Genomic DNA, 92,259 nt, shown 5'->3' with positions numbered 1-92,259 from the left:
TGAAGATTCATTCGGGCTATTGCTGAAACGAAGCCGCCGGGCAGGGGAGTACCATAAGCGTAACATTGATGGTTTGCGTGAAGAAAATATTTTTTGCCTACACATTCCGTTGAAAAATTCACACCGTTCAAGCGTAGCGCGTTTGGGAACTTTTTCAATGCTTAGTTAAAGGCAAAAAATATTTTTAGCAAAGCATCTAAGTGAAGCGTTGGTACTCCCCTGCCCGGCGGCGCGGCTTTCCTCGAATAAAAACACGGTAATTTACAAACTGCAATTTATAATACAAAGATCCGCCGACACATCTCTGCATCGGCGGACCAACAATCATATTCTCTTAGAGCAGATGGGCGCGCAGTTCCTCGCCGCTCTGTGCGCAAAGGTAAGCTGGTGCGATATCGAGTACCGTGCGGCAGCCAGTCTGCCCCTCTTTTGCGAGGCGATAGGCGGCACGCGCATAGGCGATCAGCACACTCGTGGTGAACTCCGGATTGGAATCAAGGTCGAGCTTGAATTCAATGACATGCTTGTTCTCCTGCGCATGCCCCGTCGTGCCCGTGCGGATGACCGAACCGCCATGCGGCAGGCCGCGATGGTTTGCCTGCAGCTCCTCCTCGCTGATGAACGTCACCGTCGTATCATAATCGGCAAAGTAGTTCGGCATCGTCTTGATCTCGTTCTCAACGTAGGCTGCATCAGCGCCTTCCTCCAATACGACGAAGCACTCGCGCGTATGCTTCTGGCGCGTCGTAAGTTCAGGATTCTTGCCAGCACGGACAGCCTCCAAGGCTGCCGGAACCGGCACCGTATACTGGCGGGCATCTTTCACGCCCTTGATGCGGCGGATGGCATCGGAATGCCCCTGCGACACACCACGCCCCCAGAACGTATAGTCCTTGCCCTGCGGCAGGATAGCATTGCTGTAAACACGTGCCAGCGAGAACAGGCCCGGATCCCAGCCGACGGAGATGATGCCGATATGCCCCGACTCCTTGGCTGCCTTATCAACAGCAGCATAATGCTCAGGAATGCGCGCATGGGTATCAAAGCTGTCGATGATGTTGAACAGCTTTACATACTGCGGCCCCTGCACCGGCAGATCCGTTGCACTGCCGCCGCAGAGGATCATGACATCGATCTTGTCTTTCCATGCCTCTGCCTCATTGACGCTCACAACCGGCACACCAGCCGTCGCGATCTTGAGCGCCGACGGATCGCGGCGTGTGAATACTGCCGCCAGCTCCATATCCTCATTAGCGGCCACGGCGCATTCAACACCCCGTCCTAAATTGCCATAACCCAGAATACCAATACGAATGCTCATCAGGAACTACCCCTCTCTGTCAAAATACCAACCATTCATGAAGCATCAAAAATACGCTATTAATATACCATACCTGCCCTGTCTTGCAAATGATTTTTCGCAGATTCCACACCGCAGATTTCCCTATACAATTGCGCAACAACCCGCTATAATAGAAACATTACCGTCAAAATCTCAAGACAGGAATCAGGAGGTCTTTTGCATGATTACACCGGAACTCATCGCCCGCATCAACGAGCTTTCCCGCAAGAAGCGCTCCGTTGGCCTTACGGAGGAAGAACTGGCTGAGCAGCAGGCTCTGCGCCGCGAATATCTCGATGGCATCCGCGACCAGGTGAAGGGCATGCTCGACAACATCGAAGTCGTCGACGCCCCGCTGCAGCCGCAAGCCCAGCCAAAGGTCACGCGCATCAACGAGGTTTCGTTCTCCCTGCGCCGCCAGCTGCACTGATGCGGATATCCAGGCACACAAAAAGGGACTGCCAGCTATCATGCAGCAATCCCTTTTCAAAGCAGGGGTCCAAAATGCCGTTCGCTTTTCATGCCTAAAACCTGCTGCTCGCAGGTGGGTGCCCTAAGTCTGACTTCTGGCATTCGCCGAGGCGGACCTCCATCAGAATCAAATCAAGCTCCCTATAAAAAACGTAGGTTAGACATAACAAAGCCCGCGCACATTCCAGGCTTATCCTTCTTTGTCTGTATAATAGCATAAAAAAATTATGCTTGCAAGACTTGACAAATCAGGCATTGATGGTAGTTGACAAAAAAATCAGTATGTTTTAACTTTTGCCGCATTATTTATTTCTGCCAACACATTTTGGACTTTCCCCGCAAAATAGACTATAATGAATAAATAAGTTTTACGATAGCAAACACGAAACCATTTACGGATAAAGGAGTTTTACTTATGGCTACTACTTTCAGCGTAGCAATCAGCTACAACAACGCACTCGGCTGGATTGACTACGATGCCGATGCCCGCAAAGCCGAGGTCCATCTCGCTGATGCCGAGGGCAAAGAGCTTACCGAGGCTTATCTGGGCAAGACACATGAGATCAACATCCCGCACGCAACGCTCATGGACTTCACCCATGAGACCATCGATCCGTTGGCCGATGAGGAAAGCTTCAAGCTCGCCCTCACGCGCCTTTGGAACGAGACGAAGGTTCATGTGGATTGGAGCCGTCCGGTCGACTACGTAAAACAGCATCCGCATTATTGATACGAAAAAGGCAGCCGCAATGGCTGCCTTTTTCGTATCTGTTGCCAACCGCATGGCCTCACCTGGTTCAGCGCTGCTCGAACAGTTCGCGTATCTCTTCTTCGCTGAGCTTGGACAGGAAGTTGTCGCCCGGCTGGATCATCTGGTCGATCAGTGACTTCTTTTTCTCCTGCAGCTCGTAGATCTTCTCCTCCACCGTTCCCTTCGTGATGAACTTCAGCACCTGCACGTTGTTCTTCTGTCCCAAACGATAGGCACGGTCGGTTGCCTGATCCTCCACGGCCGGATTCCACCAGGGATCGAAATGGATGACCATATCCGCCCCCGTGAGATTGAGCCCCGTGCCACCAGCCTTGAGCGAAATCAGGAACACAGGGATATTGCCAGCATTGAACATCTTCACGAGCCGTATGCGCTCCAGCGCCGGCGTTGCACCATCGAGATAGTAATACGTAATACCGATCTGCTTGAGCCGTTCACCGATGTGCTCCAGCATCGTCGTGAACTGCGAGAATACCAGGATGCGATGGCCGCCCGCCACAGCCTCCCCGACAACTTCCTCAAGCATATCGAGCTTGCCCGATCCGCCTTCATAGCCTTCCAGGAACATCGCCGGGTCACAGGCGATCTGCCGCAGGCGCGTGAGGATAGCCAGTATCTTGATGCGGCTTTCCCCAAAGCCATTTGCCCGCAGCTCGGCCGCGAATTCCCGCTGGCTGCGGACGAACCACGCCTGATAGATCTTCTCCTGCTTGGGCGTCATGTCGCTGACCATCTTGCGCTCGACCTTATCCGGCAATTCCTTCAGGACATCTTTCTTCATGCGCCGCAGGATAAACGGCATCACATGACGCCGCAGGTTGGTCAGCATCCGCTCGTCCTGTTCGCGGACAATCTGCGTCTCATAGCGCTCCTTGAACTTCTTATGGGTCAGCAGATAGCCCGGCATCAGGAAATCAAAGATCGACCACAACTCGGTCAGCGTATTCTCGATAGGGGTACCGGTCAGCGCAAAGTACCCGCCAGTCTTTATCTTCTTGACTGCACGCGCATTCTGCGTCGTCGGATTCTTGATATGCTGCGCCTCGTCGAGAAACGCATAGCGGAACTTGCGCTTTTCGTAGAGCGCAATGTCGCGTTTGAGCATGTTGTAGGTCGTGACCAGCACGTCATAGCTCTTGTCGGCCTCCGCCAGCACAGCCTCGCGCTGCGCCTTCGTCCCTGCCACAGCTGCGGCCTTGAGAGACGGCGCGAAGCGCGCGATCTCATCGAGCCAGTTGTACATCAGCGAAGTCGGCGCCACGACCAGGGAAGGCGGCTGCGATGCATCCTGCCGTGCCAGCAGGAAAGCGATCACCTGCAGCGTCTTGCCCAAGCCCATATCGTCAGCCAATATGCCCCCCAGATGATAGTCCGCCAGTGTCGACAGCCAGTTGAACCCCGTGACCTGATAGTCGCGCAGCACCTCCTTGAGCTCTGCTGGCACCTCATAATCTGCTTCCTCGGGACGGCGGATGTTCCGCACGATGGAACGGAAGGTACGGCTGCGCTCAAGGTGCAGCGTCTCATCGGCCCGCGCCAGCTCATCGAGATACATCGCCTGCGAGAGCGGTAACTCGACAGTCGCGCCATCAGCCGCATTCTTGCGCGTGATGCCCGCATTCTCCACGAAATCCGCCAGTGCCTGCATCTGCTGCTCCTCCAGCGTCACAAAAGTCCTGTCCTTCAAGCGATGGTAGCGCCGTTTTTGCTTGTATGAATCGAGGATATCCATAAGCTCATGGACATCGAGATCCTTCATATTGAAAGTAACCTCCAGCAGGTCCATGTCATTGACGCTGACCCCTGCCGCTACCTTCGGCATGGGCCGCACGGGCCGCTTCACAAAACTATCCTCGTAGAAAACATCTACCCAGGCCGGCAGGTTGGGCAGCTCCTCGGTCAGGAAATCATAGCTTCTTTCCTCATCCTTCTGCACCAGCTGATCCCTTTCAGGCCGGAAGCCATAGACAGATAGCCGTGTCATGATTTCCTGCTCGCCGCGCGCATCACGCACCAGATGGCGGCCATCGCGCAGCGGCGGCGCAGCGGCCACCAGCGGATTGAACTTGGCATCGCCATAGCAGAGCAGCGGCCGCACTGCGATGCCATCCCCGGCATAGTCGATATAGAGCTCTGCCGTCAGGGGCTGCAGCATATACTGCTCAAGGAAGGCAGGATCGACTTCCACCGCCGCCGCTTTTTCGAGCCGCGGCAGCACCTCGCCGAAAAAGCGGCCCATCTCCGACCGCGGCACTTCAATGCGTGTCGTCGTGCGGAATGACTGCCACAGCGGTTTGACTGCCCGCGCAAATTTCGCTGTGACCGCATAGATATGCTGATCCTGATAGAGATAGCGGCACGCATCATCGAGCGGCAGGATTTCTTCCGTCGTCAGGCTGACCTGGCCGCGGCCCTCCTTCTCACGGATGCTCACACCAATCTGCGGCTGCCCCTGGCTACCACGCACATCGCCGATGTCAGCACCATTGATGCGCATCTCAAACGGCGTATCCCCCATGACCGCCAGGAAGCGCCCCAGATTATCCGGCGCCAGCTTGAACTGCTTCTGCTCAAAGATATAGCTATGGAAGCCCGAGTAATACACGCCGTTATTCGGCCCGTAGAGCAGAACTTCCTTCTCGGCCCGATGCGCGTCCTTGAGCATGGCATAGAGCTTGGCCGACACGGGATCTGCCCAGCGGATATCCGCCAGATCCAGCGCAGAATTCCGGCCCAGCTGCCAAGTCTCTCCCTTTTCCTTGCTGCGCAAGAACTCCAGCACATTACGCACCACATACAGCCTGTCCGTACCGAAGCGGAATTCCAGCCAGCACTCGATGCGGCCATAAAGATCCTCGACAAACAGGCGCGGCACAAGGTATGCTGCCTGGCTGGCCACCCGGTACTGCGTGCTGTCCTCACGATCAGCATCCGCAAAAAAGCGGAACATCCGCCGGCTGCTCGTCGACTCAGCCGGTTCCCCCTGCTGGCGCACATCAAACGTCCGCTTGAGCTGGCTGAAGATCTCGCTTTTCGAAAGGTTCGCCTCCTGTTCCTGCTCCTCCCCGGCCTGCTCATCCTGGATGGCTTTGAGTACCGCCACCACATGCTTGCAGGCTCCTAAATACTGGCTGGCCGCCGGACAGTCACAGGTATACTGCTCGATGCCGCTGCCATCCTTTGACAGGCGCACTTCGACTTCATATTTTATCGAGCCATCAACCTCGGCCCGGTACCGGCTGTCCCGGACGCGCTCAAGATGGGTAACCCGGCCCTGATTATAGTAGCGCACCCCGCGGCTGTAGGCCATATCGCTCGCTACGGTGCGGATCATCATATCTTTCAGCAAGTATTCCCGCTCCTTTTCCTGCGCAGATTCGCCCGGCATCCCGTCAGCGCTTGAATCCACTGCTTTTCCTATGCTAAGATAATATTATCGCTTTTTAAGCATCCACGTATCCTTTTATTTTACTATGGACCGGTGGAAAAACCAACCGGCACGAAGGAAAATCATGAAGAAAAAACACCCGGTACTGGCTGCCGGTACACGTATCCTCATCGTGCGTCTCAGCGCTATCGGGGATGTCATGCACGCGACCGCCGTCGTCCACAACCTCAAGCGTCTCCAGCCCGGCTGCCATATCACTTGGCTCGTCAGCCCGCCAGCCGCCAGCCTGCTGGCAGGCAATCCTGATATCGATGCCCTGCTTGTCTGGGATCGCCGCGCTCTGGACCGCGCCTTTGCCGCCAAAGATCTGCGCGGCATCGTGCGCAGTCTTGCCGCAGCCTGGAAACTCCTGCGCCCGCATGCGTTCGATATCGCCCTTGACATCCAAGGGCTGTTCCTCAGCGGCCTGCTGACGCGCATGAGCGGCGCACCACGCCGCATCGGCATCCACGAACGTCACGAAGGCAACTTCCTGTTCATGACCGAGCTTGCGCCCGACCTGAAGGCCAAGCACAAAATCCATCGCTATCTGTCCGCCCTCCAGCCACTCGGCTTCGATTTTTCTGCCTTCCAGCCAGGCCTTGTACTGCCGCTTGCCGCTGCGCAGCGCACTTGGACCAAGGATTTCTGGCAGGCCCAGGGCGTCGAGACCGGCAATCCCCGTCGCCCGCTGCTGCTCGTCAACACGCGCACGACCTGGCCGGACAAGAACTGGCCTGCGGAAAACTTTGGCCATTGCCTGCGTGCCCTTGGCCCGCACATCCAGATCGTCTTCACGGGCGCAGCTGCCGACGCCCCTTGCATTGCCAAAGCCCAGCAGATGCTTGGCCGTCCCAGCCTCTCTATTGCCGGAAAGACAACACTTTCCGAGCTTGCCGCCTTGTTTGCCGAAGCGGACCTGTTGCTGACCGGCGATACGGGACCGCTCTATATCGCGGAAGCCGTCGGGCTGCCCACACTTTCCCTTTGGGGGCCGACGCATCCGGACATCTACGGCCCGCTGACCTCTGGCCACCACTTTGTGCTGAGCCCGCATAGTTGCACAGCTTGCTGCAAAACAAAATGCAGGCACCACACCAATGCCTGCATGAACGCCATCACACCAGAAAGCGTCACCGAAAAAATAAAACGCCTGCTGCAATGACAGGCGTTTTATTGTCTCACTTATTCTCACCGACAACCCGCATCATAGCGCGGACGTTGTCTGCCACCGGCTTCTGCGGATCGAACAGCCGGACTGCATCAGCCTGCTGCTGCTTATCCGTGCAGAGCACCAGCTCTACCCGGCCCCCCAACAGGCGCTTCGCCTGGCGGAAAGCCAGCCAGAAGTCACGGCTCCAGGCGACCATGATATACGTATCGGCCAGATCGCTGTGCGCAGCGCTGACAAGCTCAGCCACCGACGGGCCGGCATCCTTGCTGCCACTCACGAGCACATGGATGCCCATATCCTGCAGCTCCCGCGCCTGCACCTTGTTTTCCGCTACCGCCATCAAGGCTACCGGCATCAAGGCCTCATGCGCGTCCAGCACATGGCTTTCACTCATATTCGTGACGTGGATCCCCTTGAGCGGCCCCCAGCCGATCGCCTGATCGATCACCTTGCCCGGATGGTCGGTATGCAGATGGACGGTAACGCCGCGCTCCTGGGGCTGGACCAGTACGAAGTTCGAGTATTCCTTGAACTGCTGCTCGATTGCCGCGATGTCTGCCTTGGCATTGACGATCGTAAAGCGCACACAATACGGCCGCACGACATCATTACGCGGGTCCGGCATCCCAAACTGCTGCGCCTCCAGCCCCAGCGACAAGCTGACAGCCGGCGAGACAAAATTGCCATCGAGCCCCTTGAGACACCCCTTGAGGAAAGAAAACATGATGCAGGCCCCTGCGTCCTCACTGCCCACCTCGACCAGGGCCTTTTCGCCGGCGGCAATTGCCGCCTCGAGGATCTCCGATATCGGCTTGTTCGCACGCACCGCATGGTAAGCTCCCTTGGCCACTGCCTTGGCCAGCGCAATGATAGGCTGCTCAGACTGCTCCGGAATCACCCGCTGGGCGTAGAGGATGCCATACTGGAACGCCTTGCCAAACTCCGATGACGTCGCGTGATACTTGCCCGACAGCCCCTTGCCGATGCCGCGGAACATCTGCGCCAGCACGACACCAGCACTGCCACGCGCCCCAAACAGCGCGCCTGCGGCCACACGGCGGGACAGCCCGCCGATGCCGTCATCCTTCACATCGCGCAGTGTCATCACCGCCGCGCCCATCGTGCGCAGCACATGCGTCCCCGGCAGCCGGCCCGCGCCCTCCATCTGATTGATATTCTCATACTCGAGCAGGAACTCGCTATACGCGCCACTGACCATGCGCTTGAAATCGCCAGCAGTTATAACCTCTTTATTTCCTGTCATAACAATCACACTCGCTTCTTTGTAATGTAGTATCTGCCCTGAAAATTTCTGCTAAAAACAGGATTCTATTATATACTTCGCGAAATAATAAAAATAACCTTTAAAATTCTAAAAATACAAGGAGTTTTTTTATGCCCACCATAGATAAATCCACCGCTGCTGCCACCAAGAAAACCAGCGCAGCAGCAGCAAAAACAACCAAGACTACCAAACAAGCTGCCAGCAAGAGCAAGACCAGCAAGACCGCCAAAGCAGCCGGGAAAGAACCAGCCGCCGCCAAGGGCACCGGCGACCGCATCTTCTCGCTCGATATCGGCACGCGCAGTGTCATCGGCATCGTCGCCGAATACCACGAAGACGATGAGCAGCTCCATGTAGTCGCCACCGACCGTCTCGAACACACGACGCGGGCGATGCTCGACGGCCAGATCCATGACGTCCCGCAGGTCGCGGCCGTCATCGAAAAGGTCAAGAAATCCCTGGAAGCCAAGACCGGCCCGCTCAAGAATGCCGCCGTCGCTGCCGCTGGCCGTGCGCTCTACACAATGACCGCCGAAGCTGAAATGGACGTCAACGGCCTCATCACAGCCGAACAACAGCGCAATCTCGACTTTGCTGGCGTACAGGCGGCACAGGCCGCATTGGCAGAGTCCCACACCGTCGACGATCCGACACGCTATTACTGTGTCGGCTACAGCACCATCCGCTATGTTCTCGACGACATCCAGCTCAAGATGCTTATTGGCCAGCGCGGCAAAAAAGCCAAAGCCGTCGTCATCGCGACCTTCCTGCCGCGGCAGGTCATCGACTCGATGCAAAGCGCCCTGCATGCCACCAACCTGGAAATGCGCGCCCTGACCCTCGAGCCGATAGCGGCTATCAATGTACTGATCCCACCGACCATGCGCCATCTGAACCTTGTACTCGTCGATATCGGCGCCGGCACCTCCGACGTGGCCATCACCAAGAACGGCTCCGTCATCGCTTACGGCATGGTGCCGCTGGCCGGCGACGAGATCACCGAGGCCATCAGCCAGCGCTTCCTGCTGGACTTCAACATCGCCGAAGACATCAAGCGCCGCGCCGCCAACGGCGAGGACGTGACCTTCACGGACATCCTCGGCATGGACTACGCACTCAAGGCAAGCGAGATCATCGATCCGGTCCTGCCGAATATCGAAAACCTCGCCGGTGCCATCGCCAAACAGATCATCGAGCTCAACGGCGATGCGCCGCAGGCCGTCATGCTCGTCGGCGGCGGCTCGCTAACCCCGCATCTGGCCGAATTCGTAGCCGAAGCCCTCGGTATGCCTGCCAACCGCGTCGCCGTGCGCAAGCCCGACCGCGTCGACGGCATTACCGACCTACCTGAGGAGCTCCACTCGCCAGACGCCGTCACTCCGCTCGGTATCCTGAAGATTGCCTCCCTCAACACACTGCACTTCCTCTCGGTCTATGTCAACGACGAGGAATACAGCCTGTTCAACTTCCGCGAGCTCACAATCTCCGACGCCCTGCTGAATGCTGGCATCAACATGCGCAAATACAATGGCCATCCAGGCCTTGGCCTTATGGTCAACATCGGCACGGAAAAGAAATTCTTCCCGGGCACCCTTGGCACCTTTGCCAAGATCCTGCTCGGCGATGAAGAAGCCGACCTCGACACCGTCATCCACGACGGCGCCCGCATCACAATCATCCCCGGCGAGAACGGCACGACGCCAAGCGTCCGCCTCGGCGACCTCGTGACAGCCGGCCAGGAATATACCATCTACATCAACGGCCGCGAAAAACACATCCGCCAGCGCGTCACCATCAATGGCAAAGAAGCTGACGCTGACCAGCTGCTCGCCGATGGCGATACCATTGAGAGCCGCGAGTTCAAGAGCCTCGGCGAAGCCCTGCTGGCTGCCGGCTATCCGCCGACAGGCCGCAAGATTCACTATAAGCTCAATGGCAGCGATACGACCTATAGCTGCACGCCGGAAATCCTGCTGAACGACAATCCGGCCAGCATCTCGATGCCGATCCACGAAGGCGACCATGTCGAATACATCGCCGATGAGGAACCAAAGCTCGGCGATATCCTGAACCTCAGCAATTCGGATACCTCCATTGTCATCTATTACGAAAATGCCGAGTATCAGATCCCATCGGCCGGTGTCGAGCTCACGGTCAACGGCCGCAAGGCCAGCCCTGGTACCTTGATTGACGATGGCTGCGAAATCACCTACGTCAAATCCGAGCGCACGGCAACCACCGTCAGCGACGCCTTGCTGGCTGTCAACTTCCAGCCGCCTGCTGCCACGAGCCGCGTGACCTTCACGATCCTCGTCAACGGCCAGCCCGTCGACTTCACCGACCCGGTCAAGAACGGCGATAGCCTCGAAGTACGGCTGACCTCACTGGAAGCCCCCGCAACGGCAGCAGCACCTGCCATGAACGCTGCTATGCAGCCAGCCGAGCCTGCGCCTGCACCGAGCATCAGCAGCTTCATCCACACACCGCAGCCTGCCGCCCAGCCAATCACGCCACCAGCAACACCTGCGGCACCTGCGGCACCTGCGGCACCTGCGGACACGCAGCCACGCCGCCGTACCATCGCGGATTTCATCCGCACGGATTGATTGCTGCTGCCCGCCACAAAAATTTTTCTTGCATAAATAACAAAAAGAAGGTATCATAGTAACATGTGTCAACGCACATGAACTATGTGAAATGAATCCATTCAGCATCAACCCATTGCATGGATTTCACTAACAAGGAATAAGATTGACTCCGGAGGTGAAAATCAACATGGCAGTACCAAAGCGTAAAACTTCCAAAGCACGCCGCGATCAGCGCCGCGCTAACTGGAAACTCGAGGCGCCGGGCTTCATTGCCTGCCCGCAGTGCCACGAGCCGAAAATGCCTCATCATGTATGCCCGGAATGCGGCTACTATGACGGCAAAGAGGTCGTAAAAGCAGCAGAATAATGCATAAATAACAGGGCAGCCAGCGGCTGTCCTGTTGTTTTATACCCTCATCCTGTTACAGAAAGGAGCGCATCCTTGAACATCAAATCCTTCCGCGCCATCGAACAGATTCGCGCAGCACGTATCGACCAGGGCCTGAGCTGCAGCCAGCTGGCACTCAAATGCGGCGTCCGTCCCTCGCTGATCCTCAACTTCGAATGCGGCACGCGCCCCATCTGCGAAGACACTTACAGGAAAATCTGCAAGATACTGGGAATCTGATGCTCTCAGCAGACAAGTCCCATAAATTCGTAAAGGCTACAGGACCAATACACACAAAGTCCTGTAGCCTTTTTCCGTTTATTCGTCAATAAACTCTCCTGATTCATATTATACCACAAACCCCAGCGCACAAGAAAGACAATTCGCATGAGCAGTACGAATTGTCTTTCTTGCTGTGTATTATATTTTAGGAGAGCTTTGACATCCGTTCTGCGCCTCCACGCTTGAAACAAATGCCGTAACGAAAGCCTGAATATAATATACCTTAACTGAGAATCATTGTCAATAGCTTAGTAAAATTTTTTTGCATAAAGAAAAGGCTGCCATCCGGCCAGCCTTTTCTCAATCATATAGGCAAACATTCATTGCCAACAGTCCATGTGCCTCCCAGCAATGCTCTACGGAGTACTCCAGGCATTCATCCAAATGCTCCAGAGATGCCTCCATCATATCAATCTCCCGCTGCAATCCGTTCATGCTGTTGCAGAGGTTGCAAAGCTCCTTGAGCGTCTCTTCCATCTGACAGATTTCCCTTCATACAGTACCTATGTTACCCGATACCTGAATATTGTATACACACATTATAACATAATAAGAACATAAAGGCAGTGTGAAAAAATACAAAGATTCTCTACTCTACAGGAATTTTATAAAAACAAAAAGGCCCCGTGAAAACTCACGAGACCAATGATTTCAATGGCAGAGAGGGTGGGATTCGAACCCACGGTGGCTATTAACCACACTTGATTTCGAGTCTTCCCCTGAAGGGGCAGAAACAAATTTCTGTCAATGTCCACAAGGCGTGTACTGTCGCGGATTCTCGGAACCGTTGATAGGACTGGGCTCACGGGACTTTTCGTTTTCAAGATGGCCGTTTGGCGGTATTCCGTTTCTTTCCGTGGCTGATAAATTACTCCACGGAAACCCGAATGTTACCCGACGATCCCCCCTCCAACAAGGTCTACGATTTTGACGTATGGCCATCTAAAATATATGTTTCTATTTAATAAGGAAAGATGTGGATTTTCCCTTTTTGGGTCTTCGGACTCAATCATATAAAAATCATGACCAGCTCTGTGCCAACGGCATGGAGCTGATTTTTTAAGATTACTGAATGTGTATCTATTTAGAATGATGGAACTTTATGCATACCTAAGCCTTTTTTGTCTAGTGCACGCAATCACTCTCGTTGTTCTTGCCTGCCAATTTGTGCTATACTGTTATCTGCCGCGAACCTCTAACCACGGTTTATTCCTGGCGGGGAGGGAGGGATTCACATGTACGATGATTACATCATTTCATTCGTGATCGGCGTCGCCAGCAGCCTTACAGCTACCTGGCTCTATGACGCTATAACGTCATGGAAGCGGCACTAAATGCCCGGATTCCGTTTGTCTCACCAGCAAGCGGAACCAAGAGCCTCGGCAATCGCCGGGGCTTTTTTGCATAGTAAAAGAGCCCTCACAGGTTACCGTCCTATAAGGGCTCTCTTTACCGGAATCAGCATGCACTGATTACATCATTTCATCTGCTTTGATTATACCACGCCCCTCCCCTCACGACAAGAGTGAAAAGAACCTTTTAGTTGCAGGAAAATCCTGGCGAGCCGGATGCGAGCCTCTCCGGCGCATGGAGGCGCGGTGTCGATGGACGACGTGGACAGCGTAGCTGTCCACCAAAGGACACGGACACCCATGGCCTGTGGGAGGCTTACGCAGGGGCGGTCTGGCGAGGGACTGGAGCGCGGTCGAGTGGGCGTAATGCGCCTACCTGTGCGGAAGTAGCGCGAAGACCTGAGCGCCCGCATAGGCAGGCGACTGGAGCCCCGAGCGCCGTGCGTAAGGCCATCGTCAGTCCGCCCCTGCCCTGCAATCGTGGCACGCATGGCGAGCCGCACTTACGGCGTCTTGGGCATCTCGGGATGCCGGTGGCATTCCGAGAGGACAGCCTGTCCACCCGAGCACTATGACGCTTTTGACTGTTCAGCGTTGATTGGTCAACCTTCGGGCAGGAGCCGGCATCAGCCGACCGCAGCGGAACGGAGCCTGGGCGCAGTGCAGCGGAGGGCGGTTCATGCCGTGTCCTGCCCGCGGCAGTCGTGGCGAGTCTGCCGCATGATGATCCGTCGCAGTCTATGGCCATGCGCCGCCAGATGGGGCGGGCTCACGGACGAGCCCGCTGACGGGAGCTGGACGCGGCCACCTGTGGGAGGTTCTCGAAAGCGGATTCTTTTCGATAACCGTGTCTATCGGAAGTGTGAGGGGCAGCCCGTAGGGTGCTCACTTCCGATAGACGTAAGGCGGTTATCGGAAGGAATCCAAGACGGGATGCCGTGCGTGAGCCGCGACAGAATCCGCAGGGGAGCTGGAGCCGTCCGACTGCACGCACTCCCATTCGTGCCACGATGATGACGCGTCAAGTTGACCGGTCAAAATCCTGCCGACGGACGGCGGCTGACCGAGGACTGAGGCGCGGCGGCCGCACTTTCTGCACGCCGTAACGAGCAGCACCGCACGACGGGAGCGCAGCGGACGTGGTGCGCCAGCGCAGTATGAGGGCCACGAAAGAATATACTGGGCGCGAGGTTGCTGTGACGCTGCCGCTAAAAGTAGGAGCACGCAGGTACTTCCGGCGGCACATGGCAACGTCGCGGCCAGCCTCTCATGGGGAGTTTGCAGGGCTGGGCGGGTGGGCACCACGTAGTAAGGGATGCCCCGATGTAGACTGCCGTAAGGAGACGCCCGCCCGGCGGTGTTCCTGCCTTGGTGGATGCTGACGCTTTTGGCGAGATTCGACCGCCGTCAACTGCCAGCGTCCACGTCGCAGAGGAACACCGCTCCCCGCCCTTTTGCACTCCCCACAAGTACCGCCGACCTTTCTCCGTGCCAACTCCTCATGGTTCGGGTGTCCTCTCTTTGGTGGACGGCTTAGCTGCCGTCCACTTCGCAGAGGACGCATTCCGTTTCTCCCGATGGGGCATAATCCCGCCCATACCACGGGTGTATGCTTTGCCTCTTACTTTTTTAGCAGGAACTTTTAGTGCTAGCTAGAATCTATATATCAGAATCACACAATATCAATTATATGGAGGATATATATTATGTTTTGTCGAAAATGTGGCGCAAAACTGTTGCCTGATGATGTTTTTTGCAGTAATTGTGGTACCAAAGTTATAAACGAAACCTCAACCGATGAACCTACGCATATGAACAACTCGCAGCATCCTACACAAACTACCATTAAGAATAAATTCTTAAATAACTCTTTCTTTAAATTTTTGATTTATTTTTTTTCTTATGTACTTCTTGTAATTTTTATCTATGCTATTTTTCCTATTGCTAACATGTCTCTTTCTCAGTTTATAAGCTCACCTAATGGCCTTATGAAATTTTTGGGGATAGCCGTAGGAGCTGCGCTTGTACCTACTTTGTGTTCTCTTCCACTCTTTTATGCATTGAAAAAAATGAACAAAGTAGAACGATTAGGGCGATTAGATATTTTTTTCTTCTTTATGCTCCTCATAGCAATCGGTATTCCTTTAAAGTTACTTCCTCCAATAGAAGTTGGCTTACTTATTGTTGGTATCATCTTACAAATTTTTTTTGCTGTAAAAAAACATCGATAGGAATAATCACAAACTGTCATCAAAGACGGGCGACTGACAAGGCATTTGTCCAGATGGCCGCCTGTTTTTTATTAAAACCAACAACTTATATCAGATTTGACCTGTCAAAATATCAGTCAAATTCCCTGTAAGCTTGTAACACGAAATTTCTGCCAGCATAGGAATCTGTGGACACACTGCCGAAATGTATCGTCGTAATAGATATACTATCCTCATACTGGTGGAGGCCAGTATGGAGCTGACGGAGGTTATGGATATGTGTGACCATTTGAAACTCGATAGGATGCTCGATGAGTACCTGGCGGCAGGGCGTATCAATACCATTCTCCAATCACGAAAGAAATCCCTTACCACCTATGACTTTAGCTGCTTTGAACCTGAAACGAAAATCCTGCTCTGGGATGAAACAGACATCGTCGATGCGCTGCTGCCGCAGGAAAGGCAGATATCGACCAACTGGCTGGAGAACAATCTCTGCCGTACCAGTAATTAAATACTGACACGTAACACGATAGCCGCATTTTATGTCCACGCTATACTATAGTTTGCCGCAACCTCTAACCATGGGAATCCCACGGCAGTGAGGAAGGTGAAATTGTGATCGTCGATACAATCTACGACACGATCCGAAAAAGCGGCAAACACTGATGGACGTAGGTCTGACTAACCAACGGACTGAAAACCACGAAGGAGCGCTCTTTGAGCGCTCCTTTGCGTATCGTAAACAAAAGAGCCTTACAGGTAACCAGCCTGCAGGCTCTTTCATCGGTGATAATCGTGACCGAATGGCAGCTTATCCGTCAGCCGCCCTCTATATTATCTTCTTATTGACGCATCAACGAGAGTCTCACCTTATCGGCAATATCCGCTCGCTCGATGATGCTTGGCGTACAATAATATCTCGTCGCTTTCGCTCGTCCTGTTTTTGTCACCCATTCCTGCTCGATGAATTTATTCAGGATTTTTCGAATCTGATATTTCGTAAGCTCTGTCGCAGTCTCCAAATCCGATACCGCTACACCCTGCCGATGTTTTTGCAAGAATTCATAAACGAGCTGCTCTTTCGCATCGAATTCAGGATGTGAGTCTAAAGGAGCTGCAATCCAAAGTTTCAAGCCTGTATAGGCCAAGGTCGTTTCGATTTCCGGTGCCCGGAATTTATTGATTTTAGCAAAATTCAACAGTGTCGTTCCACCAGTACCGGCACGTTCCGATACACCCATATACCGGAAAAAGGTTATAAGCGTCGTATTGCGTGGATTCGTGCGCCCACCTAGGAAAAACTGGCTTTCCGAAACAAGCATCTTGCCAGGATTCATGAAGGTATAGTACAGATCTTCCACCGTTACCTTTATATCGGTTTCCCCATCGAAATAATCGGCATGAATCAACATATTGGCCAGCGCCTCGCGCAAGGCATCCTGCAGCTCTGCTGAGGACTTGCGCTCACTGTTCTGGTCAAGTTCAAACTTGTCATTGATCGTCGCCCGCAGCTTTTCGCGTAACAGCTGGAAAAAGCTGAAGACATTCAGTTCCGGATATTCCAGGTCGCCAGTGCATACACGGTCACTCCAGCGCTCTTTTCCTTGACAATTCCGATGATTCAAGTACTCCAGATGAAAGTACGGAAACTTCTGCCGGATTGCGTTATATTTCCCAAAGAACAACAAGCACGCCACAGTCATTTTCACGCGGCGGCCATCTTTGCGGTCAATCTGATACGCACCGATGGTCTGCAGAAAATCCAGATTATCCATCGCCAGATAGTTCCGGGATGGATACCGCACATGCAGGAGATTCTTGAAGGACAGGACACTGTCCATATCCAAATCTTCGAGGATATATTCATCGAGCAGCTCGCTATCCAACGCAGGCTGCGAGTTGCGGGAAAAACGCTTGAGGTCGCTTTCCGTGATCTTGTAATCTCCCTCATGGATGCGGATATAAGCGCGCAGCGGATTCCCCTTCAAATACAAGGGTTTCTTCTCCTCAGCCAGCTCGGGAATATAGACAGAGATTATCTTCTTGTCGCCAACCGTATGCACCTGCAGGTTTTGATTCTCCAGCAGATTATGATTGACTACAGACTTATTGTTTGCACTATTGCAAAGGTCTTTCAGTATCTTATCCGGATTCTTGACCCCGGAAATCCCCCAGGGATTTTCCCGAATCCCCAGCAGGATATAGCCGCCAGCCGTATTGGCAAAGGAAGAATACGTCTCCCAGAAACTGTCTGGCAACGACGTCTGCGCCTCCTTGAACTCAAGGTCATAGGATTCATGCTGTTTGCACAGATTGTCAACAATCTGCTGTAATTGTATTTTGATGCTGCTCATCGCGGTACTCCATTACTTTCGCGAATCGTTCGAAATCCGCCCCAATCGTTCGAACGATTCGCCCATGTTCAATTACGTATATGCATTCACGCCTTGTGGCATAAGGGTTCTCGCTGACTTTAGCGAAGTAAAGAATCGTTCGAAAAATCGCCGAATCGTTCGAACTCCTGTCACCACAGTTCTTTTACAGGCTTTATTATAACACGATTTACACAGGCAAAAAATCGTTTCCACCAAAACAGGCGGCTGACCAGTCAAATTGACCGGTCAGCCGCCCGCGTTTTAGGGTATGGCAGTCAGCTAGTGCCGCTGGAGTTCCTTGATGAGTTCGCCGATCTTATCCGTCAGATTATCCATCGACCGTTGGAAACGGGTCAAGAGGTAGAACGTCACCACGATCGGGAACCCTACGGCAGATATAGCCGTGAGAATGGTCTGCTCCATGGCTGCATCCGCCATCAGGCCGTAATCTCTGCCTCATCCACCGTGCGGATGAACGCTTTCTTGAGCGACGTCAGCGCCATGCCGTTGATAAGGAAGAATTTCGTCTCCTGTACCTTCGTTACAAAGGCATCGACCTCCGCTTTCGTGACGTCCTCACGCGGCTCCGAAACCACCAGCTCCGACGTCTTGCCATCAGCACGATTGAACACCAAAATCAGCGTCTTCTTCATAAAGCAATACCTCCTTTACGCTTAGCCCACACGAATCAGGGATGCGCTGTCCACGCGGACGATCGCGCTGACGGTACGCTCCTGCAGCCGCCCCAAAAGGGCTGCCACCTCGTACATATCCCCATCCGCGACCTCGGGATTCACATGCGGGAACGTCACCATGGCATACACATCCTTGCCGGCTGCCGTCTGTCCCTTGATGAATTTGAGCTTCAACGTACAGGTCAAATCCTCTTTCTTGGCTTCCATGATAAAACCTCCTTTACAAAGCAACAGAGCCGCGCGGTCGTCACTCCGCGCGGCTCCGTTGCGGAATGACAACCAATATATATCAGCGCCAAGGCGCATGATACCAAGGGAAGGGGATTGTCGGTTCCGCAAAGTATGGGGATTTTCTCTATGGCTATCGTACCGAGTTGACCGGTCAAATGCAATGGTTTTTGCTATAATATATAGTGAGGTGATGGCTATGGATTTATATAAGGATATGTCGCAAGGTATTCTGGATTATTTTAAGGAAAATGTGACACAGGAACAATATGACCGTGTGCTTGAAAAAGGCATGCGCGAGAATCCGTTGGCAGAAACAGAGGAACAGCAATCTTATCATAAATCCGCTGAGCTATTGCATGTATTTTTGAATTATGACAATCGCTGCATAAAGCCGATACATAGAAAAGTCTATTACTCCAAGGCGTTAGAACAGAGTCTAGCCAATACATATGTCAAATACAAGCCAGTGATTGATGAAATTGCTCGGAAATTACGTAGCGGCCAGCCGGTAATGGATAGATTGAGCAAAAAGATGAAAGATGTCCTTTATGAAGATGGCATGCTGAATGATTGGCACTTATATCACTTTCACTTAGGGGAAACTGTCGAAAATGATTTTTGTCAGCGTACAGGAGAGCTGCTCATTGGCTTTATACCTCTCCATAAAGAGGACATGTATTTCCTCAAGATAATTCCCGACCATCAAGGAAACGCCGTATTTGCTGATAAAGAACTTATTGAGATCATTCAAGCCAATTGGCCGGAACTACTCGATACGTTTAGACTGAAAGGTGCCTCGCTCGAATATGATTTATCATCGCAGCAGTATTATCAAATGCGTAAGGCCGGTATAATGGCACCAGTCCAGATTGGAGATTCTGTTTATGTTGGGCCAGGACTAGGCGTAACTTCTGCCGGAACTAGTTTACAAGTACAACGTAAGGCTGATTTTATTATCAATTGGCTGACGGAATCTACGTTAATTTGCAAAGAATTGATGCGCGAGTATGTTCCTGAGCAAATTCCGCAGTGCTTGAATTTTCACTTGGAATTGGATATCGATAAGCGTATATTCGTGATAATGCCTAACCGAATGGTTCCTGCACAAAAGATACGACAACTGAAAAATGTTTGTCCTTTTTAAGGATTCTTAGTTTTTATTACGGAAAACAGCCCTACACAGCAGACGATGCGTTTTGTCTGCCGTGTGGGGCTGTTCTTTATCTTTATTGCCAGTAATCCGTCGCGCCCCGCGCGATAGCCCTTGCAATCCCATCCCCGTGCAGCGTCAGCAGTCCCACGTCGTCGCTATCGATAAATCCCACCTCGACGAGCACGGCGGGCATGGTGGTATTTCTTAGCACGCAGAAACTCGGGTGCGCTTTGACGCCGCGGTCGCGGTAGCCTGGGTCGATGGGCGCGAGGCTTCTGACAAGCTGGTTTTGGATGCAGGCAGCGAGCCTGCCGCCCGCGCCTTCCGTGCTATAACAGTAGGTTTCAGCGCCCCTGCCGCCGCCCGCGTTGACGTGGATACTGATAAAGACGTCTGCGCCCCACGCATTTGCGGTATCGACGACGCAGGGAAATCCCGGGCTTTCGCCAGCGAGGTTATGGCTCTGCAAAAGTTTTACCTCGCAGCCGGCCGCCTCCAGATACTTGCCGCATAGCGATCCATAAGTCAGCGCCAGGTCACACTCGCGCAGCTGGCAGCGTGGATTCGTGCAGCCGGGGTCAGGCCTGCCGCCCAGGGCATGGCCAGGATTCAGGAATACGCGCATCGTTTGCTCCTTTCCCATACAAAAGCGGGCAGGTTCTCCCGCCCGCAAAGCTATTCTACACGACGACAAAGCCGTCGCTCGTCGTTTCGGTACGATAGGTATCCTCGCACGCAAAGTCATGGGAATAGACGGTATAGGCGCCATCTTCCACGAGGCTTTCGCTGATGTCGAGGCAATCGCCGAGCGCATGCATCAGCGCGTCCGTCCACTCGTCAAAGTCGTAATAGATGCCCGCCACATGCGGCATCGCCGGCGCAAAGAAGACGCCGTCCCTGGCATTTGCCGCTTTTGCCTTCCCCGGCTGCTTTTCAGTTCTCCCCTCGCCGCTTTCCCCCAGCTCGGCTTGACGCGTCAAAGGGCTCGCCTGTGGATCCCGCCGCCCAGCCATATCGCTGCACTGACCAGTCAACGCGTCCGCCGCGGCCATCCTATCCGCCTGCTGACCAGTCACCCCATCCTGCTCCATCACGGTCGCCTGCTTACCAGTCAACGCGTCCCCCTGCTGCGTCACAGGCAGCCGCTGACCCGTCAGCGTATAGATGAGTTTGCGGCAGGACTTGCCCAGCTGCAAACAGCCTGCCGCCACCAGCTCCTGGCGGGCGGCGACGATACTGCCGTGGCTGAGGCCCGTCGCATCGCGGAGCTGATACTCCTCGATAACCCCGCCGCCGCGCTTTTCGATGGCCGTCAGGAGTTTCCGTGCCTTATCCGACAGCATAGTCACCCCTCCCTCCGCTGCGCGAAAACAAACTGCTCGCGAAGTGACATAGGCGGGCGCTTTGAGATGCCATGCTCCCGGTCGCGGCGGTGCATGCCGTTTTCAAAGAACCGCCGCCCGCCGATGGTGGAAAGATCGATATACTCACGGCCCCGCATCAACCCCGCGGGCAGGATTTCCCGGGCCACATTCCAGGCAAGGCTCGCATAAAGCTGCGCCCAAAGCCTTGCCATATGATCATAGCCCCAATCGCTAAGCGCAATGGCGATATCGAGCACATCATTTCCCGTAAGATCATAGCTCTCGGCAAGCTCCGCGCCGTGCGGCGCAATATGGAGCGGCACCCAAAGGAAAAAGCCATCGCCGTCTAGCCGCTCCTCGATAAGCTGCTGCCAGTAAGCCACAAGACTCCCAGGCCCGAGCGGCAGATGCGCCGCCTGCCGTTCCCGCCGCAGGCAGTCGGCAATATAGAGCGCCTGCGGCCCATCAATCCGCACCCGAATCGCATTATCCATGAGAACTCCTCCTCTCGCTATCTGCGGGGGCAATCCGCGCCACCGCCACGTCATTTACCAGTGCCAGCATCCTTGACCGGTCAAACCGGATCAGTATCCCCACACGCCGGTAGACGTCCAGGATCTCGCACTCCTCGGCAGTACTGCCCCGAAAACACTCATACTCTGACAAAGCCTCATTCGATTGTGCCAATTTAAAATCTCCCTTATAACTCCTCCTCAAACCGCTACCACATACCTCCGCACGGGCAAAAGCCGTCGCCTCCCCATCTCGCGCGGAAAACCAACTGACAACAAAAGCCCCTTGCGCCCCCCGCAAGGAACGCTGCCGTAGCGCTCACGCCTCCTTATCCGCCTCCGCCCTATCCTTCGACAGATTCGTAAGCTTTGGCCCCATCTGCTGGCCGATATGGATGCACGAGAGCATATAATACCCCGCGGGCCGGTTGCCGCCAAAAGCCTTGTGCCGGATATAGCCATACTCCTCCAGCTCGCGGCGCGCCCGCTTGACCATCGTCAGCGACATCCCCGTGGCCCCCGCCAGCTCCATCAGCGACAGCCGGATGGGGAAATGCCAGAACGCCTCATTGCCCCGATACATCAAATACGACCAGAGCGCCTGCGCATGGGTGGACAGCGGAAACGACAGCTGCCGCTTATAAAAATAGCGGATCTCCTGCATCCACCCGCCCAGCGTATCCATCAGATCTCAATCGACGGCAGGCACGCATCCTGATGCGCCGCACAATCCGCGAGCCACACCTCCGCCGACCGCTTATGAATCATGATGCGATGCCCGATGCGAATCGCCGGAAACCCGCGCACATGCGACAGCCGCCGGATCGACTTCTCCCCGAGGCCCGTCACCTTCGAAAACTCCTGCACCGACAAAAGAATCTTTTCTGTGTCCTCCATACATCCACATCCTTCCGCAAAAATCAGCAGGGATAATCCTACCCACAAGGACAAACGCCGCTAAAGTTTTTAATATTACCAGTAGATAAATAATTTTAGCAGCATAATCCCCATCTGTTAGTTTTATTATACATCCATTTCCTATTGTTGTCTACTATATTTTAGTGATTATAGCGGATTTAAGTCGTATTTAATGGTATTTTGCGCCGTACTATGGTAAAATAAAGACGAAAGGAGGCTTAAAGGTGAACGAAAAAACAAAGCACGACAGAACAGAGCCTACAAATCTTGACCAGTCAATCGAAACCGTGCGCCCGGACCTCAAGGAACGCCTCGACGCCCTTGCCGCCCAGGACGCCCGTGACAACCTCTTCCCGCAGCGCCTGAAATCCCTGCGGCAGGAACTACTCATCAAGCAGAACCAGATGGCCGAGATTCTCGGCGTTCCGAATACGACCTACGCCAACTGGGAACAAGGCCGCTCCTTCCCCAGCGTCGAACGTCTGCCGCGCATCGCGGCCTTCTTCGACGTCACCGTCGACTACCTCATCGGCGCCAACCGTGACAGCGTCAACCGCCGCATCATGGAACAGCTCGCCATCCTCGCGCCGGAGCAGCGCCAGGCCGTCCAGCTGATACTTGCCAGCATGAACCCGAACCAGCGCTGACAGATAGCCGCACGGCCTCACTACTAAAAAGGATATGTCTACAAATTCAGGTACGTCTTAGCATCGCCGCGAGCCCTTGTGCCATAAGCCCTTGCGGCTATCCACAAGGCACAATAGGCCCGCAAAGAGACCTGCAAACGTCCCTGCAACATATCCCGCAACCGTACCCACCTTGAAACTTATCCACCGATTACTCACAACAAAATCACAAGTTATCCACAAACTTATCCACCAACGCGTGGATAAATCCACATCTTTCCTGACACAACCAAAAGGAGTGACAGGAAATGACAACCAAAAACAAGACAAGCCATCGCGGCGCCGGCGAGGGCTCCATCTACAAAGACCGGGCCCATGACCGCTGGATCGCCCAGGTATCCGTCGGCTACGACGGCCGCACCGGCCGCCTCATCAAGCGGACAAAGACTGCCCGCACCCGCAAGGAGGCCCAGGCAGCCCTGGCAAGGCTCAAGGAAAAATACATCAGCCAGACGGCAATCTTAGCCAGCCAGATGACCGTGGCCACCTGGCTCGACCGCTGGTTCGAGACCTACTCGCGGCCACACATCCGCCCGACCACCGCCGACGGCTACCAGCACATGCTGGCCATTGCCAAAGAGCACGCGGGCAGCATCGCCCTAGATGCCCTCTCAAGCTTTGACCTGCAGTACATCATCAACAAGCGGCTCTACCCCCACTACACCGAGGCCAGATACTTCCGCACCATCATGCGCATGGCCTTCGCACGGGCTGTCAAGCTGAAACTCATCAGCGAGAACCCCGCCAGTGACCTGGAGCTGCCGCAAAAACCGGCCAAGAAACCATTCGTCGCCCCCACCAAAGAGCAGCGCGAGGCGCTCCTTAGCGCCCCCTCCCGCTACTACTGCTGGCGGCAGATCATGCTGACCGAATTCATGACGGGCCTGCGGCGTGGCGAACTGCTGGCCCTGCACTGGAGCGACCTTGACCTTGAGGAAGGCTGGCTCAAAGTCCGCCATGCCCTCGTCAACGGGCGGCGCGAAGAAGGCATGGCGCACTGCCCCATCTACCTCACTGAGCCCAAGACGACCAAAAGCCGTCGCCAGCTCTACCTGCCCCCCGCCCTCTGCCAGGAACTTGCCGCCTACAAGACCCAGCAGCTACGGCGCCGCCTGCAGACCGGCCACTGGGAGCATCCCGAGCTCGTATTCACAGGAAACGCCGGGGAATACATCAGCCCCTGCGTCTTCTCCTCCCAATACATCAAGATCCGCAAAAAGCTCGGCATCAAGACCACCTTCCACATGCTGCGCCACGACATGGCCAGCCGCATGAAGGCCTCCCATCGGTTCGACTTCAAGGACATCCAGGAACAGCTCGGGCACAGCACCATCCAGATCACCATGGATATTTATACGCACATCAACGACGAAAACAAGACCGCCGTCAGCGACTGGCTCCAGGATGACATGGAAAACATCGTCACCCTCGACCCAAAAGCCGCGGCCAAAAAGAAACAGCTGAAATAAAAATAGGACCATCCCGCAGCCCTGCTGCAAGATGGTCCACCCCTCAGCTGCCCCGTAAAAACGGCCCTAAACGCCCAGCAGCGGAAACAAAACCGCCCGCGCGTTACCCGACAGTTACCCGACAGACACCCCAAAAACACGCACAAAAAAGGCCCCGTGAAAACTCACGAGACCAATGATATCAATGGCAGAGAGGGTGGGATTCGAACCCACGGTGGCTATTAACCACACTTGATTTCGAGTCAAGCACCTTCGACCACTCGGACACCTCTCCGTGTTCGTTGCGAACAAAAATATTATAGCACACGGTGATAGCATTTGTAAAGGTTTCAAACCATGTTTTCTGATAAGTTTTTTCCTGTTCTTTCCCCTCTTCTCGCCACCATTTTTCTGTGTTGTTTGTTTAAAAGTATATTAGATTATCGTCGGTTCGTTATTGCGAAACGCCCTTCTTTCGACTATAATAATAGTGCGGTCCTGCAAGACCGACGACATACAACGGGAGGGTCCGGTGTGAATAGTCTGAATGCCGATCGAGCCGCCACCAGCTTTGCAATGCTGGAAGAGGATTTCTTCCTGTTGCAGACCAAGGCTGAAGATATCCTGTTGGATACGGTGGGACTAGGTCAAAAAATGCAGGAAGCGTTTGAACGTCATGGTGATACCCTGAGCTCCGCAGTTCTGTGGAAAGCATTGCAGCAGCAAGGATAGTCCATGGACGTCGAAAAGCGCCCCGGTTTCAACAGAAACCGGGGCGCTTTCAATTTATCCAAGTCAAGTTTTAAACGGTCTGTGCTTCGCTTTTGCGACGCTTGAACTGATACGCCAGCACCGCACCAAACAGCGTCAGGCCGATGGCGTCGGTCAAAAGCCCTGGCTGGATCATCAGCAGGCCGCCCACGACGAGCAGGATGCGCTCCAGCCACAGGCAGTTGGCTGCCAGATAGCCGATCAGCGCCGACGAGAGCGCAATCATGCCCGCCAGAGCCGTGACTGTCGAGAACAGCAGCTCCACTACGGAACCTTCCATCATCAATAGCACTGGCGACAAGACGAAGATATACGGGATGATGAAGGCTGCAATGGCGAGTTTCGACGCATTGATGCCAGTCTTCAAGGCGTTACCGCCACTGATCCCCGAACCGGCATAGGCGGCCAATGCGACTGGCGGCGTGACGTCGGCGATGATGCCGAAGTAGAAGACAAACATATGCGCAGCCAACACCGGCACCCCCATCTGCACAAGAGCCGGCGCCGCAATCGTCGAAGTGATGACGTAGTTGGCCGTCGTCGGCACCCCCATGCCGAGGATGATGGCCGTGATCATCGTGAAGAACATCGTCGGCAGCAGCATCCCGCCCGAGAGCTGCAGGAGCCCCGAGGCCAGCTTGAGGCCGACGCCCGTCTTCGTGACGACGCCGATGATGATACCGGCCGCCGCACAGGCCACGAGCACGCCCAGCACGTTGCGCGCACCATTTTCAAGGCCACGCACGATCTCAATCGGTTTCATGCGCGTCGACTTGCGCAAAGCCGAGCAGACGATCGAAAGGACAATGGCAACGAGCGCCGCCCGCATCGGCGTATAGCCCGAGACGAGCAGGTAGACGATGAGGATCAGCGGAATGGCCAGATGGCCGCGCTCGCGGACAAGCGTCATGATTTTCGGCAGCTGGTCGCGCGGGATGCCCTTGAGGTTCTCACGTTTGGCCTCGAAGTGGACGCCGAGCCAGACACCAGCAAAATACAGGAAGGCCGGCACGACAGCCGCCTTGACGATATCGATATAGGGCACACCGACAAACTCGGCCATCAGGAAGGCAGCTGCGCCCATGACCGGCGGCATGAGCTGACCGCCCGTCGAAGCGGCTGCCTCAACTGCACCCGCAAAATTCTTGTGGTAGCCGAGCTTCTTCATCATCGGGATGGTCAGCGAACCTGTGCCGACAACGTTAGCTACCGAGCTGCCCGACACCGTGCCCATAAGCCCCGAGGACAGGACTGCCACCTTGGCTGGGCCGCCGCTGGCCCAACCAGCGATTGAATTAGCAAGATCGATGAAGAACTTGCCGAGCCCCGTCGACTCCAGATAAGCACCAAACAGGATGAACAGGAAGATGAACGTCGACGATACGCCGAGCGGGATGCCAAAGATGCCCTCGGTCGTGAAGTACAGATGGCTGACGAGCTGCGAGACCGTCAAGCCGCGATGGGCCAGCACCCCCGGCATATACGGACCGGCAAAGGCATAGGCCAGGAACGCCAATACGACACAGACCATCGGCAAGCCGACCACGCGGCGCGTCGCCTCGATGACCAGCAGGATGCCCAGCAGGCCGACACCAAGATCGATATCGGAGACCGTGCCTGCGCGCAGCACGAGATTCTGATACTCGTAGATGATATAGGCCGGTGCAGCCGCACCGAGTATCGCAAGCAGCAGATCGAAGGGATGCAGCCTATGGCGCGACCACGACTTGCAGGTCGGATACAGCAGATAGACCAGCGCCAGGCCAAATCCCAGATGGACGCCGCGCTGCAGCTGGGCATCCAGTACGCCAAACGTAGCGGTATACAGCTGAAAGACGGAAAACGCGATGGCGATGGCGGCGACAATCTTCGCCATCAAGCCCGTGTATTCCATGGTGTCGGACTCCTTGTCATATTTCTTCAGGATGTCCTCGGCCTTTTTTGCTTCAGACTCTTTCATGATAACATTCCTTTCCCTAATGGACTGACAAATAGTTCTACCGGCGTTCCCGGCGGATACGATTCATAGAGACGGTATCTGCGCCCGCCCAAAGTCAGCGTCAGCTTCGTACCGACGCCAGTCCTCAGCGTGAGACGCGGAAAATGCCGCTCCATGTCATCCATGATGTAGTAATCGCCTTCCTGCCGGAAATTGCCCTCCTGCTCAAGGAAGGGCAGCCCGACGCCAAAAGACTGATATCGTGTCGAGTGAAGAACAAAACTGCTGCCATCTGGAGCCACCGCCAGATTCTCCCAAACCGGTGTCTTCTGCACCGAATGAATGAAATGGATGGTGAATGATGTTCCCGGTGCAGCGGGCACGACTGCCACCCGCTGCCCGCCTGCCTTGACGAACAGGCAGGGCTGGCTCAGCACATCCCCGAGCCCTAGCAATATGCCCAGGATGCACAAGTAAACCGGCAGTCTCCTCAGCTTAGACAATTCTGACACTTCCCTCTCACTAAATATGCCTTCCTCATGCGAGGAAGGCATATCAGCAGCAATCGCTATCGCTTACTCTTTGAAGAACTTCTCTGCACCAGCATTCATCGGCAGGGACATACCCTTCGTAGCGCCCTCTTTCGTGATGAGCTTGCCGACCGAATGAGCGGCCTGCAGACGATCGAGGTTCGAGAAGATGGCCTTGGCGATGTCATAGCCCAGCTTGTCATCGACCTTATCCGTTGCTACGAGCATTGCCATGACGGAAATCGTCTTGACTTCCTCGTCAAAGCCTGCATACGTGCCAGCCGGAATCGTCGTCTTCGTATAGAACGGATACTTGGCAATCAGCGCATCTGCCTTGTCGGCGTCCACCGGCAGCAGGCGGATCTTGTTCTGCGAGCTGATATCCTGTACCGATGCCGTCGGATAGCCTGCCGTCAGGAAAGCTGCATCGACATTGCCATCCTTGAGGGCACTGGCACCTTCACCGAAGGACAGGTACTGGACCTCGATATCGTTATAGGTGATGCCATAGGCTTCAAGGATCTGACGCGCATTGGCCTCAGCGCCCGAGCCAGCTGCACCGACAGCGACCTTCTTGCCCTTGAGGTCAGCAATCGACTTGATGCCGGATTTATCGAGCGTTACGAACTGGCAGGTCTCCGGATACAGCGTGGCAATGCCGCGGATGTTGTCGACCTTCTTGTCCGTAAACATCTCCGTGCCGTTAACGGCATAATAGGTGATATCATTCTGAACGATAGCCAGATCCACCGAGCCATCCTTCAGCATGTTGATATTCGCTACCGTAGCGCCGGTGCTCTGCGCGCTGGCGTTCATACCCTTGATATCCTTGTTGAGGATCTCAGCCATCGCACCGCCGATCGGATAGTACGTACCAGCCGTACCGCCCGTTGCAATGTTCAGGAACTTCTTGCCGCCGTCATCGCCGCCGCAGCCTGTGAGCAGTGCCGCCGAAACGACCATGGCCATACCAATAGCTGCCAGTTTCTTGAATCTACCAAAGTTCATACAAACGCCTCCCATGTCTTTTTTTGCATACAGTATTATTCATATCTCATATGTAATTATAGCATAGTGCATATACACAAGCAACCGCTTGATTATAAAAAAAAACGATGTATGTAAAGTATATCTGTATACAATACACACATCGTTTCCATATGTCATTCCTGATAGAAGCGCTGCAGCAAGCGCACCAATGCCTGCTGGTCACTTCCGGCCATTGTCTCTCGCGCAGAATGCATGGAAAGGATCGGCACACCAACATCCATCGTGCGCAGCGGCACCAGTGCAGAAGCAATCGATCCCAGCGTCGAGCCGCCACGGCTGTCGCTGCGGTTGACGAACTGCTGCCAGGCAATCCCCTCCTCCTCACAGAGACTGCGCACGATGGCGACGGCCTCGGCATCACCGGCGTACGACTGGCTCGCGGCCTGCTTGATGGCAAGGCCGCCGCCCAGCACCGGATGCACGACAGGGTCGGCCTTATCCACATGATTCGGGTGCACAGCATGCGCCACATCCACCGACAGCATGAAGCCCGCCGCAATGTCGATGAAAAGCTGCTCCTTGGTGAGCCCCAAGGCAGCATAGATGCGCTCCAAGACCTGCATCAGCACTGCCGAGCCTGCCCCCTGCTTCGTATTGCTGCCGACTTCCTCGTTATCGAACAATGCGGCCAGACGCAGTCCCCGGCCCATAGCTTCGGCCGCACAGATGCCATCAAGGCAGGCCTGTACCGAGGTCAGATTGTCAAGGCGCGGCGAAGAGACGAACTCATCGCCCAGCCCCAGCGTGCAGCCCTGCTCCACGGGATAGGCCGACAGTTCATACGAAAGGATATCTGCCGCTGGCACTTCAAGCTCGCCAGCCAGCCAATCCACAAAGAAGGACTTCTCCTTATCTGCTGCCTCATCTGCCGCATCAGCTGTCTCCCGCCCCGCAAAGGCCGCTGCCAGTGGCAGCATATCCGTCTGCGCGTTGAGCTTGCCCTCATCGTTGACCTCACGGTCCATATGGATGGCCAGACTGGGGATCGTCACCAGCGGACGCTCGAAATCCACAAGCCGGATTTCCGGATTGAAGGCATCCTCGCCGCGCAGGACGATCTTGCCCGCCAGCGAAAGAGGCCGGTCAAGCCACGAGCGCAGGATGAGCCCACCGTATTTCTCGACATTCAAAAGGCCACACTTCTCCTTGACGATGCCGGCCTGCGGCTTTATGCGGAAACACGGAAAGTCCGTATGGGCTGCCGCTATCCTCAAGGGCCCGTCCGTCTCGCCCACGACAAAAGCCAGTAATGTCGAGTCGTAAACCGTCACAAAGTACCTGCCGCCCCGCTTGAGCTCCCAGGGCCCGGCCAGCGGCAGCTCGGCAAAGCCAGCCAGCCGCAGCCGTGTCGCGCTTGCTTGCACCGTATGGAAAGGCGTCGGGCACTCGGCGATGAAATCAAGCAATTCTTCCGTTTCTACATTCATCCAATCAGTCCTTATTCTTATGATACTTTCATTATAGCACAGTCACCCTCCTCAGGCCGCACCAAGGCCTGTATCGCCTTGGTCGGGCACTTGGCCAGGCATACCGGCTCCGGGCAGTCCCGGCATTTTGACGGGTCAACCACGGCCACGAAGCGGTCGATGGTGATAGCCCCCTGCGTACAGCTACGCATGCAGAGGCCACAGCCGATGCAGGCGTGCTGACAAAGCTTCTTGGCCACGGGGCCCTTGTCATGCGATCTGCAGACGACCTGTACGGGCGCCGTGAAGGTCTGCAAGGTAAGCAAAGCCTGGGGACAGGTTGCCACACACTTGCCGCAGCCCGTGCAGATGGCCTTATCGACTACGGGCAGGCCGTCTTCCCCCATGGACAGCGCCCCGAACGGGCAAGCCCTGACGCAGTTGCCAAAACCGATGCAGCCATACTTGCAGCCCTTCGGGCCGCCCTGTATGAGCTTAGCCGCCGCACAGTCAGGCACCCCCTCATAGTGCGCGGCCATAGCCGCAGCCGTCTTCGTCCCGCGGCACTTCAGCTGTGCATACTTGGGCTCAGAGGCCCCGGCCTTCTTGCCCGTGAGCTCCGCTACCTTTGCGGCTACCGCTGCTTTGCCCGGCACGCAGAGATCCGGCGGCACCGACTCATCTTCGACGACGGCCTCCGCATACTTGGCACAGCCTGCAAAGCCGCAGGCACCACACTGCCCCTTGGGCAGGATGTCTTCGACTTCATGGATCAGCGGATTGACCTCCATGGCGAATCTCTTATCCGCCAGCGCCAGCACAATCCCGAAAAACGCGCCGACGCCAACGAGCACGACGATTATCATGATTGCTGTGTTCATAGAGTACCTCCTAGCGGCACTTCCCTTGATGGAAGGCCCTTATAACATCCCCGAAAAGCCCAGGAAAGCCAGCGACAGCATGCCCGCCAGAATGAAGGCAATGCCAATGCCCTCCAGCGGCTTGGGCACATCTGCATAGGCAAGCTTTTCACGCAGGCTCGCCATCAGGATGATGGCCACGGCAAAGCCCAGCCCGGAACCGATGGCAAAGACAATGCTCTTCATAAGGCTGTAGCTGTTCTCGACGTTCAAGAGCGGCACCGCCAGCACGATGCAGTTCGTCGCGATCAGCAACAGGTAGATGCCCCACATGTTGTAGAGTGCCGGGGCCTGTTTCTTGATGATGAGCTCCAGGAGCTGCACGAAACTTGCCGTCAGCACGACGAAGACGATAGTCGTCAAGAACGTCAGCCCCAGCGGCTGCAGCACAAAGAAGTAAACGATCCACGCGAGGATGGAACTCATGGTCATGACCGAGGTCACGGCCATGCCCATGCCCACCGAGGCACTGAGATTCTTCGAGATGCCAAAGAAGATGCACAAGCCGAGGAACTTCGTCAGCACGAAATTGTTGACGATGACTGCGCCGATAAATAACGTAAGATATTCTGCCATCACGACTCAGCCCCTTTCATCGCCGCCAGGCGCCGCGCCTCCTGCGCCCGCCGCTCTTCCACATGCTTGTTCCAGGTCTTGGTCGCCGCGACCAGATAGCCGATCAGGATAAAGGCGCCTGGCGGCAATACCATCATGAGCATGGGCTCATAGCCCTCGCCGAAGACCGGCATGCCAAGGATAGTACCTGCGCCGATGAGCTCACGGATCACTGAGATGATCAGCATGGCCAGCGTAAAACCGCAGCCCATGCCAAAACCGTCAGCAAAGGACTTGATCACGCCGTGCTTCGAGGCATAGACCTCAGCCCGCGCCAGGATGATCGCAAAGACGACGACCAGCGCCAGATAGATGCCCATAGCCTTGTAAAGCTCGGGGAAATATGCCTGCAGCACGAGCTGCGCCACCGTGACGATCGTGGCAATCGACGTGATGTAGACCGGCACGCGCACCTTCGGATTGACCCAGTTGCGCACGATCGAGACGACCACATTGTTCGTCGTGATGACAAACGTGACGGTAAGCCCCATCGTCAAGCCATTGATGACTGTCGTCGTGACAGCCAGGGCTGGGCACAGGGACAAGGCGAGAATGAAAATTGGATTCTCAGCGACAAGTCCCTTGCTGAAAATTTGCCAAAGTTCCTTCATATCATTTCCCTCCCGTCAGCTGGGCAACTTCCTCAACAGCCTGTTTGACGCCCTTGGTCACAGCCCGCGAGGAAATCGTCGCACCAGTCATCGCCTGGATAGCATCCTTATCGGCAGGATTTTTCGTAACCATAAGCTGCGCAGCGCCCTTGCCGGCGAACTGCCCGCGGAAAGCCGGTTTCTGGGCATTGTCGCCAAGGCCGGGCGTCTCATTGTGCTCGAGGATGTTGTAGTCGATGACCTTCGCATCGGCAGAGACCGCCACCAGCAGCTTGATGGTACCGCCATAGCCTTTGCTCTCCCCCGGCACGATATAGGCCACCGTCTTTCCCGCCTTCTGCGCCGCAAACCAGCCCTCATGGCCGTCAACCGGCTGGAAAGCCTCGGCCGCAGGCACCAAGGACTTCATCGACTCCTGCCGCATGAGCTCAGCCTTCTGGGCAGCCACCGGTGCAGTCACATAGTAGACCGAACCGATGACGACGCCTGAGATAAAGCACGCCATGGCCAGATTGGCGGCAATCTTCACAATCGAATGTTCCTCAGCCATCATTTGTCACCCCCTGCGCCAAAAATCCGCGGTTTCGTGAACCGGTCGATAAGCGGCGTCACCGCATTCATCAGCAGGATCGAGTAGCAGACCCCCTCTGGATAGCCGCCAATCAGGCGGATCAGCACCGTGATAGCGCCCGCGCCCACGGCAAAGATCACCTGCCCCTTGACCGTCATCGGTATCGTGACCATGTCGGTGGCCATGAAGAATGCACCGAGCATCAGTCCGCCGGCCATCATATGGAACAGCGGATCCCCCGTGAACAGTCCTGCCGGACCAAATACAAAAGTCAGCACGCCGACCGTCGCGATCATGACCGCTGGCACGATCCAGTTCACATAGCCCTTCGCGATCAGATAGATACCGCCGGCCAGCAGCAGCACCGTACTCGTCTCCCCCAGCGAGCCGTTGCGCGTGCCGATGAACATATGCCAGTACATGGCGGCCTGCCCGCCGAAGGTGCTCACCAGCGCATCATAGCCCTGCAGTTTCAGGATGTTGAGCGGCGTCGCACTCGTCATCGCATCGACGCCTGCGCCCATATCCTGCATCTTCGTCCAGGTCGTCATCGCCACCGGCCATGACACCATAAGGGCAGCGCGGCCAATATGCGCAGGGTTGAAGATATTGAACCCCAGCCCGCCCATCGACTGCTTGGCGACCACGATAGCCAGCACTGAGCCGATGGCGACCATATACGGCGGCAACAGCGGCGACATGGACATCGCCAGCAAAAGCCCCGTAATGCAGGCGCTGCCATCAAAGGCGGTAACGGGCCGCTTGAGCGCCCGTTGCCAGACGTACTCTGCGCCTACAGCAAACACGATACCGGTTAGCATATTGATAAGTGCGGGGAAGCCAAACCACCAGATGGCAAACAAAGCCGCTGGCAGCAAGGCTGCATTGACCTGCCACATGATGTGGGATATCGTCTCATCGTCGCGGATATGCGGAGAGGCAGAAATCGTGTACTGTCTTTCACTCATCTCGCTCATTTCGCACCGCCCTCCTTCTTCTGCGCCTCAGCTTTGGCCTTGGCTTTTGCCATCTCCGCCCGTACAAAGCCCTTCGCGTTCTTGATGTATTGCACGATATTGCGCTTGGCCGAACACACATAGGTGCAGCAGCCGCACTCCACGCAGTTCATAAGCCCGTATTCATCCCGGCAGCCTGCAAAATCCTGCCGCTCCGAGAGAATCGACAGCATGCTCGGCACGAGCCCCATCGGGCAGGCCTTGACGCAGCGCCCGCAGCGGATACAGTTCATCTCCGGACCATGCTCTGTGACTTTGCGCGTCAGCGCCAGAATACCCGATGAGCCTTTCATGATCGGCACTTCCGCTGTTGTCTGCGCCATGCCCATCATCGGGCCGCCAGCGATGAGTTTATCCGGCGTCTCGCGCAAGCCACCGCAGAACGCGATGGCATCGCTGAACTTCGTGCCGATGCGCACGCGCAGGTTCTTTGGCTCGGCCACCGCATCCCCCGACACCGTCGTGACGCGTTCCGTCAGCGGCAGGCCACGCACGACTGCATCGTCGATGGCCGCCACAGTCCCCACGTTCTGCACGACAGCCCCGACATCCATCGGCAGCCCGCCCATCGGCACCTCACGATCCGCGATGACCTTGATCAGCATCTTCTCCGCGCCCTGCGGATACTTTGTCTTGAGGGCCACGACTTCGATGCCCGTACCGGCACAAGCCTTCTCCAATGCCGCAATGGCCTCAGGCTTATTGTCCTCAATGCCGATGACACTGCGCTTGACGCCAAGCACCTTGGCAAGGATCTGCACGCCCTCCACAATATGTGCGGGTTCCTCCAGCATCAGCCGGTAATCCGCTGTCAGATACGGCTCACACTCCGCACCGTTGAGGATCAGGATGTCCACAGGCTTAGAAGGGTTCAGCTTGATATGCGCAGGAAAAGTAGCGCCCCCCATACCAACGATGCCGGCCGACTGGATCGCACCGAGGATTTCCTCAGCCGTCATCGCCTGCCAGTCGCGGCTCAGCGGCAGTCCTTCCACCCATTCATCGGCCCCATCGCATTCGATGACCACCGCAGGACAGCTGATGCGCCCGGAATGCGGCCGCTCCTCGATGCGCACGACCTTCCCAGCCGCCGGCGCATGGATATCCGCATGCATGAACGCCGGACTCGTCCCGATAAGCTGGCCGCGCTTTACCACATCACCCACCTTGACACAGGGCGCACAAGGTGCACCGATATGCTGGCTCAGCGGCACAACGAGTTCCGCTGGCGGTGCCATCACCTCGATGGGTTTATCCTTGGTCAGCGCCTTGCCGTCCTGCGGGTGGATCCCCCCCAAAAAACTCTTGAACATCAACATCACCTCATAGCTTTCGCGATTCACATCTCAATCCGCCAGGATTTCGACGATGACGGGTTTCATCTCCTGCCGTCTGGCCACACGGCGGTCAAAGGACCGCACAAAGCCCAAGGCCAATACCAAGGCCACCAGCGCAAGACCTGCGCTGCCCTGTGCCGCCGAAACGGACAGGGACGGCGCCAGCAGCCAGCCGGCCGCAGCGCCAAGCCCCGCGGCCAGCAGGGGCAGTACGAATACGACAAATGCCCCGACGAGCACATTCTGCTCCTGCATGGCAAAACGCACGCGCTGACCGGGATGGGCGCCGATCTTGTTGACCGCCTCGACCATCACCTGACGGCTCGACGGACACGCCCCGCAGCTCGTGCACTCCGCATGACGCCCGACTTTTATCTTCGCCAGCCCGTCATAGACCTCGACGACGAGACCTTGTTCCTGTTTCATCTGCTCTCCTCCCGCCTATCGATATACACTTACTCTATTCGACTTCTATTCAAAATATCCTGTTTCCTATCAATTGTGAAAATTATATTTTAAGGAATAGATGCCCCGTAATACAGCAAATTGCAGTTTGACGGTTTAGTTCCAGCCTTCCCCTTACCGAGGGGAAGGTGGGCGCGAAGCGCTCGGATGAGGTGTATGCGTCCGTATGGAATCCTGCTACTACGAAGCGCGGGGTTCACGGGGTAGTACTTTTTCTGTTTCCGCTAAATGGACCGTATGCCTAGTTCTGCGGACTTAGTTACCTGCTCCCGTCACCAGGTCGCGGCGTACACATCGGAGTCTAGCTTATGCGCTTACGGCCCAGTCCTGCTGCGCAGGACAGTCGCTCCAGACAGAAAGAAGCACTACCCCGTTCGCCCCTTTGGTAATGGAAATCTGAGATGGTACGAACCGTTTCTCTCGTAACAAGCACATCGCTGTAATTCGTAGCCTAATGCCGGAACAAAGCAGGCTTATCCAAACGTAGCAGAGGGCGGAGGCGGGTACACTTTCTTCGCAGCGGGAGCGATTTGCCCGAACGCAGTGAGGGATGGCCCGCGGTAGGTACTTCCTAGAACGTTTCGATGTATTGGCGTGCCGCTGGCCTGCCCGGCACATGTATCTAAGTACGTACTAAAGCAGCCGCGCGGGTCATTTAGCGAGAGCGGAGAAAAAGTGCACCCGCCCCCACCCAAGCTGAGCTGTACCGAGTTTGTTTTAACCACGTACGGACAGATAAACTGCAATTTGCAAAAAAGTCCGCTGACACTTTCCTGCGTCAGCGGACTCATACGTATCATATATGTATCTCTCTAATCCGGCTTGAAGTAAACCACGATGCCTGCCCCTTGGTCGACGAGCGTATTCACCGGGATGCTCTGTCCCGTCGCGTAGCCCGATCCTTCGCCCGTAAAGCTCAGCCCCTTGTCGCTGGCAAGCTTGGCTGCCTCGCGCAGGCTCTTGCCCGTAAAGTCCGGCATCACGATCTTGCCCTCGGGCACCTCGCCGTCATACGGTTTGACTGGCTTCGGCTGGGGAGTATTCTTGGGCGGCTCCATATTGGCAAATGGATCGCTTGACGGCGCGATGTGCAGATAGCGGAACAGCTGGGAAAAGATGCGTCCCGCCACCGGAGCCGCAATCTGACCGCCGTAGTAGTTGCCCGTACTCGGGTCATCAATCATGACCAGCACGGTGATCCGCGGATCCTCGACCGGCGCAAAGCCGCAGAACGAAGCAATATAGCGTCCCTCCATGTAGCCGGCACCATCCTCACGGATCTTCTGCGCCGTACCAGTCTTGCCGGCAATGCGATAGCCGCGCACACTGGCTTTCTGGCCACCGCCGCTGGCAACGACCTGCTCCAAGAGCCCCACGAGCGTCTTGTCGGTGGCCGACTCGATCGTGCGGCGCACCTCTTTGGTCTGCCGCTCCTCATAGACCGAATCATCGGCATTGCGGATGGACTTCACGATATACGGATGCAGCAGGACGCCATCGTTGGCAATCGCCGACATCGCCGTCACCAGCTGCAGCGGCGTCACCGCGATACTCTGGCCGATGGACATCGTCGCAATATCCGAGTCGCGCATATTCTCCGGCTCGAACAGGATACCGCTCTCCTCGCCCGGCAAATCGATGCCCGTCGCCTCGCCAAAGCCAAACTTCTTGGCATAGGCCGTGATTTTCTCCGCCCCCAGCCGCAAGCCGACCTGCGCAAAGCCCGTATTGAGCGACTGCTTGACGACATCGGTGAACGTGACGGTACCAAAGCTCGTACCGCTCCAGTTCTGGATGCGGCGTCCCGACACCATGACATAGCCAGGGTCGACAAAGACCTGATTCGGCGTGACAACCTTCTCCTGCAGGGCCGCACCGGCTACGACCGACTTGAACGTCGACCCTGGCTCATAGATAAACGACACCGCACGGTTTTTCCATACTTCCGGCTGATAATCCCAGAACTTGTTCGGATTGTACGAAGGCCGCGAAGCCATCGCCAGTATCTCTCCAGTCTTCGGGTCCATGACAACACAGGTAATGGACTTGGGATTATTCTCAGCCACGGCGCGGTCAAGCTCCTGCTCCACGATGAATTGGATGCCGCTATCCAGCGTAAGCTCTACCGTCTTGCAATAATCGCCGCGGTAACGGCGGCTGCTTGTGAAAATTGAGTCTAGGATAGGGCGGTCCTGACGGTCAGTCGTCAGATACTTTTCCTTTATCTCGCCCTTGAGCAGGCCATCGAGCGCCTGCTCAACACCATCGAGTCCCTTGTCATCTGTACCGACAAAGCCCAGCACATTAGCCGCAAGTGCATCGTTCGGATAGTAGCGTTTCGCCTCATCACGGAATCCCAGGCAGGACTGATACGACTTCTCGCGGATCAGCTTGCGCACAGCCTCATATTCAGTCTGCTCCATGCGCCGCTTCACCCAGACAAAGCCGCCGCCCACATTTATATCGTCAAGGATTTCCTGCTCCGGCTTATCAATGGCCGTCGCCAAATCGGCTGCCAGCACAGCCGCATCCTCGACATGGTTCGGGTCGACATAGAGCGACTTGGTCATCGTGCTGACCGCCAGTTCCCGGCCGTTGCGGTCAAGGATTGCACCGCGTGGCGACTGGATGGCATAGTCATGCCCGACTTGATTCTTCATGCGCTCGGAAAGCTCATTGCCCTGTATGAGCTGCAGCCAGCCATAGCGCAGGACGACAACGCCCAACACGAGCAGCATCAGCATCGCCAGCCAGGTAATATGCTTTTGTGTCGTGTACCGTCTCTTATTCATTCCCTTTTATCACTCCCGGCGCCCACTGCTTTTCAGCAGCGTATCCCGCAGGCGCCCCTCGATCTGTACCAGCTCGGCCTCGGCCGCTTGGCGTTTCGCCCGGCCCTCCTGCTGGATTTTGATTGTCTCTTCAATGGTGGCCACCAGCCGTTCATTGACCTCGCGCACCGTCTCGATATCGACCACGCCGCGCTCATTCTCACGAGCCGTCTCCACCGTATTCTGCTGCAAGAGCTCGGCATTGCGGCGCAAAAGCTCATTGGTCGCATCCGTCACAGCCCGCTGCATCTGCAGCGTCTGCTGCTGTGCCGACAGCCCCAAGGCGATGACCATCTGATTTTTCCAGAGCGGTATCGTGCTGTAAATAGCCGTCTGCACACGGTCGATAAGCGCCTTGTCGTTGTTCTGGATCAAGCGGATCTGCGGTGCCGTCTGGATGGCGATGGTCTTGCTGATCTTGAGATCATGGACCTTCTTTTCAAACCGCTCGACGCTGCCCTCAAAGTCTGCCACGACCTGCACGGCCATCGGATCATTTGCGGCAGCCGCCTGCGCACGCAGCTTCGGCAGCGTCACCTCACGCATCTCCGTGAGCTTCTCCTCACCAGCCTGGATATATACCTGCAGCTGCTTGAAATACGCCAGATTCTCATCGTAAAGCTTATCGAACAGGACGACGTCCTTCATCATCTTGATCTTGGCCTGCTCAAGACTGCTCTGGATGCGCTCCACCTGCACCGAGAGCTTGTCATAGCCATTCTTGATGTCCTCAGCCTTGCTGGCCAGGCCACCGATGAATGGCAGCTTGCCCAAAAAGCCGCCGGGCTTATGCCCCTCAAAGCCGCGCACCTCAGTCACCAGGCTGCCCAAAAGCTCCCCCACCGGGCCACTGTCCTTCGTGCGCACCTGGGCGAGCACGCCATCGGCAAACTCAGTGATCTTCTGCTGGGCTGGCGCGCCGAAACTCAGCACCGCCGTCGAATCCGTGAGGTCGATGCCCGCCTTTATCTTATCGGCCTGCGCCCGCTCCTCCGGCGTCAGCTGCAGCGTCTGCTGCTCGACCTGCGCCGCCAGCGCCTCGTCTGCTGCCACAGGTGCCTTTGCCCCTGCAGCTTCTTGCTTTGCTTTCATGAGATCTTCCAGATTGATGTCCATCGTCGTCACCTCAAAACTCAGCGGTAGTACTTCTCATAAAAATCGTCCACGGGCATGAACAGATAGCGGACGCCCTCGATAAAGCCGATGAAGCCCGGCAGAAACGTCCAGAACAGGACCAGATACATGATGCCCGCAAAGGTCTTGCCCCGGTAAAACTTATGCGCACCGATGCAGCCAAGGAATATGGCCAGCAGGCTCAGGATGATCTTCTCCTTGACGACCTCACCACGCACAGCCGGCGGTACGATGCTGTAACTGCCCTGGCCGCTCTTATTGCGGCCAGAACGCCCTTTGCCAAAGGTAAAAGGGATATCCTGCCGCGGAGGACGCTTAGCCTGCGCCGCCGGCTGCTTTTTCGGCTGCGGCCGGCTGGGATCATCGGCAATCCCCTCCGACTCCAGATGCTGCTGCATCACCGTCATCTCGGCCTCCATGTCCATGAGCTGAGGCCCCATGACCTTCTCGAACTCAGCGGCATAGGCCTCATCAAAAGCCGCCAGTGTCTCCTTGAGCCGCGTACGCACCTGCCGTACCTGCTCCGTCTCCAGCCGCGTCTGCTCAAGCTCATGGAACTCCTCGCTGAGGCTTGCCGCCCGGTCCTGATAGTAATCGATGAATCGGCGCGCCACAGGCACACGGTCGGGATGTTTCTCCAGATAATTCAGCATGCACGCGGACTCCTGCTGGATGGCCGTTAGCTGCCGGCTAAGCTCCACATCATGAATCTGCCGCCGCACAGTCTCGATGCGGTCATAATCGGCCAGTGCCTTCTGCCAGCTCGCCTCAGCCGCCCGCGCGAGGTCCGCCTGCAGCGCATCCGTACGCAGCTTGCGGCCCCCGCTCTCACGCCAGGCACGCCAGCCCTGCACCAGCGACCAGCCGCCGGCAAACAGCGCCGCCATCCCGAGCCGTGGATAATCGCCACTGACCCAGAATATGCCTGCGCCCAAGAACAACACACCTAGTCCTATATATAGATTCCGCATAGCGACAATTCCTCCCTGCCGTCTCACGAAAAAAACTAGTAAAATCTGACATTTATATCATACCACAAAACATCGCGAAACAACACCAAGACAAAAGCCCTCCCCCGCAGGGGAAGGCTTTCTTCACCAATGATATTTCTCACCACGATTGATTTTGAAGCAGCGGTATATCTGCTCAACGAGCAGCAGGCGCACCATCTGATGCGTGAACGTCAGCTGCGAGAAGCTGAGCTTCTCATCCGCCGCCGCCCGCACCTCCTTCGACAGGCCAAACGCACCGCCAATCAGGAAGGTGATATTGCTGCGTCCCTGAATGCCGAGCTGGTCGATTTTCTCCGCCAGCTTCTCCGACGGCATTTCCTTGCCATACACATCGAGTACAAACAGATAACTGCCCGCCGGCACGAGCCGCAGCAATTTTTCGCCCTCTTTGCCAAGCACCTGCTCCTTCTCCGCTGCCGATGGCTCATCAGGCATCTTTTCCTCGTGGATTTCCTTGATTTCCACCTGAGCAAACGGACGCAGGCGCTTCATGAACTCCGCGATTCCCGCACTCAGATATTTTTCCTTGATCTTGCCCGCACAGACAATCGTAATCTTCATTATTTATTATCCTGCGGCATTTCCTCGAGCACCACATCCACCGTGCGCTCTGCCCCATTGCGATCATACGTCACCTTGACCGTATCGCCGACCTTATGCTCGGCAATCTTGGCGCGCAGATCCGAGACGCTGTTCGTCTCCTCGCCATTGAGCTTCAGGATGATATCGCCGCGCTGCAGGCCTGCCTTGCCGCTCGGGCCATTGAGCGTGAGCTGGAATACATAAACGCCCTTGTCAATGTTGAGCTGGTAGCCATAACGGCCAGCCGTCTGCGGATCGAAGACCGTCACACCGAGATACGGCCGGGCCACATAGCCCTTGCTGAGGATTTCATCGATGACGTTCTGCACCGTATTCGTCGGAATCGCAAAGCCCATGCCCTCGACGCCGCTGGCAGCCACCTTGGCACTGTTGATGCCGATGACCTTGCCGTCGGCATTGACGAGCGCACCGCCCGAGTTGCCCGGGTTGATAGCCGCATCCGTCTGCAGCAGCTTGACGCGCTTATCGCTGATGTCCAGCGTGCGGTTCAAAGCACTGATGACACCGCTCGTCACACTGCCCTGGAACTCCAGGCCCATCGGATTACCGATGGCGATGGCCGGCTCGCCGACCACGATTTTATCCGAATCCGCAAACTCAGCTGCTGGCAGCTTGCCGTCGTCCACACGTACAACCGCCAGATCCGTCATCTCGTCCGCACCGACCAGCTTGCCCTTGAGGCTGCGGCCATCAGCCAGCGAAACAATGATTTCCTTAGCACCGCTGATGACATGGTTATTCGTCACGATATAGCTCTTGCCATCATCGTTCTTGAAGATGACGCCCGAGCCTACCCCCTCCGTCTCGACCGGATTGTTGAACCAGTCACGCGCAATGGCCTTGTTCGTGATGCCGACTACCGCCGGGCCAACCGCCTTGGCCGCACGCACGACCGGCGTATTGCGCGCATCCGAAAGGTTTGCCTCATTAGCGGCCGTCTGCTGGGCCACTGCGGCCGCTCCCGATGACGAGCTATCGCTATTCCCCGCCGTGCCAGCCGAGCACCCCGAGAACGACACCACCGACATTGCTATCAGCAAAGCGCCGATAATGTTTTTCTGTTTTTTACTGCTATTTACCTGAAAGAACGATTTCATGCAAAATCCCTCCCGAATTAATTTCTTACCATTGATACGGTTTCCGTCTGGCTAGCCACCGCAAAATCAAGCGCAATCCCCTGCCGGGATAGGATGCCCTGTACCGTATCCTGCGCCAGCTCCGGCCGGTTGTTCTCCTCCGACAGGTGCGCAAGGAAAACCTTCTCGGGCTGCTTGCGCAGCCGTGCAAGCGCCCAGGCCGCATCCGAATTGGCCAGATGACCGCGGTTCGACAGGATGCGCCGCTTAAGCGGCCATGGGTACGAGCCATTCTTCAGCACCTCAGGATCGTGATTCGCCTCCAGCACCAGCACATCCGCGCCATCAATGGCCGCCTGTACGCTCGCCGTCACAAACCCAAGATCCGTTGCCAGCGCCATGCACTTCGAGCCCTGCACGCGGTAACCGACAGGATCTGCCGCATCATGCGAAGTCGAAAACGGCATGATCTGCACACCGCCCAGCCGGAAACCATCCTCAATCGGATGCAGGCAGTCCGCTGGCAGCTGCGCTTGACAGCTCATATGCGCAAACGTCGCCCGCCGCGTGAAAATCGGTAAATGATACCACTTCGACAACGTCGTGAGTCCTGCAATATGATCGCGGTGCTCATGCGTAATCAGCACACCATCGAGCGTTGCTGCATCCACATCCAGCGCCATAAGCGCCTTCTTGATCCGCGTCGCACTGATACCTGCATCAATAAGCAGCCGGCAGCCATCCATCTCTACATAGACCGCATTGCCCTTGCTGCCACTGGCCAGCACCGAAACCTGCATAACTTGCTTTCTCCTATCCTAATCCTTGATTCTGTAAACTACCTGCAAAAGCCCGGCGCCAAAAGCACCGGGCCAAAACCTATTATACACGCTTATACTCAGTCTGTCATGCGATGGAACCACTTCCGCATAAATATTCACGCTTACACCATTTTCCCTCGTCCGGCATCATCAAGGAGTTCCGGATGACGCACCAGCCAACCGGTCAGCTCACACCATGCATCGCGCTCCTCGCGGAACTTCTCACGGTCACGCTCAAACGGCAGCAAATCTTCCGAAACTGCCAATTGCTGCGACAAGCCATCCCGATAATCGCCAATCCTGTCATGGGTCAGCCAGCAGTAAGGCGTAACCACACGATGGATTGGCTCTGTCAGCGGCTCCGCAATAGAATAATACGTAAAGCCTGCCGGTGCAATGAGCTCAAATAGCGTCGGCATAATATTCATATGCCCGCCAATCGTATTTTCGGCCAGCATATCCGCAGTAAGCTCCGGATGTGATATCGCAAAGGAAGTCAATACCCGCTCACGCAGATTCGGCTCCGTACGGCCCACCACACCACACTGGAACGGAATAAGCCCTGTGGTATGGTCCCCTGTGACAACAAACAGACTGTCTGGATAAACTGTCTGCATCTTTTCAACAAACTTGATCAGTGCCTGATCCGCATACCAGATACCAGCCATCTGTTTCATCATCTTGCCATGTTTCAGCAAAGCCTCCGGCGCCGCAGGCATAACCTTCTCCGCTGAGAATCCATACTCCGCATACGGCATATTATATGGGCCATGATTCGATGTCGTATACAGGAAGTGGAACACCGGCTGCTCCGTATCATCCTGCTGAATGAGTTTAGCGGCCTGCTCCAGGAAAATATGGTCATAAACCCCCAGCCAAGTCTTCGGCGAACCTTTCGGACAGAAATCCGGGCCGCCATGCCAGGCATCAAATCCGATTGCGGGAACAAAGTGCTCGAGACTACCCCAGTTCAGACCGCCTCCGTACCAGAACTCCGTGCGATAACCAAGCTTTTTCAGCTGCAACGGCAGCGATATAGGTATATTGCCATACCAGAATGCCTTATTCTCATTAAGCTCCATGCCGGCATCATAAACACCAGCCAACAAACTAGTCAATGCTGGCTGTGAAATCATGCCTGCTGGCAGGAAATTATCTATGGCTACCGTATGTGCCTGGCTGCGGTAACGGCGGCTGGCTTCCATCAGATTCAGATATTCATACGGAGCATCGAACGGCGCCTGCCCATGACTCTCACCCAAAAGGAAAAAGATATGCTTAGGCTTACGGATGCGTGCCCCCTTTGTCTGATGCTGAAAGGGTGCCCACAAGTTCTCGGAAAACATCTGCGGCGAAGAAAGAACCGGCCGCAGCACCTCAAGCGACTCTGCATCCGTATGCAAAAGAGCCTCACTGACAGTACTCTTGCACGCCAGCTCAAACGCAATCAAATCATCCACGGTTGCCTTACCCAGGAACATATCATTCTTTACAATTGGTGGCACTTCATCCCACTCAGGTTTCTGGCGATGCCGCAACGTACCACCATAGCGCAGCCAATAAAAAAGCACCACGGACGCCGAAAACACTACCGTATTGAGCCCATACTGCAACCAAGGCGATGAAAGCGACAGGTATGGCAGACTTGGCAGGCGCAGCAAACAGCTGCCCACCTGCCAGCTCAGCCAGGTATAGGGAATATAGCCAAGAAGAATCCATGCCCCATAGTTCTGATTGAAAAAAATATCGACAAAGTTCATCTTATCTGCATTGACGCCCAGCTTCATTGTCGGATTGAAGGTATCATGGAAATGATAATAGAAAATCATCTTTCCCATAAAGGCCGTATACAGCACCACCAGATATACCGTAACACCAATCAGCCGTACCGTGTCACCTACAGCATAATACGCAGGGATAAACGCCGCCGGCAGTGAGACAAGCACCAATAGATACAGATATACATACGCATTGAAATCCATGCCCCACCAGAAACCATAGCGAAAACACGTAAACCACTTACGCCACTCCCCCACGGGACTTTTCTTCGGCCCATAAACCAATATAAACGCCAGCCGAAAAATCGCACAAACCGCTGGAGCCAAAAGTACCAGCTTGATATCCTGCTGCAACCCTGCCCAAAACGCTAAAAACATTACCTAACCCCCAACATTTCATAGGACAAAAGCGCCCCGCCTCTAATATTGCTATACATATCTGACCGCAATAGGCACCAGTTCCTGCATGCTATGTACCACTTGGTCCGTATTGATTACATGGATAGCAAACGGCTCCTCACCAAAGTTCATGATATTGCGCAAATTCACCGTCCGATCCTCATTCTCCGCAATTTTCAGCAGCCACTTGGCGCAATTATTTCCACAAGCCGAAGCATTGAAAACCATCTCTGGCATGAACTTCACCAGCATCAAAGTCTTCACGCCTCCCGACAACCGCTCTGGCGCAATCTTCCCCAGTACAGGACTGTCAATAACCCCTGTTCCCAAAACTTCAGATTTATCTACATCAGCAATCATCCGCTTGGAAAAATCATCCACAATCCAATCATCATCATAGCTGTTTTTAAAAAACACTGCTGTATTAAAAATAACCCCTGGCATATCGCCATAAAAGACATGCAACACCTGAATCACCATCCCAACCGATCTGCCAGCGGTCTTATCGCCGTCAATATCTTCATCTTGTTATTCTCATGCAGATACACAGGATTCAGCTTGCTTTTCGCATACTGATAAATCGTGCCTTTCGTACTATCCTGCAAAACTTCTGTAAAGAACTGTTCCCAACTGAAATATTTCTCGCTATCAATATAAGCATAAGGCTTCGCCAGCATATCCAGCAAGTTTTCTCTTAGAATAAGTCCCGATTGCAAAATCAGCCACTCAAAAGACTCCGGAAGGTACAAATAAATATTATCACGAATTTTCATAAGCTCAGTAATCCGTTCCATCTCGGGGCCAAACGCGGCTCCATCAGCAATAACCAGCACAGGACCCTTGCTATCCATAACCGCCTTAGCCATATTCGACTTTCCCGCAGCCGCTATGCAATCGCCTCCATGCTCTTGGATAATCTCCCGGAAGAACTGATAGCCCGAATTGGAATCTTCCGTCAGGATATTCTCTATCTTGCCATTTCCTTTGAAGGGAATATTTTCATACAAGCGATAGAACTCATGATAGGAAGATTTCAGTTCCCCATATCTTCCCGAAGTCCTTATGCCGTAAATCTCATCTACGCTATACGGAATATTTTCCAAACGCTCACGTGTAACGATGACATAGTAGTTAGACGAGTGACGGATAGCTGTAGCAAAGTCCTGCGATAATACAAAATTATGGCCTTCATCGATAAATATGATACAGTTTTTCAGCTCCGCTATATCCCGCTCCCACTTACGGCCTGACAAAACCACACATTCCCTGTCGCAACTTATCGTAATGCCACTATCGATACCATTTTCATTGCAATCCCGAATCATTTCCACGAGCGTAGTCTTTCCCGTGGCACTCTGACCTCGGATAATCGTCACATTCCGCCGGATTGTAAATTTATACTGCAATCTTCGGCTATTTATCACCACATCGTAACTGCCACGCAAAAAAACTCACCTCATTTTACCTTTACTCGCAAATTGCTGATATGGGTTTCATACTTTTTCATAAATCGTCACGCCATCACGCGCCCGCGAGCCAAACAGAACTACCTTTTGGACATTATACTCCTTAGCCAGCTCTTTTATCCCCGCAATAATTTTTTCTGGTAAATCCATCCTTTTTCACTCCCTCTGTTCAGCAGGTACAGCAATATATTTCTGCAAACTACTCCGTGGCTTATTCGGCATTGTCATACGCAACTGACCCGATTCTAATAATGGATTCAGATACCGACGGCGAAAATGCTTACGATCTGTCAACTCTAAGCATTGCATCATCTCTTGCAATGACCTAGGCGTTTCACAAAATGCCAACAAGCGAACTATTTTAGGGTCATCGAATACTACTTGGGGGGTGACTTGGGGGGTGACTTGGGGGGTGACTTGGGGGGTGACTTGGGGGGTGACTTGGGAGTGATGCTCTTTTCTACGCGAAAAAATTACAGTAAATCCATACGCATCCTTACGATAATCCACCTTACATCCTGCCACATCACATAAATGCTGAATACGCTTCAACCCTGTCGCAAAACTCTCCATATCCTGCGAATAGTATAACACACGCGTAATCAACGGATTTCGCCTGATGGGACGTTCATTTCCTTCAATATACATCTGTGGCGTCAAGCGATTTGGAAACTCCCCAGGGCTATATATCTCTATCCGATTGCGATAAACAGCTACATCAATACTTTCCCCGGATTCAATGGAACGATGCGCAAAAGCGTTGATTAGCGCTTCACGTAATGCACCAACTGGAATCTCAGGAACCTCTACCCGCTTCATACTGCCATTGAATTCTACACGCCAATCCATAGCATCTACTAAGTATTGCTCCGCCATACGAACCAATTTGAAAATTGATCCTGTCTCTCTACGAATATCCGTAAAGGTCAACCGCTCATCCGAGGCATATTTCGCCATTTGAATTTCGTTTATATTGCTTTCCACAAACAATGCTGCGCCTGCATTGAGCAATCTCGAGCCACGAACAAGATTCAACCGATTCAACACTACAATGGGATTTTCTTCCAAAAACGTGATTCGTCCCACCTGTTTCGCACGTTGCAAATAATCTTTTAACACCCCTGTATTTACATCCGAAATCTGATACTCTGACTCACGTTGTTCCCAATTACGCCCCTTGTCCTCACGAATTCTAAGCATATCTGCATAAGCGTCCTGATCCATAACCAAATCTTCGTCTGCTACACGAATCCGCGGAATATTATACGCCAAATAGGGTTGCGCGTATCCCTTGAACTTGACGTGCACAACCTGACGATTATCAATCATCTCTTTAGTAATTTCCGGATAAATTACCGGCTTAATATGTGTACGGATAGCCTGACTTACCTCACGCAACGTATGATCGGTAATATTTTGTCCCACCACGGTCCCATCGTTACGAATACCAAAGTACACATCACCAACACCATGTTTATTAAGGATGGCAACAATTGAATATACGGCCTCCTTCAATTCGCTAGTGCTCTTTTTAAACTCAACTTGTTCGTTCTCTTCTCCAAGATTCAATTTATACACCATCCCTTCAACTAATGTTTTACCTTCTTTATCTCACTAAAAGATTCGACAAATCATCCACTAATATCTAATGATAACCAATTATACATCTGGTAATATTTTTGAATAAAAGTATACAACTCCCATAGCAAACAAAGATTCAAATAAAAGGGCATCATTTTCTCTTAAAGAATCCCCACTTATCATATTTTTTACACCATAATTATACTTAAATAACCCCCCCACATTCTCATTGCATCCTAACACAGGAGCTACAGAATATTTTGCTATACGAATCACATATTCACTCCCACTATCTTCCTTTAATTGTTCCATAATCATCGTACTATTTTCAGATTGAATAATATTAACAATACCGAAAGAATAAATCATCATCGCTATATGTAATGATAGCATACTCATCCAAATCACTTTCCTTTTCATCCTAGAAAAAGGACCATAATACATATTAATTTCCCAGCACCACATCATTCCAATAGCAATAACAACCACCAAATCTATCATAAAAAAGAAAAGCGTTGATATATATTTATTCTCCCCATCCATTGCTAGCTCATTAATTATTTTCAACAATTTCACAGCCCACATATATATCATTAACAAAATCGGTATACTATGCACAATAAAATCATTTATTACACATCTATTTACCTTTATGTTCCGCCACCAATATATATATGCTAATAGCAACACCTCATATATAACCCCCATCAATCGCCCACTAAACCAAGGTACAATCAAGGCGTATGCCTCTATAATTGTCAGATGTATCAATAATCTTTTTTCATAGAATCTATAATATGATAATAATATTTTTCTTTGTAACCTTTGTATTTTAGGAATAATCAATATATTATAAATAAATCGCGTAAAGACTTTGTCGCGAAATTTCAACATTCTCGTTTCATTATCACATACCCCACTTATTATTTGACACAGCATAAACATAAATGCATATATAAAATATATAAATAATAACATACTCAACCAACTCACGCAAAAATACGTTTATATAGAATAAAGCTATCCTTCCATACAAAATATTACACTAATCAGTTCCTTTCTCCAACCCCGGATCATCGCTGATTTTCTTTGTACCATACATAGTCAGGAAGCGTCCGAGATTGCCATCATAATCCTGGCTGGTTAAATCATTTTCTGGTTCATAAACACTTTCCGCCTTGATTCCCATTACGCCCATAACCGTATTGAATATCAAATCATTCGTGAAATAGTCATTTGCTCTGCTCTTCAACATCCGAACAGCTTCTTTGTTTTCTTCCATGTAGCGTGGCGACAAATACATATAGAACGGAATATATACCATATCATATACAAAGTTTGCCGAGTTATGCGATAAATCTTTGTCTATCCCTTCTCCATGATCAGAAAAATAGATTAAGCCCTTGAAATCTTTTTTCTGTGACAATTTGTCAACGATATTGTTGACGACATAATCCGTATAGTAAACACTATTATCATACTCACTAAGATATCCCTCACCTGTAAACTTTTCAAATTCTACAGGATAACGGCTATGATAGGATAGGTGACTGCCCATCAAATGAATAACAATCAGCATCTTATCTGAATAATCGATATCATCTAGGCGATTAACCAATTCTCCATCGTAATAATCCGTATCCAGTGTATTGCCGATATGCGTATTGATACGAATCTGCTGATCCGATTCATCAGAAATAATCGTGATGGGGTTATCCCAACCACTGAAACGAACCTGATTGCTAAGCCATACTGTCTTGAAGCCAGCAGCTTTGGCCATATCAACGATAGATACAGCTTCTTTTATTTCCATATCATTATACTGGTTTTTGGCGGTCAATACATACGGCAAGGCATGCCCCGTATCACAATAACAAGCATATGCATTAGAAAAAAGAATCACATTTTCTTGATTTTTTACCGAATCCAGCCAAGGTGTTGTTTCTCTTCCATATCCATATGCTGACATATGATTCCGTGCTTCAGACTCGCCAATTACCAAAACATATATACCCTTATTGCCACTTTCTATAAATGACATATTTTTTAAGACATTCTCATTGCGTTCCTGCTTAGCGCGAACATATTCTGCATAGCTTTCCTGATAGTCACGAGCTTCATGCGCAGCCCAAGTTACAAAATTGTCATTCGTCCTTACCATCAATACAATATTTAAAACAATCAGTAACACTATAAGAATGTAATTCTTCTTTGCCTTCTTAATCTCTAACTGATGAAGACTTTTATACAAGAACGCTGCCAATGCCGCTATTCCCGCAAAAACAAAGGCCACTTTAAGTTCCATACGATCACGAAGGTAATCCATTGCCTCTGAAGGATTCGTTTGCAAGATAGCCGAAATTGCATCAGCATTTATCCAAGTATGTTCCGAAAAGTAATTTCCCCATATCAACAACAAAGGAAGAACAAAAACTCCCCCCAGCAACACAGCTGCTATATTGCGGACACACTTAGAATTGATAAGCGATACAATCAATAAGCTTATATTGACAGCTGCCACCGCAAAAGCAATAAAAGTATCAACATCCCATACTTTTATTTGTCCTGGCGCCAAGAACCTGACGATGAAAACGGAAAAAGATGCCCCAAGCAAGGCAATAAGCATCCGATAATACGAATTCTTATAAACATATATTTTTCGTTGCAACACAATCAACAACGATGCCACAAGCAAAAAAGTAGTATGCTTCAAGCTGAAGTTCTTCATTGCCAACGACGTGATAATTGTTGAACTTATATACATGAAAACCAATAACTTTATATCACAGTATTTCTTCACTAATACATCCTCGTTTCTCTGACATATTCATCTCATTGAATCATCTACAAATTTGATAATACTTCATCTCTTTAATTTTAGGTCATGAAGCGTTCATACCACATTTGAAATACATAGAATTTCCACAACACATTATGTGCCTCTCTATAACTATGAGTTAAAAAGGAACTATATAAATTTTTTATTGCCTCTGCATCAAATAACCCTTGTTTTTTCAAATAACTTGGTTCTATATACTTTCTCAAGTCATCGTTGTCATCTAAATAAGATCGAACCGACATGCAAAACCCATGTTTAGGACGTTCGAATAATTTTCTAGGAACATAATCTGCCAATAATTCTTGCAAAATATATTTTTTATGTTTCTTGTCCTTATATTTAAATTTTTGTGGAATGCTATAGGAAAATTTTATAATATCAGGATCAAGCAAAGGGCTTCTGCATTCCAATGAAAAACGCATACTCGCTCTATCCACTTTTGCCAGTATATCATCAGTCATAAACGTAATCTGATCTAATAACATCTTCCGAATCTGATAGGATTCTTCTCTTAAATCAGCTTCGTCAAAAGCGATCCCCGCCTGTTCTCCCAATACATATTGTTCTGCTTCATCAATATCATATTTTGTTAACAACTGCGTGACAGATAATGGCTGTCCAAAAAACATATTTATTTTATCCGACCTTTTGGACTTTATATGTTTGCCAGTTATTCTATAGATTCCCCTTGCCAGGAATTGTGTTACCTTCGCATACGGATACATCTTATCCATATAAGCCATTTTATCGTATGAATCATATCCACAAAAAAGTTCATCCCCCGCATCACCAGAAAGTGCTACCGTTACATCTTGACGGGCAAATTTAGAGACCAACATCGTAGGTATCGCTGAATTATCTGCATGTGGTTCATCAAAATAGTAGCACATATCATCCAGCATTTCACGATAGTTATGTTCATCCACATAGAGTTCATGATGATCTGTGCCTAAAGCATCTGCAACTTTCGAAGCATAATTTGCCTCATTATCCTTGTCATTATAAAAACCAATACTATAGGTTTTTATCTTCTGATCACTGACTGCCTGCGCAATGGCTGTAATCAACGACGAATCTATACCTCCTGACAAAAAAGTTCCAACTGGAACATCTGCAATAAGTCGGCGTTTTACAGCTTTACACAGCAATTCCCGCAACTCTTCTTTTGCAGTTGCAAAATCATCAGGACCACAATTCTTATACTTATCATACACTTCAGGAACATTCCAATAACAAATATCTTGCTTAGAATGTCCTATATCTTGAATCTTGTACCGAATAATATGACCAGGGAGGACACGTTCAACATTATGAAAAACTGTATCTCTACCACCAAAATATCCACGATACATATATCGTGCCATCAAATCTGTTCTTAACTCTTTTCGAAAATGAGGATACCGATATATTGGTTTTAATTCTGAGGAAAATACAATATCCTTGCCATCATCATAAAGATAAAGAGGCTTCTTTCCCATTCTATCACGTACGAGGAAAATCTCCTGTGTTCGAAAATCCAGTAACGCAAACGCAAACATTCCATTAAAATCATCAACAGATTCAATCCCCTTATCTAAATAAGCGGCAAGAATCACCTCTGTATCACAGTCACTATGAAAAACGTAGCCTTTTGCTATTAGTCTATCGCGTATTTCTCTAAAATTATAAATTTCTCCGTTGTAAACAATCCCCACATCATCCCCATAAAACATTGGTTGATGACCAGCCTGAGACAAATCCAAAACAGATAGTCTTCTATGACCTAAGCCAACAGTCATCCTTCCCATTCTAGCAATATATTCGCCGCAATCATCCGGGCCACGATGCTCGATGCTGTCATTCATATACTTTAAATTATTTATGTCAGTATTCCTTGTTGACACGAAACCACAAATCCCACACATAATAGTTTACGGTTCCTTTCCAATCATCACAACATATAAATCATAAGCAACATTTTTTCACGAGGGAATGCCTATTTCCTGACAGTCATTCACCAATCAATCCATTTTATATTTACACAATAAATACTTTATATACCATTTTATAAATAATCCATACTCACCCTTTATCATCATCCATCGCGAAATAAGCCTTAACGTTGTGTACCTCTTTTGATATCCATAAAAATCTGTCCATAACGATTCTTTTCTGTATTTATCAAACAATGCGACATCAACACAATTCTCACTCAACTCTGCAAGCTCACCTTCACTTGTAAATTTCCACGGCTTATACGCTCCAGCATAATGTAATATAACTGTATCTTCCAGTAGTTTTCCTTTATACTTCTCTCTCAGTACAGGAATCATCAAGTGAAGTCTATCCGACAGCTCTCCCCATAAACCAACAGTTACACTATTCATTGCCCCTTGGTCCATAAAGCTGAACGTTCTTATCCCCATAGCTCGTTCATGCAACATCTCAATAACTTTTTCTGAAATATTATTTTCATGCCATTTCTTCAAATCAATATACATAACACCAGAATTGAAATATTTATCTTCTTTTCCCAATCCCAATTCTTCTTTATGTTCTTTCAACGAGATGCCCCGCAAGGTATCTTCTACCGCAAAGAATGTTTTATCACCAAATTCTATCGCTTCAAAGTCCTCTATTTTACCTAAGAATAATGTATCTACATCCATATAAAGCAACTTCTTAACAGCCGGATACAATACAGTTGCCATTACCACACGATAATATGCTGCGGTTGGATTATTTCTCCCCACATAATCAGCCAAAGTCTCCCCATCAATATGATATATATTAATCGATATATTACTGTATCGCTCCACAAACTTCTTCAAGCGGTCTATACTATCAGCAGAAATGTCACTTGTTCCGATATTTACATCTATTTCCCTTTTCGGATTATTGATTGCCAGCGAAGTAAGCATTATCCCTAATGGCGCAACAAATTTTTCGTTAACGCCTACAGCTATATTGAAATTTTCAGCATTTGGACTCCTTCCTATATTTTCTACACTGCTGATTATCCGTTTTAAGTCCTGTTCATACATCCTAAAATCCACCTTTTCGACATATAATCTCTTTCTGGGCATTTCTCTGCATATTTTTCATATTTTCTCTTCTCACTTCATTAGCCGCTTCATACGCACTAAAATCGATTCATCGATTTCATCCAGCATCTGAAATCTTTTTCGATAGTTTGCTCTTTTCCGAGTTGGTATCTCTTCCATGGTCTTACGATACTCTTTCAAAGGCAATTCGAAGAAACGCAAATCTTTGCAAGGCGTTCCTCCCGATTCTTGCCAAAACTGACTGAAGTCTGTCTTTAGTTTACGGTCCCGGCGGATATGATTATTTGCATAATATCCATGATTAGTTACCGCATAGATATGCTTGAGTCTCAAAGCCCTTGCAAGTTCCTGTGTCACATGCAAGATAAGGTTTTTTGTCCTGTATGCATGACAACGTTTTGTTACCCTTTTAATAATCTCCCGTGCATTCTCCATATTCGGGCCCTGCATCGCGCCAATCCACAAAGACCATTCTCTTTGCCTATCTTTAGCAATCCAGAAAATCATCTGATATAATTCTCCCTCATCGCAAGATAGAACTAACGATAACAGACCTTCCTTACGTTGTCCCGGATGATAAGAAAGAACAAGCCTTAAACCAGCACCTTCATCCGTCGATTGCCAAAGCAACTTTTCTTTTTTTGCATACAAATCCAGAAAATCCTGTTCCTTTACATGTTCCGCCAAATATTCCATATGCTCTTCCACCAGCGTTGCTCGCTCAGAAAAAGTAGATTTGTTATAAAAGAAAGCTCGCGTCGGCTGCTCATAAACAAAGCCATATTCTGCTGCAATCTTTTCCATAAGCGGCGTACTATGAAAAAATTTTTCCAACCGCTTCATCCGAAAAGGGTGTAACAAGCAACGGATGGCAAACACCACGAAACGATGAACTTCCCTAGGATTCTGCATATTGTATATTTTTCTTCCGATATCAATATAACCTAACATAGATTCTCCATTCTTTAATAGCTCAAAATATGAGCTTTTAATATTTATGTACAGTTTCTCAGGTAGCATCAATCTAATCCAACAACGCTATACATTCCTTCAATACCATATCTGGAGTAATATGCCATAAACAATCAGGCTTTGGTGCGCTTGGACACTCACCTACTCGAACACTACAAGGACAACATTTTTCTTCACTTGAAAGAGCTCTTGCGTTGACGTTAATAGGACGCCAACGCTTAGGACTCGTACACCCATACATCGTAACCATTTTTACACCAGTTGTTGCAGCAATATGCGTCGCTCCTGTGTCAACTGTAACGAATAAATCCGTCTGCTCCATAATTGCAGCAAGATCTACTAACGATGTTTTCCCACAAAAATTCAAAACGTTCTGATGCATCGCCTCTATTACTTCATCAGCATATTCCCGATCATTTGGTGCACCAATAATATAGAATGATGCATCATACTTTTCCACCAACATGTCAACCAATCGTACAAAATATTCCTTTGGCCAAGTTTTTAATGGAAATGTCCCTTTTACACACAATGCTATACGTTTCTTCTTGTATGGCAGCTGTTGTAAAAGCTTTTGCGCATTGTTCTGCGATTCCTTTGTTATTCGTGCAAATACTGGATTTTCATGAATATCACTCCCAGTAAAACCTCGGACTATCGATTGATATGTCTCAGCTTGTAGCGTATTATTTAAATCATGCTCTAAATGAACAACGTTTGTATAAAGCCAAGTAACTTTACTCGGCGTATCACCAAACACGCGATCCGGACCTACTCTTACCGGAATCCCTGCTAAATAACAAAGCAATGCAGGGCGCAATTTACGGTCAAATGAAATCGATAAATCATATTTTTTATTTTTCAGCAATCTAACCATCTTTAACATGGCTTTCACTGAGTTTTCTTTAGCCTTATATTGAAACGGAATAACCTCATCAATCAGCGGATTATTCACCAATGCTTCTACAACTACAGGTTTAACTAGCATCGTTATTTTTGCATCAGGATATACTTTTTTTAAAATAGCAATAGCGCTTGTACTAACTACTACATCCCCTAAATTAATTAAGGCATTAACGAGTATATTCTTATATTGTTTCATCGTAATTTTTCTCCATATTGATACTTATCCATTCATCTACAACATATAAAAAAGCCATCATTATTCACGACGCATTTTCAAATACAAACTTATTTATTTCCTAATTCAATAAGAATACATCTATCAACAAAAAACTTTATGTATCATTTTTTAACAAATTATTGATAAATGTCATCTTTCCATATTCCATGTTCGCTTTTTCTAATTCTAATGCATACTTATTTTTTTCTTTTTCATATCCATCAACAAACGTTTCCATCTCATGCCTAAATAAAGAAAAATCATTTACATCTATGTATGCACCAATAGAATATTTTTTCATTACTTCTGGATTAAGAACATTCGTTGTGAGCACTGGTTTTTTGGCACCAATAGCTGTAAAATAAATAGCACTCCAATTATAAAGATAACGTTCCGCGGTATATGGCAAATACACTATATCAACAGATTGTATTGCATTATACCAGTCATCATTCAACAGCTTATGTGTGATAAATTCCACTTGGTTTTCTTTATACCCAGCAACAATCTGTTCAACTTCCCTACGATCTTCTTCTGTTGTTGGTACTAGTTGGATAACGAACTTCACTGGTCGATTAAAAACTGCTTCATTTGCAAGTCTCAGCAGCCAATCAATATTTTTTTCGCCCTTCCGATAATGTCCAAAAAAACCAATCCGTAACGGATTATGTTCAGCTTGACATTGACATTTTTTAGGAATCATTACTGGCGGCTTTATTAATTTAACATTTCGAGGACGATTTTCTCCGAAATCATCTCTTAACGTCGTCACGCACAGATGTATGTTCTTATATGGCAAGCAATCATTTGCCTTAGATAAAAATCTCGGTTTTTCTTGAGGATTTACTCCTAGAAAAATAAAAAATACCGGTATGTCAATATTCCGCAATCTACTTTTTTTTAGCGCACGCATATAGCGATAAGTTGCCGTAGTCAATACAATTGCATCTATACCTTTTTCTTTAGCCATACCGACTGCTGCATCGAACCACTTTACACGACGCTTTTCCCGTAAATATGAATACCATATTTTTTTCAATCCCTTAACACCATCATAAGAGATAATTCCGCCACCTGATAAGTAATACTTAGGAACATCAAAATCATAATCGAGCTTGGCCCCCTCAGGAAGCATCATGACCGGATTATGACCACATTCCCTCAATGCCTCAATGATAATCCTATCAAATTCCAGTTCAAATCCGGCACTAGCCTTAACAGTCTCTAGTATCGCTACTTTCATTTTATTAATTCCTTACTACTATAAATGTACCGAAGTTTTAAATATTTCATAAACGTGTAATAACCATGCAAAACAGAAAAAATAAATCCTAATTCTCCATCCAAAAATCCTAACTTAAAAAAATACGCCCGAATAAAAGCGTAGCTTGGACGCAGAATCAAATCCACTAAATCTGCTTTTTTTCCTCGTTGATGCATCTTATCCGCCATCATATCCGTATACTGACCTAGCTTATAAAAATAGCGACCCCAATCTTTATAAGTATAGTGATGCATACATCCCTTCAAATCTAAACAAGTCAATTTGAATTCAGGATGTTCATGTACCTTCCCTTTCCAACATACTTCTTTACGCGGAAATAATCGTATACACCAATCCGGAGCATGTGCTCCATGCCGCATCAATTTTCCAAATAGAATATTCATACGTTTGATACGATATACTACATTCCTATCTTCATTAATAACATTGCGTATTTCAAAACTTGTCTCTGACAAAATACGCTCATCCGCATCAAGGAAAAACACCCATTCAGCCTCAGTTTGTGTCAAGGCAAAATTACGCTGTCCAGCAAAGCCATCGTCTCCCATCGGGTGCACGACAAAGCGTGCTCCCAAGGCCTCGGCCTTGGCCTGCGTCGCATCGGTGCTGCCAGAATCTATTATGACAATTTCATCAGCAAACGACGCACTTTGGATACAGTCCTCAATATTATTCTCTTCATTCTTGGTTAGAATGATAACTGCAAGTCTCACCATCGCACTAATTCTCCATACAACTCTTCTCGAAACCGATATTTCCCATTACCCGATCCTGTTACAGGCTCCACAAGCTTCAATTCTTTCATTTTCGCCAATACCCGCCCGCCTGCAGAAGCAGCTGAAAAACCTAACCATTCTACAATATCTTTGCGAGAAAAGACAGCATTTGTCGTAGTTTTACTAAAGACCATCATAATATGGGTCCGCATTATTTTAGATACCTTACTTCTTTTTAGCTGATTATCAAGAGCAACGACCTCATTTTCAGCGGCACCGACCTCATTTCCAGCGGCACCGACCTCATTTCCAGCGGCACCGACCTCATTTCCAGCGGCAAAGACTACTTTTTCCTCTTCATAAGCCTCAATTGGTGGTACATTATAATTAAGATTGAATAACGTTACTCTAAAATTCGCTTCATCAGAAAACAACTGTGGCCTTACAGACTCCCGATATAAATATGCCCGTTTGTAACCATCACATACTTTACGGAACCCACTCCCCCGTCGTTCCATCAGATTCATACGATGAAATAAATCTGCTACTACAGGATTACGTCTCCTTGAAGCTACATGATATATGTCTAAATTTTGTATCTGGGAGCCATCAAACATTCCTCCCGGAGAATATATCTCCATACGATCATCAAAAATGTCAATATGCACTTCACTGCCAACATCCAAATAGTCACGATGAATCAATGCATTGATAATACACTCCTGTACAACACGTTCTGGATAGTCTGGCATATTTACCCGAAAAACAGACAGTTTTTTCCAGCGCAACCTATTATTTCTTCTTACAAAGTCCATTGATTGCAAAAAGAGCTCCACTAAACTGCCAGAAATCTCCATATCATCTTGCGCTTCAACTAACCCATCTGTCTTGTCAAGTCCACTCCAACGCGTACAAAAAACTCGCGAATGTCGAATAGGAGAATCATCTGCCATCAATGCGCCAGCATTAGTCAAGTAACCATCGTCCGTCAGCAACCCAAACGATTCTAAATCTGTTTCCGTCAATATATTATGTGTCTGTCGTTTATACAAACGTTTTAAATCCTGAAATGCAAAATTTTCTCTCGCATATCGTGAAGGCAAGCTATTTGCAAAGGCACTGACACTTTTAAGCCAACTTTTCGGCTTTCTAAAATCAGGCTGTATTTTTTTATCATATTGTGTTGTCTCTCCAATAAGTCCCGACTTGACTAGCCATTTATCCACATCATTACTCCTGTATTCCAAAGACTACTAACATTTAATTATACTATACATAGAAAAAAAAATCCGCACTTTTGTGCGGATTTCGTTTCTCCTACGATTGAAAAGCTTCAAAGCTGTAAATTTCCATTATAACCATATTCGTCCCATATAAACCAAACATCCCAGCAGCAGGATAAACGGCAGGTATATCTTCATCGCCAAGGCCAGCAATTGGCTTTCACTGCCGCGCCCGGCGACGCCAATGGCTGCGACGCCGATGGCGATGCTCTGCGGGGCGATGATCTTTCCCGCACAGGCGCCCGTGGCATTGGCCGCAGCTATCCAGACCTGTGTGTTCTCGGAGGCCCCGATGGCCACGGCCGCATCCATCTGGAGCTTGCCTAAAAGGATGCAGGTGGACGTTGCCGATCCTGTGATAAAACCGCCCACCGAGCCGATGAAGGCGGCGATAGCCGGATACATGACGCCCGTAGCTGCCACGGTATGGTCAGCGATGGTCGTTGTCATGCCGCTATAGCCCATGACCTTGGCCGTGGCGATGATGCTGATGATCGTCACAAAGGTCGGCCGCAGGCTAAACACCGTCTTGCGCAGGACCTGCAGCATGTCGCCCAGGGGCGTCCGCTGGATGAAGCCGCTGAGGAACGTGGCAAAGAAAATCACCATGCCCGGCGTCGCAACCCAGTGGAAGGTATAGGGACTGCCGCCATCCCCCTTGTAGATAAGCACTGACGTGCGAATCTGCGAAATCGAATCATAGATCATCGGCACCAGCTTGCTGGTCAGGAGCAGCAGGATGAAGATCAGCACAAAGGGCAGCCAGGCAAAGAACGCCTGCCGGCGGTTGACGGCTGGCGCTTCCTCCCGCTGCAGCACATAGGCAAAATCCTGCGGGGGAAAGAACCGCACGGCAGCCATGATGGCTCCCATGGTGCAGACAGCCCCCGCGCGACGCCCGCCAGCTCGGGCCCCAGGAAATACGATACGACGAGCTGGGCCGCGACATAGCCGACGCCAGCTGCCAGACAGATAGGCACCATGCCGCGGATAGCCCGCCAGCCACCGCCAGCAATCGCCACCATCAGGAAGGGGCAGAAAATGCCCAGGATGCTGATCTGCAGCGCCACATAGGTAGCCAGCTGGGCAGGATCTGTCCCCATGATGCCCGACAAGGTAACCAGCGGAATGCCAATCGAGCCATAAGCCGATGGCACGAAGTTAGCCACCAGACAGACGGCCACGGCACTTACGGGATTGATGCCCATGCCCGCGAGCATGCTGGCCGGGATCGCCACGGCCGTACCGAAGCCCGCCATTCCCTCAAGGAAACCGCCAAAGCCAAAGGCGATGAGCAGGATCAGCACGCGGTAATCGCTGCTGACCGAGGTGAGCATGGCCTTGATGCGCTCCATGCCCCCCGTATGTACCGATAGATGATATGTATAGATAGTCGCTGTGATGATAAGAAGTATCGGCCAACACGCCAGTGCCGTGCCTTCAAGCACGGCACTGGCCATGTAATCCCAAGGCATGCCGAAATTCATGATGCTTACCACCAGTGACAGGAAAAGCGCCACAGGGCAGGCCTTCCAGGCCGCCATTTTCAGGCCGGAAAGCGCCAATATCAACCAGAGTATCGGCAGCACGGCCAGCCAAAAAAGGGTCACAAGTATCCCTCCCCTAACATTCTATTTTCTACGGAATACTATTCGCTGCCCGCAAATAAATTCCTGTGCTGTCCATGGACTTTTATCAATGGATAATGTCCTGCAGGCAGTCCAGCAAGCTGCCTGCCGTATAGCGTATGCCGGTAAGCCCCGCCCGCTGCGCGCACGCCATGTCGCCATCGCTGTCGCCGACAAAGAAGGACTGGCCGCGGTCGATCGCATAGTCTTGGCAGGCCTTGTCCACCATGCCCGTCTGCGGCTTGCGGCAGGCACATTCCTTGGTATACTGCGGGATTTTCCCCGCCGGATGGTGCGGACAGAAATAGAGCGCATCAAGATGCGCTCCAACCTGGGCTAATTCCTCATTCATCCAGTCATAGACCTTCTTCACGTCTTCTTCGGGATAGTAGCCGCGCGCCACACCGCTCTGATTCGTGACGAGGATTGCAAGGTACCCCAAGTCGTTGACGTACTTGATGGCCTCCCTGGCCCCCTCGATCCAGACGAAATCCTCCGGACGGTGCAGGTAGTGGATATCGACATTGAGCGTACCGTCGCGGTCGAAGAATACAGCTTTCGTCACCTCATCCGAGCGCTTCGCGCCCACCTTCCCCTCCAGGGGAAGGCTATTAGTCCTGTCCATAGACAAAATAGCCACCGGCATCCAGGAATCCGACATATTCTTTCACCGCATCGCTCATCTCATGGAAGCCCTCGTCATAGCCAGCGGTCAGCAGGTTCGTCGGATCAGCTTCCGTGTAGTTCTGGTATTTGCCCTTGAGCACTTCCGGGAATTCACGGTAGGTGATCTCCCCTTTGCCCATCGCGGCGATGACAGCCTGTGCCACTTCGTTGTAGCTGTGGGCATGGCCCGTGCCGCAGTTGTAGATGCCGCTCTTCCCCTTGTTCTCCCAGAACCAGAGGTTGACATTCACCACGTCTTTGACATAGACGAAGTCACGGCGCTGCTCGCCATCTTTGACCGGCGTGCCATTGATATCGCCCCAGCCCTTGAACAGGCGGACTTTGCCCGACTCGTTGATCTGGTTGTAGAGCTGATAGAAGATGGATGCCATCTTGCCCTTATGATGCTCCTGCGGGCCATAGACGTTGAAATACTTGAGGCCGACGATCTGGCTCTTGGCCTCCGGCATGACCTGACGCACATAGCGGTCAAAGGCCAGCTTCGAGAAAGCATACGGATTCAGTGCATCCTCACACTCATCGCCCTCGCGGAACCCATTCTTGCCGCTGCCATAAGTCGATGCCGACGACGCATAGAGGAACGGGATGCGATGCTGCAGGCAGAAGTGCAGCAGGGACTTCGAGTATTCGTAGTTGACGCGCATCATGAAGTTGACGTCGTACTCCATCGTATCGGAGCAAGCGCCCTCATGGAATACGGCATCGATGTCCGTGCCGTCGAAGTCGTCCTCCTCGATGCTCTGCAGGAAATCGTCCTTATGCTGGTAATCGATGAACTGCAGACCACGCAGGTTCTTGTAGTTCGCACCATCTTTCAGATCGTCGACGATAAGGATATCCGTGCGGCCACGGCGGTTGAGTTCCTTAACGATATTGCTGCCGATAAAACCGGCGCCTCCGGTTACAATGATCATGGTATGTTTCCTCCTATTCCAGAACACGTCTTACTGCAAGACTTCAAGTAGCTCTTCCCTGCTTATCGCATAGGTTCCCAGCTTGGCGACGACCACGCTGGCGGCCAGATTGGCCATCCGGGCGCTGCAGACAGGTGCCAGCCCCCCGGCCAGCCCCAAGGCAAAGACCGCGATGACCGTATCGCCGGCGCCCGAGACATCGTAGACCTCCTGCGCCTTCGTCGGGATATGGGTGATTTCCTGCGGCGTCACCAGCGTCATGCCGTTCTCCGAACGTGTCACGATGATGTTCTTGAGCTGATATCTTTCCATCGCATAGCGCGCCGCCTTCTCGACGGCTTCATCTTCGTTCTTGATGCGCGCGGGCAGGATCTCGTTGATTTCCTTGAGGTTCGGCGTGATATAGTCCGCACCAGCATATTTATCCCAGTCACTGCCCTTCGGGTCGATGATGACGGGAACCTGGTGCTCGTGCGCCGCCTGGATGATTGCCTGGCAGGTTGCCGGCGTGCAGCAGCCCTTACCGTAGTCCGAGATGATGATGGCATCCGCGCCCTGCGCGAGCGCCGCCTGCACATAGCCCTGCAGCCGGTCAGCATACGGACCCTCGACCGGCTCGGCCTCCTCGAAGTCCAGGCGCATCATCTGCTGATGGCCGCCGATGATCCTGAGCTTGGTCGTCGTCGGCCGGTCGGTACGGATGAGGCCATTGTAGCTGATGCCGCGCTCGGTGAATTTATCGAGCAGGCTCTGGCAATGGTAATCCTCGCCGACAAAACCAGCGATATCCGTCGCACAGCCCAGAAGTGCCAGATTATGCGCCACATTGGCCGCACCACCCAGCGTCTCCTTCGAAGACAGCACATGCGTGATCGGTACCGGTGCCTCCGGCGAGATGCGCGTGACCTCACCATAGAAATATTTATCCAGCATGACATCGCCCACGACGAGAAGACGGCAGCCTGCCGTGCCGTTGGCAATGAAATCATGCATCGCTTGCTTATCCATTCGCGGATTCTCCTTCCTTGACCGCCCGGCTAGGCTTCCACCACCTGGCACTCATAGTCCCCATAATGTGCGGGCAGCTGATACGCTGGAACCCCTTGGTATTTCTCGAGCAGCGCATCGACCTGTTCCATGACGACGGCTGGCGTGATCTTCTTCATGCAGGCGAGGTTCTCCTCCCCGGCATGCGGGCATTCATGGATGCCGCAGGGATGGCAGGCCACAGGTGCCTTGACGAGCACATCCTTGGCATCGTAGGGATAGAAGCCCGGCACAGGGCTCGCACCAAACATCGTGACGATCGGGACATTCATGGCTACACCGACATGCATCGGGCCTGAATCCGTCGTCAGGAACAAGCAGCAGCGCTTGAGCAGCCCTGCCAGTACGGAAAGGCTCACCTTGCCCGTAAACACATGCAGCTTGCCGCTGTCCCTCTGCGCCATCTGCGCGATGCACTTCTCGACAATGGATAGATCCATCGGGCCGCCAAAGAAAGCCACCTGATAGCCACGGCCAATGAGCGCATCGGCACACTCGGCAAAATAGCTGTCCAGCCAGCGCTTGGTCGGCCAGCTCGCACCGATGTTGAAGGCAATGACCTTGTCCTCAGGCGCAAAATGCTGCTGCCAAAGGGACTCCGCCTCCTGCTCGGCCGCCTCGGGCAGCCACATCTCGAGGCCGCCGTCATCGATGGTATCAACACCAACTGCCTCCTTCAGCACCTCAAGGTGCGCATGCACCTGATGCTTCCAGCCTGGCACATATCTGTACGGCGGCAGCAGGTGGAAGGGCCCCTGGCCGATATGATGGGCCACCGATGGATTCTGCATGACCTTGTCAAAAAACAGCGAAAAGCCTGGCTTGCTGTAGCCGACAATGCGCTTGGCACCAGAAAACGCCGCAATCGCCGAGGCACGCTCGTTGCGGTGCAGGTTGATGACCAGATCGTATTTCTTCTGCCGCAGTCCCCAGATGAACCGGAACAGCGAGCCGAAATGGTCGTCCTTGCCCTTCTTGTCGATAAGCAGGCATTCGTCAATATATTCATTCTGCTCGACGAGATCGCGGAGCTTCTTGTCCGCGAGCAGGCTGATGCGGGCCTCCGGATAGTTCGTGCGCAAAGTGCGCAGGACCGGCGTCGCCAGCATCAGATCGCCGATATGCATGAGATTGATTACGAGGATATTATGATACACGAATGATTACTCCTCCACTGAATTCCCCTTTTGCAGCAGCCACCAGGCTATTGTACGCACAGCTGGCAGGATACTGTCTACCTTCTGTCTGGCTGCCGGCGCATCGCCAGCGTCCTGTCCGTTCAGCATCGATACCTTGCTGCCCTCCAGCTGGCCAATCATTCCGTCAGCCAGCCAAGTCGAACCATTGAATGCAGCCTGCGATCCCCTGGTCATACTCGGTAGCAGCGAATAATATTGGAATCCTTTCGGTGCAATAAGCTCCAGCAGCGTCGGGACGATATTCAGATGACCGCCAACCACCTGCGCGGGCAGAATATCTTTCGTAACCCCCTGCCCATAGAGCACAAAGGGCACACTTTGGTGTTCAAACAACGTTGGCTGCGTGCCAGGGTCCATGCGCACCGCATGATCCCCAGTGATGACAAACAGGCTGTCCGGATATTTTTCCTGCGTCTTGCGGACGAATTCCGTCACCACCTTATCCATATACCAGTAATGGCCAAGCTCCACAGCCAGCTCATCGGGATTCTCGGCCTGCGGCAGCTTTGCCGTTGCAGCCTTTGCCCGTGCGAGATCAAAACCCTCGGCTGCCAGGTCCAGGTTATACGGCGGATGATTGGTCACTGTCATGATAAGATGCACCGTTGGCGGTTCATCGGCAAGATGTTTTTCCAAAGCGTCAAACATATAGCCGTCCTTTGTCCCCCAAGCGCTTTGCTTTGGTGCATTATAATCGGGATAGCCATAGAAGTGGTCAAAGCCCTGCGCCAGTGCTACCCGGTTGATGCTATCCCACGAAGGAATCCCGCCATACCAGAAGTCCACCTGATACCCCAGCTGCTTGAACTGCGGCGCCATGGCTGTCGGATAGGCTTCCTTGAAGGTCCGCAGCTGATACTGCGGCGAAATATGGATTTCGGGCAGTCCCGTCACCATACCGGTGATTGCGATTGCCGTATACTCGCCATTGGGCAGGAACGACTGCGTCGCATAGCCCTCTGGAGCTGCAGCAAGGCTGCGGATGCCATCTGCAGCATGAAGATCCGCATACTGATCCAGCATCGGCCACTGCGCCCACGACTCGCCCAGAATGATGAAGATATGCCTGGGCTGCGGGATCTCTGCTCCCTGCGCAGTACGTGCCAGGTACGGCTTTATCTCCTTTGCCTGCAAGTCCTCATGCCCTGCGATCTGCCGCAGGTATCTGCCGATATTCTCCCTATCCACACCAGCGATATGTCCGGCCTCCATATTGATGGCAAAATCACGGGCACGATAGAGCGCCTGCACATCGTCCAGTATGCACTCATTGAGGAAGGCATCATTCGTCACACCGCAGTTTTCCCAATTGATGCCCTTCTCATAATTGAAGCTGGCACCAAAGCGGACAAACAAGCCAAAGACAAAAATCACAGCCGTCAGCCCCAGTGATGCCATCGCCACGGGCAGCTTGCCTTTGAGCGCTGGCAGCGGGAACACAGGTGTCTGCAAGAGGCGTTTCAAGATATACCAGAAAAGCACAGCCAAGGAAACCGCCACCGCCAGCCGCCAAGGCAGGCCGTATTCCTGCACCATCGTCCAGAACAGTGCTGTACGGTCATCCTGCCAGCCCTGCACGACCTGCATATTATAGGTCATATGGAATTCGCGATAATAGGGGAATCTGGCCTGAAAGAATACAGATAAGAAAAAGGACGCCGCCGTCCCTACCCAGAGGCGCAATCTGCCCAGCTCCAGCCGCGGCAAAAAGATTCCCGCCAATGAGCAGAACACAAAGGACAGCAGCGTGATGGCCCCAGCAGATTTCAGACTGAGCCGGGCGCCCGTCCAGAGCGCCAGACCGATTTCCTTGGCATCAGCAGCCGCAGAAAGATATGACGACATATCCCATATGAAAATGATCCGGTACAAGCAGATCAACAGCCACAAAGCCGCAAACAGCTTCAGATCCTGTTGGATGCTCGCAAAAAATTTCTGTAAACGTATCATAACCGCAAGACTTTCTTTATCAATTCACAGACCTGCTGGACCTGGATGTTTGCCAGGCAGTCGAGCTTCTTCGGGCAAGCGCGTTTCCAGCAGTATCTGCAGGTACGGTCAACCTCAATGGCATTTTCCATCTGCCCGTACGGGCCATTGCGGTTCGCATCCGTCGGCCCCATCAGCATGATGGTCTTCGTGCCGACGCCGGCCGAAAGATGCACCGGACCCGTATCGCCGCCGATGACGAGCTGGGCATTCTGCAGGATATAGGTGAGCTGCTTGAAATTCGTGCGGCCTACAAGATCGATAGGCGGGATTTCCGTCTGCGCACAGATCTCAGCAGCCCGCTGCTCATCGACGACACCGCCGCCCACGAGGACGGGAATCAAGCGCCGCTCATAGAGCCAGTCGGAAAGCTCCGCAAAGCTCTCCACCGGCCAGCGCTTGTTCGGCCAGTTGGCACCGATGGCAAACACCACATAAGGATTGCCCATATTGGCCCCCGCCTGGCTGAAGATCCGCTGCGTGAGCTCTGCTTCGCGTTCGGGCACCTCCAGCGGGAACCGCACCTGATCGACACGGCAGCCAATGGCCCGTGCGACGTCGAGATACCGCTCGACAATGTGCCCATTGGCATTAGGGCCGATGACAGGCTTAGAGATCTTGTCGCTGAGCTCGCGCATGTTGCACATGCCAAGCTTCACCGGTGCCTGACCAAGACGCGCGATAGCCGCCGACTTGAATAGCCCCTGCAAGTCCAGCACCGCATCATAACGGCGCTGCTGGATCTTGCGCTTGAGCGGCCCATAGTTGCCTAGGAAGCCGCCGATGGATTTGAATTTCTTCTTTTCAAAGACGATGATCTCATCGATATAGGGATTCATCGTCAACAGGTCATAAGCCGGCGGCTCGACCACCCAGGTCAGATGCGCATCGGGATACGTTTCCTTGATGGCATAGGAAACCGGCAGCGCATGGATGACGTCCCCAATGGCGCTGAGCTTCACTACAAGTATATTCTTCATAACAACGTCCTTACTCGTTCTCTCCCTGCTGGATCTTGCGGATCACATTGCTTGTCGAGCGGCCTGCGACCATCTGGACAAACTCGACCCGGCCGCCATAGCTCTGCACGATCTTCGCCTCGGGCAGCGTTTCCAGCGTATAGTCGCCGCCTTTGACATAGATATCCGGCTTCACCTTGGCAATCAGGGCTTCGGCAGTCTGCTCGCCAAAGAGTACCACATAATCCACCGCCTTGAGCGCACCGACAACCTTGGCGCGGTCGAGTTCACTGTTGATGGGCCGCGTCGGCCCCTTATTGGCGCGCACCGATGCATCGGTATTGAGCCCGAGCACCAGGCAGTCGCCAAAGGAGCGTGCCTTCTCCAGATACGTCACATGTCCGGCATGCAGGATGTCAAAACAGCCGTTGGTGAACACGACCTTCTGGCCGCCCTTGCGCAACACTTCACAGAAAGCAGCAATATCATTCGGATCTATCAGCATTTCGTTCCCTCTTCATTTTCCTAATACAGCGGCCAGCTCCGCCTTGCTGACGGTGGCCGTGCCCAGCTTGCGCACAGCGATGCCGCTGGCAACGTTGGAAAGCTCGGCCGCCCGGGCGGGATCGACACCAGCAGCCAAGGCCAGGATGACCGTCGCTACGCAGGTATCACCAGCGCCCGATACATCAAAGACCTCGCTCTTATCGGACACGGGGATGTTATGGATCGCACCATCTTTTTCCAGCAGCACCATGCCATACTCGCCCCGCGTCACGAGGACACCATCGGCCTGCAGCTCCTCCAGGAGCTCCTGCCCCGCCGCATAGATATCCTCCTCAGTCGCCAGCTCCCTGCCGACGGCCGCCGCAAGCTCAGCATCGTTCTGCTTGACATAGCCGATGCCCTTGAAGCGGTGGATATCATAACGCGAATCCACCATGCTCGGGATGCCATGCGCACGGCACCAGCTGATAAGCTGCTGCGAAAGCTTCGGCGTGACTGTCCCGGAGCCGTAATCACTGAGGACGATTCCCTTGATTTTGGGCAGCAGGGACTTCACATACTGCATGATCTGCGACTCAAAGGCTGGTGCCATCGGCTCATGGCTCTCCTTGTCGATACGCACGATCTGCTGGCTGACCGTAGCCCGGCCGCCCGCGATGACCCGCGTCTTCGAGATGGTCGGACGCTTCTCGTCACAGAACAAGCCATCCGTATGCACCCCGTTTCTCTCCAGCGCTTCTTTGAGCCCGCGGGCCGCATTGTCAAGCCCGACCAGCCCCACGGCAAAGACATTGCCGCCAAGCGTTGCCACGTTGTTGACAACATTGGCCGCGCCGCCCGCAATGATTTTCTCGCCCGCCTGCTCAAGCACGAGCACCGGAGCCTCGCGCGAAATGCGCGAAATGCGGCCATCCAGATAGATATCGGCCACCATATCGCCGATGACCAATATATTCTGTCCCTGGATTTCCTCCAGGATTGGTGCCAGTTCTTTTCTCATAAGTCAAACATCCTCAATCATTCTTGCGTATATTCCTGTTTACCATGGCGTGAACTGGAAGCGTATACTGATTTGATTATGCAGCGATTTATAGCGCACAATCGACTCCGCACAATGCATATCATGATACCAATAGTAATCGATATTCTTCCACTTGCCATGGTCAAGATCGTATTTCGTGCCGACTGCCAAACGGTTCTTCTCATCCACGCGATAGCTGAAACCACCTTCAAGCTTGCGGCGGTAATCATCCGTACCGAAATTGAATAAGGAGCTTGCTGCATCCTTCCGGCTATAATGATAGCCCGCATAGGCTGCCCAGCGCTCATCGAAATCCTTCGTCAGTACAGCATCGGCCTTGATGCCGGCCACACGCGAATTATCGTACGACTCCCGCGTGATGTTATAGCCCAAACTCAAATAGAGCGTATAACGGCTGAATTTGATGGGATCATAGCCCAGAGTTGCCGAATAATAGCTATGATTGCTATGAATGCCATTTCCATACCAACGGCCATACTCGGAATAAAGCTTATACGTGAAGCGGCTGTCGCCGATATGATCGCCATAGCGCCAGAATACAGCTGGCTGCTTGCGAATCCAGCGATTATCGCTATCCTCAAAATAGCCATAGGTGACACCCGTCGCCATCTTCTTATTCTTCCAGGTCACATCATAATTGCCACGCCAGCCATCGGCCCCTGTGACATAAATATTCGTATTGACCGCAACATTGCTGGCCACAGGAAATGAAAGATCCCAGCTGAAAGTCAGCTTATCGTCGGTATTATACCCCACCCGTGGATAGGGATATTTCGCTTTATCCGATCCCGGACTGATGTCGACAACATAACGCTTACGTGAATAGAGTTTTACCTTCTTGAGCCAGAATGAGACATCTTCCAAGACAATCTTATCATTCGGGTACATAGTGATTTTCTTCGCCTGCAGATGATAATCCGGTGATTTAGCACCGCATTTGGTCTGCGTGCCATCATAAACCACGATATGGTCCGGATAGAACTCAAACCGCTTACCCGTGATATAGTGCGCATCGGCCTTACCGCGGACATTATCGATTGTCCCCGTCTTGGTGCCATAGTTGTAATGCGCTTTATAGCCATCAAGCGTTATTCGCATCTGCCCCGGCGTCATCTGCAGGATATGCGCCTTGCCGGGAATGTCGATTTCCTGCCTTTCCGTATTTCCCGTGACTTCCTCGCCCTGGAAACGGTGCGCATCCATCTGCAGGATATCCACCTTGCCCTTGGCGATGAAACTGCCATCACGCTGATCATAGGTAAGATCTTCGCCTTCAAAGGCCACCGGCATCGGCTTGTCCTTGGCCAGCGGCTGCCGCAGATGCTTCTCCATATTCGCCGCATCTTCAAGCAATTTCTTCTGCTCATCGGTCAGCCGGCGCTGACGCTCCTCGATACGATTGTTCTCAATATAGTCCAGCGCCTGGATGCCCGTATCCGAATCCGCCGAATACGCCGCATAGGCAGTCCCTGGCATGCCCGGAAGCACAGCGGCAGCAGCCACCATGCCCGCCAGTATTTTCTGGTTGCTATTCATCAAAAGGTTCTCCTTCTGTACGATACGTCTGAATCTAAACACACTACTTTAATAATATAACAGAAATGCATTTCACGCAATAAAAAGGGATATGCCAGCAGCTCCTTCGCTCCCCAGAGGGGGCGGCAACGTTTCTCGCAGATCTGCAGATCCCCATCTTAGGGGCTCTCCTTGATTGAAAAAGTCCGCTGACCCTTATTCGGAGCCAACGGACCTCTAGCATATTCATCTCACTTATTCGGCCGTCGTCGTAGCTACGCCGTAAAGCAGCGTATCAGCCTTGGTCTGGATATAGAACTCCGTGCCCTCAGGCAGGTCGATGTTCTTGCCCTTGACGAAGGCACCGCCGATGATGCCGATGGGGCCAAGGATCACCATGCCAGCGAGACTTGCGCCCGCAGCCATGGCCAGATTCTTCATCTCTTTTTCGGCCTCAGCCCCCAGCAGCGTTTCCACATCCGTACCTTCGATGGCCTTGGTCTTGTAGAAGTCGATCTTCACCTCAGCATTGCGGCCGAAGTTCTTGGCCTGCTCTACCTTCTGCACCTTGCCTTCGCCCGGTGCGCCCTTGGCAAATACCAGATGATCGCTCACGATGACATCCTGGGCTACCTTGAAGCGGACGATGTCGCCTGCCTTGAGGTTCTTGGCGTTGACCGGATCGACCAGTGCCACCTTGATGAGCGTATTGGCCGGCACATTGACCTGCTCAACAGGCAGCGTCTCAGAACCGAAGGACAGCTTCGCCAGGGATTTGATGCGCTGGTCATAGGTGCCCTCTGACGTCTTGCCATTGATGGACATCTCCATATCCGCCACGCGCTTCTCGACCGGGTTCATGCTGACCTCATGATCGATATTCCACTCGATAGCATTGAGCTCCGCAAGGGTCGATGGCGACGATCCATTGGTGTAGAGGTCATGGTAGATGGCATCGACACGGGCCATCATGCTGCCCGAGCGATGCGCACCGTTGTAGTCACGCTCAAGCTTATTGATGCGCTCCGTGATGGCCCCCGTCTGCTCGACCCCGTAGGTATCCTTCTCAATCATGGCCAGTTTGTCCTGTACCGTGGCCGGCGTTGCAGCGGCAGCCATGCTCATGGACGATGCCAGCATCACAGCGCTCAAAAACATACTGCATACTTTGCGGAATCTCATTACTATCTCCTCCGTTTCAAAATGAACTCGGTATCTATTGTACCATACTTCCGGATAAAAAACTTGAAATCCTGCTAAAATACCGATTAATGCTGGCTTAAATCATCCGCAGTAATCTTTTGCTGGGATTCCTCATAATGGCTTGATTTCGTCTCGGGGGCATGAGAGCCGTCAGGCTCCGGATGAATCAGGATATCGAACGTGCCGAGTTCCGCGCGGATAAGCTCTTCCAGCTCATCACAGACCGCATGGACATGAGACAGATGCATATTGCCATCAAACAGCACATGCACATCAAGCAGCTTGTAGGAACCCGATTTGCGCGTACGCAGGCAATGGCAGCTGCGCACCTCGGGAACGCTCTCGATGATCTGGGTAATGCGCTGCTCCTGCTCAGCAGGCAGGCTCGCATCCGTAAGTTCCATGGCCGATTCCGTAACCATGCGCCAGCCCGCCCGGAAGATAATCCCAGCAACAAGGATAGCAATGGCAGGGTCCAGCCAGGCCCAGCCCGTAAGTTGCATAAGTGCCAAGCCAATAAGGACACCGACCGAGGTCCAGACATCGGACTGCAAATGCAGGCCATCAGCCTCAAGCGCCTGCGATCCCGTGATTTTGGCGACATGGATCAGCCGCCGCGAGACAAGGATATTGACGACTATCGATACGAGCATGATGGCGATGCCGTAGCCCAGCGCTTCCGGGACCTCAGCCGACTGGAACTTCTGCGCCGACTCGTAGACGATGCCGACAGCTGCCCCGACGATCAGCAGGGCTTCGACCGCCGCCGACAGGTTCTCGAACTTGCCATGCCCATAATCATGCTCCTCATCCGGCGGTACCAGCGATTTTTTTACCGCCCAGAACGCAATGAGTGCTGCAATGAGATCGACACCTGAATGCAAAGCCTCAGAAACAAGGCTCACAGCGCCAACATAAAGACCGACAATCAGCTTCAAGATGACAAGCGTCGTATTCGAAAAGATGGACAGCCAGGCCGTCCGCTGCTTGAGCGCAGCATGTTCCGTCATAAGAATCCCTCCTGTTATTTTGTAAAATCTTTCCTAGCGCCACCATGCAAAAGAGCCTCCTCCAGACAGAGGAAGCTCTGATTCCTTATTTGCGCGGCTGCTCATAGATGAAATCCACCATCTCATGCATCGGCGACGAGACAGAATACCCCGTTGCCGTAAGCGGTGTATTGTTCGCTTGCAGGGTTGTGCGCGTATCATACTGCTGCGTAACCGACGACAGGATCTGATAGGTCGACTGCGTCGGATTGAAGCGCATGCGATAAATGAATCGGCGGTTCTGCCGCGCCTTGATGACGGCGACGCGGGCCGTCACGATTTCAACCTCGGCCATATACCCCTGCGGCACTACAGCCGGCTTCCCCGGCTCCTGCGCCGGGATGGGGTCTGGCTGGATCCAGACCTTATCGGTCGAAAACTCAATCGAATCCACGTCAACATAGTAGCCCGTGGTACCGTTGGCATCCACGAACTGCATATTCTCTGCCAGGCAAGTACCGCTGAAGAGCAGCAAAGCTGCCAGCAATACTGGCAGGACACGCTTTTTTATCATCAATGTTTCGCTTCCCTCTATCGTAAAATCTTTGAACGCCTTTCATTATAGAGGAGCAGACGCGCAGGCGTCAATAGCTGCAAGATTAAGATTTGCTTTACCGCAAAGATCAGCAGATGCGCGGCACGAGGTTGCCCAGCGGCATATCGACGACGCGGATGCCGCCAATGGCCGTGCGCAGGCCGACCTGTCCCTTGGCGGTCTCCGTGACCTCGCCGATGATGCGCGCATCGCGGCCGTATTTATTGGCCTGCATGACCGAAAGCACTCCCTGTGCCTCGTCAGCCGGCACAAAGGCCACACATTTGCCCTCATTGGCCAAGTAAAGCGGATCGAAGCCGAGGATGTCGCAGACCCCCTGTACCTCCTCATGGATGGGCAAAGCCTCCTCGTCAATGAGGAGGCCGCAATCCGAAGCCACAGCTATCTCATTGAGCACCGCGGCCACGCCGCCGCGGGTCGGGTCGCGCAGCACAGCAATATCCGGTGCTGCCTCAAGCATAGCCTTAGTCATATGGCAGAGCGGCGCGCAGTCGGTCTTGACCGTATCGGGAAGGGTAAGGCCATGACGGCCAGCCAGGATTGCTGCCGCATGGTCGCCGATATAGCCCGACAGGATGACCTTCATGCCCGGCTTCACATTCTTCGGCGAGATATGCGTGCCGTGGATGACATCACCGATGCCAGCGGTATTGATGAAGATGCCGTCAGCCTTGCCCTTCTCGACGACCTTCGTATCGCCCGTGACGATGTAGATACCGGCTTCATCTGCCATCTGGCGCATCGTCGCCAGGATCTCCTTGAGGTCTTTTACCGGAAAGCCTTCCTCGATGATAAGGCCAGCTGAGATATAGCGCGGGATCGCCCCCGTCATGGCCAGATCGTTGACTGTGCCGCAGACCGCCAGCTTGCCGATATTGCCCCCGGCAAAGAACAGCGGCTGGACCACATAGGAGTCCGTCGTGAATGCCACCTGTCCATTCATCTGCACCTGCGCACCATCGTGCATCTCCTCCAGCAGCGGATTGCCATAGGCCGGCAGGATGACTTCTTCCATGAGCTCCTGGCTCATCTTTCCGCCCGCGCCATGCGCGAGTGTCACCTTATCACTTACCATATTCGAATCTCCCCTGTCCATACTTGAACCAAGCCGCGCAGACACCCTCGACCGATACCATGCAGGGCCCAATGGCATGCGTAGGCACGCAGGCCTTGCCAAACAGCGGGCAGTCCTGCGGCGTCACGATACCGCGCAATACTTCGCCGCAGCGGCAGGCCGTCTTCTTGGCTGGCGGCAGTTCGCCTGCCGGCAGCGGCATGACCTGCTCGATATCAAAGGCAGCGTACTCCGCCCGCATCCTGAGCCCTGACAGCGGCACGATGCCCATGCCGCGCCAGCCCGTATCGGCAGCCTCATAGACCGTATCCGTGATGCGCTGTGACACCGGATTGCCCTCGGGACGCACGACATCCTCATACTCATTCTCGACCTTGGCCTCGCCCTTTGCGACCTGCTTGACGAGGCGATAAAGGGCGCGCAGGATCTGCAGCGGCTCAAAGCCCGTGACAACACCTGGCACATGATAGTTCTGCACGATGGGTTCATAGATGCCCGTCCCCGTCACGACCGATACATGCCCCGGCAGGATGAAGCCATCGACATGCACCTGCTCATCGCTTAGCAGTGCCTCCATGACCGGCGGCACGAGTTTCTGCGCCGACAGCATGAACAGATTCTTCACCCCCTGCTGCTCGGCGGCCAGCACCGTAGCCGCCGCCGTCGGTGCCGTTGTCTCAAAACCGACGGCGAGGAACACGACCTTCTTATCGGGATTGTCCTTGGCGATCTGGATGGAATCGAGCGGCGAATAGACGATGCGGATATCCGCGCCATTCGTCTTAGCCTCGCTGAGGCTCGACTTCGTCCCCGGGACCTTGAGCATATCGCCAAAGGTCGTGATGATGACCTCGGGATGCTGCGCATAGGCGATGGCCTTGTCCATATAATCATCGGGGGTCACGCAGACCGGGCAGCCCGGCCCCGACACGAGCTCGACATTCGCCGGCAGCAGCTGGCGGATGCCCGCGCGGAAAATCGCCACTGTATGCGTGCCACAGACCTCCATGAAGCGCAGCTTGCGTCCTGTCGTTTCCGCCAGCGCCGTTATCTCGGCCACGAGACGCTGGGCAAGCTCCCGTTCTTCTTTCTTATCCATGGCTGACCGACTCCTCTATCGCGCCGACTGTGCGCGGCGCGCCCTTCATCTCGGCCAGCAGCGCATTCGTCTCCTCCGCATCCTTCTCATCGACGATCTGCATCGCAAAACCCGCATGCACAAGCACGAAATCACCAGGCTTGGCCTCCGGCAAAAGCATCATCGAGACCTCACGGCTGACGCCTGCGATCTCCACCTTGCCGATAGCATTTTCGATTTCCAGCACCTTCGCTGGTACTGCCAGACACATTATGAATCCCTCCTGATCGCCTCTTCGGCCACGATTCCAAAATCAAGCGCCGCAGCATTCTCCTTGACCTGGGGCTTGATACCCCAGGCCGCCAGCTCCTTGAGCGCCTGCTCGACGACCTGCGGCATAAGCTTCTGCATCCCCGGCGACAGCTCAACGCCTGCCTCCAGGTCATAAGGCTGCGCCCCGATAACCACCACATCCGGAATCTTATGCCCCGTCACTGTGAGCAGCGCCAGCACATCCTGGATGCCGACCTCATGGGCCGAAATCTTCTCCTGGAAATGATCCATGACATCATCGTTGTGGAACCGGAACAAGGTCCCCGGCTCCGCCCCGCCATTGATTGAATCGATGACCAGCAGCTTATTCGTCCCCGTCACATACTGCGTGAGCTCGATCCCCAGCGTACCGCCATCGACAATCTGCACATTCTCGGGGAACGCATAATGCGCATCAAGGTACTCCGCCACCCGCACGCCGAACCCCTCATCACGCAGGATCACATTGCCCACACCCAAGATCGTCACATCCGCCGGATGCAGGACATTATCAAGGCTCGACACTGCATCCGAGCCATTACCAAATACATCAGCCATATGATTAAACCTCTCCTAAAACCTCATCCGTCAGCCTACGGCTGCCACCTTCCCCAGAGGGGAAGGCTTTTTGCTCTACATAAGCGAGGGCAGGCAAGGGATGCTATAAGCGCAGCATTGGCATGCTTTGCCTGTCCGCGCGCCTTCGATGCTCCCCCTTACCTGCTGCCAGCCTTTTTTTCAGCCACCCGTTTGCGCAGCCACTCACACCATTCCTCGATCCCCTGCTCCGTCGTGCACGATACCTCAAGCACCTGCATGCCCGGATGCAGCGTCGTGATGTCCTCTTTAGCCGCAGCCATGTCGAAGTTGCAGTACGGCAGGATATCGACCTTGTTCAGCAGTGCAATGGCCGACTCCTTGAAGATCAGCGGATACTTCATCGGCTTGTCATCGCCCTCGGTGATCGAGAGCACGACGCCCTTGTCATCCTCGCCGACCGCGAACTCCGCCGGGCAGACGAGATTGCCCACATTCTCGACAATCAGCAGGTCAAGGTTGTCCAGATCCATCTGCTTGGCCACCTTCTGCACCATCGGCGCATCCAGATGGCAGCCGCCAGCCGTGTTGATCTGGATGACCGGCACACCGTGGCGCTCGATGCGGTCCGCATCCTTGCTCGTGAAGAGATCGCCCTCGATGACTGCCATCTTGAGCTTATCCTTGAGCTTTTCCATCGTCTTCTCGAGCACCGACGTCTTGCCAGCTCCCGGCGAGCCCATCAGATTGATGACATAGACGCCCTTCTCCCTGAACATCGCCTGGTTCTCGGCCGCCACGCGGTCGTTCTCTCCCAGGATATTTTTCATGACCTGAATCTCAGCCATTTAATCCACCTCCAGATACTCTACCTGCATCTCGCGTCCCGAGATTGTCTTGAGGACACCGTCCTTGCATTCGGGACACCAGAAATCGTAATGGTCGACATGGAACTTCTTGCCGCACTTGGAGCACTGCCCCATCAGCGGCACCAGCTTGATCTTGAGCACCGCATCTTCGGCAATCGTTCCCTTGACCAGCATCGCAAACGAAAATCGCAGCGACTCCTGCTCGACACCGGACATCTCGCCGATCAGCAGGCCGACCTCATTGATTTTCTGCGCGTTGTTCTGTTTTGCGTAATCGAGGGCAATATCGAGTATTCCCTCGGCCAGAGCCATCTCATGCATTTGTTTTCCTCCTGCGCCAGCAGGCCTCCTGCGGCCTGGCAGCACATAATAAAAAGGGAGCTGTCTGGCCCCATCCCTCTTGGGGAGGGCTGGCAGCGACAGCTCCCTCAGATCAGCTCACCAGCTTATAAAGCAGCCTCGAGACCACGTGCACTGAACACGCCGACGATGTCCATGAGCTTTGTCTTAGCAGGCGCATAGTCTACTACCGTCTCACCATCGTGCGCATGGATATGGACGAACATGACACCGGGAAGACCGAGAAGTGCCTTTTCTACTTCCTTGGCATTCTCGTCCGTATAGCCTTTGACAAAGAACTGGAGACGCGTGTTGCCATTCGTCTCGCCGCAGCCGCATTCTTTACACATAATCTGATTCTCCTTTGATCATACTGAATGAAATGGAACTTCTGACCAGCCGTCCCTTATTTCTGGACTTTCGGTGGCTCGACTTCGTTCGCATCCTTCGGGACATGCTCGAGGAATTTCACACCCGAGAACATCGAGGATGCCTCGCCCTCTGCCTCCATGATGTCGGCACGCAGGACCATGTAGACATGGCCGATGGCGAAGACGATGATGAGCCAGGCAAAGATGTGATGCACCCAGTGCGTCATCATCTCGCCGCCCAGGACAACATTGACCCAGCCGAACAGGATGCCGCCGATATTCGACGGCTCAGTCATATAGTACATCGCGAAACCCGTGAGGATCTCGACGAGTACCATACCGTAAAGCCCGGCATACGATGCACGCGCCAGCGGGTTGCGCAGGAACGGTGCATGGTGCGGTTTCAGAAGCATGTAGTGGAGCGCAACGTCGATGGTCTCACTGTAGAAGTGGCCTTCCCAAACGCGCGGGAAAAGACGGTCGCCCTTGTTCACGATAAATCCGTAGATGCGCAGGATGAACGCTGCACAGAACGCAAATGCCGCGATAAAGTGGATATTTCTTACCCAGTCCATGGACATGGAAGTGTAGGTTGGTTCGATGCCCAGCACGGTTACCGGTTTCGTGACCAGTAACCCTGTGACGAAGAGCACGATGATTGCCAGCACCATGATCCAATGGAAAATCCGCAGATACGGACTGAACAGGTAGTAGATTTTACGTTTTTCTTCCTTCATTCTACTGTTCCCTTCCTTTCCATCCGGTAGCCCGGCTTATTTCTCAACGTGCGTGCCAGAATACGGATCGGTGGTGATGACGTTTATCTTCTCGCCCTTGGCATTGAACATATGCGTAGCACAAGCCATGCACGGATCGAAGGAACGGACGACCTTGACAATCTCGAGCGGCTTGTCCGGAACCTTGACCTGCGTGTCCATCATAGCCATCTCATATGCGCCGTGGCCGGCCTTGTCATCACGCGGGCAAGCGCTCCAGGTCGTCGGAACGATGCACTGGTAGTTGTCCGTCTTGCCATCCTTGATGGCGATGTAGTGGGACAGCGCGCCGCGCGGAGCCTCGTAGATGCCGACGCCCTCGCACTCTTTCGGCCAGGTCGACGGATCCCATTTCTCGTTGGAAGCGACTTTCGTATCGCCGGACTTGATGTTGGCGATGAGCTTGTCGAAGAAGTACTTGTTGATCTCGGCAGCCAGCTGGCAGTCGAGCGCACGGGCAGCCGTACGGCCGACCATCGTCGGGAGCCAGACTTCCGGAGCCAGACCGAGTACCTTCGATACGGCATCGATCTGATCCATCATCATCTTCTCTGCCCAGGTCAGCTCGCCGAGCAGGCCCTTCTTGGCCTTGACATAGATGATGATATAGCGGGCCAGCGGACCGACCTCGCAGAGCTTGCCATTCCATTTCGGCGTCTTGAGCCAGGAGTACTTGCCCGTCTCATTGAGTGCTTTCCACTCGGTAGCCGAGCCCTCTTTCGGGCCCGTGTATTTCGGCGAGGTGACGCCATCCCACGGGTTCAGTGCATCTTCGCTCTTGGCCGGATACTCGTACCAGGAGTGGTCGACGCTCTCCGTGAAGACCTTGCGGTTGGCAAAGTCTTCGCCATTGACCTCGGTGACCTTGCAGCCAGCGAGTCCCTTGCCGAAGTCCTCGACAACACCATTGCAGCGGATCAGCAGGTTCTTGAAGAAAGCGCCGTTCTTCGTGCCGCTGAACGGCTCTTCCGGATAAGCACCATAGCCGAGCACGCAGGTCTTGGCCATACCGCCGCCATCGACGCGGCCTGCCTTGACATAGGCCGAGCCGATAGCCAGAAGATCCGGCAGATAGTAATTGTTGACCAGCGAACGGCCCATGTTGATGGCGCGGTCGACGATGTCGAGACGGGCCGTATTGACCGGTGCGTTGCCATCTTCCATCGAGATGGAGCACGGCATACCGCCGACAACATAGTGCGGATGCGGGTTCTTGCCACCGAAGATGACATGCGGCGTGACGAGCTCACGCTGCTTGTCGAGCATCTCGAGATAGTGAGCTACAGCCAGCAGATGAACCTCTGGCGGCAGCAGCTTGTAGTCCGGATGATCCCACCAGTTCGCCGAGAAGATACCGAGCTGGCCGCTCTCGACGATGGCCTTGACCTTTTCCTTGATCTGCTTGAAATACTGCGGCGTAGCTGCCGGGAAATCATGCTCATAGGCCTCTGTCACCGACGTGCCCGGTGCACGGAACGGCAGCGTATAGTCTTTCAGCAGCGTGTTCTGCAGGTTAGCCGTAGCGATATCATCCGCAGCCAGTGCCTCAACCGGGCTGACCCAGTCCAAGGCATGCAGATGATAAAAATGGACGATATGGTCCTGCACCGTCAGCGTAGCTGCCATGATGTTGCGGATATAGTTGGCGTTCTTCGGGATCGTGATGCCCAGCGCATCCTCTACCGCGCGGACAGCACCCAGTGCATGGGCCGTCGTGCAGACGCCGCAGATGCGCTGGATATATGCCCAGGCATCACGCGGGTCACGGTCTTTCATGACGAGCTCAAGGCCGCGCCATGCCGTACCAGACGAAAGGGCATCGGTTACTTTGCCCGTTGCTTCATCAACCTGAACCTCGACGCGAAGATGACCTTCGATACGGGTTACTGGATCTACTACTACGTGTTTCATTTATTCACCTGCTCCCTCATTCTTCTTTTCATCAGCGATACGTTTCTTCTTCTGGACGACGCTGGCAGCGGCATGGCCAGCTACGCCAACAGCCGTAGCGGCAGCCATGACGGCACCGATCTGGTCGACATCACCGATTGGCTGGCCGAATTTCGGCAGGCGCTCGGTCATCGCACCGTCATCCCAGAAGTGCGCATTGGAGCAGCCGATGCACGGAGCACCGGACTGGATCGGATAGCTCATGCCCTGGAACCAGCGCAGGTTGCCGCAGGAGTTGTACGTCTCCGGGCCACGGCAGCCCAGCTTGTAGAGGCACCAGCCAGCTTTAGCCCCAGCATCATCGAAGCTCTCGGCGAACATGCCGGCATCGAAGAACGGACGGCGATAGCAGGTATCATGGATACGATTGCCATAGAACTGTTTCGGACGGCCCTCGCCATCAAGCGGCGGTACCGTACCAAAGAGGGCGACATGCATGACGACACCCGTCATGACCTCCGGAATCGGCGGACAGCCCGGTACATTCACGACCGGCGTGCTGCCAGCGAACTGGGCAATGCCCGAGGATCCCGTCGGATTCGGCTTCGCGGCTTGGATACCGCCAGATACTGCGCACGTGCCATAGGCGATGACTGCCGCAGCATTCTGAGCCGCATGCTGCAGCGTATGCGTGAACGTATGGCCGCCGGACATACAGTAAACACCGTTGTCCTTCGTGCAGGCAGCACCCTCGACGCAGAGGATATACTGACCCTTGTATTTCTGGATGGTCTCCTCGAGATGCGCCTCGAAAGGCTCGCCACTTGCTGCACTCAGCAGGTGGTCGTACTCGAGGGCGATCTGGCTCAGCACCAGATCGGATGCCAGCGGTGCACCCGAGCGGATGAACGACTCATCGCAGCCCGTGCACTCATGGCCATGGATCCAGACAACGACCGGCAGCGGTTTCTTCTCCGCAGCCTCAACGACTTTGGACACCTGGTCCGTGCTGAGTCCCATCAGAGACGTCAGCGCCACGCAGCTCTTGACGAACGTGCGGCGGCTCATGCCTTTTTTGAGATATAAATCCCACATACTCTCCCGTTTGTCCACTTTTTTACCTCCTCATGTTATCCTTGCGGATACTTGCGATAGAATCCCTCAGGCTGGTGGCTCAATACCAGCCGGCAGAAGGTCCCTACATAGTGAATACCCTTATTATACGCTAAAAAATAATAAAAAGCTATATCTATTCCGAATAGTATTCACTATTAATGTCGTTTATGGTATCATCACAAGAGCGCAAGAATATCCTTAATATAGTTTGGCTCGTTACTGCTATATTTCGCGATGTCCTGTTTTTTTCCTGCTATTTTCCCCGATAAAATAATACGAAATAAACAAAAAAGGCCAGGCAACTGCCTGACCTGAATCGTCGATGGTGGAGACGAAGGGGATTGAACCCTCGACCCCCAGATTGCGAACCTGATGCTCTCCCAGCTGAGCTACGTCCCCATCCGTACTGCCTGCGGGCTATCCCCCGCAAACACTATTCAGTATAGTACTTTCATTTGAAAATTTCAAGCCCTTTTGTCAGATCCATCGGCTGCCCGTCAAGCACAGCCTCGCAGAGCTGCTCCCCCACATAACGCAGCTTGAGGGAGAAGCATGTGGAGCGCGTCTCCAGCAGGCGGAAAAAGATCTTGTCGCCCTCCCAGACCGGCAGCCCGTAGACCTTGTCCTTGGCGATCCACTCCAGGGTGCCCTCGTTGCAGTCGCCGATCTTTCCCCTATATCCCGTGGCCGTGTAGAGGAACATGTACTCCGTCTGCCAGCGGTCGGAGATGAAGGTGATGACACCGCGCAGCCGGTAATCCGTAAGCACCAGCCCCGTCTCCTCCCGGCACTCGCGCAGAAGGCACTCCTCCGGGCTCTCATCGGGCTCGAAGTGCCCGCCGATGCCGACCCATTTATCCTTGTTGATATCGTGCTGCTTCTTGACGCGATGCATCATGAGATACTGGCCATCGCGCTCGATATAGCAAAGCGTCGTCTGGTTGCTCTTCGCCATCGTCATGCCTTCCCTCCATCCTTCAGGACTTCATTCATGCTGCCTGTGCGGTAGCCGCACAAATCCAGTGTCACATAGGAAAAACCCAGGCGGCGGAATTCTGCCGTCACCTGCTCGCGCAGCCCTGCGGCAAGGAAACGCTCGATATCCGCCGGCAGCAGCTCGATGCGCGCGAGGCTGCCATGCTGGCGCACACGGAACTGCCGGAACCCCTGCGCCATAAGATATTCTTCCGCGCGATTGACGGCCGCCAGCTTCGCCGCCGTAAGCTCCTCACCATAGACGAAGCGCGAAGCCAGGCAGGCAAACGAAGGCTTATCCCAGGTAGCCAGCCCCATTTCTGCGGACAGATCACGGATATCCTGCTTCGTCATCCCTGCCGCATGCAGCGGGCTCACGATACCGAGCTCCCGCAAGGCCCGCCGCCCGGGGCGGTAATCGCCATCGTCATCAAGATTCGAGCCATCGACGACGCAGCTTAGCTGCTCGTCTGCCGCCATGGCGACGAACTGGCTGAACAACGCGTGTTTGCAGCGATAGCAGCGATCGGCAGGATTATGGCCGATACCCTCGATAGCCAGCACATCAAAATGCTGCACGATATGGCGCACGCCCTGCGCCTGGCAAAAAGCCGCTGCCGCCTCGACATCACGCTGCGGCACGAAATCCGAGCCCGCTGTGAACGCCACACAGCGATCGCCCAATGTATCATGGGCCACCTTGAGCAAAAAAGTCGAATCGACACCACCTGAAAACGCCACCGCTGCTGAACCAAGCGCCTGCAAATGCTGCTTTAGCGCCGCCAGTTTCTTCTGTAAATCCTCACGCATACCTGTTGTCAACCTCTCTGTCTATTATCTATTGATTTGCAAATCCTGCAAACCGTCTAAAAAATCGTGGGCTGCCCAAAGCTTGTACTGCTTGTCACAGAGCATACCCTGCACCTCATCCGGCAGGTCTTCCAGGAAAGCCTGTCCCTGCTCGGGGCCAAGGACGAACACCGTCGTCGTCAGCAAATCGGACAGCATGCCGGCATCTGCACAGCTGCCCGCGACAACGATGGTCGCACTCATCGCCGCATTCTGCGCCGGCGCACCGGTACGCGGATCGATGATATGATGATACCGCACCCCATCCTGCTCGAAATAGCGCTCATAGTCGCCCGAGGTCGAAAGCGCCGCATCGCCAAGCGGCACGACAGCCAGCCTAGTATCCTTGTCTTCCGCACGCGGATCACGGATACCAATACGCCAAGGCTGCCCTTTATCATTCCTGCCCACAGCATAGAGCGAACTGGCTCCCAGATTGATAAGCCCGTCCTTGATGCCATGCTGTGCATAAATCCTGCGCACTTCATCGAGCGCATAGCCCTTGGCAATGCCGCCCAAATCAAGGCACATGCCCGCTTCCATAAGACGGGCACTCTGCGTCTGCGGCAGAAGTTCCAATTTCTGCCAGCCGACCTTGGCCCGCGCCGCGGCGATCTCCGCCGCCGACGGCACACGCGCCCGCTCCGTGCCGATGCCCCAGAGCTCCACCAGCGGCCCTGCCGTGACATCCCAGGCTCCGCCCGAACGTTCGCTATACGCTTGCGAAACCGCCAGCATATGATAGACCTCAGAATGCAGCTTCACCCACTGGCCATTTCCAGCAGCCGCCGCAAGTTTCACCAAATCACTATCTGCACCAGCAGGACTAGCCATGGCCTCAAGCTCACGCAGCCGCGTTACGCCCTCGCTCACAGCCGCCTCAGCCTCCGGCCCCGTCGCCGTCAGCGTCGCCACCGTATCCATAACCAGCACCGTCTGCCGCACAGGCTCCTGCCGCCCGCAGCCAGCAAACACCATACACACCCAAAACAAAGCCAGCACACCAGCTGCCCGCCATCTACCAGCCATCATTCCGCCCTCTCCCATCTCACCGATTCATTCTTCCATTATAACGCAACAAAATAGTTTTTGCCGCAGGCAAATTGCAGTTTGACGGTTTAGTTCCAGCCTTCCCCTTACCGAGGGGAAGGTGGGCGCGAAGCGCTCGGATGAGGTGTATGCGTCCGTATGGAATCCTGCTACTACGAAGCGCGGGGTTCACGGGGTAGTACTTTTTCTGTTTCCGCTAAATGGACCGTATGCCTAGTTCTGCGGACTTAGTTACCTGCTCCCGTCACCAGGTCGCGGCGTACACATCGGAGTCTAGCTTATGCGCTTACGGCCCAGTCCTGCTGCGCAGGACAGTCGCTCCAGACAGAAAGAAGCACTACCCCGTTCGCCCCTTTGGTAATGGAAATCTGAGGTGGTACGAACCGTTTCTCCCGCAGCAAGCACATCGATGTAATTCGTTGCCTATCGCCGGAAAGGAACAGGCTTGTTCCAACATATCGGAGGGCGATGGTGGGTACACTTTCTTCGCAGACGGAGCGATTGCCCGAACGCAGTGAGGGATGGCACGCGGTAGATATAAACTAGAACGCCAAGATGTATTGGCGCGCCGCCGGCCTGCCCGGCGCATGTATCTAGGTACGTACACCCTGCCAGCGCGGGTCATTTAGCGGAGCGGAGAAAAAGTACACCCACCAGCACCCCAGCTGAGCTGTACCAAGCTTATTGTAATCTCGCACTAACAGACAAACTGCAATTTATCCAGAAACTTAATGCCTTTCTGCAATCTTAGCAGGATTTTATCCCCAATCCGCGAATTATTATAAATATATTCAGAAATCGTGATAAAAAATCTGTACGGGATGTACAGAATGCTGACAAAGGATGTGATCATATGCCTCCCCGTCTCCACGCGGACAAGCTCGCTTATTTCTTTATCGCCTTTGCCTGCTACCTGCTGATCCGGGCTATCGCAACAGCAACGGCTATCCCGCCCGTCAATGTACTCCTCTATATCTCGATTGCCGCCTCTTTGCTTGCCAGCAACGTGCCGCGCGTCGTCGACATCCCGCTGCACTACGCGTACCCCGTGCGGTGCATCGAATTCTTCACCTTCGGCATTGCCGTCGTATGTTTCATCACACTCTGCCTGCGTCATGTATGGCTGTAAAAAAGGGTAGGAAAAATGATTCCTCATTTTTCCCACCCTTTTTTATTTGGCCACGCTGCCAGCGGCATCCCAGCCGACCTGCAGCGCTTTCATATTCTGCTCGACCGTATGCGGCGGCACGCGGTGTGCCACCGATTCCTTGATGGTATCGAAGGCAACGATACCTGTCAGCCGCACGAGCGCACCAAGGGCGACGATGTTGGCAAACAAGGGCTTGCCGACCTGCTCGATGGCCAGCTTCGTGATCGGTATGCGGACGACATGGGGGAAATCCGGTGTCTCAGGCACGAGGCTGTCATCGAGGACCAGCAGCCCCTCGGGGCTCAAGTCGCTATAATACTTGTCCGCCGCCTTCTGCGTCATCGCCAGCACGAGATCCGGCACGAGTACATGCGGATGATAGATGGTCTTGTCGTCGATGATGACCTCGGACTTCGAAGCACCGCCGCGGGCCTCCGGCCCATAGGACTGCGACTGCACCGCCTCCTTGCCCTCTGCGACGGCCGCCTCGGCGAGGATGATGGCCGCCGTGATGACGCCCTGGCCGCCCGAGCCCGATAATCTCAGCTGTTTTCTCATTTCGACGCACCTCCTGCCCGCTCGATGACCTGATCGTAGGCCGTATCATAATCCATCGCTTCGGCCTGATAGAAGCAGCCGATCGGGAACTTCTCCCCCGCCTTCGCCTCAGCGGGCAGCTTGTCCCAGGCCGCCTTCATGACGGCGTTGTCGCGCATCCACATGAGCATGTTGGCAGGACTGCCCATCTTGTTCTTGCGGCCATAAGCCGTCGGGCACTGGACCAGCGCCTCGATGAAGGAGAAGCCCTTATTGTCAAAACCGCCAGCGATCATGTCGACCAGGTGTTTCTCATGGAAGGCCGTCGACCGGGCCACATAGGTAGCGCCGGCAGCCTCGGCCAGATGGCAGGCATCAAAAGGCCTGTCCACCGAGCCGTACGGAGCTGTCGTGGCCTTCTTGCCCAGCGGCGTCATCGGCGAAGCCTGGCCGCCCGTCATGCCATAGATATTGTTGTTGAACAGCACCACCGTAAGGTCGACGTTGCGGCGGCAGCCGTGGATGAAGTGATTGCCGCCGATAGCCGTGCAGTCGCCGTCGCCCGTGATGACGACGACGTTGAGATCCGGATTGGCCAGCTTGATGCCCGTAGCAAACGGAATGGCACGGCCATGTGCCGTATGCAGCGTGTCAAAATCCATATAGCCCGACGCCCGCGACGAGCAGCCGATGCCCGAAACGATGACGGTATTATCCTGGGACAGACCCTTCTTCTCGATGGCCTGCACGATAGCTTTCATCGCAATGCCATTGCCGCAGCCCGGGCACCAGAGGTGCGGGAGCCGGTTCTGGCGGAAATATTTCTCGTAGCTTCTCTCCATGGTTATGCCTCCCCGCAAAGCTTGTCGATACCGAGCGCGATCTCATCCGGCTCGAACGCCTTCATGTTGTACTTGCCGCAGAACTCCACCGGGCACTGGCCGGCAGCCGCACGGCGCACCTCATGGACGATCTGCCCATAGTTGAGCTCGGCGACCATGATGCCCTTGACCTTTGCCGCCAGCCGCTCGATGGCCTTGTCCGCAAAGGGCCAGATGGTCATCAGGCGCAGCAGGCCGACCTTCTGCCCCTTCTTGCGGGCATCCTGCACGGCTTCATAGGCCGTGCGTGCCGTGCCGCCAAAGGAGACGACTGCGTACTCGGCATCCTCCATGAAGTATTCCTCCGTATGGATGATCTCCTCGCCGACGCGGGAAATCTTCTCATGCAGGCGGCGGATGGAGGTCTCCGTGACCTGCGGGCTGCCCACCGGGAAGCCCGTATCATCATGCAGGAGGCCCGTGACATGGATATGATAGCCCTGGCCGAAGTCAGCGACATTCGGCACGAGATCCGCATCGGGCGCAAACGGCTCATAGCCTTCAGCCCGCGTCTTCTTCGGCGCGCGGCGCGGATAGATGTCAAGCTCGCTGGCCTCCGGCAGCTCGACCTTCTCGCGCAGGTGGCCGACGACCTCATCCATCAGCAGGATGACCGGCGTGCGGAACCGCTCGGCGTAGTTGACGGCCATGACCGTCGCATCGAAGGTCTCGCGGACGCTCCAGGGCGAGAGCGCGATGATTGGATGGTCACCATGGGTACCCCAGCGGGTCTGCATGACATCGGCCTGGGAAGGCGCCGTCGGCTGGCCCGTGGAGGGTCCGACGCGCTGGACATTGACGAGCACGCACGGGATCTCTGCGCAGGCCGCATAGCCGATAAGCTCCTGCTTGAGCGAGAAGCCCGGGCCCGACGTCGCATCCATGGCCTTCTGGCCTGCCAGCGATGCGCCAAGGATAGCGCCCATGCTCGCAATCTCATCTTCCATCTGGACAAACTTGCCGCCGACCTGCGGCAAAAGCTTGGCCATGGTCTCAGCGACCTCCGTCGACGGGGTGATCGGATAGCCCGCGAAGAAACGGACTCCAGCGGCGATAGCGCCCTCTGCACAGGCCTCGTTGCCCTGCATCAATCTTGCCTTACTCATGCTTCTGCCCCCCTGTCTACAAAAATCGCATAATCCGGGCAGCGCAGTTCACACTGACCGCAGGCGATGCAAGCGTCACCGTTTGCCACCTGTACCTTGCCGAGCTCATCGAGCGCCAGCACCTGTTTGGGGCAGAATGCAACGCAGATTCCACAGCCTTTGCATCTAGCCATCTTGATGGTGATCTCTGACTTCATCGGGGTCCCTCCTAGTAATGCACACACAATTCGCGAAAACGCGCGTTAATATGCTTATAAATACATAGAAACTATGTATATTCTGCCATATACTTTTACATCATAGCAGATACGATTTTAAAAATCCAGCATTTTTGTAAATTTATAATATGTATACAATAAACACCGCTCTGCATAAAAACACTTTCAGAAACATATGAATACTACGACATATCAAGAACTAAAAAAGGAGTTCGCCATTTACAGACAAACTCCTGCTTTGTATATCAGAAATAGACAATCTCAGCCGATCAATCGCAAGCTTCAACCGTTCCTGCTTTCTTGCACGTCTCCTCTCTTCCCTGGCGTCCCGACAAAATGACACCAGCCAGTACCAAGGCTGCACCAGCCAGGCTGGCCGCGCCGAACGGCTCATGCAGATAGATGACGCCAATCATGGCCGCAAACACCGGCTCCAGGCAAAACAGGATGCCGATGCGCTCAGCCGAAGTATACTTCTGCGCGACCAGCTGCGCAATAAAGCCAAAGGCCGAGCAGACAAGGCCCAGATAAAAGACGGCAAACCAGCCAGCACCACCAGACGGCAATGCTGTTGTCTCACAAGCAAGTGCCACGCCAAGTCCCATAAGCCCCGTGAAGCCGAACTGCAATACGCTGAGTACCAGTGCATCCATCTTGACGAGCAGCCGGCTCGCATAGCAGACCTGCACGGCATTGAGCGCCGCGCCGAGCAGACAAAGCGCATCGCCAGGATTGAGGCGCAGGCCATCCTGCAGTGTCAAAAAGCCAATGCCCACTACCGAAAGCAGCGACGTCGCCAGGATGCCACGCCGCACCGGGCGATGGTAAACGATCTTTTCTACAAAAGGGATGAACACGACCATAAGGCTCGTGATAAAGCCGGCATTCGAGGTCGTCGTCGACTCCAGGCCGATGACCAGCGCGCTGAACGCTATAAAGACAATGGCACCGACAATAAAGCCCGCTTTCACCATCGCCCAGGTCACCTTGCGCCACGCCTTACCCAAAAGCAATGCCGCCGCCACAAAAGCAATGCCAAACCGATAAGCCACCAGCGTGAAGGGCCCGATCGAGTCAAGCCCTTCCTTCATGAACAGATACGACGAACCCCAGCAGAACGTCACAAAGAGCATCAGCAGCTCCGCGCGTTTTGTATTCAAAAACCTCCGGCCTCCTTCAATCTTTTTCCCATAAATCTTTTCAGACAAGACTAGATTCTAACAGAAAGAACCGCCCTTGGCTATACTTCAGCAAAATTTTGGTGAACACTGTTACACCTATGGCCCGCTCCCCGGCGCATCATAAGCGGACAAAGTGTGACCTGCTCACTTGAAAGCAGGATTTTTCCCTGCTATGCTAGAAGTTAGCATCATTACGCAGATAGGAGGATTTCCATGCAAAGCTTCAACTTCAAATGTCCGACAGAGGTCGTCTTTGGCCGCGGCGCCGAGGAACAGGTTGCCACGAAACTGCGCGAATACGGCGCCAGCCATATCTTCATCGTCTACGGCGGTGGCAGTGTCGTCAGATCCGGCCTGCTCGCCAAAGTCGAGCGCATCCTGCTCTCAGCCGGCTTCGCCGTCCAGAGCCTCGGCGGCGTCCAGCCGAACCCGCGCCTCGGCTTCGTACGCCAGGGCGTGCGCACGGCCATCGCCTTCCAGGCGGACTTCATCCTCGCCATCGGCGGCGGCAGCGTCATCGACAGCGCCAAGGCCATCGCTCATGGCACGGCGAACCCCGGCATCGATGTCTGGGATTTCTGGTGTGGACGCGAGAAACTCACCAGATCCATGCCGGTCGCCAGCATCCTGACACTGGCAGCCGCTGGCAGCGAGACCAGCGACTCTGCCGTCATCACCAATGAGGAAACCGGCAAGAAAGCCGGGCTCAACACGCCGTTCAACCGCCCGGCCATCGCCTTTATGAATCCGGAACTCACCTTCACGGTGCCGAAAAAGCAGCTCGTCTGCGGCATCTCGGATATCCTCATGCACACGCTCGAGCGCTACTTCACGAGCTGCAAGGAAACCAACGCCTTCACCGACCTCGTCGCTGAATCGCTGCTCAAGAACGTCATGGCCCAGTCGAAGGTCGCCGTGGAAAACCAGCAGGACTACGACGCCATGAGCGAGATCATGTGGTGCGGCAGCGTCTCGCACTGCAACTTCACAGAACTCGGCCGCGCCAAGGACTTTACCTGCCATAAGCTTGGCCATGAACTCAGCGGCAGATTCGATGTCACGCACGGCGCCTCGCTGACGACCATCTGGCCAGCCTGGGCCCAGTACGTATGGCGCGATGATGTGCCACGCTTCGCCCAGTTCGCCGAGCGCATCTTCGGCATCACCAGCGGCAGCGACGAAGAAAAGGCCCAGGCCGGCATCAAGGGCATGGTCGAATACTTCCGCTCCCTCGGCATGCCGACAAACTTCACCGAACTCGGCATCGGCGTCCAGGACAAGAACAGCATCGCCTACCTCGCCGACATGGCCACTGCCGGTGACACCAAAAAACTCGGCAACTTCCATCCGCTTGACAAAGCGATGGCGATTGATATCTATCAGCTGGCTAACCACTAAAAAAGCAGGAGCGCCCATGCGAAAGCATGTTGGTGCTCCTGCTTTTTTCCTACCAATTGCAGTTTATAAATTACCGTGTTTTTATTCGAGGAAAGCCGCGCCGCCGGGCAGGGGAGTACCAACGCTTCACTTAGATGCTTTGCTAAAAATATTTTTTGCCTTTAACTAAGCATTGAAAAAGTTCCCAAACGCGCTACGCTTGAACGGTGTGAATTTTTCAACGGAATGTGTAGGCAAAAAATATTTTCTTCACGCAAACCATCAATGTTACGCTTATGGTACTCCCCTGCCCGGCGGCTTCGTTTCAGCAATAGCCCGAATGAATCTTCAACCTGCTAATACGTTAGTACGTATCATTCTGTGCCTAGGACAGTCGCTCCAGACA

91 protein-coding genes, 2 tRNA genes and 1 other RNA gene are annotated in these 92,259 nt (G+C 53.3%); 14 read left to right on the top strand and 80 right to left on the bottom strand.

What is annotated here, in order from left to right; all coding sequences use genetic code 11:
* Positions 1-334 precede the first annotated feature (334 nt).
* On the bottom strand, positions 335-1,321 hold the full coding sequence (locus tag BM181_RS08090) for a diaminopimelate dehydrogenase (protein ID WP_075443704.1): 987 nt from the start codon (positions 1,319-1,321) through the stop codon (positions 335-337).
* 202 nt (positions 1,322-1,523) lie between these two features.
* On the opposite strand from BM181_RS08090, the gene BM181_RS08085 reads away from it, so the two are divergent.
* Complete coding sequence (locus BM181_RS08085) at positions 1,524-1,772, top strand: DUF896 domain-containing protein (RefSeq protein ID WP_075443702.1); 249 nt, start codon at positions 1,524-1,526, stop codon at positions 1,770-1,772.
* A gap of 62 nt (positions 1,773-1,834) precedes the next feature.
* On the opposite strand, the gene ssrS is transcribed toward BM181_RS08085, so the two are convergent.
* Positions 1,835-2,007: non-coding RNA, 6S RNA (gene ssrS, locus BM181_RS08080), on the bottom strand.
* Between the two features lie 221 nt (positions 2,008-2,228).
* Here ssrS and BM181_RS08075 point away from each other — a divergent pair.
* A complete protein-coding gene (locus BM181_RS08075) occupies positions 2,229-2,543 on the top strand; it encodes a hypothetical protein (RefSeq protein ID WP_075443700.1) in 315 nt (104 codons plus the stop codon).
* Positions 2,544-2,610: 67 nt separating this feature from the next.
* Here the strand turns inward: BM181_RS08075 and BM181_RS08070 are convergent, their stop codons facing one another.
* Entirely contained in the window at positions 2,611-5,934 is a 3,324-nt protein-coding gene (locus BM181_RS08070; protein WP_075443729.1) for a DEAD/DEAH box helicase, read from the bottom strand.
* A gap of 124 nt (positions 5,935-6,058) precedes the next feature.
* Between BM181_RS08070 and BM181_RS08065 the strand changes: the two genes are divergently transcribed.
* Entirely contained in the window at positions 6,059-7,177 is a 1,119-nt protein-coding gene (locus tag BM181_RS08065; RefSeq protein WP_371263020.1) for a glycosyltransferase family 9 protein, read from the top strand.
* A gap of 16 nt (positions 7,178-7,193) precedes the next feature.
* Here BM181_RS08065 and BM181_RS08060 read toward each other — a convergent pair whose 3' ends face one another.
* Positions 7,194-8,450 (bottom strand): DAK2 domain-containing protein, encoded by a 1,257-nt coding sequence (locus BM181_RS08060; protein ID WP_075443696.1) that lies wholly within the window; start codon positions 8,448-8,450, stop codon positions 7,194-7,196.
* A 131-nt stretch (positions 8,451-8,581) separates the two neighbouring features.
* Here BM181_RS08060 and BM181_RS08055 point away from each other — a divergent pair, with 131 nt between their 5' ends.
* From BM181_RS08055 to BM181_RS08045, 3 genes are all read left to right on the top strand, one after another.
* On the top strand, positions 8,582-11,077 hold the full coding sequence (locus BM181_RS08055; protein ID WP_075443694.1) for a cell division FtsA domain-containing protein: 2,496 nt from the start codon (positions 8,582-8,584) through the stop codon (positions 11,075-11,077).
* 169 nt (positions 11,078-11,246) lie between these two features.
* On the top strand, positions 11,247-11,426 hold the full coding sequence (gene rpmF / locus BM181_RS08050; RefSeq protein WP_075443692.1) for a 50S ribosomal protein L32: 180 nt from the start codon (positions 11,247-11,249) through the stop codon (positions 11,424-11,426).
* 75 nt (positions 11,427-11,501) lie between these two features.
* A complete protein-coding gene (locus BM181_RS08045; RefSeq protein WP_075443690.1) occupies positions 11,502-11,687 on the top strand; it encodes a helix-turn-helix domain-containing protein in 186 nt (61 codons plus the stop codon).
* Between the two features lie 342 nt (positions 11,688-12,029).
* Here BM181_RS08045 and BM181_RS15305 read toward each other — a convergent pair whose 3' ends face one another.
* The gene (locus BM181_RS15305; RefSeq protein WP_177207183.1) at positions 12,030-12,206 is read right to left on the bottom strand and encodes a hypothetical protein; all 177 of its coding nucleotides are present in this window, start codon (positions 12,204-12,206) and stop codon (positions 12,030-12,032) included.
* Positions 12,207-14,787: 2,581 nt separating this feature from the next.
* Between BM181_RS15305 and BM181_RS08040 the strand changes: the two genes are divergently transcribed.
* Together BM181_RS08040 and BM181_RS08035 are read left to right on the top strand one after the other, a co-directional pair.
* Positions 14,788-15,312: a zinc-ribbon domain-containing protein gene (locus BM181_RS08040; protein ID WP_075443688.1), complete on the top strand. Its 525-nt coding sequence runs from the start codon at positions 14,788-14,790 to the stop codon at positions 15,310-15,312.
* Positions 15,313-15,544: 232 nt separating this feature from the next.
* Complete coding sequence (locus tag BM181_RS08035) at positions 15,545-15,805, top strand: hypothetical protein (protein ID WP_075443686.1); 261 nt, start codon at positions 15,545-15,547, stop codon at positions 15,803-15,805.
* Positions 15,806-16,136: 331 nt separating this feature from the next.
* Here BM181_RS08035 and BM181_RS08030 read toward each other — a convergent pair whose 3' ends face one another.
* The 4 genes from BM181_RS08030 to BM181_RS15300 all read right to left on the bottom strand — a co-directional run bounded on the left by BM181_RS08030 (position 16,137) and on the right by BM181_RS15300 (position 18,571).
* Positions 16,137-17,648, bottom strand: coding sequence for an RNA-binding domain-containing protein (locus BM181_RS08030; protein WP_075443684.1), 1,512 nt, complete (start codon positions 17,646-17,648; stop codon positions 16,137-16,139).
* A 300-nt stretch (positions 17,649-17,948) separates the two neighbouring features.
* The gene (locus BM181_RS08025; protein ID WP_072022702.1) at positions 17,949-18,092 is read right to left on the bottom strand and encodes a YvrJ family protein; all 144 of its coding nucleotides are present in this window, start codon (positions 18,090-18,092) and stop codon (positions 17,949-17,951) included.
* A gap of 14 nt (positions 18,093-18,106) precedes the next feature.
* Positions 18,107-18,322, bottom strand: a complete 216-nt coding sequence (locus BM181_RS08020; protein ID WP_075443682.1) for a DUF2922 domain-containing protein — start codon at positions 18,320-18,322, stop codon at positions 18,107-18,109.
* A gap of 21 nt (positions 18,323-18,343) precedes the next feature.
* Positions 18,344-18,571, bottom strand: a complete 228-nt coding sequence (locus tag BM181_RS15300) for a DUF1659 domain-containing protein (RefSeq protein ID WP_075443680.1) — start codon at positions 18,569-18,571, stop codon at positions 18,344-18,346.
* Between the two features lie 220 nt (positions 18,572-18,791).
* Between BM181_RS15300 and BM181_RS08010 the strand changes: the two genes are divergently transcribed.
* Entirely contained in the window at positions 18,792-19,739 is a 948-nt protein-coding gene (locus BM181_RS08010) for a hypothetical protein (RefSeq protein WP_075443678.1), read from the top strand.
* A gap of 82 nt (positions 19,740-19,821) precedes the next feature.
* Here the strand turns inward: BM181_RS08010 and BM181_RS08005 are convergent, their stop codons facing one another.
* The 6 genes from BM181_RS08005 to BM181_RS07980 form a co-directional block, all read right to left on the bottom strand.
* A complete protein-coding gene (locus BM181_RS08005; RefSeq protein ID WP_075443676.1) occupies positions 19,822-20,373 on the bottom strand; it encodes an N-acetylmuramoyl-L-alanine amidase family protein in 552 nt (183 codons plus the stop codon).
* A gap of 55 nt (positions 20,374-20,428) precedes the next feature.
* Positions 20,429-21,091, bottom strand: a complete 663-nt coding sequence (locus tag BM181_RS08000; protein ID WP_075443674.1) for a hypothetical protein — start codon at positions 21,089-21,091, stop codon at positions 20,429-20,431.
* Between the two features lie 2 nt (positions 21,092-21,093).
* Positions 21,094-21,606 carry a hypothetical protein gene (locus BM181_RS07995; RefSeq protein WP_075443672.1) on the bottom strand — a complete coding sequence of 171 codons (513 nt, stop codon included), beginning with the start codon at positions 21,604-21,606 and terminating at the stop codon, positions 21,094-21,096.
* Complete coding sequence (locus tag BM181_RS15145; RefSeq protein WP_143092143.1) at positions 21,599-21,799, bottom strand: hypothetical protein; 201 nt, start codon at positions 21,797-21,799, stop codon at positions 21,599-21,601. Before BM181_RS15145 ends, BM181_RS07995 begins: the two co-directional genes overlap by 8 nt.
* A 144-nt stretch (positions 21,800-21,943) precedes the next feature.
* Positions 21,944-22,309, bottom strand: coding sequence for a helix-turn-helix domain-containing protein (locus tag BM181_RS07985; RefSeq protein ID WP_075443668.1), 366 nt, complete (start codon positions 22,307-22,309; stop codon positions 21,944-21,946).
* Positions 22,309-22,521 carry a helix-turn-helix domain-containing protein gene (locus BM181_RS07980; RefSeq protein ID WP_075443666.1) on the bottom strand — a complete coding sequence of 71 codons (213 nt, stop codon included), beginning with the start codon at positions 22,519-22,521 and terminating at the stop codon, positions 22,309-22,311. Before BM181_RS07980 ends, BM181_RS07985 begins: the two co-directional genes overlap by 1 nt.
* 245 nt (positions 22,522-22,766) lie before the next feature.
* Here BM181_RS07980 and BM181_RS07975 point away from each other — a divergent pair, with 245 nt between their 5' ends.
* Together BM181_RS07975 and BM181_RS07970 are read left to right on the top strand one after the other, a co-directional pair.
* A complete protein-coding gene (locus tag BM181_RS07975) occupies positions 22,767-23,189 on the top strand; it encodes a helix-turn-helix domain-containing protein (RefSeq protein WP_075443664.1) in 423 nt (140 codons plus the stop codon).
* A gap of 287 nt (positions 23,190-23,476) precedes the next feature.
* Entirely contained in the window at positions 23,477-24,697 is a 1,221-nt protein-coding gene (locus BM181_RS07970) for a site-specific integrase (RefSeq protein ID WP_075443662.1), read from the top strand.
* A 185-nt stretch (positions 24,698-24,882) separates the two neighbouring features.
* Here the strand turns inward: BM181_RS07970 and BM181_RS07965 are convergent.
* Positions 24,883-24,971, bottom strand: a tRNA-Ser gene (locus BM181_RS07965).
* A 239-nt stretch (positions 24,972-25,210) separates the two neighbouring features.
* On the opposite strand from BM181_RS07965, the gene BM181_RS07960 reads away from it, so the two are divergent.
* On the top strand, positions 25,211-25,408 hold the full coding sequence (locus BM181_RS07960; RefSeq protein ID WP_075443660.1) for a hypothetical protein: 198 nt from the start codon (positions 25,211-25,213) through the stop codon (positions 25,406-25,408).
* A gap of 70 nt (positions 25,409-25,478) precedes the next feature.
* On the opposite strand, the gene BM181_RS07955 is transcribed toward BM181_RS07960, so the two are convergent.
* From BM181_RS07955 to BM181_RS07670, 59 genes are all read right to left on the bottom strand, one after another.
* The gene (locus BM181_RS07955; protein ID WP_075443658.1) at positions 25,479-27,407 is read right to left on the bottom strand and encodes a TRAP transporter permease; all 1,929 of its coding nucleotides are present in this window, start codon (positions 27,405-27,407) and stop codon (positions 25,479-25,481) included.
* The gene (locus tag BM181_RS07950; RefSeq protein ID WP_075443727.1) at positions 27,404-27,880 is read right to left on the bottom strand and encodes a DUF1850 domain-containing protein; all 477 of its coding nucleotides are present in this window, start codon (positions 27,878-27,880) and stop codon (positions 27,404-27,406) included. Before BM181_RS07950 ends, BM181_RS07955 begins: the two co-directional genes overlap by 4 nt.
* An 81-nt stretch (positions 27,881-27,961) precedes the next feature.
* Positions 27,962-28,924 (bottom strand): TAXI family TRAP transporter solute-binding subunit, encoded by a 963-nt coding sequence (locus tag BM181_RS07945; protein ID WP_075429445.1) that lies wholly within the window; start codon positions 28,922-28,924, stop codon positions 27,962-27,964.
* Positions 28,925-29,079: 155 nt separating this feature from the next.
* Positions 29,080-30,393 (bottom strand): M18 family aminopeptidase, encoded by a 1,314-nt coding sequence (locus tag BM181_RS07940; RefSeq protein ID WP_075443656.1) that lies wholly within the window; start codon positions 30,391-30,393, stop codon positions 29,080-29,082.
* A 17-nt stretch (positions 30,394-30,410) separates the two neighbouring features.
* Positions 30,411-31,253: an RnfABCDGE type electron transport complex subunit B gene (gene rnfB / locus BM181_RS07935; protein WP_075443654.1), complete on the bottom strand. Its 843-nt coding sequence runs from the start codon at positions 31,251-31,253 to the stop codon at positions 30,411-30,413.
* Positions 31,254-31,292: 39 nt separating this feature from the next.
* A complete protein-coding gene (locus BM181_RS07930) occupies positions 31,293-31,868 on the bottom strand; it encodes an electron transport complex protein RnfA (protein ID WP_075429439.1) in 576 nt (191 codons plus the stop codon).
* Positions 31,868-32,518: an electron transport complex subunit RsxE gene (gene rsxE, locus BM181_RS07925; protein ID WP_075443652.1), complete on the bottom strand. Its 651-nt coding sequence runs from the start codon at positions 32,516-32,518 to the stop codon at positions 31,868-31,870. The genes BM181_RS07930 and rsxE overlap by 1 nt, the downstream gene beginning before the upstream one ends.
* Position 32,519: 1 nt before the next feature.
* A complete protein-coding gene (locus BM181_RS07920) occupies positions 32,520-33,071 on the bottom strand; it encodes an RnfABCDGE type electron transport complex subunit G (RefSeq protein ID WP_256211327.1) in 552 nt (183 codons plus the stop codon).
* Positions 33,068-34,066, bottom strand: coding sequence for an RnfABCDGE type electron transport complex subunit D (locus tag BM181_RS07915; protein ID WP_075443650.1), 999 nt, complete (start codon positions 34,064-34,066; stop codon positions 33,068-33,070). Before BM181_RS07915 ends, BM181_RS07920 begins: the two co-directional genes overlap by 4 nt.
* Positions 34,063-35,418, bottom strand: coding sequence for an electron transport complex subunit RsxC (rsxC, locus tag BM181_RS07910; protein ID WP_075443648.1), 1,356 nt, complete (start codon positions 35,416-35,418; stop codon positions 34,063-34,065). Before rsxC ends, BM181_RS07915 begins: the two co-directional genes overlap by 4 nt.
* Positions 35,419-35,451: 33 nt before the next feature.
* On the bottom strand, positions 35,452-35,868 hold the full coding sequence (locus BM181_RS07905; protein WP_075443646.1) for a SoxR reducing system RseC family protein: 417 nt from the start codon (positions 35,866-35,868) through the stop codon (positions 35,452-35,454).
* Positions 35,869-36,719: 851 nt separating this feature from the next.
* A complete protein-coding gene (locus BM181_RS07900; RefSeq protein ID WP_075443644.1) occupies positions 36,720-38,699 on the bottom strand; it encodes a penicillin-binding protein in 1,980 nt (659 codons plus the stop codon).
* 9 nt (positions 38,700-38,708) lie between these two features.
* Positions 38,709-39,854: a toxic anion resistance protein gene (locus BM181_RS07895; protein WP_075443642.1), complete on the bottom strand. Its 1,146-nt coding sequence runs from the start codon at positions 39,852-39,854 to the stop codon at positions 38,709-38,711.
* A 17-nt stretch (positions 39,855-39,871) separates the two neighbouring features.
* Positions 39,872-40,843 carry a 5-bromo-4-chloroindolyl phosphate hydrolysis family protein gene (locus BM181_RS15425; protein ID WP_082336231.1) on the bottom strand — a complete coding sequence of 324 codons (972 nt, stop codon included), beginning with the start codon at positions 40,841-40,843 and terminating at the stop codon, positions 39,872-39,874.
* Positions 40,844-40,966: 123 nt separating this feature from the next.
* Entirely contained in the window at positions 40,967-41,446 is a 480-nt protein-coding gene (gene rlmH / locus BM181_RS07880) for a 23S rRNA (pseudouridine(1915)-N(3))-methyltransferase RlmH (RefSeq protein ID WP_075443640.1), read from the bottom strand.
* Entirely contained in the window at positions 41,446-42,585 is a 1,140-nt protein-coding gene (locus BM181_RS07875; RefSeq protein WP_075443638.1) for a S1C family serine protease, read from the bottom strand. The genes rlmH and BM181_RS07875 overlap by 1 nt, the downstream gene beginning before the upstream one ends.
* Positions 42,586-42,602: 17 nt before the next feature.
* On the bottom strand, positions 42,603-43,364 hold the full coding sequence (locus tag BM181_RS07870) for an MBL fold metallo-hydrolase (RefSeq protein ID WP_075443636.1): 762 nt from the start codon (positions 43,362-43,364) through the stop codon (positions 42,603-42,605).
* A 143-nt stretch (positions 43,365-43,507) separates the two neighbouring features.
* Positions 43,508-45,541 (bottom strand): LTA synthase family protein, encoded by a 2,034-nt coding sequence (locus BM181_RS07865; protein WP_075443634.1) that lies wholly within the window; start codon positions 45,539-45,541, stop codon positions 43,508-43,510.
* A 51-nt stretch (positions 45,542-45,592) separates the two neighbouring features.
* A complete protein-coding gene (locus BM181_RS07860) occupies positions 45,593-46,042 on the bottom strand; it encodes a DUF4869 domain-containing protein (RefSeq protein WP_256211326.1) in 450 nt (149 codons plus the stop codon).
* Positions 46,036-46,893, bottom strand: a complete 858-nt coding sequence (locus BM181_RS07855) for a hypothetical protein (protein WP_442758763.1) — start codon at positions 46,891-46,893, stop codon at positions 46,036-46,038. Before BM181_RS07855 ends, BM181_RS07860 begins: the two co-directional genes overlap by 7 nt.
* Positions 46,894-47,055: 162 nt before the next feature.
* Positions 47,056-47,178 carry a hypothetical protein gene (locus BM181_RS15570; protein WP_256211325.1) on the bottom strand — a complete coding sequence of 41 codons (123 nt, stop codon included), beginning with the start codon at positions 47,176-47,178 and terminating at the stop codon, positions 47,056-47,058.
* A 6-nt stretch (positions 47,179-47,184) separates the two neighbouring features.
* Complete coding sequence (locus BM181_RS07850) at positions 47,185-48,597, bottom strand: Fic family protein (RefSeq protein WP_177207182.1); 1,413 nt, start codon at positions 48,595-48,597, stop codon at positions 47,185-47,187.
* 90 nt (positions 48,598-48,687) lie between these two features.
* Positions 48,688-49,347, bottom strand: a complete 660-nt coding sequence (locus BM181_RS07845; RefSeq protein WP_143092142.1) for a hypothetical protein — start codon at positions 49,345-49,347, stop codon at positions 48,688-48,690.
* Positions 49,348-49,654: 307 nt separating this feature from the next.
* Positions 49,655-51,409 carry a phosphoethanolamine transferase gene (locus tag BM181_RS07840; protein ID WP_075443627.1) on the bottom strand — a complete coding sequence of 585 codons (1,755 nt, stop codon included), beginning with the start codon at positions 51,407-51,409 and terminating at the stop codon, positions 49,655-49,657.
* A 77-nt stretch (positions 51,410-51,486) separates the two neighbouring features.
* Positions 51,487-53,352, bottom strand: coding sequence for an asparagine synthase (glutamine-hydrolyzing) (asnB, locus tag BM181_RS07835; RefSeq protein WP_075443626.1), 1,866 nt, complete (start codon positions 53,350-53,352; stop codon positions 51,487-51,489).
* 96 nt (positions 53,353-53,448) lie between these two features.
* On the bottom strand, positions 53,449-54,471 hold the full coding sequence (locus BM181_RS07830; RefSeq protein WP_075443624.1) for a glycosyltransferase family 8 protein: 1,023 nt from the start codon (positions 54,469-54,471) through the stop codon (positions 53,449-53,451).
* Positions 54,472-54,543: 72 nt separating this feature from the next.
* Positions 54,544-55,443 (bottom strand): VirK/YbjX family protein, encoded by a 900-nt coding sequence (locus BM181_RS07825; RefSeq protein WP_075443720.1) that lies wholly within the window; start codon positions 55,441-55,443, stop codon positions 54,544-54,546.
* A gap of 73 nt (positions 55,444-55,516) precedes the next feature.
* Positions 55,517-56,566 (bottom strand): lipopolysaccharide heptosyltransferase II, encoded by a 1,050-nt coding sequence (waaF, locus tag BM181_RS07820; protein ID WP_075443622.1) that lies wholly within the window; start codon positions 56,564-56,566, stop codon positions 55,517-55,519.
* Positions 56,567-56,702: 136 nt separating this feature from the next.
* The gene (locus tag BM181_RS07815) at positions 56,703-57,830 is read right to left on the bottom strand and encodes a glycosyltransferase (protein ID WP_075443620.1); all 1,128 of its coding nucleotides are present in this window, start codon (positions 57,828-57,830) and stop codon (positions 56,703-56,705) included.
* Entirely contained in the window at positions 57,827-58,588 is a 762-nt protein-coding gene (locus BM181_RS07810; protein ID WP_082336229.1) for a glycosyltransferase family 2 protein, read from the bottom strand. The genes BM181_RS07815 and BM181_RS07810 overlap by 4 nt, the downstream gene beginning before the upstream one ends.
* Positions 58,582-59,814 (bottom strand): ATP-binding protein, encoded by a 1,233-nt coding sequence (locus tag BM181_RS07805; protein WP_075443618.1) that lies wholly within the window; start codon positions 59,812-59,814, stop codon positions 58,582-58,584. Before BM181_RS07805 ends, BM181_RS07810 begins: the two co-directional genes overlap by 7 nt.
* 126 nt (positions 59,815-59,940) lie before the next feature.
* Entirely contained in the window at positions 59,941-60,732 is a 792-nt protein-coding gene (locus tag BM181_RS15565; RefSeq protein ID WP_256211328.1) for an L-lactate permease, read from the bottom strand.
* On the bottom strand, positions 60,618-61,481 hold the full coding sequence (locus tag BM181_RS15560) for an L-lactate permease (protein WP_256211324.1): 864 nt from the start codon (positions 61,479-61,481) through the stop codon (positions 60,618-60,620). The genes BM181_RS15565 and BM181_RS15560 overlap by 115 nt, the downstream gene beginning before the upstream one ends.
* A gap of 85 nt (positions 61,482-61,566) precedes the next feature.
* Positions 61,567-62,124, bottom strand: coding sequence for a D-glycero-alpha-D-manno-heptose-1,7-bisphosphate 7-phosphatase (locus BM181_RS07795; protein WP_082336228.1), 558 nt, complete (start codon positions 62,122-62,124; stop codon positions 61,567-61,569).
* Positions 62,111-63,100 carry an ADP-glyceromanno-heptose 6-epimerase gene (gene rfaD / locus BM181_RS07790; protein ID WP_075443616.1) on the bottom strand — a complete coding sequence of 330 codons (990 nt, stop codon included), beginning with the start codon at positions 63,098-63,100 and terminating at the stop codon, positions 62,111-62,113. Before rfaD ends, BM181_RS07795 begins: the two co-directional genes overlap by 14 nt.
* A gap of 30 nt (positions 63,101-63,130) precedes the next feature.
* Complete coding sequence (rfaE1, locus tag BM181_RS07785) at positions 63,131-64,108, bottom strand: D-glycero-beta-D-manno-heptose-7-phosphate kinase (protein ID WP_075443614.1); 978 nt, start codon at positions 64,106-64,108, stop codon at positions 63,131-63,133.
* A gap of 29 nt (positions 64,109-64,137) precedes the next feature.
* Entirely contained in the window at positions 64,138-65,304 is a 1,167-nt protein-coding gene (locus BM181_RS07780) for a glycosyltransferase family 9 protein (protein ID WP_177207180.1), read from the bottom strand.
* 6 nt (positions 65,305-65,310) lie between these two features.
* On the bottom strand, positions 65,311-67,296 hold the full coding sequence (locus tag BM181_RS07775) for an LTA synthase family protein (RefSeq protein WP_143092141.1): 1,986 nt from the start codon (positions 67,294-67,296) through the stop codon (positions 65,311-65,313).
* The gene (locus tag BM181_RS07770) at positions 67,293-68,315 is read right to left on the bottom strand and encodes a glycosyltransferase family 9 protein (protein ID WP_075443612.1); all 1,023 of its coding nucleotides are present in this window, start codon (positions 68,313-68,315) and stop codon (positions 67,293-67,295) included. Before BM181_RS07770 ends, BM181_RS07775 begins: the two co-directional genes overlap by 4 nt.
* A 10-nt stretch (positions 68,316-68,325) precedes the next feature.
* On the bottom strand, positions 68,326-68,799 hold the full coding sequence (gene rfaE2 / locus BM181_RS07765; RefSeq protein WP_075443610.1) for a D-glycero-beta-D-manno-heptose 1-phosphate adenylyltransferase: 474 nt from the start codon (positions 68,797-68,799) through the stop codon (positions 68,326-68,328).
* Positions 68,800-68,811: 12 nt separating this feature from the next.
* Positions 68,812-69,801: a bifunctional heptose 7-phosphate kinase/heptose 1-phosphate adenyltransferase gene (locus BM181_RS07760; RefSeq protein ID WP_075443608.1), complete on the bottom strand. Its 990-nt coding sequence runs from the start codon at positions 69,799-69,801 to the stop codon at positions 68,812-68,814.
* Between the two features lie 39 nt (positions 69,802-69,840).
* Positions 69,841-71,379 carry an organic solvent tolerance protein OstA gene (locus BM181_RS07755; protein ID WP_075443606.1) on the bottom strand — a complete coding sequence of 513 codons (1,539 nt, stop codon included), beginning with the start codon at positions 71,377-71,379 and terminating at the stop codon, positions 69,841-69,843.
* Between the two features lie 234 nt (positions 71,380-71,613).
* Positions 71,614-72,540: a hypothetical protein gene (locus BM181_RS07750; protein WP_075443604.1), complete on the bottom strand. Its 927-nt coding sequence runs from the start codon at positions 72,538-72,540 to the stop codon at positions 71,614-71,616.
* Between the two features lie 86 nt (positions 72,541-72,626).
* The gene (locus tag BM181_RS07745) at positions 72,627-73,571 is read right to left on the bottom strand and encodes a cation diffusion facilitator family transporter (protein WP_075443602.1); all 945 of its coding nucleotides are present in this window, start codon (positions 73,569-73,571) and stop codon (positions 72,627-72,629) included.
* Between the two features lie 85 nt (positions 73,572-73,656).
* The gene (locus tag BM181_RS07740; protein WP_075443600.1) at positions 73,657-74,124 is read right to left on the bottom strand and encodes a hypothetical protein; all 468 of its coding nucleotides are present in this window, start codon (positions 74,122-74,124) and stop codon (positions 73,657-73,659) included.
* A gap of 109 nt (positions 74,125-74,233) precedes the next feature.
* Positions 74,234-75,241, bottom strand: coding sequence for a hydrogenase expression/formation protein HypE (gene hypE / locus BM181_RS07735; RefSeq protein WP_075443598.1), 1,008 nt, complete (start codon positions 75,239-75,241; stop codon positions 74,234-74,236).
* Positions 75,231-76,340: a hydrogenase formation protein HypD gene (gene hypD / locus BM181_RS07730; RefSeq protein ID WP_075443596.1), complete on the bottom strand. Its 1,110-nt coding sequence runs from the start codon at positions 76,338-76,340 to the stop codon at positions 75,231-75,233. Before hypD ends, hypE begins: the two co-directional genes overlap by 11 nt.
* Complete coding sequence (locus tag BM181_RS07725) at positions 76,333-76,590, bottom strand: HypC/HybG/HupF family hydrogenase formation chaperone (RefSeq protein ID WP_075443594.1); 258 nt, start codon at positions 76,588-76,590, stop codon at positions 76,333-76,335. Before BM181_RS07725 ends, hypD begins: the two co-directional genes overlap by 8 nt.
* Positions 76,590-77,189 (bottom strand): HyaD/HybD family hydrogenase maturation endopeptidase, encoded by a 600-nt coding sequence (locus tag BM181_RS07720; protein ID WP_075443592.1) that lies wholly within the window; start codon positions 77,187-77,189, stop codon positions 76,590-76,592. Before BM181_RS07720 ends, BM181_RS07725 begins: the two co-directional genes overlap by 1 nt.
* 158 nt (positions 77,190-77,347) lie before the next feature.
* Entirely contained in the window at positions 77,348-78,016 is a 669-nt protein-coding gene (hypB, locus tag BM181_RS07715; RefSeq protein ID WP_075443590.1) for a hydrogenase nickel incorporation protein HypB, read from the bottom strand.
* A complete protein-coding gene (gene hypA, locus BM181_RS07710) occupies positions 78,017-78,358 on the bottom strand; it encodes a hydrogenase maturation nickel metallochaperone HypA (protein ID WP_075443588.1) in 342 nt (113 codons plus the stop codon). It lies immediately after the preceding gene.
* A gap of 125 nt (positions 78,359-78,483) precedes the next feature.
* The gene (locus BM181_RS07705) at positions 78,484-78,726 is read right to left on the bottom strand and encodes a heavy-metal-associated domain-containing protein (RefSeq protein ID WP_075443586.1); all 243 of its coding nucleotides are present in this window, start codon (positions 78,724-78,726) and stop codon (positions 78,484-78,486) included.
* Positions 78,727-78,782: 56 nt separating this feature from the next.
* Positions 78,783-79,484, bottom strand: coding sequence for a Ni/Fe-hydrogenase, b-type cytochrome subunit (gene cybH, locus BM181_RS07700; RefSeq protein ID WP_075443584.1), 702 nt, complete (start codon positions 79,482-79,484; stop codon positions 78,783-78,785).
* A gap of 36 nt (positions 79,485-79,520) precedes the next feature.
* Positions 79,521-81,434, bottom strand: a complete 1,914-nt coding sequence (locus BM181_RS07695) for a nickel-dependent hydrogenase large subunit (RefSeq protein ID WP_075443582.1) — start codon at positions 81,432-81,434, stop codon at positions 79,521-79,523.
* Positions 81,435-82,526, bottom strand: coding sequence for a hydrogenase small subunit (locus BM181_RS07690; RefSeq protein ID WP_075429354.1), 1,092 nt, complete (start codon positions 82,524-82,526; stop codon positions 81,435-81,437).
* A 326-nt stretch (positions 82,527-82,852) separates the two neighbouring features.
* Positions 82,853-82,928 (bottom strand) — tRNA-Ala (locus tag BM181_RS07685).
* 52 nt (positions 82,929-82,980) lie between these two features.
* Positions 82,981-83,490 carry an NUDIX hydrolase gene (locus BM181_RS07680; RefSeq protein ID WP_255449423.1) on the bottom strand — a complete coding sequence of 170 codons (510 nt, stop codon included), beginning with the start codon at positions 83,488-83,490 and terminating at the stop codon, positions 82,981-82,983.
* Positions 83,487-84,314 carry an ATP-dependent sacrificial sulfur transferase LarE gene (gene larE, locus BM181_RS07675; RefSeq protein WP_075443580.1) on the bottom strand — a complete coding sequence of 276 codons (828 nt, stop codon included), beginning with the start codon at positions 84,312-84,314 and terminating at the stop codon, positions 83,487-83,489. Before larE ends, BM181_RS07680 begins: the two co-directional genes overlap by 4 nt.
* Before the next feature lie 24 nt (positions 84,315-84,338).
* Complete coding sequence (locus BM181_RS07670; protein ID WP_082336227.1) at positions 84,339-85,385, bottom strand: FAD:protein FMN transferase; 1,047 nt, start codon at positions 85,383-85,385, stop codon at positions 84,339-84,341.
* Between the two features lie 871 nt (positions 85,386-86,256).
* Between BM181_RS07670 and BM181_RS07665 the strand changes: the two genes are divergently transcribed.
* Positions 86,257-86,532, top strand: a complete 276-nt coding sequence (locus tag BM181_RS07665) for a hypothetical protein (RefSeq protein ID WP_075443578.1) — start codon at positions 86,257-86,259, stop codon at positions 86,530-86,532.
* Positions 86,533-86,574: 42 nt separating this feature from the next.
* On the opposite strand, the gene BM181_RS07660 is transcribed toward BM181_RS07665, so the two are convergent.
* From BM181_RS07660 to BM181_RS07640, 5 genes are all read right to left on the bottom strand, one after another.
* Positions 86,575-87,111: a 2-oxoacid:acceptor oxidoreductase family protein gene (locus BM181_RS07660; protein WP_075443576.1), complete on the bottom strand. Its 537-nt coding sequence runs from the start codon at positions 87,109-87,111 to the stop codon at positions 86,575-86,577.
* Complete coding sequence (locus BM181_RS07655) at positions 87,108-87,932, bottom strand: 2-oxoacid:ferredoxin oxidoreductase subunit beta (protein WP_075443574.1); 825 nt, start codon at positions 87,930-87,932, stop codon at positions 87,108-87,110. The genes BM181_RS07660 and BM181_RS07655 overlap by 4 nt, the downstream gene beginning before the upstream one ends.
* Positions 87,933-87,934: 2 nt before the next feature.
* Entirely contained in the window at positions 87,935-89,077 is a 1,143-nt protein-coding gene (locus tag BM181_RS07650; protein WP_075443572.1) for a 2-oxoacid:acceptor oxidoreductase subunit alpha, read from the bottom strand.
* Entirely contained in the window at positions 89,074-89,274 is a 201-nt protein-coding gene (locus tag BM181_RS07645) for a 4Fe-4S binding protein (RefSeq protein WP_075443570.1), read from the bottom strand. The genes BM181_RS07650 and BM181_RS07645 overlap by 4 nt, the downstream gene beginning before the upstream one ends.
* A gap of 290 nt (positions 89,275-89,564) precedes the next feature.
* The gene (locus BM181_RS07640) at positions 89,565-90,455 is read right to left on the bottom strand and encodes a DMT family transporter (protein WP_082336226.1); all 891 of its coding nucleotides are present in this window, start codon (positions 90,453-90,455) and stop codon (positions 89,565-89,567) included.
* 234 nt (positions 90,456-90,689) lie between these two features.
* Here BM181_RS07640 and BM181_RS07635 point away from each other — a divergent pair, with 234 nt between their 5' ends.
* Positions 90,690-91,874, top strand: coding sequence for an iron-containing alcohol dehydrogenase (locus BM181_RS07635; RefSeq protein WP_075443568.1), 1,185 nt, complete (start codon positions 90,690-90,692; stop codon positions 91,872-91,874).
* The last annotated feature ends 385 nt before the right edge of the window (positions 91,875-92,259 follow it).

The organism is Pseudoselenomonas ruminantium, from assembly GCF_900113715.1.
In the GTDB taxonomy this organism is placed as follows: Bacteria; Bacillota; Negativicutes; order Selenomonadales; family Selenomonadaceae; genus Selenomonas_A; species Selenomonas_A caprae.
The sequence above is the reverse complement of the archived record's forward strand: the minus strand, read 5'-3'. Positions and strand labels throughout refer to the sequence as shown.

Bases quoted from the DNA above. Each gene is read 5' to 3' on its own strand.
- BM181_RS07665 (WP_075443578.1), top strand. From the start codon at position 86,257: ATGCCTCCCCGTCTCCACGCGGACAAGCTCGCTTATTTCTTTATCGCC.
- rfaE2 (WP_075443610.1), bottom strand. From the start codon at position 68,799: ATGCTGATAGATCCGAATGATATTGCTGCTTTCTGTGAAGTGTTGCGC.
- BM181_RS07865 (WP_075443634.1), bottom strand. From the start codon at position 45,541: ATGTTTTTAGCGTTTTGGGCAGGGTTGCAGCAGGATATCAAGCTGGTA.
- BM181_RS07760 (WP_075443608.1), bottom strand. From the start codon at position 69,801: ATGAGAAAAGAACTGGCACCAATCCTGGAGGAAATCCAGGGACAGAAT.
- BM181_RS07810 (WP_082336229.1), bottom strand. From the start codon at position 58,588: ATGGTGAGACTTGCAGTTATCATTCTAACCAAGAATGAAGAGAATAAT.
- rlmH (WP_075443640.1), bottom strand. From the start codon at position 41,446: ATGAAGATTACGATTGTCTGTGCGGGCAAGATCAAGGAAAAATATCTG.
- BM181_RS07970 (WP_075443662.1), top strand. From the start codon at position 23,477: ATGACAACCAAAAACAAGACAAGCCATCGCGGCGCCGGCGAGGGCTCC.
- rfaE1 (WP_075443614.1), bottom strand. From the start codon at position 64,108: ATGGATAAGCAAGCGATGCATGATTTCATTGCCAACGGCACGGCAGGC.
- BM181_RS08025 (WP_072022702.1), bottom strand. From the start codon at position 18,092: ATGGAGCAGACCATTCTCACGGCTATATCTGCCGTAGGGTTCCCGATC.
- BM181_RS07705 (WP_075443586.1), bottom strand. From the start codon at position 78,726: ATGTGTAAAGAATGCGGCTGCGGCGAGACGAATGGCAACACGCGTCTC.
- BM181_RS08010 (WP_075443678.1), top strand. From the start codon at position 18,792: ATGGATTTATATAAGGATATGTCGCAAGGTATTCTGGATTATTTTAAG.
- waaF (WP_075443622.1), bottom strand. From the start codon at position 56,566: ATGAAACAATATAAGAATATACTCGTTAATGCCTTAATTAATTTAGGG.
- BM181_RS07650 (WP_075443572.1), bottom strand. From the start codon at position 89,077: ATGAGTAAGGCAAGATTGATGCAGGGCAACGAGGCCTGTGCAGAGGGC.
- BM181_RS07945 (WP_075429445.1), bottom strand. From the start codon at position 28,924: ATGAACTTTGGTAGATTCAAGAAACTGGCAGCTATTGGTATGGCCATG.
- BM181_RS15565 (WP_256211328.1), bottom strand. From the start codon at position 60,732: ATGGCTGCCGTGCGGTTCTTTCCCCCGCAGGATTTTGCCTATGTGCTG.
- BM181_RS07770 (WP_075443612.1), bottom strand. From the start codon at position 68,315: ATGAAGAATATACTTGTAGTGAAGCTCAGCGCCATTGGGGACGTCATC.
- BM181_RS08000 (WP_075443674.1), bottom strand. From the start codon at position 21,091: ATGCTGTCGGATAAGGCACGGAAACTCCTGACGGCCATCGAAAAGCGC.
- BM181_RS08085 (WP_075443702.1), top strand. From the start codon at position 1,524: ATGATTACACCGGAACTCATCGCCCGCATCAACGAGCTTTCCCGCAAG.
- BM181_RS07985 (WP_075443668.1), bottom strand. From the start codon at position 22,309: ATGGATACGCTGGGCGGGTGGATGCAGGAGATCCGCTATTTTTATAAG.
- BM181_RS07815 (WP_075443620.1), bottom strand. From the start codon at position 57,830: ATGAAAGTAGCGATACTAGAGACTGTTAAGGCTAGTGCCGGATTTGAA.
- larE (WP_075443580.1), bottom strand. From the start codon at position 84,314: ATGCGTGAGGATTTACAGAAGAAACTGGCGGCGCTAAAGCAGCATTTG.
- cybH (WP_075443584.1), bottom strand. From the start codon at position 79,484: ATGAAGGAAGAAAAACGTAAAATCTACTACCTGTTCAGTCCGTATCTG.
- BM181_RS07680 (WP_255449423.1), bottom strand. From the start codon at position 83,490: ATGACGATGGCGAAGAGCAACCAGACGACGCTTTGCTATATCGAGCGC.
- BM181_RS07930 (WP_075429439.1), bottom strand. From the start codon at position 31,868: ATGGCAGAATATCTTACGTTATTTATCGGCGCAGTCATCGTCAACAAT.
- BM181_RS07980 (WP_075443666.1), bottom strand. From the start codon at position 22,521: ATGGAGGACACAGAAAAGATTCTTTTGTCGGTGCAGGAGTTTTCGAAG.
- BM181_RS07905 (WP_075443646.1), bottom strand. From the start codon at position 35,868: ATGAAACAGGAACAAGGTCTCGTCGTCGAGGTCTATGACGGGCTGGCG.
- BM181_RS08060 (WP_075443696.1), bottom strand. From the start codon at position 8,450: ATGACAGGAAATAAAGAGGTTATAACTGCTGGCGATTTCAAGCGCATG.
- BM181_RS08005 (WP_075443676.1), bottom strand. From the start codon at position 20,373: ATGCGCGTATTCCTGAATCCTGGCCATGCCCTGGGCGGCAGGCCTGAC.
- hypD (WP_075443596.1), bottom strand. From the start codon at position 76,340: ATGGATAAGAAAGAAGAACGGGAGCTTGCCCAGCGTCTCGTGGCCGAG.
- BM181_RS15570 (WP_256211325.1), bottom strand. From the start codon at position 47,178: ATGGATTTACCAGAAAAAATTATTGCGGGGATAAAAGAGCTGGCTAAG.
- BM181_RS07725 (WP_075443594.1), bottom strand. From the start codon at position 76,590: ATGTGTCTGGCAGTACCAGCGAAGGTGCTGGAAATCGAAAATGCTATC.
- BM181_RS07635 (WP_075443568.1), top strand. From the start codon at position 90,690: ATGCAAAGCTTCAACTTCAAATGTCCGACAGAGGTCGTCTTTGGCCGC.
- BM181_RS07750 (WP_075443604.1), bottom strand. From the start codon at position 72,540: ATGAGATTCCGCAAAGTATGCAGTATGTTTTTGAGCGCTGTGATGCTG.
- BM181_RS07775 (WP_143092141.1), bottom strand. From the start codon at position 67,296: ATGATACGTTTACAGAAATTTTTTGCGAGCATCCAACAGGATCTGAAG.
- BM181_RS07915 (WP_075443650.1), bottom strand. From the start codon at position 34,066: ATGAGCGAGATGAGTGAAAGACAGTACACGATTTCTGCCTCTCCGCAT.
- BM181_RS07955 (WP_075443658.1), bottom strand. From the start codon at position 27,407: ATGAAAGAGTCTGAAGCAAAAAAGGCCGAGGACATCCTGAAGAAATAT.
- BM181_RS07670 (WP_082336227.1), bottom strand. From the start codon at position 85,385: ATGATGGCTGGTAGATGGCGGGCAGCTGGTGTGCTGGCTTTGTTTTGG.
- rsxE (WP_075443652.1), bottom strand. From the start codon at position 32,518: ATGAAGGAACTTTGGCAAATTTTCAGCAAGGGACTTGTCGCTGAGAAT.
- BM181_RS07875 (WP_075443638.1), bottom strand. From the start codon at position 42,585: ATGAAATCGTTCTTTCAGGTAAATAGCAGTAAAAAACAGAAAAACATT.
- BM181_RS07645 (WP_075443570.1), bottom strand. From the start codon at position 89,274: ATGAAGTCAGAGATCACCATCAAGATGGCTAGATGCAAAGGCTGTGGA.
- BM181_RS07830 (WP_075443624.1), bottom strand. From the start codon at position 54,471: ATGTATGAACAGGACTTAAAACGGATAATCAGCAGTGTAGAAAATATA.
- BM181_RS08075 (WP_075443700.1), top strand. From the start codon at position 2,229: ATGGCTACTACTTTCAGCGTAGCAATCAGCTACAACAACGCACTCGGC.
- BM181_RS07660 (WP_075443576.1), bottom strand. From the start codon at position 87,111: ATGAGAAAACAGCTGAGATTATCGGGCTCGGGCGGCCAGGGCGTCATC.
- BM181_RS08035 (WP_075443686.1), top strand. From the start codon at position 15,545: ATGGAGCTGACGGAGGTTATGGATATGTGTGACCATTTGAAACTCGAT.
- BM181_RS07795 (WP_082336228.1), bottom strand. From the start codon at position 62,124: ATGGACAGGACTAATAGCCTTCCCCTGGAGGGGAAGGTGGGCGCGAAG.
- BM181_RS15300 (WP_075443680.1), bottom strand. From the start codon at position 18,571: ATGGAAGCCAAGAAAGAGGATTTGACCTGTACGTTGAAGCTCAAATTC.
- BM181_RS07655 (WP_075443574.1), bottom strand. From the start codon at position 87,932: ATGGAGAGAAGCTACGAGAAATATTTCCGCCAGAACCGGCTCCCGCAC.
- BM181_RS07695 (WP_075443582.1), bottom strand. From the start codon at position 81,434: ATGAAACACGTAGTAGTAGATCCAGTAACCCGTATCGAAGGTCATCTT.
- rnfB (WP_075443654.1), bottom strand. From the start codon at position 31,253: ATGAACACAGCAATCATGATAATCGTCGTGCTCGTTGGCGTCGGCGCG.
- BM181_RS07940 (WP_075443656.1), bottom strand. From the start codon at position 30,393: ATGAATGTAGAAACGGAAGAATTGCTTGATTTCATCGCCGAGTGCCCG.
- BM181_RS07755 (WP_075443606.1), bottom strand. From the start codon at position 71,379: ATGAATAGCAACCAGAAAATACTGGCGGGCATGGTGGCTGCTGCCGCT.
- BM181_RS07745 (WP_075443602.1), bottom strand. From the start codon at position 73,571: ATGACGGAACATGCTGCGCTCAAGCAGCGGACGGCCTGGCTGTCCATC.
- rpmF (WP_075443692.1), top strand. From the start codon at position 11,247: ATGGCAGTACCAAAGCGTAAAACTTCCAAAGCACGCCGCGATCAGCGC.
- BM181_RS07860 (WP_256211326.1), bottom strand. From the start codon at position 46,042: ATGGTGATTCAGGTGTTGCATGTCTTTTATGGCGATATGCCAGGGGTT.
- BM181_RS07995 (WP_075443672.1), bottom strand. From the start codon at position 21,606: ATGGATAATGCGATTCGGGTGCGGATTGATGGGCCGCAGGCGCTCTAT.
- hypB (WP_075443590.1), bottom strand. From the start codon at position 78,016: ATGGCTGAGATTCAGGTCATGAAAAATATCCTGGGAGAGAACGACCGC.
- rsxC (WP_075443648.1), bottom strand. From the start codon at position 35,418: ATGTTCAAGAGTTTTTTGGGGGGGATCCACCCGCAGGACGGCAAGGCG.
- BM181_RS08030 (WP_075443684.1), bottom strand. From the start codon at position 17,648: ATGAGCAGCATCAAAATACAATTACAGCAGATTGTTGACAATCTGTGC.
- BM181_RS08020 (WP_075443682.1), bottom strand. From the start codon at position 18,322: ATGAAGAAGACGCTGATTTTGGTGTTCAATCGTGCTGATGGCAAGACG.
- BM181_RS08065 (WP_371263020.1), top strand. From the start codon at position 6,059: ATGGACCGGTGGAAAAACCAACCGGCACGAAGGAAAATCATGAAGAAA.
- hypE (WP_075443598.1), bottom strand. From the start codon at position 75,241: ATGGTAAGTGATAAGGTGACACTCGCGCATGGCGCGGGCGGAAAGATG.
- BM181_RS08090 (WP_075443704.1), bottom strand. From the start codon at position 1,321: ATGAGCATTCGTATTGGTATTCTGGGTTATGGCAATTTAGGACGGGGT.
- rfaD (WP_075443616.1), bottom strand. From the start codon at position 63,100: ATGATCATTGTAACCGGAGGCGCCGGTTTTATCGGCAGCAATATCGTT.
- BM181_RS08040 (WP_075443688.1), top strand. From the start codon at position 14,788: ATGTTTTGTCGAAAATGTGGCGCAAAACTGTTGCCTGATGATGTTTTT.
- BM181_RS15305 (WP_177207183.1), bottom strand. From the start codon at position 12,206: ATGGAAGAGACGCTCAAGGAGCTTTGCAACCTCTGCAACAGCATGAAC.
- BM181_RS08055 (WP_075443694.1), top strand. From the start codon at position 8,582: ATGCCCACCATAGATAAATCCACCGCTGCTGCCACCAAGAAAACCAGC.
- BM181_RS07895 (WP_075443642.1), bottom strand. From the start codon at position 39,854: ATGGACATCAATCTGGAAGATCTCATGAAAGCAAAGCAAGAAGCTGCA.
- asnB (WP_075443626.1), bottom strand. From the start codon at position 53,352: ATGTGTGGGATTTGTGGTTTCGTGTCAACAAGGAATACTGACATAAAT.
- BM181_RS07740 (WP_075443600.1), bottom strand. From the start codon at position 74,124: ATGATAAAAAAGCGTGTCCTGCCAGTATTGCTGGCAGCTTTGCTGCTC.
- BM181_RS07825 (WP_075443720.1), bottom strand. From the start codon at position 55,443: ATGTTAGGTTATATTGATATCGGAAGAAAAATATACAATATGCAGAAT.
- hypA (WP_075443588.1), bottom strand. From the start codon at position 78,358: ATGCATGAGATGGCTCTGGCCGAGGGAATACTCGATATTGCCCTCGAT.
- BM181_RS07870 (WP_075443636.1), bottom strand. From the start codon at position 43,364: ATGCAGGTTTCGGTGCTGGCCAGTGGCAGCAAGGGCAATGCGGTCTAT.
- BM181_RS07900 (WP_075443644.1), bottom strand. From the start codon at position 38,699: ATGAATAAGAGACGGTACACGACACAAAAGCATATTACCTGGCTGGCG.
- BM181_RS15425 (WP_082336231.1), bottom strand. From the start codon at position 40,843: ATGCGGAATCTATATATAGGACTAGGTGTGTTGTTCTTGGGCGCAGGC.
- BM181_RS07920 (WP_256211327.1), bottom strand. From the start codon at position 33,071: ATGATGGCTGAGGAACATTCGATTGTGAAGATTGCCGCCAATCTGGCC.
- BM181_RS07720 (WP_075443592.1), bottom strand. From the start codon at position 77,189: ATGGCTGATGTATTTGGTAATGGCTCGGATGCAGTGTCGAGCCTTGAT.